Origin of the sequence: Desulfovibrio desulfuricans, assembly GCF_024460775.1 — a bacterium.
Lineage (GTDB): Bacteria > Desulfobacterota > Desulfovibrionia > Desulfovibrionales > Desulfovibrionaceae > Desulfovibrio > Desulfovibrio desulfuricans_E.
This window is the reverse complement of sequence record NZ_JANFYZ010000002.1, coordinates 115,343-230,685: the sequence shown is the minus strand read 5'-3', so window position 1 is coordinate 230,685 and position 115,343 is coordinate 115,343. Positions and strand designations below refer to the sequence as shown.

Annotated in this window: 108 protein-coding genes, 5 tRNA genes and 1 riboswitch (2 of these 114 running past the window's edge); of the genes, 100 read left to right on the top strand and 13 right to left on the bottom strand. The window is 58.5% G+C overall.

Going from position 1 to position 115,343, the window contains the following annotated elements; genetic code table 11:
* On the top strand, positions 1-679 hold the 3' portion of the coding sequence (gene pgl, locus NE637_RS03735) for a 6-phosphogluconolactonase (RefSeq protein WP_192111409.1). 68 nt of this gene lie to the left of the window's left edge; the window shows 679 of its 747 coding nt (coding positions 69-747); its start codon lies off the left edge, out of view; its stop codon occupies positions 677-679.
* Between the two features lie 131 nt (positions 680-810).
* Here pgl and NE637_RS03730 read toward each other — a convergent pair whose 3' ends face one another.
* On the bottom strand, positions 811-1,728 hold the full coding sequence (locus NE637_RS03730) for a M15 family metallopeptidase (RefSeq protein ID WP_227117641.1): 918 nt from the start codon (positions 1,726-1,728) through the stop codon (positions 811-813).
* A 179-nt stretch (positions 1,729-1,907) separates the two neighbouring features.
* Between NE637_RS03730 and NE637_RS03725 the strand changes: the two genes are divergently transcribed.
* Positions 1,908-3,380 (top strand): MiaB/RimO family radical SAM methylthiotransferase, encoded by a 1,473-nt coding sequence (locus tag NE637_RS03725; protein WP_227117643.1) that lies wholly within the window; start codon positions 1,908-1,910, stop codon positions 3,378-3,380.
* Positions 3,381-3,505: 125 nt separating this feature from the next.
* Here the strand turns inward: NE637_RS03725 and NE637_RS03720 are convergent, their stop codons facing one another.
* A complete protein-coding gene (locus NE637_RS03720; RefSeq protein WP_192111406.1) occupies positions 3,506-4,087 on the bottom strand; it encodes a DJ-1/PfpI family protein in 582 nt (193 codons plus the stop codon).
* A 307-nt stretch (positions 4,088-4,394) separates the two neighbouring features.
* On the opposite strand from NE637_RS03720, the gene NE637_RS03715 reads away from it, so the two are divergent.
* From NE637_RS03715 to recJ, 7 genes are all read left to right on the top strand, one after another.
* A complete protein-coding gene (locus NE637_RS03715; protein ID WP_227117644.1) occupies positions 4,395-4,655 on the top strand; it encodes an FmdB family zinc ribbon protein in 261 nt (86 codons plus the stop codon).
* 114 nt (positions 4,656-4,769) lie between these two features.
* Positions 4,770-5,651 carry a YicC/YloC family endoribonuclease gene (locus NE637_RS03710; protein ID WP_192111404.1) on the top strand — a complete coding sequence of 294 codons (882 nt, stop codon included), beginning with the start codon at positions 4,770-4,772 and terminating at the stop codon, positions 5,649-5,651.
* Positions 5,652-5,653: 2 nt separating this feature from the next.
* Positions 5,654-5,908, top strand: a complete 255-nt coding sequence (locus NE637_RS03705; RefSeq protein WP_136400130.1) for a DUF370 domain-containing protein — start codon at positions 5,654-5,656, stop codon at positions 5,906-5,908.
* Positions 5,908-6,516 carry a guanylate kinase gene (gmk, locus tag NE637_RS03700; RefSeq protein ID WP_192111403.1) on the top strand — a complete coding sequence of 203 codons (609 nt, stop codon included), beginning with the start codon at positions 5,908-5,910 and terminating at the stop codon, positions 6,514-6,516. The genes NE637_RS03705 and gmk overlap by 1 nt, the downstream gene beginning before the upstream one ends.
* A 172-nt stretch (positions 6,517-6,688) precedes the next feature.
* Positions 6,689-7,399, top strand: a complete 711-nt coding sequence (pyrF, locus tag NE637_RS03695; protein ID WP_227117646.1) for an orotidine-5'-phosphate decarboxylase — start codon at positions 6,689-6,691, stop codon at positions 7,397-7,399.
* Between the two features lie 19 nt (positions 7,400-7,418).
* Positions 7,419-8,273, top strand: a complete 855-nt coding sequence (locus NE637_RS03690) for a tetratricopeptide repeat protein (RefSeq protein ID WP_192111401.1) — start codon at positions 7,419-7,421, stop codon at positions 8,271-8,273.
* A gap of 31 nt (positions 8,274-8,304) precedes the next feature.
* Complete coding sequence (gene recJ / locus NE637_RS03685) at positions 8,305-10,011, top strand: single-stranded-DNA-specific exonuclease RecJ (RefSeq protein ID WP_227117648.1); 1,707 nt, start codon at positions 8,305-8,307, stop codon at positions 10,009-10,011.
* 83 nt (positions 10,012-10,094) lie between these two features.
* Here recJ and NE637_RS03680 read toward each other — a convergent pair whose 3' ends face one another.
* The gene (locus NE637_RS03680) at positions 10,095-12,191 is read right to left on the bottom strand and encodes a methyl-accepting chemotaxis protein (protein WP_227117649.1); all 2,097 of its coding nucleotides are present in this window, start codon (positions 12,189-12,191) and stop codon (positions 10,095-10,097) included.
* 252 nt (positions 12,192-12,443) lie between these two features.
* A complete protein-coding gene (locus NE637_RS03675) occupies positions 12,444-13,118 on the bottom strand; it encodes a tetratricopeptide repeat protein (RefSeq protein WP_215647007.1) in 675 nt (224 codons plus the stop codon).
* A gap of 166 nt (positions 13,119-13,284) precedes the next feature.
* Between NE637_RS03675 and NE637_RS03670 the strand changes: the two genes are divergently transcribed.
* The 55 genes from NE637_RS03670 to NE637_RS03400 all read left to right on the top strand — a co-directional run bounded on the left by NE637_RS03670 (position 13,285) and on the right by NE637_RS03400 (position 65,441).
* On the top strand, positions 13,285-13,893 hold the full coding sequence (locus NE637_RS03670; protein WP_227117651.1) for a hypothetical protein: 609 nt from the start codon (positions 13,285-13,287) through the stop codon (positions 13,891-13,893).
* 21 nt (positions 13,894-13,914) lie between these two features.
* A complete protein-coding gene (locus NE637_RS03665; RefSeq protein WP_215647009.1) occupies positions 13,915-14,190 on the top strand; it encodes a GIY-YIG nuclease family protein in 276 nt (91 codons plus the stop codon).
* Positions 14,184-14,831 carry a LysE family translocator gene (locus tag NE637_RS03660; RefSeq protein ID WP_227117653.1) on the top strand — a complete coding sequence of 216 codons (648 nt, stop codon included), beginning with the start codon at positions 14,184-14,186 and terminating at the stop codon, positions 14,829-14,831. Before NE637_RS03665 ends, NE637_RS03660 begins: the two co-directional genes overlap by 7 nt.
* Before the next feature lie 109 nt (positions 14,832-14,940).
* Complete coding sequence (bla, locus tag NE637_RS03655; RefSeq protein ID WP_406566400.1) at positions 14,941-15,855, top strand: class A beta-lactamase; 915 nt, start codon at positions 14,941-14,943, stop codon at positions 15,853-15,855.
* Between the two features lie 46 nt (positions 15,856-15,901).
* Positions 15,902-16,471 carry a YceD family protein gene (locus NE637_RS03650; protein ID WP_227117656.1) on the top strand — a complete coding sequence of 190 codons (570 nt, stop codon included), beginning with the start codon at positions 15,902-15,904 and terminating at the stop codon, positions 16,469-16,471.
* A gap of 107 nt (positions 16,472-16,578) precedes the next feature.
* Positions 16,579-16,761 carry a 50S ribosomal protein L32 gene (rpmF, locus tag NE637_RS03645; protein WP_022658456.1) on the top strand — a complete coding sequence of 61 codons (183 nt, stop codon included), beginning with the start codon at positions 16,579-16,581 and terminating at the stop codon, positions 16,759-16,761.
* The gene (gene plsX / locus NE637_RS03640; protein ID WP_192111392.1) at positions 16,761-17,795 is read left to right on the top strand and encodes a phosphate acyltransferase PlsX; all 1,035 of its coding nucleotides are present in this window, start codon (positions 16,761-16,763) and stop codon (positions 17,793-17,795) included. Before rpmF ends, plsX begins: the two co-directional genes overlap by 1 nt.
* 15 nt (positions 17,796-17,810) lie before the next feature.
* Positions 17,811-18,797 (top strand): beta-ketoacyl-ACP synthase III, encoded by a 987-nt coding sequence (locus tag NE637_RS03635; RefSeq protein WP_192111391.1) that lies wholly within the window; start codon positions 17,811-17,813, stop codon positions 18,795-18,797.
* Between the two features lie 165 nt (positions 18,798-18,962).
* Positions 18,963-19,727, top strand: a complete 765-nt coding sequence (gene fabG, locus NE637_RS03630) for a 3-oxoacyl-[acyl-carrier-protein] reductase (RefSeq protein ID WP_192111390.1) — start codon at positions 18,963-18,965, stop codon at positions 19,725-19,727.
* 69 nt (positions 19,728-19,796) lie between these two features.
* Complete coding sequence (gene acpP, locus NE637_RS03625) at positions 19,797-20,030, top strand: acyl carrier protein (protein WP_192111389.1); 234 nt, start codon at positions 19,797-19,799, stop codon at positions 20,028-20,030.
* A 61-nt stretch (positions 20,031-20,091) separates the two neighbouring features.
* Positions 20,092-21,339 (top strand): beta-ketoacyl-ACP synthase II, encoded by a 1,248-nt coding sequence (fabF, locus tag NE637_RS03620; RefSeq protein WP_192111388.1) that lies wholly within the window; start codon positions 20,092-20,094, stop codon positions 21,337-21,339.
* A gap of 92 nt (positions 21,340-21,431) precedes the next feature.
* Entirely contained in the window at positions 21,432-22,670 is a 1,239-nt protein-coding gene (gene glyA / locus NE637_RS03615; protein ID WP_192111387.1) for a serine hydroxymethyltransferase, read from the top strand.
* 574 nt (positions 22,671-23,244) lie between these two features.
* The gene (locus NE637_RS03610) at positions 23,245-23,736 is read left to right on the top strand and encodes a deoxycytidylate deaminase (protein ID WP_192111385.1); all 492 of its coding nucleotides are present in this window, start codon (positions 23,245-23,247) and stop codon (positions 23,734-23,736) included.
* On the top strand, positions 23,729-24,871 hold the full coding sequence (gene ribD, locus NE637_RS03605; protein ID WP_227117657.1) for a bifunctional diaminohydroxyphosphoribosylaminopyrimidine deaminase/5-amino-6-(5-phosphoribosylamino)uracil reductase RibD: 1,143 nt from the start codon (positions 23,729-23,731) through the stop codon (positions 24,869-24,871). The genes NE637_RS03610 and ribD overlap by 8 nt, the downstream gene beginning before the upstream one ends.
* A 9-nt stretch (positions 24,872-24,880) precedes the next feature.
* A complete protein-coding gene (locus NE637_RS03600) occupies positions 24,881-25,561 on the top strand; it encodes a riboflavin synthase (RefSeq protein WP_192111383.1) in 681 nt (226 codons plus the stop codon).
* Between the two features lie 74 nt (positions 25,562-25,635).
* Positions 25,636-26,106 (top strand): 6,7-dimethyl-8-ribityllumazine synthase, encoded by a 471-nt coding sequence (gene ribH / locus NE637_RS03595; protein ID WP_022658445.1) that lies wholly within the window; start codon positions 25,636-25,638, stop codon positions 26,104-26,106.
* Between the two features lie 3 nt (positions 26,107-26,109).
* Complete coding sequence (gene nusB / locus NE637_RS03590; protein ID WP_192111382.1) at positions 26,110-26,607, top strand: transcription antitermination factor NusB; 498 nt, start codon at positions 26,110-26,112, stop codon at positions 26,605-26,607.
* 14 nt (positions 26,608-26,621) lie between these two features.
* Positions 26,622-29,144 carry a leucine--tRNA ligase gene (gene leuS, locus NE637_RS03585; protein ID WP_192111381.1) on the top strand — a complete coding sequence of 841 codons (2,523 nt, stop codon included), beginning with the start codon at positions 26,622-26,624 and terminating at the stop codon, positions 29,142-29,144.
* Between the two features lie 234 nt (positions 29,145-29,378).
* The gene (locus NE637_RS03580; RefSeq protein WP_227117659.1) at positions 29,379-30,422 is read left to right on the top strand and encodes a DNA polymerase III subunit delta; all 1,044 of its coding nucleotides are present in this window, start codon (positions 29,379-29,381) and stop codon (positions 30,420-30,422) included.
* A gap of 186 nt (positions 30,423-30,608) precedes the next feature.
* Positions 30,609-31,301, top strand: a complete 693-nt coding sequence (locus NE637_RS03575; RefSeq protein ID WP_192111379.1) for a JAB domain-containing protein — start codon at positions 30,609-30,611, stop codon at positions 31,299-31,301.
* 26 nt (positions 31,302-31,327) lie between these two features.
* A complete protein-coding gene (gene lon / locus NE637_RS03570) occupies positions 31,328-33,928 on the top strand; it encodes an endopeptidase La (RefSeq protein WP_371740792.1) in 2,601 nt (866 codons plus the stop codon).
* A 5-nt stretch (positions 33,929-33,933) separates the two neighbouring features.
* Positions 33,934-34,800 carry a peptide chain release factor N(5)-glutamine methyltransferase gene (prmC, locus tag NE637_RS03565; RefSeq protein ID WP_227117661.1) on the top strand — a complete coding sequence of 289 codons (867 nt, stop codon included), beginning with the start codon at positions 33,934-33,936 and terminating at the stop codon, positions 34,798-34,800.
* Positions 34,801-34,935: 135 nt separating this feature from the next.
* Positions 34,936-35,011, top strand: a tRNA-Thr gene (locus NE637_RS03560).
* 46 nt (positions 35,012-35,057) lie between these two features.
* Positions 35,058-35,143, top strand: a tRNA-Tyr gene (locus tag NE637_RS03555).
* Positions 35,144-35,243: 100 nt separating this feature from the next.
* Positions 35,244-35,319 (top strand) — tRNA-Gly (locus NE637_RS03550).
* 215 nt (positions 35,320-35,534) lie between these two features.
* Positions 35,535-36,728: an elongation factor Tu gene (gene tuf / locus NE637_RS03545; protein WP_192111376.1), complete on the top strand. Its 1,194-nt coding sequence runs from the start codon at positions 35,535-35,537 to the stop codon at positions 36,726-36,728.
* Between the two features lie 3 nt (positions 36,729-36,731).
* Complete coding sequence (gene rpmG, locus NE637_RS03540; protein WP_008684737.1) at positions 36,732-36,881, top strand: 50S ribosomal protein L33; 150 nt, start codon at positions 36,732-36,734, stop codon at positions 36,879-36,881.
* 44 nt (positions 36,882-36,925) lie between these two features.
* A tRNA-Trp gene (locus NE637_RS03535) sits at positions 36,926-37,002 on the top strand.
* Positions 37,003-37,024: 22 nt separating this feature from the next.
* Positions 37,025-37,264, top strand: coding sequence for a preprotein translocase subunit SecE (gene secE, locus NE637_RS03530; RefSeq protein ID WP_022658436.1), 240 nt, complete (start codon positions 37,025-37,027; stop codon positions 37,262-37,264).
* Positions 37,265-37,272: 8 nt separating this feature from the next.
* Complete coding sequence (gene nusG / locus NE637_RS03525; protein ID WP_022658435.1) at positions 37,273-37,845, top strand: transcription termination/antitermination protein NusG; 573 nt, start codon at positions 37,273-37,275, stop codon at positions 37,843-37,845.
* A gap of 66 nt (positions 37,846-37,911) precedes the next feature.
* Positions 37,912-38,334: a 50S ribosomal protein L11 gene (rplK, locus tag NE637_RS03520; protein ID WP_022658434.1), complete on the top strand. Its 423-nt coding sequence runs from the start codon at positions 37,912-37,914 to the stop codon at positions 38,332-38,334.
* Positions 38,335-38,504: 170 nt separating this feature from the next.
* A complete protein-coding gene (rplA, locus tag NE637_RS03515) occupies positions 38,505-39,212 on the top strand; it encodes a 50S ribosomal protein L1 (RefSeq protein WP_192111375.1) in 708 nt (235 codons plus the stop codon).
* A 168-nt stretch (positions 39,213-39,380) separates the two neighbouring features.
* On the top strand, positions 39,381-39,905 hold the full coding sequence (gene rplJ / locus NE637_RS03510) for a 50S ribosomal protein L10 (RefSeq protein ID WP_192111374.1): 525 nt from the start codon (positions 39,381-39,383) through the stop codon (positions 39,903-39,905).
* A 51-nt stretch (positions 39,906-39,956) separates the two neighbouring features.
* Complete coding sequence (gene rplL, locus NE637_RS03505; RefSeq protein WP_192111373.1) at positions 39,957-40,337, top strand: 50S ribosomal protein L7/L12; 381 nt, start codon at positions 39,957-39,959, stop codon at positions 40,335-40,337.
* Positions 40,338-41,191: 854 nt separating this feature from the next.
* On the top strand, positions 41,192-42,082 hold the full coding sequence (gene focA, locus NE637_RS03500; RefSeq protein WP_227117663.1) for a formate transporter FocA: 891 nt from the start codon (positions 41,192-41,194) through the stop codon (positions 42,080-42,082).
* A gap of 183 nt (positions 42,083-42,265) precedes the next feature.
* On the top strand, positions 42,266-42,895 hold the full coding sequence (locus NE637_RS03495) for a 4Fe-4S dicluster domain-containing protein (protein ID WP_215647017.1): 630 nt from the start codon (positions 42,266-42,268) through the stop codon (positions 42,893-42,895).
* Positions 42,888-44,924, top strand: a complete 2,037-nt coding sequence (gene hyfB / locus NE637_RS03490; RefSeq protein ID WP_227117665.1) for a hydrogenase 4 subunit B — start codon at positions 42,888-42,890, stop codon at positions 44,922-44,924. The genes NE637_RS03495 and hyfB overlap by 8 nt, the downstream gene beginning before the upstream one ends.
* A gap of 8 nt (positions 44,925-44,932) precedes the next feature.
* Entirely contained in the window at positions 44,933-45,910 is a 978-nt protein-coding gene (locus NE637_RS03485) for a respiratory chain complex I subunit 1 family protein (protein ID WP_275161313.1), read from the top strand.
* An 18-nt stretch (positions 45,911-45,928) separates the two neighbouring features.
* Positions 45,929-47,425 carry a hydrogenase 4 subunit D gene (locus NE637_RS03480; RefSeq protein WP_227117666.1) on the top strand — a complete coding sequence of 499 codons (1,497 nt, stop codon included), beginning with the start codon at positions 45,929-45,931 and terminating at the stop codon, positions 47,423-47,425.
* Between the two features lie 2 nt (positions 47,426-47,427).
* On the top strand, positions 47,428-48,087 hold the full coding sequence (gene hyfE / locus NE637_RS03475) for a hydrogenase 4 membrane subunit (protein ID WP_227117667.1): 660 nt from the start codon (positions 47,428-47,430) through the stop codon (positions 48,085-48,087).
* A gap of 3 nt (positions 48,088-48,090) precedes the next feature.
* Positions 48,091-49,731, top strand: a complete 1,641-nt coding sequence (locus tag NE637_RS03470; protein WP_215647021.1) for a hydrogenase 4 subunit F — start codon at positions 48,091-48,093, stop codon at positions 49,729-49,731.
* Position 49,732: 1 nt separating this feature from the next.
* Entirely contained in the window at positions 49,733-51,472 is a 1,740-nt protein-coding gene (locus NE637_RS03465) for a hydrogenase large subunit (protein ID WP_227117669.1), read from the top strand.
* Between the two features lie 17 nt (positions 51,473-51,489).
* Positions 51,490-51,624: a hypothetical protein gene (locus tag NE637_RS03460; RefSeq protein WP_256185855.1), complete on the top strand. Its 135-nt coding sequence runs from the start codon at positions 51,490-51,492 to the stop codon at positions 51,622-51,624.
* Positions 51,618-52,142, top strand: a complete 525-nt coding sequence (locus tag NE637_RS03455) for a formate hydrogenlyase complex iron-sulfur subunit (protein WP_215647023.1) — start codon at positions 51,618-51,620, stop codon at positions 52,140-52,142. The genes NE637_RS03460 and NE637_RS03455 overlap by 7 nt, the downstream gene beginning before the upstream one ends.
* Positions 52,143-52,144: 2 nt before the next feature.
* A complete protein-coding gene (locus tag NE637_RS03450; RefSeq protein WP_215647024.1) occupies positions 52,145-52,963 on the top strand; it encodes an NADH-quinone oxidoreductase subunit B family protein in 819 nt (272 codons plus the stop codon).
* Positions 52,956-53,375, top strand: coding sequence for a formate hydrogenlyase maturation HycH family protein (locus tag NE637_RS03445; RefSeq protein ID WP_227117671.1), 420 nt, complete (start codon positions 52,956-52,958; stop codon positions 53,373-53,375). The genes NE637_RS03450 and NE637_RS03445 overlap by 8 nt, the downstream gene beginning before the upstream one ends.
* Entirely contained in the window at positions 53,372-53,845 is a 474-nt protein-coding gene (gene hycI, locus NE637_RS03440; protein ID WP_215647026.1) for a hydrogenase maturation peptidase HycI, read from the top strand. The genes NE637_RS03445 and hycI overlap by 4 nt, the downstream gene beginning before the upstream one ends.
* A gap of 252 nt (positions 53,846-54,097) precedes the next feature.
* Complete coding sequence (locus NE637_RS03435) at positions 54,098-54,604, top strand: 4Fe-4S dicluster domain-containing protein (protein WP_227117672.1); 507 nt, start codon at positions 54,098-54,100, stop codon at positions 54,602-54,604.
* 106 nt (positions 54,605-54,710) lie between these two features.
* Positions 54,711-56,909 (top strand): formate dehydrogenase subunit alpha, encoded by a 2,199-nt coding sequence (gene fdhF / locus NE637_RS03430; protein WP_256267573.1) that lies wholly within the window; start codon positions 54,711-54,713, stop codon positions 56,907-56,909.
* A 68-nt stretch (positions 56,910-56,977) separates the two neighbouring features.
* Positions 56,978-57,691: a formate dehydrogenase accessory sulfurtransferase FdhD gene (locus NE637_RS03425; RefSeq protein ID WP_227117674.1), complete on the top strand. Its 714-nt coding sequence runs from the start codon at positions 56,978-56,980 to the stop codon at positions 57,689-57,691.
* Between the two features lies 1 nt (position 57,692).
* A complete protein-coding gene (locus NE637_RS03420; protein WP_227117675.1) occupies positions 57,693-58,976 on the top strand; it encodes a molybdopterin molybdotransferase MoeA in 1,284 nt (427 codons plus the stop codon).
* A gap of 63 nt (positions 58,977-59,039) precedes the next feature.
* On the top strand, positions 59,040-61,271 hold the full coding sequence (locus NE637_RS03415; RefSeq protein WP_256267572.1) for a sigma 54-interacting transcriptional regulator: 2,232 nt from the start codon (positions 59,040-59,042) through the stop codon (positions 61,269-61,271).
* A 388-nt stretch (positions 61,272-61,659) separates the two neighbouring features.
* Positions 61,660-62,523, top strand: coding sequence for a c-type cytochrome (locus NE637_RS03410; RefSeq protein WP_227117678.1), 864 nt, complete (start codon positions 61,660-61,662; stop codon positions 62,521-62,523).
* A 3-nt stretch (positions 62,524-62,526) separates the two neighbouring features.
* On the top strand, positions 62,527-63,879 hold the full coding sequence (locus NE637_RS03405) for a cytochrome ubiquinol oxidase subunit I (protein ID WP_227117679.1): 1,353 nt from the start codon (positions 62,527-62,529) through the stop codon (positions 63,877-63,879).
* A gap of 2 nt (positions 63,880-63,881) precedes the next feature.
* Positions 63,882-65,441 (top strand): c-type cytochrome, encoded by a 1,560-nt coding sequence (locus NE637_RS03400; protein WP_227117681.1) that lies wholly within the window; start codon positions 63,882-63,884, stop codon positions 65,439-65,441.
* Between the two features lie 334 nt (positions 65,442-65,775).
* Here the strand turns inward: NE637_RS03400 and NE637_RS03395 are convergent, their stop codons facing one another.
* Both NE637_RS03395 and NE637_RS03390 read right to left on the bottom strand, forming a co-directional pair.
* On the bottom strand, positions 65,776-67,062 hold the full coding sequence (locus tag NE637_RS03395) for a glycoside hydrolase family 3 N-terminal domain-containing protein (protein ID WP_227117682.1): 1,287 nt from the start codon (positions 67,060-67,062) through the stop codon (positions 65,776-65,778).
* Between the two features lie 11 nt (positions 67,063-67,073).
* Positions 67,074-67,655: an FmdE family protein gene (locus tag NE637_RS03390; protein WP_215647199.1), complete on the bottom strand. Its 582-nt coding sequence runs from the start codon at positions 67,653-67,655 to the stop codon at positions 67,074-67,076.
* Positions 67,656-67,899: 244 nt separating this feature from the next.
* On the opposite strand from NE637_RS03390, the gene NE637_RS03385 reads away from it, so the two are divergent.
* The 5 genes from NE637_RS03385 (at position 67,900) to NE637_RS03365 (ending at position 72,288) form a co-directional block, all read left to right on the top strand.
* On the top strand, positions 67,900-68,457 hold the full coding sequence (locus NE637_RS03385; protein ID WP_227117684.1) for a cysteine hydrolase family protein: 558 nt from the start codon (positions 67,900-67,902) through the stop codon (positions 68,455-68,457).
* A 96-nt stretch (positions 68,458-68,553) separates the two neighbouring features.
* On the top strand, positions 68,554-70,185 hold the full coding sequence (locus NE637_RS03380) for a bifunctional metallophosphatase/5'-nucleotidase (RefSeq protein WP_227117685.1): 1,632 nt from the start codon (positions 68,554-68,556) through the stop codon (positions 70,183-70,185).
* A 153-nt stretch (positions 70,186-70,338) separates the two neighbouring features.
* On the top strand, positions 70,339-71,280 hold the full coding sequence (locus NE637_RS03375) for a symporter (RefSeq protein ID WP_192111365.1): 942 nt from the start codon (positions 70,339-70,341) through the stop codon (positions 71,278-71,280).
* 65 nt (positions 71,281-71,345) lie between these two features.
* Positions 71,346-71,404: riboswitch (Fluoride riboswitch) on the top strand.
* A gap of 152 nt (positions 71,405-71,556) precedes the next feature.
* The gene (crcB, locus tag NE637_RS03370; RefSeq protein WP_022658421.1) at positions 71,557-71,946 is read left to right on the top strand and encodes a fluoride efflux transporter CrcB; all 390 of its coding nucleotides are present in this window, start codon (positions 71,557-71,559) and stop codon (positions 71,944-71,946) included.
* A 9-nt stretch (positions 71,947-71,955) separates the two neighbouring features.
* Positions 71,956-72,288: a DUF190 domain-containing protein gene (locus tag NE637_RS03365; RefSeq protein ID WP_022658420.1), complete on the top strand. Its 333-nt coding sequence runs from the start codon at positions 71,956-71,958 to the stop codon at positions 72,286-72,288.
* Positions 72,289-72,384: 96 nt separating this feature from the next.
* Here NE637_RS03365 and NE637_RS03360 read toward each other — a convergent pair whose 3' ends face one another.
* On the bottom strand, positions 72,385-73,656 hold the full coding sequence (locus NE637_RS03360) for a competence/damage-inducible protein A (RefSeq protein ID WP_227117687.1): 1,272 nt from the start codon (positions 73,654-73,656) through the stop codon (positions 72,385-72,387).
* 234 nt (positions 73,657-73,890) lie between these two features.
* Here NE637_RS03360 and NE637_RS03355 point away from each other — a divergent pair, with 234 nt between their 5' ends.
* The gene (locus NE637_RS03355) at positions 73,891-75,174 is read left to right on the top strand and encodes an O-acetylhomoserine aminocarboxypropyltransferase/cysteine synthase family protein (protein WP_215647039.1); all 1,284 of its coding nucleotides are present in this window, start codon (positions 73,891-73,893) and stop codon (positions 75,172-75,174) included.
* A 237-nt stretch (positions 75,175-75,411) separates the two neighbouring features.
* The gene (locus tag NE637_RS03350; protein ID WP_192111362.1) at positions 75,412-75,867 is read left to right on the top strand and encodes a hypothetical protein; all 456 of its coding nucleotides are present in this window, start codon (positions 75,412-75,414) and stop codon (positions 75,865-75,867) included.
* Positions 75,868-75,963: 96 nt separating this feature from the next.
* Here NE637_RS03350 and NE637_RS03345 read toward each other — a convergent pair whose 3' ends face one another.
* Together NE637_RS03345 and NE637_RS03340 are read right to left on the bottom strand one after the other, a co-directional pair.
* Entirely contained in the window at positions 75,964-76,941 is a 978-nt protein-coding gene (locus NE637_RS03345) for a glycosyltransferase (RefSeq protein WP_227117688.1), read from the bottom strand.
* Between the two features lie 168 nt (positions 76,942-77,109).
* Positions 77,110-77,808 (bottom strand): glutamine amidotransferase, encoded by a 699-nt coding sequence (locus NE637_RS03340; protein WP_215647041.1) that lies wholly within the window; start codon positions 77,806-77,808, stop codon positions 77,110-77,112.
* 474 nt (positions 77,809-78,282) lie between these two features.
* On the opposite strand from NE637_RS03340, the gene NE637_RS03335 reads away from it, so the two are divergent.
* The 8 genes from NE637_RS03335 (at position 78,283) to der (ending at position 86,484) form a co-directional block, all read left to right on the top strand.
* Entirely contained in the window at positions 78,283-79,053 is a 771-nt protein-coding gene (locus tag NE637_RS03335) for a DUF4198 domain-containing protein (RefSeq protein ID WP_192111359.1), read from the top strand.
* Positions 79,054-79,169: 116 nt separating this feature from the next.
* Positions 79,170-79,781, top strand: coding sequence for a cobalt transporter CbiM (gene cbiM, locus NE637_RS03330; RefSeq protein ID WP_192111358.1), 612 nt, complete (start codon positions 79,170-79,172; stop codon positions 79,779-79,781).
* Positions 79,782-79,798: 17 nt separating this feature from the next.
* Complete coding sequence (locus tag NE637_RS03325) at positions 79,799-80,503, top strand: NikL family nickel/cobalt ECF transporter subunit (protein ID WP_227117690.1); 705 nt, start codon at positions 79,799-79,801, stop codon at positions 80,501-80,503.
* A gap of 9 nt (positions 80,504-80,512) precedes the next feature.
* Positions 80,513-81,274, top strand: coding sequence for a cobalt ECF transporter T component CbiQ (cbiQ, locus tag NE637_RS03320; RefSeq protein ID WP_227117692.1), 762 nt, complete (start codon positions 80,513-80,515; stop codon positions 81,272-81,274).
* Positions 81,267-82,010, top strand: a complete 744-nt coding sequence (locus tag NE637_RS03315) for an energy-coupling factor ABC transporter ATP-binding protein (RefSeq protein WP_227117694.1) — start codon at positions 81,267-81,269, stop codon at positions 82,008-82,010. Before cbiQ ends, NE637_RS03315 begins: the two co-directional genes overlap by 8 nt.
* A gap of 302 nt (positions 82,011-82,312) precedes the next feature.
* On the top strand, positions 82,313-83,677 hold the full coding sequence (locus NE637_RS03310; RefSeq protein ID WP_215647044.1) for a GGDEF domain-containing protein: 1,365 nt from the start codon (positions 82,313-82,315) through the stop codon (positions 83,675-83,677).
* Between the two features lie 77 nt (positions 83,678-83,754).
* A complete protein-coding gene (locus tag NE637_RS03305) occupies positions 83,755-84,930 on the top strand; it encodes an RluA family pseudouridine synthase (protein WP_227117696.1) in 1,176 nt (391 codons plus the stop codon).
* 186 nt (positions 84,931-85,116) lie between these two features.
* A complete protein-coding gene (gene der / locus NE637_RS03300) occupies positions 85,117-86,484 on the top strand; it encodes a ribosome biogenesis GTPase Der (protein ID WP_227117697.1) in 1,368 nt (455 codons plus the stop codon).
* Between the two features lie 123 nt (positions 86,485-86,607).
* Here der and NE637_RS03295 read toward each other — a convergent pair.
* Positions 86,608-86,701: transfer RNA gene (locus NE637_RS03295), tRNA-Sec, on the bottom strand.
* A 343-nt stretch (positions 86,702-87,044) separates the two neighbouring features.
* On the opposite strand from NE637_RS03295, the gene ftsH reads away from it, so the two are divergent.
* Positions 87,045-89,054 (top strand): ATP-dependent zinc metalloprotease FtsH, encoded by a 2,010-nt coding sequence (gene ftsH / locus NE637_RS03290; RefSeq protein ID WP_227117699.1) that lies wholly within the window; start codon positions 87,045-87,047, stop codon positions 89,052-89,054.
* A complete protein-coding gene (folP, locus tag NE637_RS03285; RefSeq protein WP_227117701.1) occupies positions 89,044-89,922 on the top strand; it encodes a dihydropteroate synthase in 879 nt (292 codons plus the stop codon). Before ftsH ends, folP begins: the two co-directional genes overlap by 11 nt.
* Positions 89,923-90,019: 97 nt before the next feature.
* Here the strand turns inward: folP and NE637_RS03280 are convergent, their stop codons facing one another.
* The gene (locus NE637_RS03280; protein WP_227117703.1) at positions 90,020-90,343 is read right to left on the bottom strand and encodes a hypothetical protein; all 324 of its coding nucleotides are present in this window, start codon (positions 90,341-90,343) and stop codon (positions 90,020-90,022) included.
* Between NE637_RS03280 and NE637_RS03275 the strand changes: the two genes are divergently transcribed.
* The 14 genes from NE637_RS03275 (at position 90,317) to NE637_RS03210 (ending at position 106,288) form a co-directional block, all read left to right on the top strand.
* Positions 90,317-91,300, top strand: coding sequence for a GGDEF domain-containing protein (locus tag NE637_RS03275; RefSeq protein WP_227117704.1), 984 nt, complete (start codon positions 90,317-90,319; stop codon positions 91,298-91,300). The genes NE637_RS03280 and NE637_RS03275 overlap by 27 nt on opposite strands.
* Before the next feature lie 44 nt (positions 91,301-91,344).
* Complete coding sequence (cdaA, locus tag NE637_RS03270) at positions 91,345-92,079, top strand: diadenylate cyclase CdaA (protein WP_227117706.1); 735 nt, start codon at positions 91,345-91,347, stop codon at positions 92,077-92,079.
* Positions 92,066-92,998, top strand: coding sequence for a CdaR family protein (locus NE637_RS03265; RefSeq protein ID WP_192111351.1), 933 nt, complete (start codon positions 92,066-92,068; stop codon positions 92,996-92,998). The genes cdaA and NE637_RS03265 overlap by 14 nt, the downstream gene beginning before the upstream one ends.
* Positions 92,999-93,154: 156 nt before the next feature.
* Positions 93,155-94,507 (top strand): phosphoglucosamine mutase, encoded by a 1,353-nt coding sequence (gene glmM / locus NE637_RS03260; RefSeq protein ID WP_192111350.1) that lies wholly within the window; start codon positions 93,155-93,157, stop codon positions 94,505-94,507.
* Between the two features lie 134 nt (positions 94,508-94,641).
* Positions 94,642-95,514, top strand: a complete 873-nt coding sequence (galU, locus tag NE637_RS03255) for a UTP--glucose-1-phosphate uridylyltransferase GalU (protein ID WP_192111349.1) — start codon at positions 94,642-94,644, stop codon at positions 95,512-95,514.
* Between the two features lie 90 nt (positions 95,515-95,604).
* A complete protein-coding gene (gene priA, locus NE637_RS03250) occupies positions 95,605-97,986 on the top strand; it encodes a replication restart helicase PriA (protein WP_227117848.1) in 2,382 nt (793 codons plus the stop codon).
* Positions 97,987-98,116: 130 nt separating this feature from the next.
* Entirely contained in the window at positions 98,117-99,388 is a 1,272-nt protein-coding gene (locus tag NE637_RS03245; protein ID WP_192111348.1) for an OmpP1/FadL family transporter, read from the top strand.
* A 294-nt stretch (positions 99,389-99,682) separates the two neighbouring features.
* Positions 99,683-100,360 (top strand): outer membrane protein, encoded by a 678-nt coding sequence (locus NE637_RS03240; RefSeq protein ID WP_192111347.1) that lies wholly within the window; start codon positions 99,683-99,685, stop codon positions 100,358-100,360.
* Between the two features lie 608 nt (positions 100,361-100,968).
* A complete protein-coding gene (locus NE637_RS03235) occupies positions 100,969-102,546 on the top strand; it encodes a DnaA ATPase domain-containing protein (protein ID WP_192111346.1) in 1,578 nt (525 codons plus the stop codon).
* 347 nt (positions 102,547-102,893) lie between these two features.
* A complete protein-coding gene (locus NE637_RS03230) occupies positions 102,894-103,646 on the top strand; it encodes a molybdenum ABC transporter ATP-binding protein (protein WP_227117708.1) in 753 nt (250 codons plus the stop codon).
* Positions 103,624-104,376 (top strand): molybdate ABC transporter substrate-binding protein, encoded by a 753-nt coding sequence (gene modA, locus NE637_RS03225; RefSeq protein WP_227117710.1) that lies wholly within the window; start codon positions 103,624-103,626, stop codon positions 104,374-104,376. The genes NE637_RS03230 and modA overlap by 23 nt, the downstream gene beginning before the upstream one ends.
* 2 nt (positions 104,377-104,378) lie before the next feature.
* Complete coding sequence (locus NE637_RS03220; RefSeq protein WP_192111343.1) at positions 104,379-105,077, top strand: molybdate ABC transporter permease subunit; 699 nt, start codon at positions 104,379-104,381, stop codon at positions 105,075-105,077.
* A gap of 115 nt (positions 105,078-105,192) precedes the next feature.
* Positions 105,193-106,059, top strand: a complete 867-nt coding sequence (gene modD / locus NE637_RS03215; RefSeq protein WP_192111342.1) for a ModD protein — start codon at positions 105,193-105,195, stop codon at positions 106,057-106,059.
* Between the two features lie 22 nt (positions 106,060-106,081).
* Positions 106,082-106,288, top strand: a complete 207-nt coding sequence (locus NE637_RS03210) for a tautomerase family protein (protein ID WP_192111341.1) — start codon at positions 106,082-106,084, stop codon at positions 106,286-106,288.
* An 80-nt stretch (positions 106,289-106,368) separates the two neighbouring features.
* On the opposite strand, the gene NE637_RS03205 is transcribed toward NE637_RS03210, so the two are convergent.
* Positions 106,369-107,193 (bottom strand): nitroreductase family protein, encoded by an 825-nt coding sequence (locus tag NE637_RS03205; protein WP_192111340.1) that lies wholly within the window; start codon positions 107,191-107,193, stop codon positions 106,369-106,371.
* Positions 107,194-107,912: 719 nt separating this feature from the next.
* On the opposite strand from NE637_RS03205, the gene NE637_RS03200 reads away from it, so the two are divergent.
* Positions 107,913-110,189 carry a methyl-accepting chemotaxis protein gene (locus tag NE637_RS03200; RefSeq protein ID WP_192111339.1) on the top strand — a complete coding sequence of 759 codons (2,277 nt, stop codon included), beginning with the start codon at positions 107,913-107,915 and terminating at the stop codon, positions 110,187-110,189.
* A gap of 362 nt (positions 110,190-110,551) precedes the next feature.
* Complete coding sequence (locus tag NE637_RS03195) at positions 110,552-111,190, top strand: carbonic anhydrase (protein WP_192111338.1); 639 nt, start codon at positions 110,552-110,554, stop codon at positions 111,188-111,190.
* Between the two features lie 537 nt (positions 111,191-111,727).
* On the opposite strand, the gene NE637_RS03190 is transcribed toward NE637_RS03195, so the two are convergent.
* Positions 111,728-112,042, bottom strand: a complete 315-nt coding sequence (locus NE637_RS03190) for a hypothetical protein (RefSeq protein WP_227117711.1) — start codon at positions 112,040-112,042, stop codon at positions 111,728-111,730.
* A gap of 51 nt (positions 112,043-112,093) precedes the next feature.
* On the opposite strand from NE637_RS03190, the gene NE637_RS03185 reads away from it, so the two are divergent.
* From NE637_RS03185 to NE637_RS03175, 3 genes are all read left to right on the top strand, one after another.
* Complete coding sequence (locus tag NE637_RS03185; RefSeq protein WP_227117713.1) at positions 112,094-113,842, top strand: ATP-binding protein; 1,749 nt, start codon at positions 112,094-112,096, stop codon at positions 113,840-113,842.
* A 365-nt stretch (positions 113,843-114,207) separates the two neighbouring features.
* Positions 114,208-114,816, top strand: a complete 609-nt coding sequence (locus NE637_RS03180; protein WP_192111335.1) for a rhodanese-like domain-containing protein — start codon at positions 114,208-114,210, stop codon at positions 114,814-114,816.
* Between the two features lie 57 nt (positions 114,817-114,873).
* Positions 114,874-115,343 carry the 5' portion of an MBL fold metallo-hydrolase gene (locus NE637_RS03175; protein WP_227117715.1) on the top strand. Its footprint extends 400 nt past the window's final position, so 470 of the gene's 870 nt are visible here — the first part of the coding sequence; the start codon lies at positions 114,874-114,876; the stop codon falls past the right edge of the window.

Here is a 115,343-nt window from a genome sequence, read left to right as displayed (position 1 = left end):
ACGCGCCGCCCACATTCTGGCGGCAGCCTGCGAAGAAGCCATTGCCGACAGGGGTGTTTTCAGAATTGCGCTCTCCGGCGGGCAGACTCCCACGCCGCTTTTCCGCCTGCTGGCGGGCGAAGACTGGGCAGATCGCCTCCCTTGGGACAAAATGACCTTTTACTGGGTGGATGAACGCTGCGTTGGCCCCGACCATCCTGACAGCAACTACGGGCTTGCGCGCCGCGAACTGCTGAGCATGGTTCCTGCCACACACTTTTTCCGCATGCGCGGCGAAGAAGACCCCGTTGAAGCCGCCGTCAAATACGAGCAGCAGATCCGCGCCGAATTCAACCTTGGCCCGCAGGAACTGCCCCGCTTTGACTTTATGCTGCTGGGCATGGGCGAAGACGGCCACACTGGCTCCATCTTTCCCAATTCGCCCGCCCTTGCCGAACGCAAGCGCCTTGTCATTGACCAGTACGTGCCCGAGCGCAAGGCCGACCGCCTCACGCTCACCCTGCCTGTCATCAACAACGCCCGCTGCTGCATGTTTCTCGTGACCGGCAAGGAAAAGCACGATGTGCTTTCGCGCGCGCTCAACCTGCTGGCCGAACCCACCCTGCCCGCACAAAAGGTGCGCCCCGGATTTGGCGAACTGATCTGGGTTGTGGACGAGGCCGCCGCCAGAGGCGAGTAAACCAAGTATTTTTGCCGCCTGAACGCGGTTGGCAATCATAAAAAAGGCTCCTTTTTCAAGGAGCCTTTTGCATTTTGACTGTCAGTTCATTTTGATGTGGAGAGTTATGCGCCTGTGGGGCACGGCCTAGGTCACTGGCTGACAGATGGCGCGGCAGAGGCGTCTGCCGGGACCGTGGCTTCACCAGATGGAGCCACGGGAACAGAGGAAACGGCAGGCTGCGCAAGGTTTTTCGGCGCATCGTTGTTCGGCAAGGGTTCCAGCCCCTGCCACACGCGGGCCTTGCAGATGATTTCCGGCCTGTATTCAAAATGCATCAGGTCATATTCGTGCCATTTTCCGCCCCAGATAAAGCCTTCGTTTTCAAAGGCTTCCACAATGGCGGAGGGATAGCTTTGCTGCAAAGGGTGCGGGCGCAGTTTGCTCCAGCGCCAGTAAGTGGCAATGCCGGGGCTGATGTCAAACGCAATGCCGAAGGCATGGGGGCTCAAGCGGTTCTCGCCCGCAATGCGCCGCCAGGCGAACCCCCCGTCCATTTTCAGCAGGGTTTTCAGCCGAGGCTCCTGAGCGGCTTGCGGGGCAAGATGAGCGTTTGCCCTGTTCATGGCTTGCGCCGCTGCGGGTGAAAGATGCAGATGCTGCCCCAGCAGGCGGGCCTGTACCAGATGGCCTCCAACAGCCTTAGGCGTGGATCCGTAAAGGGCTTGCAGCAGATCGTAGGAGCGCCGCCGCCCCGGCGAAACGCCCTGTGGAGTATCGGGCCGCTGCGGCTCCAGTGGATAGGGCTCGGCCATGCTCGTCCGCACGCTCACGACCCACTCGGATGCCTGCGGGCCAGTCGAGGGGGCCGCACCCGGCGCAGCATCATACAGCACACGGCGACCATCGTTAAACACCAGCCACTGGCCCTGCGCGTCCGTCGTCATGCCTGTAATCTGCGGATAGGCCCGCCGCAGGCAATAAAAATCCACCTGCGCGGCATCATCAAGCCCGGCGGGCAGATCTGCAGCGTCAATAAGGCCGTTGCCAGCCCCAGTGGCTCGACTCACAGGCGCTGCACTGGCAGACGCCGTTGGAGGAGCATTGGAGGGCGCATTGGAGGACTCAGCCGTCTCGGCATGCACGACATGGGCACAGCTCAAAAAAATAAAAAGCAGCAATATTGGCATGAAGGCACCCTAGCCGCCCCCGGCTTGTCAAGGCAAGCGCTTTTGCGTACATCTGCGCCATGTCTGCCTGGAAATTTTATCTGGTCACGTTCGGCTGCAAGGTCAATCAGTACGAAACCCAATCACTGCGCGAAGCCTGGCTTGCCCAGGGCGGCGTGGAATGCAGCGCCCCTGCCGAGGCGGATGTGGTGTGCGTCAACAGTTGCGCCATCACCTCCAAGGGCGAGAGGGACGCGCGCAATGCCGTGTTCCGCCTGCGCAGAGAGGCTCCCTCCTCGCGCCTGATCCTCACCGGTTGCGCAGCGCGGTTGTTTGCTGATTATAAACCGCGCCCCGGCGCCATTTGGGCCGCCCCTGATCTGCTTGTGCCGCAGGAAGAAAAAAGCCGCCTGCTGCATGGCCCGTGGGCCGACCTTGACGGCGAGGGCGTCATCCAGTCCGCCGGGATGCCGGATGCTACCACACCTGCGCCCACTGTTGCCGCCTCGACGCCCGCACAGGCCAAGGCGCAAGCAAGCAAGCAGGCATTTCCGCCATTTCAGATTTCCGCCTTCAAGCGCGCCCGCCCGGTACTGAAAGTGCAGGACGGCTGCGCCCACCGCTGCACCTACTGCATTGTTCCCTCTACCCGCGGCAAACCGCGCAGCCGCCCGGTGGATGAAATCGTTTCCGAGGCGCGCCGTCTGTTGCAGGCAGGCCATGCGGAAATCATGGTTTCTGGCATCAATCTGGGCCAGTACGGACGCGGCACGGATACGGGCGACTTCTGGAACCTGCTGCGCACGCTTGACGCGGCTCTTGCGCCGGAATTTGCCGGGCAGGCCCGCCTGCGCATCAGTTCGCTGGAACCCGGCCAGCTCGATCAGCAAGGGCTGGACGCCCTGCTTGCCTGCCGCATGCTCTGCCCGCACCTGCATATTTCTTTGCAGCACGGTAGTCAGGCGGTGCTCAAACGCATGGGGCGCGGCCACTACACCCCCGCCATGCTGGAGCATGCCGTGAGCGCGCTGGCCTCGCACTGGCCCATCATGGGCCTGGGCGCGGATATCATCGCGGGCTTTCCCGGCGAAACGGAAGACGACATGCGCCAGTTGCTGGAACTGATCGACCGCCTGCCCATGAGCTACGCCCACGTGTTCCCGTATTCGCGGCGGCCCGGCACGGCGGCAGACCGCTTTGACGGGCAGATTCCCCACAGCCTCAAGCTTGAACGCGCTGCCCGCCTGCGCGAAGCCGTGGGCCGCAAGCAGCAGGTATTTCTGGCAGAACAACTCAAACTGCCCCGCATGCTGGTAGCGGCGGACAATCCGCAGGCATTTGCGGACTCCACAACGGATGTGGCCCCCACGCCGGAATCTGCGGGCAAGACCAAGAAAAACTCCGTGAAAGGCGTGAACGAATACTACGCCGCCTGCTCCATCCGCCTGCCCGCACCAGGCAAAAGACCCGGCGCAGATGCGGGGCTGTTGCCCGCGCGACCTGTGGCCCTTACCGAAAAGGGGCTGGTAGTGGAGCTGGTAGAACAAAAATAAATGCAGCGCCGCAGTGTCCCTGTACACTTGATAAAAGAAAAGGAGAGCATGGCTCTCCTTTTCTTTTATCTGTATAAACCCGTGCTGCTCTTTCGGAGAACCCCTTACAGGCCCCCGCAAGCAGGCTAGATGCTGATCTTCGCGCCCAGCAGCTTCACAAACTCGGCGATCAGGGCGGGATGGGCAGGCCACGCGGGGGCGGAAACAAGGTTGCCGTCCACAGTGGCGCTGGTGAGTGTTTCGTTAAAATCGCACCAGGTGGCCCCGGCGTCCACCACATCGGGCTTCACCGCCGGGTAGGCGGTGCAACTGCGGTTTTTCAGCACGCCAGCCGTCACGAGGATCTGCGGGCCGTGGCACACGGCGGCAATGGGCTTTTTGGCGTCGTTGAATTCACGCACGATTTCCAGAATGCGGGGGTTCAGACGCAGGTATTCCGGGGCGCGGCCACCGGGAATAACAAGGCCTGCGTAGTCAGCGGTGTTTACCTTGTCGAAATCGTAGTTGATGCCGAAGTTGTGTCCGCGTTTTTCAGAATAAGTCTGGTCGCCCTCAAAGTCATGGATGGCCGTACGCACGCTTTCGCCGGCCTTTTTCCCGGGGCAGACTGCATGCACTTCATAGCCCAGCATCTGCAACATCTGGAAAGGCACCATGATTTCATAATCCTCAACATAGTCGCCAGCCAGCACCAGAATTTTTTTCATATGATCCTCCAAACGGGGAGCGGCCCGTTAACGCGGTCGCCAAGACCGGTTGTTGCGCGGCGGCCGGGCGGCAAAACACCGCCCTTGCCTTGACCGTATATATACTTATATATGCACACAAAGCATGTGGGCAAGCCCCTGACTCCCCCTGGCCCGCACAATTGCGCGCCTGGGAGGCTGGTCGCTTTCTGACCGCAGCGGCCTGCGCAAGCTTCAGAACATTTTCAACAGTAATTATTCTGGCGCCCCCATGTTGCGGTATGCCGCCGCAAGGGTTTCATTCCGGCAACGAATCAGGAGAATAATCATGCCCATGTACGATTTTGTCTGCACGGCCTGCGGCAATAAATTTGAAGATCTTGTTTTTGGCGATGAAGTACCCGCCTGCCCCAAGTGCAATTCCCCCGCCACAGAAAAGCAGATGTGCGTGCCCAGCCCGCTGAAAACCGGGGCTTTCCCATACAAGCCCGGCCCGGTGCGCCCCATGGGCAAAGGCATGCCCCCCTCCTGCGCGGCTGGCGGCGGCTGTGGCGGCTGCAGCGGAAATTCCGGCGGTTCACAGGGATAATACACTGATTTTAAAAATAAAAAATGTATATCCACAGCGCCGGGCCAAGGGCATTTGTTGCATTCGCAAGCCCCTTGCTCTACACTGACGCATATCTTTAGCAGGAAGGAAGCTATGCTCCGCAGCATGACCGGCTTTGGCCGCTGCCTGGTGGAAAACGACTACACCACCCAGCAGTGGGAGGTTAAAAGCGTCAACAGTCGCCATCTTGACCTCAAGTGGCGTTTGCCTCTCTCTATACGCAGCCTTGAACCGCGCCTTGAAAAAGTGGTGCGGCGCTATGCCTCGCGCGGGCGCGTGGATGTGAGCCTGGTCTTGCAGTATGCGCCGGGCAACACCCCCGCCATGCGTTTTGACATGGTGCAGGCCGCTGCCATGCTTGATAATTTGCAGGCACTGGCTGATGCGCGCGGCGAGGCTTATGTTCCCGACTTCAACGCGCTGTTGCAGATCCCTTCTCTTTGGGGCGACAGCGGCGAGGAGCTGGACGAGGACACCGCCCGCTGCCTTGAAGAAGGTCTGGCCCTTGCGCTGGAAGACTGGAACGAGGCCCGCTCCGCCGAAGGCCGCTCCCTTGCCACCGACATGCACTCCCGCATTCTGCGCATGGAAGAATGGACAGGTCTTATTGCCGACCGCGCCCCCAATATCAAGGAAGAACGCGCCAATGCCCTGCGCGAGCGCCTGAGCGAGGCCCTGTCCCAGAACGGACAGGAGCTGGAAGAAGGCCGCTTTTTGCAGGAGGCCGTCATTCTGGCTGACCGTCTGGATGTGAGCGAAGAGCTCACGCGGCTCAACACGCATCTGGCGCGGCTGCACGACCTGCTGCAAACCGGCGGCGATGCCGGGCGGCGGCTCGACTTTACCTTGCAGGAGTGCTTCCGCGAGATCAATACATGCGGCAACAAGCTGCCTGATGTGCAGCTTTCGCGCATGGTGGTTGATTTTAAAAACGAACTGGAAAAATGCCGCGAGCAGGTTCAGAATCTGGAATAAACATGCCTCGCGAACGTCTTATCAATATTGGTTTTGGCAACTATGTGCTGGCGGGCCGGGTTGTGGGCATTGTCAGCCCTGCATCCTCGCCCATGAAACGCCTTCGCGAAGACGCGCGGGCTGAGGGAAGACTCATTGACGCCACCCAGGGGCGCAAAACGCGCTCCATTCTGGTGACGGATTCAAACCACGTCATACTTTCCTCCATCCAGCCGGAAACAATCAGTCAGCGCTTTGCGCAAGAGGAAGGGGACTGATGCCCCGCGAAGGCATAGCACTGGTGCTGAGCGCACCGTCTGGCGCAGGCAAGACCACACTGGTCAAACGCCTGCTGGCGGAATTTCCGCATATTGGCTACTCGGTTTCGTGCACGACGCGGCAACCGCGTCAGGGCGAAGTGGACGGCAAGGATTACATTTTTCTGAGCCACGAAGAATTCGAGCAGCGGCGCGTGCAGGGATATTTTGCAGAATGGGCCGAGGTTCACGGCAATTTTTACGGTACGCCGCTTGCCCCGGTGAAGGAAAAATTGCATCAGGGCCAGGACGTGCTTTTTGACATTGACGTGCAGGGCGCGGCCCAGCTCAAGCTTTCCCTTTCGGAAGCCACGTTCGCCTTTATCCTGCCCCCCAGCCTGCACGAGCTTGAAAACCGTTTGCGCGGGCGCGGGCTGGATGACGAGCCAACCATTGCGCGCCGCCTTGTCAACGCGCGCTCAGAGATTCTTCAGGCCCGCTGGTATGATTCTGTCATTGTAAACGACAATCTGGATCAGGCCTACGATACCCTGCGGGCGGTGTATGTGGCTGCGGGGCTTGCCCCTGCGCGCAACCCGCACCTGCTGGATGAGATTCTCAACCGCTGATGCGCGCTGACCGGTACTGACCGATTCTGCTATGGGCTGCTCCGCAGACCGCCAGCAAGAATGATCCGCTCCCTCCGCAGCACGGCATGCGTGTTGGGGCAAAAGATCTGAAACCGCATATTTTGTTCGTACCGCCGGGTTTCTGGCAGCGAGCAGCAGCACAGGAAGCAACATGCCCACGCAGCAGCACAGGCCGCAACTGGCGGTAGCTCTGGATTTGCCCGAAAAACAGCTTGCACTCGCGCTGGCGCGCCAACTGCGCGGCACGGTTCCCTGGTGCAAGGTGGGCATGGAGCTGTTTACCTACGCAGGCCCAGGCCTGCTGGAAGAACTGTCCGCAATGGGCTTCAGCGTTTTTCTTGACCTGAAGTTCTACGATATCCCCAACACCGTGGCGCAGGCTGTCAAAGCCGCGGCTGCGGCAGGGGTGAACATGCTGACCCTGCACTGCCAGGGCGGCGAGCGCATGTGCCGCGCAGCGGCAGAGGCGGCAGCCGGGGTTTCCGGGCAACGCCCCCTGCTCTTTGGCGTGACCGTGCTTACAAGTTTTGCGCCCGGCGAAATGCCCGGCATAGAGGCCTCACCCGCTGATTTTGCTCTGGCTCTGGCCCGCCAGGCCGGGCCGTGGGGCCTTGACGGCGTGGTCTGCTCCGGGCATGAAGCTACAGCCATCAAGGCCAGTTGCCCCGGCCTGCGCTGCCTTTGCCCCGGGATCCGCCCTGCGGGTTCCGTCGCTGGGGACCAGCGCCGCGTTATGACGCCCGCTCTGGCCATTGCGGCAGGGGCTGACTATCTGGTTGTGGGCAGGCCCATCACGGCTGCGCCGGACCCGCTGGCAATGGCCCGGCAGATTACGGAGGAAATGGCCTCCGCGCACACATAAAGAAGTACTGAGGATTAGCATGGCCGGTCAAACGCCAAAAAGCGCGCAAGGCGATTCCCACAGCAACGCCAAAACCGATGTTCGCGGGGTCTTTTCCACTCAGGAAGTCCGCAGGGTGGGTACTGGCACGACCACGCGCAAGACCGTGCAAAAAACATTCTGGTTCATAGAGCAGCACGGCAAGGAAATTGACTGCCAGCCGCTCAATACCAACTATGTGCCCAGCGGCCCCAAGCGCAAAATCACCCTGGACGAGCTTATTGCCAAATTCTCGCCCGAGCCGGAATTTTACCTCAATTCCGTTTTCCCCAAAATGCAGGAGATGCAGCGCAGTATTGATAACGGCGACGAACATCGCGAAAATGGCGAGAACTTTGCCGCCGAATTTGAATACACGCGCGCCCTCAAGGTGGATGAAGAAAACGTGCGGGCCAACTTTGGCATTGGGCTGACCTATCTTGAGCGGGGCGACAACGCCAAGGCGCAGGACATTTTTCAGCGACTGGTAAAACTCGAAGCCGCGTTCGAGCCAGAGCACAAGCACCTTTTCAATGAATTTGGCATCAATCTTCGCAAAAGCAAGATGTTGCAGGAATCGTTTGAATACTATCAGCGCGCCCTTGAGCTTTCGCCCACGGACGAAAACCTGTACATGAACATGGCGCGCGTGCTGCTTGAACTCAAGGACATCAGCCAGTGCGTTGATTACCTGCTGAAAGCGCTTGAGCTTGCACCCCGGCACGAAACCTCGCTCAAATTCCTGGCATGGCTTATTCAGAAACAGCTCGTACCCGCCGACCGCATAGAAGGTGTACGCGCCGCACTTCAGGCCGCACAAAACGGGGCCGCGCAGAAACCCAAAACGGCGGGCTAACGCTTTGAAAAACTGGCTGATCCGCGAGCCTATGCAAAACATCTGCCCCACGCCGCCCCGGCAATGGGCAGATGCTCTCTCCATCTCGCCCCTTCTTCTTGAGATTCTCTGGCGGCGTGGCCTTTCCGAAAGGGATGCCATGGACGCCTTTTTGTCCGCCCGGCTTGATTCACTCACGCCCCCTGACCGCTGGCCCCAATTGCCCGAGGCATCCAGCCTGCTGGCATCTGAACTGCTGGCCGGAAAAAAGCTGGCAGTATGGGGCGATTATGACGTGGACGGCGTGACCGCCGCCACACTGGTGCTGGATGTGCTTGAAAGCCACGGCATCCACGCAGACTGGCATATACCCGACAGACGCAGCGAGGGCTACGGCCTCAACGTGCCGCATATCGAGGCTCTGGCCGCCCAGGGCTGCGGCGTGCTGCTCACGGTGGACTGCGGCATTTCAGATGTGCAGGCAGTGCAGCGCGCTCGCGAGCTTGGCATGACTGTGGTTGTTTCCGACCACCACCTGCCGCCCGAAGAGCTACCCCCTGCCCACGCCATCTGCAACCCCCGCATCTGCGCAGCAGAAGATCTGCCCTACCCGCACCTTGCAGGCGTGGGCGTGGCCTTTTATCTTATGGGGGGCGTCAACGCCGCCCTTGCCCCGCATACGGGCAAAAAACACAACATGGGCGATTGCCTTGATCTGGTGGCGCTGGGCACCCTTGCCGACGTCATGCCCCTCACCGGAGAAAACCGCGTGCTCGTGCGCGGCGGGCTTACCCGCATTGCGCGGGCGGAACGGCCCGGCATGGCGGCATTGAAAGTTGCCAGCGGGATGAACGCCGCTGCGGCACTGAGCGCCGGGCAGGCGGTTTTTCGCCTTGCGCCGCGCATCAACGCCGCCGGGCGCATGGGCAAGGGCGAACTGGCCCTGCGCCTGCTGCGCGAAAAAGATCACGTTGCCGCCGCAGGCATGGCGCAGGAACTGGACGAACTCAATCTGGCCCGCCGTCAGGAAGAAGAACGCATCTACGCAGAAGCCAAGGCGCAGGCATCAGACATACTTTCGCGCGGGCCGCGCGCAGGCCTTGTGCTCTATGGCAAGGACTGGCACCCCGGTATCGTGGGCATTGTGGCCTCGCGCATTGTGGAAGATTACTACCGCCCCACCATCATTGTGTGCGACGATCAGGGCAGCCTCAAAGGCTCGGGCCGCTCCGTGCGCGAATTTGATCTACATGGAGGGCTGACCCGCACGGCAGACTGCCTGCTGAACTTTGGCGGGCACCGTCAGGCGGCGGGCGTGCGCCTTGCGCCGGAAAGACTGGAAGAATTTCGCGCCCGGTTTGACGCTGTGGCGGAAGAAGTGCTGGGCCCCAACCCGCTGCTTCCCAGCATCACGCTGGAATGCGAGCTGGGCTTCAATCTGGCAGGTGACCACAACTTTCTCAAGGAACTTGAACTGTTGCAACCCTTTGGCCCCGGCAACCCCGAACCGGTATTCCAGTCGCCCCCGCTGCTGGTCAAGGAACGTTCTTTTCTTGGGCGCAGCAGGGAACACGTTCTTTTGCGCCTGACGGACAGCGCCAGCGGCATTACCCTTTCTGCAAAGGCCTGGCGCATGGCTGACGAACTGCCCGCCAGCCTTATCAACAAGCACATTCTTGTGGCCTACACCCCCCGCATCGACACCTACAACGGCATCGCCTCGGTGGATATTGCCATCAAGGACTGGCGGCCAGCCTGACCGCCCAGTCTTGTAATAAACGCATAAAGGGGCAGCCCGGCACCAATCAGCCGGGCTGCCCCTTCTTCAGTATGTGAGGCGCGCTATCCCCGCTTCATTTCTGCAATCAGGTCGCTCAGGGCCTTGGCCTGACGCGTAAGATCCGTCACGGCCTGAGCCGCTTCGTCCATGGCTCTGGCGGTCTGCATGGAGATATCGTTGATCTTTACAATGGTCTGGTTGATTTCATCGCTGGTAGCAGACTGCTGCTCGCTGGCGGTGGCAATGGCGCGCACCTGATCCGCCGCAAGCTCCACACTGTTGACAATGTGGGTGAGCGCTTCGCCAGACTGCCCCGCAAAATCAGAGGCAACCTCCACCTGCCGCAAGGCAACTTCCATAACATCCACGCTCTTGGCCGTGCTGGTCTGGATTGCCTTGATGGCATTGCCCACATCATGGGTTGAGGCCATGGTTTTTTCTGCCAGTTTGCGCACTTCGTCCGCCACCACGGCAAAGCCGCGCCCTGCATCGCCCGCACGTGCGGCCTCGATGGCGGCATTGAGGGCAAGGAGGTTTGTCTGATCGGCAATATCAGAAATCACGTTCATAATGCGGTTAATGGCCTGAGCATGGTCGTTCAGTTCCGCCATGTCGCTCTTGAGCCCGTGCGAAATCTCGCGCACCTGCCCGATGCTTTGCAGGGACTGCTGCACAATGCTTGAACCATTTTCAGCGCTGCTGCGCGTCTCCTCGGAGGTGGACGAAGCAGCCGAAGCGTTGCGGGCCACTTCCTGCACAGTGGCGTTCATCTGGTTCATGGCTGTGGCCGCTTCAGCAAGGCGCTGCGCTGATTCTGAGGCAGCCTTCTCTGACTGCCCTATCTGCTCTGAAAGCCGCGCCGAAGCCGAAGCAAGAATATCCGCCACGCCTTCAAGCTGCCCCGCAGCAGCAAGCATGCCCTCTTTGCGCGCGTTTTCCGCCTGGACGGCGGCCTGCTCTGCGCGCTCCGTTGCCTGACGGGCCTGTTCTGTGGCCTTATGCGCCGCAGCGGTTTTTTCCTCGCTCTCGCCCAGCAGGCGCTTGATGTTGGACATCATACGTTCCATGCCAAATGAGAGTACGCTGAACTCGTCGCCTCTTTTTTCAGAGGTTCGCAGCAGGCGCTCCTCCGCCGCGGAGCATTCGAGCCTGCCGCCAGCAATGGCCTCGGCAATGCCGGAAAGCCCCCCCAGCAGGTGCACGATACTTCGTACACTCAAAAAGATGACGATGCCTACCACAAGGGCGCAAGCCACTGCCGTCAGCACGTTATTGACCAGCATGTCGCTGATGGGCTCGTAAAGGAGGGTTTTGTCCAGCTCCAGACACAATATCCAGCCCTCATCGGGCATATTTGTATAATACAGAATTTTTTCAAGCCCTTCGGCATTCACAAATTCGAGGCGGCCCTTTTTGTTTTTAAGAACTTCCGTCACCCAGGCCGATCCTGTTTCTTTCTGCCCGATGCGCTTCAGGTCGGGGTGCTGTACAATCACGCCTTCCGTATTGATAACAAAGGCCAGGCCCACATCACCAAGATCAATCTTGTTTGTGGTGGCGTTGGCCAGCTTGTCGTTGTCTGTGCCCCCGTAAATGACGCCTACGATCTTGCCCTTGTCCTTAACGGGCATGCCGATGATGGTGGTCATTTTTTTGGTGGCCACGCTGACCAGCCCCACGGAGCTGACCACGCCCTTCATGCCGTTGATAAAATAGCTGCGCTTTGAAAAATCTTCGCCAATGGTGCTGCTGAACTTCTGCGTATCGCCCTTTTTGCTGTGCATAATGACTTTGCCGTCAGGAGCAATAAGGCCGCATGTGGCAATATTGCTGTTCACATCGGTAAAGTTTTTGAGGGCGTCATGGGCGTGGAGAAAAAGCTCGTCGTTGTGGTCAATGGGAGCGCCATTGGCATAAGCTTCAAGAAAGAGGCGAAGGCGGCGATTTTCGGCAATTTGGGCAAGCGCTTCCTTCATGGATACAAAGACCGCGTTCAGGCCAACTTCCTGCCCTTTCAGAATGGCCGCAATATCCTGCCGGGTCTGCTTTCGCAATGCGTCTTCAGACATATGGTGACTTATGCCAGCCACAAGGGCCAGGCCAAGCATCGATGGAATAAGGATGTACAACGACATCTTCGTCAAAAGACCCAGCTTCATAGTGCCTCCCGGTACCTGACGCCCGTTCTGAAAAAGGAGCAGTTTTCAGTTTTATCGTCATGTTTCGGATATGCAATAGGGCAACACGCACTCATGCCTGCACAAGCCAAGACTAACGGATACCTCAACATGAACGATTCTGCCCTTTATGGCAATGGGGAGAGTCTGTTCAGTGATTGCTTTCAAAAAAACAAGATGCCCCCGGTCAGGATAACTCGGGGGCATCGCCTTGCAATAAAGAAGCGTTACCGTTTACGGCATGGTGTACACGCGTTCGGTGTTAAAGATATTGCCTTCCTTTTCAAGCCCCTGAGCTGCGGCCTTGCTGTACCACGCAGCGGCTTCTGACGGATTTACAGGCACACCTACGCCAAATTCATAGCATGCGCCCACGTAACGTTGCGCCTGCGCAAAGCCCTGATCGGCAGAACGCTTGGCCCAGGCAAAGGCCTGATCCGGATCCTTGGCAAACCCATACCGCCCCTGGCTGTAATAAAGCGCAAGGTTGAACTGGGCTTCCGCATTGCCAGCAGTGGCGGCGCGGCTCATAAGATCGGCCACGGCGGTATCGTTTTTGGGAACCCCGGCGCCCAGTTCATACAGATAGCCCAACTGCACCTGCGCCTCTGCGTAATTCTGCTCAGCAGCTATGCGAAACCACTTGGCAGCGGTTTCCATATCCTGCGCCACGCCAAGGCCGTTTTCGTAGCAGCGGCCCAGCAGCACCTGAGCGCGCGGATTGCCATCGCTGGCCAGAGGCTGCACCATCTGCACAACCTTGTTGTATTGACCAATATTGTATGCAGTCCACGCCTCATCCAGAGTTTGCTCGGCGCTTTTGGCGGGAGCCGCCTGAACTGTAGCACCCATTCCTGAACCCAGGGCCAGCGCTGCGGCCAAAAGGATTGCAGAACCTATTTTTTTCATAAACGTCTCCTTTGATTCCGGCTTTGCTGCCGGAGTTGCACGGCCAGACAGTAGTACCAGCGCGGGCTGTTGGCAAGCCGCCCCTTGACGCCGTAGCTGGCAGAAGGCACAAACACAGCAGGCGCAGGGCTTGCCCAACCTTTTTTGCGCTCTGAGGAGATTTTGCATGACTGTTCCCCCAAACGACCCTCGGCACGACCAACCCGATACCTCTGAACAGGCTGCGCTGCCCGAGGGTGGTGCAGGTAAAACGGGCGCGCCGCGCGTGGTTGATGTGGAAATTCTGCACGACCATGAAGACTCACGCAATGCCGGCCAGCATGCAAAAGGGCAAGGCAATGCCAGAGCGCAGGGCAACGGGTGGAATAGTGCCCCAGGCTTCGGCCCCTATGAGGATGGAGCGGGCACAGGTTCAGGCCAGGCAGAGTCGGGGCGTCAGGAATACCGCAGCAGGTTTTTCTACCGTGGAACCTTCGGTCAGTCCGGAGGCCTCGGCGGCATGAATCTTGGCCGCGTGTGGATGGGCGGCAACGACCAGACAGGTTGCCTTGCCGCCAGCGTGACCTTTGCCCTCTTTATGGTCTGCCTTGCCCAGTTTGGTTTTCTTGCGGGCATCGGCTTTGTCTTCTTCCATATAATAGGCACGCTCATGGGCGTTATGCGCGATCTGCGGCAGTTCAGCACGGGCCGCCTGCCCAACCCGTGGACATGGCGCATCGGCAACTGGGCTGTTTCCTTTCTGCTGACGGCATGGTTTGCCGGAGCCTTTGACTGAGCCGCGCCGAGGTTACGCGCAATGACTGACAGCCCCTGGCTCGTCTACCTGCTGGAGTGCGCTGACGGCACGCTGTATTGCGGCATCACCACAAACGTGGAGCGCCGTCTGGGCCAGCACAATGGTCAGGTTCCCGGCGGGGCGCGCTACACGCAGGGGCGTCGGCCCGTACGGCTCATTGCCAGCCGGACCTGCGCCTGCAAAGGTGACGCGCTACGGCTTGAACTGGCCGTCAAATCACGTCCGCGCCCCCAAAAAATACAGTTTTTGCTTGATGGAGAGAGTATTTCATGCTGACACCTGATGCAATGATGGCCTTTTTTGCCGCCGCCCTGCTGCTTAGTATTGCGCCCGGCCCGGACAATATCTTTGTACTCACCCAGTCTGCTCTTTTTGGCGTAGGCGCTGGCATAATCACCACGCTAGGGCTTGTTACAGGCCTGTGCGTTCACACTACGGCAGTTGCGTTGGGTGTTGCCGCCATTTTCCAGACCTCGGCCCTGGCCTTTACCCTGCTCAAAGTAGCGGGCGCTGGCTATCTGCTCTGGCTGGCCTGGCTCTCGTTCCGCGCCGGGGCATCCACAACCGATGTGGCGGATGGTGCCGCCAGCGGCACTGGCAGAAACTTCCCCGGCTACATGACGCTCTATCGCCGGGGAATAGTGATGAACGTCACCAACCCCAAGGTTTCACTCTTCTTTCTGGCCTTTCTGCCGCAATTCTGCGACCCCGCACGCGGCAGCGTGGCCTTGCAGGTGCTGAGCCTCGGCGTCCTCTTCATGCTGGCTACCATCGTGGTTTTCTGGACGGTGGCCGCCCTTGGGGGCCGCCTGGCTGTATGGTTCAACCGCTCAAAGCGCGGGCAGGTCATGATGCAGCGCGTGGCGGGCTGCGTGTTTGTGGGGCTGGCTTCCGCCCTGCTGCTCAGCGGGCGCTGATGCGCAACGCTGGCCGCTCACTTGAGAATCTACAGGTACGCTGATGTATTCATGCTCCCGCTACTCCCGCCGCTCTGTTCTGGCTGGCCTTTGCGCCCTGCCCGTTGTCATGTTTGGGGCCGCGATGGGCGCGCCTGTCATCAGTAGCGCACTGGCCGCTGCCAGCCCCGACATCAGCGCAAAAAACCTGCAAAAAATGCTGGCCGAACTCGAGGCGTCAAGCGGCGGCAGGCTTGGCGTGGCAGCCAGTGTCAGCAATGGCGACAAAATTTTATCATACCGGGGGAATGAACGCTTCCCCATGTGCAGCACATTTAAAGTGCTGGCGGCAGCAGCAGTTCTGCGGGACAAAACGAATATTCTTGAACAGAGAATCCATTTTGCCAAAAGCGACATCCAACCCTGGTCGCCTGTTACGGAAAAGCATCTGGAAGACGGCATGACTGTATCAGAATTGTGCAAAGCCATGCTCCAGCACAGCGACAATACGGCTGCCAACCTTGTGCTTGCCCAGTTGGGCGGCCCTGCGGGCTTGACCTCCATTGCCCGCAGCTTTGGCGACACCACGTTTCGCCTTGACCGCTGGGAAGTAGAGCTGAACACAGCCATTCCCGGCGATGCGCGCGATACCACGACGCCCCTTGCCATGCGCCGCACCCTGAACGGCCTGCTTTGCGGCAATCAGCTGAAAGCGCCCGCCAGGAAACAGCTAACGGACTGGATGCTGGGCTGCGCAACCGGGGCCGGGCGCATTCCCGCAGGAGCGCCGCAGGGCTGGCGCTCGGCGCACAAAAGCGGCAGCGGAGAAAACGGCACTGCCAACGATGTGGGCGTACTGTTGCCGCCGGGCAATCCCGAGCAAGCAGCCAAGGCCCGCAATGGCCAAAACAAACCGCTGACTGTGGCCCTCTACCTCACGGGGTCGCGCCTGACCGGACCGGAAAACGACAAAATCCTTGCCCAGGCAACTCGCCTGGTCTGCGCCGCAGAAGGGCTTGCGACGCCGCTTGACAATATGTATTGACATGATTGACCAGCAAAGGTATGAAGTCCGACTTTCGAGGTATCACATGCAGAACTATCGTATTTCTCTCAATGACCTTTCCCCCGAGGGCAAGGAATTTACTCTGGACGACCCCGCCATCTGGCAGGAACCCATGGAGGAATTCCACCTGGAGTGCCGCGTGAGCAAACCATTGCGCGCGCGCATTCTGGTTCTGCCCACGGACGGCGGCTGGCTTGTGCGCGGCACGCTTGAGGGAGAAGTTGTTCTGCCTTGCAGCCGTTGCGCGGAAGATTCCATGGTGACCATTGCCGCGCGCTTTGAAGATTTTGAGAGTCTTCCCGGCGGCAGCGATGATGAAGACGAAGAAGAAAATTACGCCCCCCTGCCCGATATGGATGGCGTGACCGAAGGCCGCATCGTGTTTGAGCGCAACGCCCCCATGCTTGATCTTGCCGCCATTTGCTGGGAAGAACTCATGCTGGCATTGCCCCCGACACCCCTTTGCCGCGATAACTGCAAGGGCCTGTGCGCCGGATGCGGGGTTAATCTTAATGAAGGCATGTGCGCCTGCACGGAAGAAGAAGGCGACCCCCGCATGGCGGCATTGCGCGGCCTCACTCTGCACAAAAACTAGACAATCACAATTTTTTTTACTAATCTGCTGTGTCTTGCGGGCGGGCATGTGCGCCAAGCCGCCCAAACCCGCACAAACATTCCGCAAGACAGGAAAAGGAGACTACCATGGCCGTTCAGCAAAACAAGAAATCCCGTTCCCGCAAGGGCATGCGCCGCTCCCATGATCGCGTGGCCGTGCCTGCCGTTATCTACTGCTCCTGCGGCGAGCCCACCGTTCCGCACAGCGTGTGCCCCAACTGCGGTACCTACAAAGGCCGCCAGGTGATCGCCAAAAGCGAAAACGAATAATGAACGAACGCCCCATCATTGCCGTGGACGCCATGGGCGGGGACTTTGGCCCCTCTGTGGTTGTGCCGGGAGCTATAGAAGCTGCAAGGCTTTATGATCTGCATGTCCAGCTTGTGGGCGACACCCCCAAGCTGGAGGCCGAGCTCGAAAAGCTCGATCTTACCAATGTGCATTTCGACATAGTTCATGCCGATGATGTGGTGCATATGAACGAAAAGCCTTCGGACATCCTGCGCCGCAAGAAAAACGCGTCCATCCAGGTGGCCTGCCGTCAGGTCAAGGATGGCGCGGCGGATGCCGTTGTCAGCGCCGGACATTCCGGCGCTACGGTGGCTTGCGGCATGTTCATCATGGGGCGTTTGCCCGGGGTGGAGCGCCCTGCCCTTGCCACCTTGCTGCCCACGGAAAAAAATCCAGTGGTTGTGCTGGATGTGGGAGCAAATGTGGATTGCCGCCCCTATCATCTGTTCCAGTTTGGCCTCATGGGCGACGCGTTTGCCCGTGACCTGCTGGGCTATGCCTCCCCGCGTGTAAGCATCCTCAGCATTGGCGAAGAAGAGGGCAAGGGCAACAGTCAGGTCAAGGAAGCCTATGACCTGCTTAAAATGGCCCAGAACCTCAACTTTGCGGGCAATGCAGAAGGGCGCGACATCTTTATTGGCAATATCGACGTGGTTGTCTGCGATGGTTTTGTCGGTAACGTGGTCGTTAAAATGAGCGAAGGGCTGGCTACTTCTCTGGTGCGGATGCTCAAGAAGGTGTTTACGTCTGGCGTTTTGCCCGCCATTGGCGGCATGCTGGCCAAGGGCGCTTTCAAACGCTTTGCCAGCACCATTGACTATGCAGAATACGGCGGCGCGCCCCTGCTGGGCCTCCAGGGTCTGGCCATTGTCTGCCACGGGCGCTCCAGCGCCAAGGCCATGACAAACGCCATCAAGATGAGCGGAACCTTTGTGCGCAAGGGAACCAGCAGCCGCCTCGGTGAAATAATTCTTGCCAACGAGGAACTCACACGTTTCTCCCGCGCTATATAACCCTACGGTATTTCTATGAATCCACTCTGTCATCTGCTCGCCTTGAGCGCCTATGTGCCGGATACGGTGCTGACCAATAGCGATCTCGCCAAGGTGGTGGACACCAATGACGAATGGATTGTTTCCCGCACAGGCATAAAACAGCGCCACAGGCTGGGCGATGCGGAAAACGCCTCGGATCTCGGCCTCAAGGCCGCCCGCAAGGCACTTGTGGAAGCCGGGATAGACGCAGGGGAGCTCACCCATATAGTTGGCGCAACCTGCACCCCTGACGTGCTCTCGCCCTCTGTGGCCTGCATCATTGCCGGGCAACTTGGCGCGGGCAAGGTCATGGCCTTTGATATCAGCGCGGCTTGCTCGGGCTTTCTGTACGGGCTTTCCATCTGCCGCGCCCTGCTGGCGCAGGATCCTGACGCCAAAATTCTTTTTGTCTGCACAGAGGCGCTTACCCGCCGCGTAAACTGGGCAGACCGTTCCACATGCGTGCTTTTTGGCGATGCGGCCACGGCCTGCATTGTGAGCAGCGCTTCCAACAACGCAATGTCTTGCGTTGAAGACGTGGTTTGCCACAGCGACGGCGTGCAACGCGACCTTATTATGGTCGGCGGCGGCACCCGCTGCCAGTACGGCCTTGGTCAACCTGTTGGTGAAGACTTTTTCATCACCATGCAGGGCCGCGAAACTTACAAGCATGCTGTGCGCAACATGGTGCACGTGTGCGAGGAAGTGCTTGCGCGCAACGGCCTTTCGGGCGCCGATGTGGACCTGCTGGTGCCGCATCAGGCAAACATGCGCATCATTGAAGCCGTGGGCAGCCGCCTTGAATTGACAGGCGATCGCGTGTTCACCAATGTGGAAAAATACGGCAACACATCTTCTGCCTCCATTCCCCTGGCACTGAGCGAAGCTCGTGCCCAAGGCCGCATCCGCCCCGGCAGCCGCGTTCTTATGACGGCTTTTGGCGCAGGCCTTACCTGGGGCGCCGCATTGTTACGCTTTTGAGGCAATGCGCCTGCGGGATTGCCCCGCAGCACAGCGCCATGTATACTGAATTTCAGTCAGGCCAGGCCGTAAGCCGGGCAGCGCCGCTGCAAAATTAACGCAAAAAGGCGATCCACGGGATACGGTCTCCTTTTTTTACAGGACTCAGACAAAGGCGATACAAGCATGAGCACAGCGCAATCCTCCCCTGCAGCCGGACTGCCGACAGCCCTGGTTACCGGCGGTTCGCGCGGCATTGGCCGGGCCATTGCCCAAACCCTTGCCCGTGACGGCTTTCAGGTATTTCTCACCTACGTCAGCAAACCCGAAGAAGCGGAAAAAGTCGCTGCCGACATCTGCGCAGCTGGCGGCAAGGCCCAGGCCTTTGCGCTTGATGTCAGCAACAGCGAGGCTGTGGCCACTTTTTTCGCCACCCAGATCAAGGACAAGGTTGATCTTGCGGTGCTGGTCAATAATGCCGGCATCACCAAGGACGGCGTTCTTATACGCATGAAGGACGAAGACTTCGACCGCGTTATTGCCGTCAACCTTCGCGGCGCGTTCGTCTGCACGCGCGAAGCCGCAAAAATCATGAGCAAGTCCCGCAAGGGGCGCATCGTTAATATTTCTTCCGTGGTGGGGCAGATGGGCAACGCGGGGCAGGCCAACTACGCTTCGGCCAAAGCCGCCCTCTTGGGGCTTACCAAGTCCTGCGCCAAAGAACTGGCCGCCCGCCAGATTACGGTTAACGCCGTAACGCCGGGTTTTATCGAAACGGACATGACCGCGACACTCAGTGACGACGTGCGGGCGAGCTACACAGACAGCATCCCGCTCAGACGCATGGGCAGCGCCGAAGATGTGGCAGAGGCCGTGGCTTTTCTTGCCTCGGACAAAGCGGCCTACATCACCGGGCAGGTGCTGGGAGTGAACGGCGGCATGTACTGCTAGGCATTTACTACGGAAGACACCCGGCCAGGGCCGGGGTTAAGCAGACCACTAATTTATCTGGAGGATACCATGTCTGACGTTACTGAAAAAGTTACAAAAATCATCATTGACCAACTCGGCGTGACCGCTGAAGAAGTGAAGCCCGAAGCTTCCTTCGTGGAAGACCTCGGCGCCGACTCCCTTGACCTGACCGAACTGATCATGGCCATGGAAGAAGAATTCGACATCGAAATCGCCGATGACGACGCCCAGAAGATCCTGAAAGTTCAGGATGCCATCAGCTACATCGAAAACAAGCAGTAATAGCGCTTGTTATAGTATATGCAGCGCGGGGGGGTCTGCCCCCCGCCTCAAAGGAGCATGCATGACCCGTCCCCGCGTAGTAATCACCGGCATAGGCGGCGTTACGCCCCTCGCCAATGATATTGAGAGCACCTGGAAAAAACTGCTCGCAGGCGAGTCGGGCATCGCGCCCATCACGCTTTTTGACGCCTCCGCCTACGATTCCCGCATTGCCGGTGAAGTGAAAAACTTTGTCGCCGAAGACTATATGCCCATGAAGCAGGCTCGGCGCATGGATCGCTTTACCCAGTTTGCAGTGGCCTCTGCCAAGATGCTGCTTGAAGACTCCAAGTACGAAATCACCGATGCCAACGCCTACGATACGGGCGTGATCCTCGGTATCGGCCTGGGCGGTCTGCACACCATCGAAACATACCACGCCAAGCTGCTGGAATCCGGCCCCCACAAAATTTCGCCCTTCATGATCCCCATGCTGATTTCCAACATGGGGCCGGGACAGATTTCCATCTTCACCGGCGCCAAGGGCTCGAACATCGTCACCACCACGGCCTGCGCCTCTGCCATCCACGCTCTTGGCACCGCCTACAGCGAAATGGTTCTGGGCCGCGCGACCGCAGTTATTTCCGGCGGTGTTGAAGCTACGGTTACGCCTCTGGGCGTGGCCGGATTTACGGCTCTCAAGGCCCTTTCCACGCAGTTCAACGATGAACCTGCCCGCGCATCCCGCCCCTTTGACGCGAATCGCGATGGCTTTGTCATCGGCGAAGGCGCTGGCCTGCTGCTGCTGGAAACGCTGGAATCCGCGCAGGCGCGCGGCGCAAAAATTTATGCGGAAATGGTGGGTTACGGCGCGTCTGGCGATGCCTACCACATGACCGCCCCCCGCGACGACGGCGAAGGCATGGCCCGCGCCATGCAGAACGCCCTGCGCGAAGCTGGCATTGATGCTTCGGCCATTGGTCACATCAATGCCCACGCCACGTCCACCATGCTGAACGACAGCACGGAAACCAAGGCCATCAAGACCGTTTTTGGCGCGCATGCCAAGAAGGTCAAGATTTCGGCCACCAAATCCATGACCGGGCACCTGCTCGGCGCGGCTGGCGGCATTGAATCCGTCTTCACGGCCCTTGCCCTGCATGACGAAATGCTGCCCGGCACCATTAACCTTGAAAACCCCGATCCCGCATGTGATCTCGATTACATGGCCGACGGCTCCAAGCACATCGCCTGCGAATACGCCATGTGCAACTCCTTCGGCTTTGGCGGCACCAACGCCAGCGTGATCTTCAAGAAGTGGCAACAGTAGCCGACAGTTTTTACTCGGCCTCTGCCCTCCCCGTTTGATAATCATCTGCCCGCCGTTGTGGCGGGCAGAACATTTCAAAAGGATGCGACGTCATGGACGAAATCCTGCTGCAAGACCCGGAACTGGCGCGAGCCATCACGCTTGAATCCGACCGTCAGATGAGCAAACTTGAGCTCATCGCTTCTGAAAACTTTGTTTCCCGCGCCGTGCGCGAAGCGCAAGGCAGCGTACTTACCCACAAGTACGCCGAAGGCTATCCCGGCAAGCGCTACTACGGCGGCTGCGAATATGTGGATATGGCCGAAACCCTGGCTCAGGATCGCGCCAAGCAGCTTTTCAACTGCGAATACGTGAACGTGCAGCCGCACTCCGGCTCGCAGGCCAACATGGCCGCCTACCTCGCTTTTCTAAAGCCCGGCGACACCATTCTGGGCATGAACCTTTCGCACGGCGGGCACCTCACCCACGGCAGCCCGGTGAACTTTTCTGGCCGCCTGTTCAACATCGTTTCTTACGGCGTGCAGCGCGAGACGGGCCGCATAGACTATGACGAAGTCGCCGCCCTGGCCCGAGAGCACAAGCCCAACGCCATTGTTGCCGGTGCAAGCGCCTACCCCCGCGCCATCGACTTTGCCCGTTTCCGCCAGATCGCTGACGAAGTCGGCGCCAAGCTGGTGGTGGATATGGCGCACATCGCTGGCCTTGTGGCCGCCGGTCTGCACCAGAGCCCGCTTTCTTACGCACACATCACCACCACGACCACGCACAAAACCCTGCGCGGCCCCCGTGGCGGCATGATTCTTTCTACAGAAGACATGGGAAAAACCCTGAACAGCCAGATTTTCCCCGGCATTCAGGGCGGCCCCCTCATGCACGTCATTGCGGCCAAGGCCGTGGCTTTTGGCGAAGCCCTGCGCCCCGCGTTCAAAACGTACCAGCAGCGCGTGGTGACCAACGCCGCCGTGCTTGCCAAGTATCTTATGGATGCCGGGTACGACCTTGTCTCCGGCGGCACGGACAACCACCTGATGCTGGTTGACCTGACCAACAAGGACGTCACGGGCAAGGATGCGGAACACGCACTTGATCAGGCGGGCATCACCGTCAACAAGAACACTGTGCCCTTTGAAACCCGCTCGCCCTTTGTGACCTCGGGTGTGCGTCTTGGCACTGCGGCCCTGACCACGCGCGGCATGAAGGAAGACGACATGCGCACCGTGGGCGCATTCATCGTAGAGGCTATTGAAAAACGCGAGGACGCCGCCGCTCTTGAAAAGATCAGCAAGAACGTTGAAGAATTTGCTCGTCAGTTCCCGCTATTCGCCTGGTAACGGGCTGATTTTCGGGCGGTTTTTCTGACGCCTCGCCCCCGCAGGCAACTTCGGGGCTGGTGCCGGAAAAACCGCCAGATATAATCATAGAGGGGCTGCGCCCCCTTTGACAAAGCCCCGGTTTTGAGAAAAACAGGGGCTTTGCCTTGCGCGGACAGGCAGATAAAAACTGCTGTTTCACAGCAAGACTGCACTGCCGATGCAGTGGGCGACCGGAACCGCAAGCGCTGCCTGACGCAGCATCACGGCAAAATAGCCTCGGCCCTGCCTGTCGCGGATATTTTGACGTCAGGCAAGGAAGGCAAGGGCGCGGTGATGGGAGCGGATGCACTTTTTTTTGCGGTCAAGACGCCCCTCTGGCGCTTAACCCCGCGGGTAAACCGCGCTGGCGCCTCCGTGGCGGACGCCTGCTGGCGCAACCGTCAGCACAATTTCAGAGCGAAATTGCGCTCTGGTACGCGACCGGAATCGCAAGTGCTGCCTGACGCAGCATCACGGCAAAATAGCCCGACAGGCAACTTGGCATTTTCACCAGCCGCCTGTACACTACCACCAATCAACATATGGGTGTGTTATGCAGCGAATGCCGTGGCCGGAATATTTTATGAACATCACGTACCTGGTGAGCGGGCGTTCTACGTGTACGCGGCGCAAGGTGGGTGCGGTGGCGGTTAAGGACAAGCGCATTTTAGCCACGGGATACAACGGGGCTCCGGCGGGGGTTCCGCACTGTCTTGAGGTGGGGTGTCTGCGCACGCAGATGGGCATTCCTTCGGGGCAGAGGCATGAAATATGCCGGGGGCTGCATGCGGAGCAGAATGTCATTATTCAGGCTGCTGTGCATGGCATCAATATCAGTGGCGCAGAGATTTATTGCACGACGCACCCTTGCGTGCTGTGCAGCAAAATGTTGATAAATTGCGGCATACGCCACATTTATTATGCGGAATATTACCCTGACGAGCTTGCGGAGCAGATGCTCAAGGAAGCCGGGGTCATTATGGAAAAGCTGGATTTTGCACCGCCTGTTATCAGCGCCCAAGCCGGAGTAGACTACCATGTCTGAACTGGATTTTGTTCCCTTTATGCGTGAAGCCATTGACCTTGCAGAACAAGGTCGGTGGCATGCCTGCCCCAACCCCACGGTGGGGGCGGTACTGGTGCGCGATGGGCAGATCGTGGCTCGGGGCTGGCACCACGCCGCCGGAGAGGATCATGCAGAAGTGGACTGCATCAAGGATGCGGCCTCGCACGGCGTAAATCCGGCGGAGTGCACTCTGGTTGTCACGCTTGAACCTTGCTGCCATCAGGGCAAAACGCCACCCTGCACCGAAGCCATCAAGGCTGCGGGCATCAAAAAGGTGGTCGTAGGCCTTGCGGACGTCAATCCTGTGGCCTGCGGCGGCGCTTGCCAGCTGCGCGAAAGCGGCGTTGAGGTGATTGAAGGCGTCTGCGAGCAGGAATGCCGCGATCTTGTGGCCGATTTTCTGATCTGGCAGCAGCACAAGCGCCCCTACGTAATGCTGAAAATGGCCGCCACCCTTGACGGACGCATCGCCACCCGCAAGGGCCAGTCCAAATGGATAAGCTGCGATAAATCCAGAGAAGAAGTGCAGGAACTGCGCGCGGGCATCGGCCTGTGCGGCGGCGCTATCCTTGTGGGCGGCGGCACCTTTCGCACTGACAATCCGCAGCTTACCGTGCGGGGCGAAAATGCCGGGCCGCAACCTCTGGCCTGCGTGCTTACCTCACGCCTGCCCCAGCCCGATGCGGATTTTCACCTGCTGAAAGACCGCCCGGAACAGACAGTTTTCATGGTTTCGCCCGCTGCGGCGGCCTCCACCACGGCCAAGGCCCTGCGCGACATCGGCGTGAGGGTTCTGGCGCTTGGCCCCGGCATGCACGGCGGGCCGGACTTTCCCAATCTGCTGCGTGCAGTGTGGGAAGAACTGCACTGCCCCTACATGCTTTGCGAAGGCGGCGGGCATCTGGCCCTGAGCCTGCTGGAAGCCGGCCTTGTGGACGACTTCCGCCTGCACCTCGCGCCCATGATTCTGGGCGACGAAGACGCCCTGCCGCTCTTTTCCGGCCGCGCGCCCCTGAGCCTGGAAGAAGCCCTGCGCATGCGCGTGAGCAATACGCACCTGTGCGGCGAAGACATTCACATTCACTTGCGGCCTCTTGAAGCCGCCAAGGCATAGGGCGGGCGCATGTTCACCGGCATTATCCAGGGCCAGGGCGAGGTTCTCGCCCTGCGCGACACCGGCACGGAACGCAGGTTCACCCTGCGCCCCCTGTTCAGTCTGCCCTCCATCGTCGATGGCGAATCCATTGCCGTCAACGGCGCATGCCTTTCGGTGGAAACCCACGGCGAGGGGGTGTTCACAGCCTATGCCTCCACAGAAACCCTCTCGCGCACCACGCTGGGCAGGCTCAAGACTGGCGACAGCGTGAACATGGAGCGGGCGCTGGCCCTGGGCGACCGGCTTGGCGGGCACCTGGTGAGCGGGCATGTGGATTGTCTTGCCACGGTGCGCAGCGTTACGGGCGCGGGGCAGTCCCTGTGTTGCCGTATTGCCTTTCCCAAGGAATATGGGGTGGAGGTCATTGCCAAGGGCTCTGTGGCCCTTGACGGCATCAGCCTTACCATCAATGATTGCGGGCCTGATTTTCTTGAGGTTAACATCATTCCCGATACCCAGAAGCGCACCACAATGCGCAACTGGCGGCCGGGAACTCTGGTGAATATGGAAACCGACCTCATTGGCAAATATGTGCGCAGCCTTTTGGGGGCCTGGGCTCCCGGCGGCAAGAGCGCGGCAGAGCAAACTGCCGCCGCGCAGACCAGCGGGTTGAGCCGCGAGATGCTCTTGCGCAACGGCTTTATCTGAACATTTCCGCTTACAGAAATATTACAAAAAACGCGTTAGCGCGGGCACTTGCGCCAACGCGCCAAGGAGTTGCCATGAGCACTGTTACCACCATCGCCGGACAGTTGGACGCCAAGGGTCTCAAGATCGCCATTGTGGCCACCCGGTTCAACGATTTTATCGTAGATCGCCTTGTGGGCGGCGCGCAGGATTATCTGGAACGTCACGGCCTTGATACCGCCAATATCACCATTGTGCGTATTCCCGGCGCATTCGAAATGCCGCTGGTCTGCCAGAAGCTGGTCAATTCCGGCAAGTATGACGGCGTGTTGGCGCTTGGCGCGGTTATTCGCGGCGGCACCCCCCACTTTGACTACGTGTGCGCCGAGGCCAGCAAGGGCATTGCCCAGGCCATGATGCACTCCGGCGTCCCCATCGGTTTTGGTCTGCTGACCTGCGACACCATTGAACAGGCCATTGAACGCGCCGGTTCCAAGGGCGGCAACAAGGGCGTGGAAGCTGCGGCAGCCATGCTGGAAACCATCCGCGTTATGGAGCAGTTGTAACCCATGGCAAAAGGCAAATCAGCCACCCGCCGTGGCGAACGCGAACTGGCCTTTCAGGTCCTGTACGGCCTTTCCTTCACCCCGGCCCGTGATATTGACGATCTGCGGCGCATCTTTCGCATTTCTCCGGACTATCTTGCCCGCTGGGAAGGTCAGGAACCGCCCAGCCATCCCTCGGGCTTTGCCTGGGAACTGGTGGCAGGCGTTTGGAGCAAGAGCGATGAGCTTGATGCGTCCATCAGCAATTTTTCGCGCAACTGGCGCGTAGACCGCATGGGCCGCGTGGAGCTGACCCTGCTGCGCCTTGCCGTTTTTGAGATCATGTACCGCAATGATGTGCCGCCCAAGGTTGCCATCAACGAGGCGCTGGAACTCAGCCGCCAGTTTGGCGAAGGCAACGCCAAGAGCTTTATCAACGGCATTCTTGATGCCGTGGCCAAGGCTCTGGAAACCGGCGGAATCTCCCGGCCCGCTGCCGATCCTTCAACCATATCCGAGTAATCCGGTAAAGCCCCATGACGCACGAACGCTATAATCCGCAAGCTATCGAAGAAAAGTGGCAGTCTCGCTGGCAGGCCGAAAACGCTTTTGCCTGCACCCACAAGAGCAACAAGCCCAAGTATTATGTGCTTGAAATGTTCCCCTATCCTTCGGGCAATATCCATATGGGCCATGTGCGCAACTACGCCATTGGCGATGTGGTGGCGCGCAGCAAGCGCATGCTGGGCTTCAACGTATTGCACCCTATGGGCTGGGACGCCTTTGGTCTGCCTGCGGAAAACGCGGCCATCAAGAACAATACCCATCCCGCCAAATGGACCTACGCCAACATAGACAACATGAGGGCGCAACTGAAGCGCCTGGGTTATTCCTATGACTGGGATCGCGAAATCGCTACCTGCCGCCCCGAATATTACCGCTGGGAGCAGATGTTCTTTTTGCGCCTGCTGGAAAAAGGGCTCGTGTACCGCAAAAAGGCGGCGCAGAACTGGTGCCCCTCGTGCCACACGGTGCTCGCCAACGAGCAGGTTGTCGATGGCCTTTGCTGGCGCTGCGACAGCCGCGTGGAGCAGAAGGATCTGACCCAGTGGTTCCTCAAGATCACGGCCTACGGCGATGAACTGCTGCAAGACCTGCAAAGCCTTGAAGGCGACTGGCCCGACCGCGTTATCGCCATGCAGCGCAACTGGATTGGCAAATCCACGGGCGCGGCCATCACTTTTGGTCTGGAAAACGCGGCCCTCAAGGCAGAAGGCGTCACGGGCATAGACGTGTTCACCACGCGGCCCGACACGCTCTTTGGCGTGACATTCATGACGCTGGCCCCCGAGCATCCGCTGGTGGAAAAGCTCATTGAAGGCTATGAAAAAGCCGATGAAGTACGCGCCTTTGTTGATCGCATCCGCAATATGGACCGCATCGACCGCCAGTCCGATTCGCTGGAAAAAGAAGGTATCTTCACCGGTGCCTACGCCGTGCATCCCTTTACCGGGCAGCGCGTGCCGCTGTGGCTGGGCAACTTCGTTCTGGCTGATTACGGCACTGGCGCGGTTATGGGCGTGCCCGCGCACGACCAGCGCGATTTTGAGTTTGCCCGCAAATACGGCCTGCCCCTGCGCGTGGTCATCAGCCCCAAGGATGAGCAGATTGATCCTGAAACCTTGACCGAAGCTTATACAGCTGAAGGTTTCATGGTTAATTCCGGCCCCTTTGACGGCACCGCCAATGAGGACGGCAAAAAGGCCGTGGCTCAGGCGCTGGAAAAGGACGGCAAGGGCAAGGCCACCACTCAGTTCCGCCTGCGCGACTGGAACATTTCGCGCCAGCGCTACTGGGGCGCGCCCATCCCCGTTATTTACTGCGACAAGTGCGGCGTGGTGCCTGAAAAGGAAGAAAACCTGCCCGTGCTGCTGCCCATGGACGTGAAAATCCGCGAAGACGGGCGCTCTCCCCTGCCGGAAACGCCGGAATTTGCCTCGTGCACCTGCCCCAAGTGCGGCGGGACCGCCCGGCGCGAAACCGACACAATGGATACCTTTGTGGAATCCTCGTGGTATTTCGCCCGCTACACCAGCGCCCGCAAGGAAGATGGCCCCTTTGACACGGAGGCCCTCAAGTACTGGCTGCCCGTTGACCAGTACATCGGCGGCGTGGAACACGCCATCCTGCATCTGCTCTATTCGCGCTTTTTCACCAAGGTGCTGCGCGATCTGGGCTTTTTCCCTGCCGAACTCAACGAGCCTTTCGCCAACCTGCTCACCCAGGGCATGGTGCTGAAAGACGGCAGCAAGATGTCCAAATCCAAGGGCAACGTTGTTGCGCCTTCCGACATGATCGCCAAGTATGGCGCGGATACGGTGCGCTTGTTCTGCCTCTTTGCCGCGCCGGCCGAACGCGACTTTGACTGGTCGGATTCTGGCATCGAAGGCGCGTCGCGCTTTATTGGCCGCGTGTGGCGTCTTTTTGATGAAGAAAAAGACCGTCTGCTGCCCCTCAAGGCCTGCCAGTCCACGGCTGAGGACGCTCAGAGCGAGGAAGCCCGCGACCTGCGCCGCCGCGAACACCTTACGGTCAAGAAATGCAGCGAAGACATGGGCGACCGCTTCCAGTTCAACACGGCTATTGCCGCTGTAATGGAACTGGTCAACGCCATGTATCTTTCGCGCGAAAAGCTTGGCGCCACGGAAGGCGACCGCCGCGTATTCTCGTCGGCCATGGCCTCCGTGCTTACGCTGCTTTCGCCCATCACGCCCCATGTTTGCGAAGAACTCTGGCAGCATCTGGGGCACGGCACCCAGCTTGCCAGCGAACTTCTGCCCAAATGGGACGATGCCGCTACCGTTCAGGACATGCTCACCGTGGCCCTTCAGGTCAACGGCAAGCTGCGCGGCACGGTGCAGATACCCGCAGCCGCCGACAAAGCCGCCATGGAACAGGCCGCACTGGCAGATTCCTCGGTGCAGCGCCACATTGACGGCCTGACCGTGCGCAAGGTGGTGGTGGTCCCCGGCAAACTGGTCAACATCGTTGCCAACTAACTGATTATCATGGCGGAAGGGGCTGTTTTTCGCAGATGAAAAACGCCCCTTCCGCCTGTATACCCCTTCCCCGTTCCCGCTTTTGTACCTATACTGACTGCGTTGGCAGTTTCACCAGATGACAAACCTGGATTTACGGGATTTATTCCAAGGCGGAATTTATTCCGGGCGGGTTTTATTCCGAGGCTGCTACGGCAGTCTTTTTTTTATCAATTTTCAGAACCACGGAATATCATGAGCGCGGTACATCCCGGATTCAGTTTTCTTGTATGCCCGGACGGGCAGTTGCTGCGCGCGCGCATGGAGCAGCTGCTTTCTTCCTTTCCGCCCGCCAGCGGGCAGTGGGAAAGGCACGTCTACTGGGGCGACGAGGAACCCTCGCCGCGCTTCTGGGAGCAGCTTACACTGCAAGGCCTGTTCGGCGCACCGCGTGTGCTGGTGGTGCGTCAGGCCAATCTGTGGCCCGCAGCGGTGTGGAAAAAGGTATCGCATGCGCTGGCCCGGCCCTCGGAACAGTGCTGGCCCTTTTTTTGTATGGAAGTGGCCTGGGACAAAGGCCAGCCCAAGATTCCCGCGCACATTGCCAAACTGCGCTGCATGGCCTTTGCGGATCAGCAGGGCTGGATATGGCGGCAGGACGGCCTGAACGAACGGGCGGTCAAAAAGCATGTGCTGCAACGCTCGCACGAGCTTGGCCTGCGCTTTGAACAGGACGCTCTGGAGCAGTTTTGCGCCTCTGTGCCGCCCGATGCCCTGGCCATTGAAAACGAGCTGATCAAGCTGCAACTGCTGCGCAATACTGCACAGGATGATGCCCGGGAGAAATCACAGGCAGATTCTCACGGGGCGGATCAGGTTCCCGACCAGGGCACCATTACTCTGGCCATGACCGCCACGGCTTCTTGGAACCCAGAGTGCAACGTCTTTGACTGCATCCGGCACATGGAGGCGGGCAACCTCACCGCCGTGTGGAAGGAACTTTCGCGCAGTCAGGACGGCGACAGCCTGCTGTTTTCTTTGCTGGCCCTGCTGGCGCGGGAGTTACGCCTGCTCTGGCAACTATGGGCGGGCGAAAAGGTGCGCGTGCATCCCAACGAGGCTGCCTTCAAAAAACAGTTGGCAACCCGGCTCGGCCCAGCAGTGCTTGCGGAGTGCATGTCCACTGTTATGGATGCGGAGTTGCAGGTAAAGAGCGGCCGCAGATCACCAAGCCAGAGCCTGGACTATCTCGCGGCCCGCATGACAGACCTGTTTGCCGCAGGCCGCACCCGCGCCTGACGCAAACCGCCAGGCAGAACATCGCCGCGCCAGCCTCGCGCGGTGCAAATGCGGTTATTGCGACCCAGATTCCGCTGCGATCCGCATTTATCATTTTCGCTCACGTAAAAAACGGCAAAGGATTTGCGGGATGCATGCGCCTTTATCCGCCCGCCCCCTTGCGCAACCTCCAAGACTGCTTATTTTATGACAGCAAAGCCAACATCCACCCCGCCCACAAGCCTCGGGCATCGTGAGCGGCTGCGGCAAAGACTGGAACTGGAACCCACAGCAGTGGCGGATTATGAAGTGCTGGAGCTGCTGTTAGGCTACGGGTTGACCCGCAAGGACACAAAGCCCCTCGCCAAGGAACTGATACAGAAGTTTGGCAGCATTCGCGGGGCGCTGGACGCAAGGCCCGAAGAACTCTTGCAGGTGCCCGGTTTTGGGCCGGGATTGCTGGCCTTATGGCGGGTTTTGGGCGAAACGCGGGCGCGCTACGCAGCGGCAGAGCTGCGGCAAAAGGAAGTTCTGGCAACACCCGAGGCCGTAGCCCGCATGGCGCAGGCCCGGCTTGGCACAAGCCCTCACGAAGAATGCTGGCTGGCGCTGGTAGACAGGCGCAACCGCCTTATGGCCTGGGAGCGCCTGCGCAGGGGCGGCATTGCAGAAGTTTCAATCTACCCAAGGGACGTTCTTGAAGCGGCCCTGCTCCGTAAGGCAAGCGGCATAATCTTGGTGCACAACCACCCCGGCGGCAACCCGGGGCCTTCGCAGGAAGACCGCCTGCTGACAGAAGAACTGCAAAGACTGGCGCCCCGCATGGGGCTGCGCTTTCTGGATCACGTCATCGTTACTGATGGAGACTGCTACAGCATAACGCAATCGCAACGCATTTGAATCGAAAGCAGTCGGGGAGAATATATATGGCTGACATCAATGAAAAAGACATTTTGCTGCATCAGGAAGAACCCATTGAGGCAGAACCTGCCATCGACAGCGAAACGGACAAGGCGGAAATGAACGCGCCCGAGACGCTGGATCACGAGGGCAGCCTCAATACGGCGGCGCAGAGCATTCCCGACACGCTGCCCGTGTTGCCCGTTCGAGACGTGGTTATCTTCAACTATATGATCCTGCCGCTGTTCATCGGACGCGACAAATCCGTACAGGCCGTGGACGCAGCCCTGAAAAACGGGCGGCACCTGCTTGTGTGCGCGCAGAAAGAAGAAGCCACCGAAGATCCCAAGCCGGAAGACCTCTACCAGGTCGGCACCGTAGTGCAGGTCATGCGCATGCTCAAGATGCCCGATTCGAGGGTGAAAATTCTTGTGCAGGGCGTGAGCCGCGCACGGGTTACGAGCTACCGCCAGGTGGAACCCTTCCTTGAAGCGCGCATTGAAACCCTGCCCGAGCAAATCCCTGTGGTAGACGCCACGGTGGAGGCCCTGTTGCGCTCCGTGCGCGAGCAGAGCGAAAAGGTGCTGACCCTGCGTGGCCTTTCCTCGCCAGACGTTCTTGCCGTCTTGCAGGGCGTGGACGATCCGGGCCGCCTGGCCGACCTTATCGCCGCCAACATGCGCATGAAAACAGCCGATGCCCAGCGCATTCTCGAGGCGGAGAATCCCATTGACCGCCTCATGCTGGTCAACACCCAACTGCAGCGCGAGGTGGAAGTCGCCACCGTGCAGGCGCGCATCCAGAGTTCGGCCCGCGAAGGCATGGACAAGGCGCAGAAGGATTACTTTTTGCGCGAGCAGCTCAAGGCTATCCGCACAGAACTTGGCGACAAGGACGAAGACGGCGAGGAAGACCTTGAAAACCTCAAGCAGGCCCTTGAAAAAGCAGGCCTGCCCAAGGACGTGCGCAAGGAAGCCGACAAGCAGTTGCGCCGCCTTTCGGGCATGCACGCCGATTCTTCCGAGGCCAACGTGGTGCGCACCTACCTTGACTGGCTGGTGGAACTGCCGTGGAAAAAGCTTTCGCGCGACAGGCTGGATATTGTCCATGCCAAAGAAATTCTTGACGAAGACCACTGCGGTCTCGACAAAATCAAGGACCGCATCCTTGAATTCCTGAGCGTGCGCAAGCTCAATCCGCAGTCCAAGGGGCCCATCCTCTGCTTTGCGGGCCCTCCCGGCGTGGGTAAAACCTCGCTTGGGCGCTCCATTGCGCGGGCGCTGGGCCGTAAATTCCAGCGGCTTTCGCTGGGCGGCATGCACGATGAGGCGGAAATCCGCGGGCATCGGCGCACCTACATCGGCGCCATGCCGGGTCGCATCATTCAGGCCCTCAAGCAGGCCGGCACGCGCAACCCCGTTATCGTGCTGGACGAAGTGGACAAGCTGGGCGCGGATTTCAGGGGCGATCCCTCATCCGCCCTGCTGGAAGTGCTTGATCCGGAACAGAACTACACCTTCAGCGACCACTACCTGAACGTGCCCTTTGATCTTTCAAAGGTTATGTTCCTCTGCACGGCCAACCATCTGGAAACCATCCCGGCGGCCCTGCGCGACCGTATGGAAGTCATTTCCCTGCCCGGTTACACCTTGCAGGAAAAGGCCCAGATCGCCCGCAAGCATCTGCTGCCCAAGAAGGTGGAAGACAATGGCCTTGCCCCAAAGGATGTGGAACTGACGGAAGAAGCCCTGGAAAAGATCATCCGCGAATACACGCGCGAGGCCGGGCTGCGCAACCTTGAGCGCGAGCTTTCCTCCATCTGCCGCAAACTGGCCCGCCGTAAGGCCGAGGGCAAAAAGCCGCCCTTTATGGTTGACGTGGCCGATGTGGAAAAACTGTTGGGCGCGCCCCGCTTTATTGAAGACGAAAAGGAAAAGAAGCTCATGCCCGGCATGGCTCTGGGCCTGGCCTGGACGCCCGCTGGCGGCGAAGTGCTGACTGTTGAAGCCACTGTCATGAAGGGCAAGGGAGGCCTCACCCTCACCGGGCAACTTGGTGATGTGATGAAGGAAAGCGCCCAGGCTGCCTTGAGCTACATCCGCAGCCGTGCGGACGACCTTGGCGTGGACCCCGGTTTTGTGTCGCAATACGACCTGCACGTGCACGTGCCTGCGGGCGCAACGCCCAAGGACGGCCCCTCGGCGGGCGTTACGCTGACCACGGCCCTCATCTCCGCCCTGAGCGGACGGCGTGTGCGCGCAGACCTGTGCATGACCGGCGAGATCACCCTGCAAGGCCGGGTGCTGCCTGTGGGCGGCATCAAGGAAAAAATTCTGGCGGGCGTGGCGCGCGGTCTCAAGCACGTGGTCATTCCGCACCAGAACGTCAAAGATCTTGAGGATGTGCCCAAGGAACTGCTCAAGCGCATCACCGTGCACCCTGTGCACCATTATGACGAACTGCTGCCCATCGTGTTTGAAACCAAGGGTGGGCGCGGCAGTTCCGCAACGGGCAAGGGCGGCAAAAGCAAGGTGGAAGAATCCACGGGTGTAGCAGCCAAGGGCACGGCAACAGCCAAAACCGCTGGCGCCAGAAAGCCCAAGCGGCCCGCGGAAGCCGGAGCCTGACATTCGTGCGCCTCAAGCAATATATAGATGAAGCGACAGAACAACTGACAAAGGCGGGGGTGGACAGCCCCCGCCTTTGCGCAGAAGTGCTGGCGCGCGAAACGCTCAAGGGGGATCCTTCAGGATCCGCCCGCCTTTTTTGCATTCTGGAGGCGGGGCGGGAGCTGACGGCCATAGAAGAGAATAATTTTCTAGCGCTGGTGGCCTGCCGGGCCACGGGGCAACCTCTGGCCCAGATCATCGGGCGCAAGGAATTTTATGGCCGCGACTTTACGGTTACGCCGCACACCCTTATTCCCAGACCGGAAACAGAACTCATTGTAGACAATGCTCTGGAGCTGCTGCCGGAAGAACACCTCAGCTTTGCAGACCTGGGCACCGGCACAGGCTGCATCGGCATCACCCTGGCGGCGGAGCGCCCCTGCTGGAGCGGTATTCTGCTGGATATCTGCCCCAATGCCATTGCCGTTGCCGCGCAGAATGCGGTGCGGCATAGTGTAGATGGCAGAATTGCGGCGCTGCGCGCAGACATGCGTACTCCGCCGCTCAAACCGGAATCGCTGCGTCTGCTTGTGAGCAACCCTCCATATATAGCTGATGCCGAGCGGCACATGGTTATGGATGAAGTGTTGCACAACGAGCCGCACAGCGCCCTGTTCTCTGAAAACAACGGCCTGCTCCACCTTAAAGCAGCCGTGGATGCAGCCGCGCTTGCATTGCAAAATGGCGGTTGGGTTTTGCTGGAGCACGGCGCAAACCAAGCGGAGGCCGTGCGCGAAATGCTGGCTGCCACGGGAATTTTCAAAAAAATTGAAAATAAACGGGACATTGCCCAACTTAACCGTTGCACATTGGCGAGGAAAGGGCTATAAGGCCAAATCGTTTCCGCGCAAAGGCGCGAAAAACGGTAAAAAGCAGCACGGCTCACTATAATTTGAAAAAATTTGAGCCAAAGCGAAATTTTTGCTTGCAAAGCAGAATGAAAATCGCTAATAAGCTGTGTTGCCGCTGGCGTAGCTCAACTGGCAGAGCAGCTGATTTGTAATCAGCAGGTTGCGGGTTCGAGTCCCATCGCCAGCTCCACAAGAAGCTGAACGAAGATCGGACTTTCCGACTTTTCGGCAAGAGTGGAGGGGTTCCCGAGTGGCCAAAGGGAACAGACTGTAAATCTGTCGTCGTAAGACTTCGGTGGTTCAAATCCACCCCCCTCCACCACCACTTTTCCGTCGCCAAATACTGGACGGTTGGTGGCTGGTTTGAATAAACTGCCTTGGCTGTAGGAGACAGGACGCCTGTCGGGGAACTACGGTAGCGTGCGGGAATAGCTCAACGGCTAGAGCATCAGCCTTCCAAGCTGAGGGTTGCGGGTTCGAATCCCGTTTCCCGCTCCAAAATCCTGCCTGATTCCGCCTCCCCCTCAGTCACCTTGTCCGCCAATGCACGTTCCCTGGTGTCCAGGGACTGAATGCGGATAGCGGGCCGCCCAACGGAACTTCCCACTACCGCAGCCGTTACGCGAGGAGCAGGCGTTACAGCTCTACGAATTCAAAACGAATTTAGTAACGCAGGTAAAACGCAAACATTTTTTTCTCCAGGGAGACGTACAATGGGCAAGGAAAAATTTGAACGCAAAAAGCCCCATGTAAACATCGGCACCATCGGCCACATCGACCATGGCAAGACCACCCTCACCGCCGCCATCACCAAGATCGCCGGCCTGAAGGGCTCGGGCAAGTTCATTTCGTATGACGAAATCGACAAGGCCCCCGAAGAAAAGGAACGCGGCATCACCATTTCCACCGCACACGTGGAATACGAAACCGCTACCCGTCACTACGCCCACGTTGACTGCCCCGGCCACGCCGACTACATCAAGAACATGATCACCGGCGCTGCCCAGATGGACGGCGGTATCATCGTTGTGGCCGCCACTGACGGTCCCATGCCCCAGACCCGTGAGCACATCCTGCTTGCCCGTCAGGTCGGCGTGCCCCAGCTCGTGGTGTTCCTGAACAAGTGCGATCTGGTTGACGACGAAGAACTGCTGGAACTCGTGGAACTTGAAGTTCGCGAACTGCTCTCCAGCTACGACTTCCCCGGTGATGACGTTCCGGTTATCCGCGGTTCCGCCCTTAAGGCTCTGGAATGCGATAACCCCGACGCGCCCGAAGCCAAGTGCATTCTTGACCTTCTGCAGGCTTGCGACGACTTCATTCCCGAACCGGAACGCGACATCGACAAGCCCTTCCTGATGCCCATCGAAGACGTGTTCTCCATCTCCGGCCGTGGTACCGTTGTTACCGGTCGTGTGGAACGCGGTATTCTGAAGGTCAGCGACGAAGTGGAAATCGTGGGCATCAAGCCCACCCAGAAGACCATCTGCACCGGCGTGGAAATGTTCCGCAAGCTGCTTGACCAGGGTCAGGCTGGCGACAACATCGGCGCCCTGCTTCGCGGCACCAAGCGTGACGACGTGGAACGCGGCCAGGTTCTTGCCGCTCCCAAGAGCATCACGCCCCACAAGAAGTTCAAGGCTGAAGTGTACGTTCTCTCCAAGGAAGAAGGCGGCCGTCATACCCCGTTCTTCTCTGGCTACCGTCCTCAGTTCTACTTCCGTACCACTGACATCACCGGCATCATCAACCTGCCCGAAGGCGTGGAAATGGTTATGCCTGGCGATAACTCCCAGTTCATCGTTGAACTCATCGCCCCCATCGCCATGGAAGCTGGCCTGCGTTTCGCCATTCGCGAAGGCGGCCGCACCGTTGGCTCCGGTGTGGTGACCGAAATCATCGAGTAGCATATGCGAGTTAATATCATACTGGCCTGCACTGAGTGCAAGCGCCGCAACTACAGCACCCGGAAGAACAAGAAAAACACTACCGGTCGGCTGGAAATGAAAAAGTATTGTCCCTGGGATAAGAAGCACACTGTGCATCGCGAAACCAGGTAAAATAAACTTCCGCCGGGGGGCGATAAGCCCCCCGGACGGTGTGCAGGGCAGTAGCTCTAACGGCTAGAGCGGCGGTCTCCAAAACCGCATGTTGGGGGTTCGAATCCCTCCTGCCCTGCCATTTTTTATCTCCGGATTACACCATGGCAAAAAAACAAGCTCAAGCTGCCGACCTTAAGGCGGACAAAGGCCCGAACCCTGTCGTACGGTTTACTCGCTACGTTGAGGACGCCAAGGCCGAATTGCGCAAGGTCACCTGGCCTACGTTGCAGGAAACGCGCAAAGCCACCTTGGCCGTTTTGGGCTTTGTAGCCGTGATGGCTGTCATCCTGGGGCTGGTGGACTTTGGTCTGTCTTCCCTGATCAAGACCCTATTGTCCTGAAGGCCGATATGAAAGACCCTGTTATCGACGAAACTTCCGAGCTCTGCAAAAAGGCTCGCTGGTACATCGTGCACACCTACTCGGGTTTCGAGCAGCGTGTGCAGAAGACCATTAACGAGTTGCGCCGCACCGGGCAGGATGAAGGGCTTATTGAGGAAGTTGTTGTTCCCACTGAAAAGGTTATTGAACCTACCAAGGGTGGACAACAGCGCACCTCTACGCGCAAGTTCTATCCCGGGTATGTCATGGTGCGTATGACCATGACGGATCTTTCCTGGCATCTGGTACAGTCCATCCCCAAGGTCACCGGCTTTGTGGGCGGCAAAAACCGTCCTACCCCAATGCGTGAGAGTGAAGCACAGCGCATTCTCTCCCTGATGGAGTCTCGCCAGGAAACGCCACGGCCCAAGTTCAACTTTGACCGCGGCGACGAAGTACGCGTTATTGAAGGGCCGTTTGGCGGCTTCAATGGCGTTGTGGAAGACGTCAACTACGACAAGGGGAAACTGCGCGTTTCCGTTTCCATTTTTGGTCGTCAGACCCCTGTGGAACTGGATTTCGTGCAGGTATCCAAAGGTTAATGACTTGCCCCCCGCGCGACAGGGCTTTGCCTTGAACTGCGCGAGCAGCGATGAAGGATAACTCAAATGGCCAAGAAAGAAGTTGCCAAAATCAAACTGCAGATCCCCGCTGGCGCGGCTAACCCCTCGCCGCCGGTTGGTCCTGCCCTCGGTCAGCACGGCCTGAACATCATGGGTTTCTGCAAGGAATTCAATGCCCGCACCATGGAACAGAAGGGCACGATCATTCCTGTGGTCATCACCGTGTACGCCGACCGCTCTTTCACCTTCATCACCAAGACCCCCCCGGCCTCGGTGCTGATCATGAAAGCCGCCAAAATTGAAAAGGGTTCCGGCGAACCCAACCGCAACAAGGTTGGTAGCCTGAGCATGGCGCAGATTGAAGAAATCGCCAAGCTGAAGCTGCCCGATCTGAATGCTGCAAGCATTGAGTCTGCGGTGAAGTCCATTGCTGGTACCGCTCGCAGCATGGGCATTGACGTTAAGTAAGGCCCTTTTAAAGCCGTGAGCGCCCTTGGGCGCTCGTTGCATATACGGCACACTGGTCTTACGGCTGCAGTAGCTTTAAAACGCTTGGCAGCCATCGTTGAAATCAATTGTACTGCCGCCTTTGCGCAAGACAAAGTTCGGCAGGAGATGCAAAACGAAAGGATTATCTCATGCCCACACATGGCAAGAATTTCCGCAAGGCGCTTGAAGGCAACAACCTTCAGGAACGCTTCAGCATTGAAGACGCCGTCAGCAAATCGCTTGGCGCTTCCTTTGCCAAATTTGACGAAACTGTTGACGTGGCCGTGCGCCTCGGCGTTGACCCCAAATATTCCGACCAGATGGTTCGCGGCGCTGTGACCCTGCCCCACGGGCTTGGCAAGACCGTTCGCGTGGCCGTGTTCTGTAAGGGCGAAAAGCAGGCGGAAGCCCGCGAAGCCGGTGCGGATGTTGTGGGTGCCGAAGATCTGGTCGCCAAGGTCAAGGAAGGCTGGCTCGAATTTGACGCCGCCGTGGCTACCCCCGACGTTATGGCTCTTGTGGGCCAGATCGGTCGCGTGCTTGGCCCCCGTGGCCTTATGCCCAACGCCAAGACCGGCTCCGTCACCTTTGATGTGACCAAGGCCGTTACCGAACTTAAGGCCGGTCGCGTGGACTTCAAGGTTGACAAGGCTGGCGTGCTGCACGCTCCCCTTGGCAAGGTTTCCTTTGGCCCCGAAAAGATTCTGGGCAACCTCAAGGCCCTGCTTGACGCCGTGAACCGCCTTAAGCCTTCCGCCGCCAAGGGCAGCTACATGCTCTCCATGGCAGTGTCCACCACCATGGGCCCTGGCTTCAAGGTTGACATGACTCAGGTTAAAAAATTTCTTGAGGGCTAAGCTCTCAAGGCTGTGGGCGCACTGTATGTCAGTGCGCCCACAATCTGTCTAAGGATACGGAATTCGAGTCGAAGACGACAGGTGGGCGCAAGCTCTTAATACCCTGTCCAGACACTTCTTCTTTGGCTCGGCATTCCACCTGGCAACCCCGAACGTGAGAGGTATCACGTGAACAGGTCTGGAAAAGCCGTAATTATTGAAGCCGTTAAGGCCCGCGCCGACAAGGCTTCTTTTGCGGTTATCACGGACTTCAAGGGCATGACGGTGGAAGAGCTGACGAACCTGCGCGTTTCTCTGCGTAATGCAGGCGGCGAATATCTCGTCGTTAAAAACACGCTTGCCCGTATTGCTCTGACCGACGGTACGCACAACGCTATCAAGGACAAGTTCCATGATAACTGCGGCGTAGCCTTTGGGTTCGATGACCCCGTGGCGGTGGCCAAGGCGCTCAGCGATTTTGCCAAGCAAAGCAAGCTCTTTGAGCTTCGCTGCGCCAGCCTGGACGGCAAGGCTATGGATGCCGCCCAGATTGACGCACTGGCCAAGCTGCCCGGAAGGGAACAGCTCCTCGGTCAGTTGCTCGGCACCATGAACGCCGTGCCCACCAACTTTGTTTCGCTGTTCGCCAACGTGGTGCGTGGTCTGCTTTATGCCCTCAAGGGTATCGAAGATCAGAAATCCAACGCCGCATAGCAAGCAACCATCGAATTATTTGCACTAAAGCCAAAGATCAGGAGACTTATCATGGCCGTTACCAAAGAAGAAGTTGTTGAATTTATCTCCAATATGACCGTTCTCGAACTTTCTGAGTTCATCAAGGAACTCGAAGAAAAGTTCGGCGTTTCCGCCGCTGCGCCTGCCGCCGCCATGATGATGGCTGCCCCCGCTGCCGCTGCTGAAGCCGCTGAAGAAAAGACCGAGTTCGACGTTATCCTGAAGGAAGCTGGCGCCAACAAGATCGGCGTCATCAAGGTTGTGCGCGCTCTGACCAGCCTGGGCCTCAAGGAAGCCAAGGAAAAGGTTGACGGCGCCCCCGCTACCCTGAAGGAAGGCGTGTCCAAGGAAGAAGCTGAAGAAGCCAAGAAGCAGCTGACCGAAGCTGGCGCCACCGTCGAAGTGAAGTAAGTTCGGTTTTATACCGTGCTTTTGAGGCGGAACCTTAGGGTTCCGCCTTTTTTATTGCTTTGACATGGCGCTCAGGCCGTTTTGCCCTTGCCCTGATATCTGTCAGGCTCAGTAACCTTCAAGACTACCGCCAAAACACCCTGCCTCCCTGCGCAGATCAGGCGCCAGCAAATCAGGCTTTGCATCCAAGTAACTCCCGCCACGCAAAAGCTGTTTCCCTTCTGTTTTTGGGTCGGTTCCCTGCCATTTTTCTTCAGTAAACGCTTACGGAATGTTGCCTGCAGTACGCGTATCGATGGCTTAAGTCATTCCACAGTCAGGGTTGGCGACAGATCGAATGCGCAACTATGATGAATGGTTGCAGCCCGCAAATTCAGTCAGATTCCCACCTCGACTGCCTGTCGTAACATGAATCTACCATTCTGCGTTCACCGAGCAGAGGGCAATTTCCCCCTCAAACCTTTCCGCTTTTAAGTCGTCCCAATTACCTTCTTCGCAAGCTGCCTTTGCACAGATGTGAGACGCTTCACCAAAATCCAAGCATACGCAGATTGCGTAAAAATTCACGATACTCTCAGAGCTTCTGCCTGAAACAGCAGCGCATACTTTGGCGCGACCATATCTCCCACCTTCGTAACTTCGGTGTTTTACACAATTACATACTATTTTTGTATGTTTTACTATGCATATAATTGATCCGGATCTCATTTGTGCGCTTCGACACATTCGCTCAAAATTGCATGTCAAAAATATTATCATAACTACCCAAAATGTATTTATTTTATTTGGCACCTACTTTGCAATATGTGTAAAAATTCCCAAGCTCAACAATTTACCATGCAAAGGAGAATACTATGGCTGACTCTTCCTCCTTCGAAGCGCTGAACCCGTATCAGATGTGCGACAAGGCGGCCGCTGTCATGGAGGGCAAGGCGCTCAAGCCCGCGCGCAAAGCTTTTTTGCTTGCCGTCATGGCAGGTGTGTTTATCGGGCTGGGTTTTGTGTATTGCGCCATAGCCAACGCGACCGGGGCGGGCAAAATTGTTGGCGGGCTGGTGTTCAGCCTGGGCCTCATGCTGGTTATTGTGCTGGGTGCAGATCTCTTCACCTCCACAACCATGACGCTTATTCCCCGTGCCAGCGGCAAAATCACCTGGGGACAGATGTTCTCCAACTGGGGCGTGGTTTACGCTGGCAACTTTGTGGGCAGCCTTATCCTGGTCGCACTGATCCTTTTGAGCGGCCACCCTTGGGAAAACGGCGGCAGCATTGCAGTCTTTTACATCAACACCACAGAGCACAAACTTACTCACACCTTTATTGAAGCGGTTTTTCTGGGGGCCATGTGCAACCTGATGGTCTGCCTGGGCGTGTGGATGAGCTACGCCGGGCGCTCGCTGTTCGACAAAATGATCGCCTGTCTGTTCCCTGTGGGTCTTTTCATCGCCTGCGGCTTTGAACACAGCGTGGCGAACATGTTCATGATTCCCATCGGCATTCTCTGCAACAACATGATGCCGCCCGAAGTGGCCGCCAAGCTGGCCGATCCCGCGCACATCGCCTCTGTGCTGAACTGGCAGAACTTCATCTTCAAGAATCTCATTCCTGTGACGCTTGGCAACATCCTTGGCGGCGGCGTTTTTGTGGGTCTGTTCCACTGGCTCATCTACCTGAAGCACGGTCACGATGACCATCAGACTGCCACCAAACCTGCGCCGCAAAAAGAGTCCCCGACCATCGGCTAAAATGTCGAAGCTGTCGAAGCCCTTCGTCAAAAGTGTCGAACACGGCTTTATGGATACCCCGCCGCACGGACAGCGGGCAGAGATATTCCCCAAAATGCGCATGAATACTCGGTTTGTGCATAATGGCACGTATTCTGCTCAACAAGGGCCATTATCACGATCCCTTGCGTAACGAGGAAGGTTATGAACCATTTCATTTTTGCGGATCCGGTCAAGTGCATCGGCTGCAATACCTGCATGGCGGCATGTTCGCTGGCGCATGAGCAGCAGGGGCTGCTCAGCAGGCCCCGGCTTGAGGTCATGCGCTACGGCAACGGCACAGCGCCTGTGAGTTGCCGCCATTGCGAAGACATGCCCTGCGCCAAAGTCTGCCCGGTGAACGCCATCACAGCCACGGGGCATTCAGTGCACATCAACGAAAGCAACTGCATCGGTTGCAAACTGTGCGGCCTGGCCTGTCCTTTCGGGGCCATCACCCCCGCTGCCGACAGGCCAGCCGGGCACCCGGAAGTGTACGAGCATTACGTGCCGGAAGAAGAACTGGCCGACGCTCCGGGCAGCAATTACTCCATGCCGCCTTTTCTGGCCTGGAATGTGGGCCGCCGCACCGTCGCCGTTAAGTGCGACCAATGTTACTTCCGCTCGCGCCCGGCCTGCGTGGAGGCCTGCCCCACCACGGCTTTGCGCCTTGTGGATGAAAAAACGCTGGCAGAACTGCAAAACAGCAAACGTGTTGCCGCGCTTGAGCAGGAAAAACACGGTGATGATGCCGCCCCGGCGGCAATAACCATGTCGGGGGTGCAGCATGCGTGATCCACTTGAAATCCTGCTTTGGGCTGTGCTGGCCTACATGGCGGGTGGCGTGCTTTCCCTGCTGCTAGGCCGCAACGAGCGGGCAGCCATTACCATTAACGGCCTTTTTGGCGCGCTTGGCGGCGCGCTTGGTCTGTACGCTGTTTTGCCCTTTTTGCTGCAACGTGCAGATGCCCTCAACCATGTTTACGCGGGGCCGTTCCCCTTTGCGCATCTGGCCGTGCGGCTGGATATGCTGGGAGCCTTCATGACGGGCGTCATATCCCTGCTGGCGGTTGCCGCTTCCATCTATTCCATTGCCTATGTGCGGGAATACGAAGGCAAGGGCGCGTCAGCCATGGGCTTTTTCATGAACACCTTCATCGCCTCCATGGTGGCGCTGATGGTCATGGACAACGCCTTCTACTTCATCATCTTTTTTGAAGTCATGTCGCTGTCTTCCTACTTTCTGGTCATTGCCGATCAGGAAAGCGAAGCCGTCAGCGCCGGCTTGCTCTACTTTTTCATCGCGCATGCCGGGTCTGTGCTGATCATGGCTTCGTTCTTCATCATGTATTGCCATACGCCCAACAACAGCCTTGATTTTGCGGCCTTCCGTCAGGCGCAGATTTCGCCTGCCATGGCATCAATAGCCTTTTTGCTGGCATTTTTCGGCTTCGGCGCAAAGGCTGGCATGCTCCCTCTGCACGGCTGGCTGCCCAGGGCGCACCCGGCCGCGCCCTCGCACGCCTCGGCCATGATGTCTGGCGTGATGGTCAAAATCGGCGTGTTTGGCATCATCAAGGTGGGCGCAGACCTGCTGGGCGGCGTGGATATGCCTGTCTGGTGGGGTGTTGTGGTGCTGACCTTCGGCGCTGTTTCGTCCGTGCTGGGCGTTATGTACGCCTTGGCGGAACACGACATCAAACGCCTGCTTGCCTACCACACCGTTGAAAACGTGGGCATCATCCTCATGGGCGTGGGCGTGGGCCTCATGGGTCTGGCCCTCAAAAACCCGCTGCTGGCAGCTCTGGGATTTCTGGGCGCGCTCTATCACCTGCTGAACCATGCCGTGTTCAAGGGCCTGCTGTTCCTCGGCGCTGGTGCCATCATCTACAAGGTGCACACCAAGGACATGGAGAAGATGGGCGGCCTTGGCAAGCGCATGCCGCGCACGGCCCTGTCCTTTCTGGTTGGCTGCATGGCCATTTCGGCCCTGCCGCCCCTCAATGGTTTTGTCAGTGAATGGTACACCTATCAGGGCCTTGTGAGCATCAGCCAGCATTCTTCCGCCATTGCCCGCCTTTCCGGCCCTGTGGCAATCGTGATGCTGGCCATCACCGGCGCTCTCGCCGCCATGTGCTTTGTAAAGGTATACGGCATCAGCTTTTGCGGGCAGGCGCGCAGCGCCAAGGCTGCGGAAGCCACTGAAGTTCCCGCTGCCATGACGCTTTCCATGCTTGGGCTGGCCGCGCTGTGCGTGGTGCTGGGCGTGGGCGCGGCTTGTGTGGCCCCTGTCATCAGCGCCGTGGCCGACTCACTCACCACAAGCCAGCAGCACTTTGAAGCCGTACGGCAGGGTGTGCTTGTTCCCGGCGCAGATGCCGCCACCGGGCTTTCGCCCACGCTGGTGATGCTTCTGCTGCTGGGCGGCATGCTTTTGCCCCTGCTGCTCTTTATGGCTGGTAAGGCCGACCGCCTGCCCATGCGCCGCAAAAACGATCCCTGGGCCTGCGGTTATGGTTACGAAGAACGCATGGCCCTTTCTGCCGGCAGCTTTACACAGGGTCTGCGCCACGTGTTTGCGGGGCTGTACCGCCTGCGTCAGGCGCTTGATCCGGCCCCGGCCATGTCGCGTGCGCTTGACTCGGTCATCCGTACTGCCCGGCGTGTGGAGCCCATGTGGGACGACGGCATTCTTGCCCGTATCGTCCGCACCGCACAAAAAATCGGCATATGTGTGCAGCGGCTGCAGCAGGGCGATTTCCGCGTCTACTGCCTGTATATCATCATCGCGCTTATCGCGCTGCTTCTCATCAAAGCCGCCTAGGGGGAATCATGTTTACCATGCAATCCTTGTCCTGGCCGGTATCCTTGCTGCTGGCCGCAGCGCAGACCTTGCTTCTGCTTTTGCTGGCCCCTCTGCTGTCCGGCATTTCGCGTAAAATCCGGGCCAGAATGCACTCGCGCCTTGGCCCCCTGGGGGCAGCTGGCGTGTTACAGGACTACCGAGACCTGGCCAAACTCATGACCCGGCAGGAAGTGGCCCCTGCGCAGTCGGGCATCATTTTCCGCATCATGCCCTTTGTGCTCATTGCCAGCGCAGCGGCCATCGCCATGACGCTGCCCCTGATCGTGACCGGCTCCCAGATGGCGAGCGCGGCAGATCTGATAACCTTGCTGTATCTTTTCGCTCTCTACCGCTTTTTCTTCGCCCTTTCCGGGCTTGATTCCGGCAGCCCCTTTGCGGGCATGGGCGCAAGCCGCGAAATGTTGCTGGGCGTACTGGTGGAGCCTGTGCTCATGCTGGCCCTGCTGGTGGCGGCCCTTATTGCTGGTTCCACCAACCTCGGCGTCATCAGCGAGATATTCCGCCAGAACTGGGGCGGCTCCATGCCCACGGCAGCGGCACTGGCCATGGTGGCCTGCGCCTTTGCCGTGTTTATTGAAATGGGCAAGATCCCCTTTGACTACCCCGAAGCGGAACAGGAGCTTCAGGAAGGCCCGCTGACCGAGTATTCCGGCCCCGGTCTTGCCCTGGTCTGCCTTGGCGTGAAGTTCAAGCAGGCAGTTGTGGCCAGCGTGTTCATCAGCGTGTTTCTGCCCTTTGGCAATGTAACGCCCGAGAGCCTCAGCGTTGTATCCGTGCTGACCGCCACAGTCATATTCGTTCTGAAGCTGCTGGTCATTTTTGTGCTGGCCTCGCTGTACGAAAACAGCCTTGCGCGCGGGCGCTTTTTGCTGACCCCGCGCGTCACATGGTCCGGTTTCGGCGTGGCGGCCCTGGCATTCGTCTTTTACTTCAGCAAGCTCTAGGGCGTCGAGGAAGAAGTCATGGATAAAATTGCACTGGCAACAATCCTGATACCGTTCATCGGCGCGTTGCTCGCCGCCTGTTTGCCGTATCGCGCGGCACGGGCGCTGGCGCTGGTGGTTGCCCTTGCCGCTTCGGCAGGCAGCGCGGCCCTTGGTCTGGCATACTTCAACGCAGGTATGCCCGAAAACTGCACATTCAGCCTTGTGAGTTACAACTCCGCCATGTTTGGCGGGGCTGGGCACACAGTGGAAATATTCGGCGTACTCGTAGACAGGGTAAGCACGCTCATCTGCTTTGCCGTGGTTTTTCTCGGTTTTCTGGTGGTGCTGTATTCCACAGCCTACCTGACCAAGGGCAACCGCGAGCATCCGCATGAAGGCACCACCCGTTTTTACGCCATCATGCTGGCCTTTATCGGCGCAATGGCCGGGCTTACGCTGTCCTCAACCCTCTTTGGCCAGCTGCTGTTCTTTGAAATCACCGGCGGCTGCTCGTGGGGTCTGATTGGTTACTACCAGACGCCCAAGTCGCTACGTTCGGCCATGAAGGCCCTGCTGGTGACCCACCTTGGCGCTCTGGGCCTGTATGTGGCTGCGGCATGGCTGTTCCATGAAACAGGCTCCTTCGCCCTTTCCGGCATTGCCGGGCTTGGCGACACAGCCAAGATCATCGTCGTGGGCGGCGTACTCTTTGCGGCCTGGGGCAAGTCCGCCCAGATTCCCATGCATATGTGGCTGCCCGACGCCATGGAAGCGCCCACCCCGGTGAGCGCCTACCTGCACGCGGCATCCATGGTCAAGGTGGGCGTGTTCATCTTTGCCCGCGCCGTCATGGCTGCCGGGGACATTCCCCCGGTTGTTGGTCAGGTGGGTATGGTCATGGCCGTGATAACCCTTATATACGGCTTCATCATGTACCTGCCGCAGACCGACATGAAGCGTCTGCTGGCCTATTCCACCATCACCCATCTTTCGTACATCTTCTTTGCCATTTCTCTGGCCGCCCTGTGCACGGACCCTGTTCTGCGCAATACGGTGCTGCTGTTTGGCGCGATCGCCTACATTTTCAACCACGCTTTTGCCAAGAGCCTGTTTTTCCTTGTTGCTGGCGCGCTCAGCTACACATGCGGCACGCGCACCCTCACCCAGTTGCAGGGAATCCTGTCACGCCTGCCTCTGCTGGGCGTGGGCTTTTGCGTGGCGGCACTGGCCATCACCGGCGTGCCGCCGCTCAATGGCTTTTTCAGCAAGTACCCCATCTTCACCACTGGTTTTGCCCTTGGCTCAACCCACTGGCTGGTGCTGGTGCTGACGGTGCTGGTCATGATCGAATCCGTGGGCAGCTTTGCCTGGTTCCTCTACTGGTTCGGCAAGACTGTACCCGGCAAACCCTCTGAGGTTGTGGCGCAGGCGCAGCCTGTGCCCGCCGCCATGAAGCTGGTGCTGGCCATCCTTGTTTTCATGTCGTTCTGTTCCAGCATCATGGCCGTTTACTGGTTGAACCACGGAGGCTAAGCATGTTGAGTTCAAGTATAATCATCAACAATCTCGCGGGGCTTTTGGTGGTCACATCCCTGATGGTGGTCACCTGCAAAAAAGCCACAACATCCGCCTTGCTGTACGCTGTGCAGTCTGCCGTGCTGGTGCTCTCGTTCATTGCGTTGGGCGGCCTGATGCAGGCGCACGAGTTGTATACCTGGGCCGGAACCGCCGTTCTGACCAAGGTCATCCTTGTGCCGCTGATAATGTACAAGGCCCTCGGCAAAATGAGCGACCCTGAAGCGCAGGGAATGGTCATTCCCACATCTGTGGTCGTCATACTGTCAGCCGTTCTGCTGCTCTTGTGCCACTTTGTGGTGAGCACGGTTCAGGTGCCCATCATTACCCAGCACGGTCTTGAGCCTGTACTGGCCGTATCGCTTGGTCACTTCATGATCGGCGTTATGTGCATTGTGGTGCAGCGCAACATCATCAAGCAGATATTCGGCTATTGCCTGATGGAAAACGGCGCGCACATGACCCTGGCCCTGCTGGCCAACCAGGCCCCGCATCTTGTGGAAATTGGCATTTCCACAGACGCCATCTTCGCGGTTATCATCATGGTTTACATGGTGCGCCGCATCTTCACCACCATGAACACGCTGCGCGCGCATGATCTTTCCGCGCTGAAGGGGTGAGCCATGAATGTCATGACCAACAGCAACCCCATGCTTTTTTACCTGCTGCTCGCCGCGCCATTGATCACGTCGCTGCTGTGCTTTGCCTGCGCCTTCTGCGGGCGCGGCATACGCGCCGTGGTCAACATCATCAATACGGCAGGCTGCGCGGCCCTTCTGGTCACGGCCTACGGACTTGTAAGCAGTGTATATGAGCATGGCGCTCTTTTTGCCGCCGGCAAGTGGCTGTATCTCGACAGCCTTTCGGCCATGTTTCTGGCCGTGCTGGCCGTGCTTGGCACCATTACCGGCCTGTATTCCTACGGATACATGAAGCAGGAAGTGGACCACGGCGAAGTTTCCGTGCCCACGCTCTGCAACTATTACGGCTTTTTCCACCTGTTTATCTTCACCATGGTTTCGGTGATCACCACCAACAACCTGATCCTCATGTGGGCTGGCGTGGAAGCCACCACCCTTGCCTCGGCCTTTCTGGTGGGCATTTACGGGCAGAATTCCTCGCTTGAAGCTGCCTGGAAGTACATTGTCATCTGCACCGTGGGCGTGGCCTTTGGCCTCTACGGCACGGTGCTGGTGTATTCCAACGCCTCCGCAGCCATGACCGCCCAGGGGCTTGACCCCTCTGACGCCATATTCTGGACCGAAGCCCTGCGCTATGCGGACGGCCTTGATCACACCCTCATGTATCTGGCCTTTGTGTTCGTACTGATCGGCTTTGGCACCAAGGCCGGGCTGTTCCCCATGCACGCATGGCTGCCCGATGCCCACAGCGAAGCCCCAAGCCCCACCAGCGCCCTGCTTTCCGCCGTGCTGCTCAAGGCGGCCATGCTGGTCATCCTGCGCTACTACATCCTTATCAGCCGCAGCATCTCAAGCGCTGTGCCGCAAAACATGCTGCTGGTTTTCGGTCTGCTTTCCATACTTGTAGCGGCGTTCAGCATGATCTCGCAAAACGACATCAAGCGCCGCTATGCTTATTGCAGTGTTGAAAACATGGGCATCATCGCCGTGGGCCTTGGCTTTGGCGGCCCGCTGGGCATCTTTGCCGCCCTGTTCCACGTTATCAGCCACAGCCTTGCCAAAGGTCTGGTGTTCTGCGTGTCGGGCAACGTGCTGCTCAAGTACGGCACGCGCGACATGACCACCGTGCGCGGCATGCTCAAGATCATGCCTGTTTCCGCCGTGTTTCTGGCAGCGGGAACCCTGGCTCTAGGCGGCCTGCCGCCGTTCAGCGTGTTCCTGAGCGAATTCATGGTGGTCGTTTCCGGCATCACCGCCGGTCACATGTATCTGGTTGCGGCTCTTGCCGTGCTGCTCATGGTCGCTCTGGGAGCGCTGGTGCATCTGGTGGCGGTGACGCTCTCCGGCCAAGCGCCGGAATCCATCGCAAAAGGCGAACAGGGCAGCATGACCCTTATCCCCGCCGCCGTGCTGCTGGGCCTGCTGCTAGTTATGGGCACCTGCACGCCCGCCCCTGTGGTGAACATGCTCAACGCAGCCACCAGCATCGTGCTGGATAAAAATACCGCCACGGCCCAGGTGCAGCCCGCCCTGCGCGACATGGTACGCGCCGCTTCCCACGATACGGCGGATGCGGCGGAAGCCGACGACGCAAAGCAAACTTCTTCCCGTCAGGAGATATAACGTGAGCACGACCACGGAACAGACCCAACACCCCGCCAGCGGCAATCGCGGCGCAGGGTATGTGGCAAACGTGCGGCAGCGCTTTCCCTATGCTGTTCTTGATGAAGAACGGCAAACCAGCAACCAGCTCACCATCACGGTCAAGCTGGAGGCTCTGCCCGATGTGGTTTCCTACCTTTATTACGATCAGGGCGGCTGGCTGCCGGTGGTTTTTGGCAACGACGAACGCACGCTCAACGGCAGCTTTGCCATCTACTACGCCCTTTCCATGGAAGAAGGCGAAAAATGCTGGATAGTTGTACGTGCCTTCGTGGACGCCGACCGGCAGGAGTTCCCTTCCGTCACGGCCAGGGTGCCCGCCGCCGTGTGGGGCGAGCGCGAAATCCGCGACATGTACGGCCTCACACCCGTGGGCCTGCCCGATGCGCGCCGTCTGGTGCTGCCCGACGACTGGCCGGACAACCTGCACCCTCTGCGCAAGGACTGCATGGACTACCGCCAGCGCCCCGCGCCCACCACGGACACGGAAACCTACGACTTCATCAACGAGCTGGGCAGCAGTAAAAACCGCATTCTGCCAATTGGCCCCATGCACGTCACTTCTGACGAACCCGGGCACTTCCGCCTGTTTGTTGACGGCGAAAACGTGGTGGATGCCGACTACCGCATGTTCTATGTGCATCGCGGCATGGAAAAAGCTGCGGAAGTACGCATGGGCTACCACGAAATCACCTTTCTGGCCGAGCGCGTGTGCGGCATCTGCGGCTATGCCCACAGCATCGCCTACGCCAACTCGGTGGAAAACGCCCTGGACATCAACGTGCCCATGCGCGCCCGCTGGATACGCACCCTGCTGCTGGAGGCGGAACGCCTGCACAGCCATCTGCTGAACCTCGGCCTTGTCTGCCACTTTACGGGCTTTGACTCCGGCTTTCAGCAGTTCTTCCGCGTGCGTGAAAAATCCATGACCATTGCCGAGCTGCTCACCGGGTCGCGCAAGACCTACGGTCTCAACCTTATCGGCGGCATCCGCAACGATATTCTGGCCGATGCGCGCAAAACTACCACGGACCTGCTCAATTCCATTGAAAAGGAAGTGGCCGAGCTGGTGGACATGCTCCTCAGCACCACCAACTTTGAACAGCGCACCAAGGGCGTGGGCATTCTCGACCGCAAGGTGGCCCGCGACTACAGCCCCGTTGGCCCCATGATCCGCGGCAGCGGCTTTGCACGGGATGTGCGCGCCGATCATCCCTTTGAAGGCTACGCCCATATTCCCGTCAACGTCTTCTCCTTTGACGGTTGCGACATCTTCTCCCGCGCGCTTGTGCGGGTGAAGGAAGTGTTCGACTCCATCGCCCAGTGCCGCTACGTGCTGGACAACATGCCCGGCGGCCCGGTGCTGACCGAAGGCTTCACCTACACGCCCCACAAGTTCGCTCTGGGCTTTACCGAGGCCCCTCGCGGCGAAGACGTGCACTGGAGCATGACCGGCAACAACCAGAAGATATTCCGCTGGCGCTGCCGCGCGGCCACCTACGCCAACTGGCCGGTGCTGCGCTACGCCCTGCGCGGCAATACGGTTTCGGACGCCGCCCTCATCATCGGCAGCCTTGACCCCTGCTATTCCTGCACAGACCGCGTCACCCTTGTGGATGTGCGCAAAAAGAAGGCCAAGACCGTATCGTATCAAGACTTTGAGCAGTACGGCATTGACCGCAAACATTCACCTCTGCCCTGAAGCATGTGGCAACGCGTATGAAAACCACGAACATCCACCAGAACCGCGCGCGGCAGCGCAGTACGGCCCCCGTCATACGGGCGGCCCGGCGTTGCGCCGCTACGGCGGCCATGCACATGCGCAACATGCTTGAGGAGGCGCTGTCATGCTGAAATTACTCAAAATAGTCCGTGATGCAGGCGAGGTAACGATCAAGTATCCCTTCGCGCCTGCCGAATTCACGCCCACTTTCCGCGGCAAGCCGGAATATGACCCCAAGCGCTGCATTGCCTGTGCGGCCTGCGCCATCGCCTGCCCGCCCAATGCCCTGACTATTGAAACCGATCTGGAAAAGGGCGTGCGCACCTGGCAGTTTTGCGCCGGGCGCTGCATCTTTTGCGGTCGCTGCGAAGAGGTTTGCCCCACCAGGGCCTTGCGCCTCTCGCAGGAGTTTGAACTTGCCGTCATGCGCAAGGACGACCTTTATGAACGCTGCACCTTCAGCCTGTGCCACTGCCGCCAGTGCGGCACCCCCTTTGCCCCGCAAAAAGAGGTGGACTACGCGCTGGCCCTGACCATGCAGGCTGACGGCGTTACGGAGGAAGACCCCGACCAGAGGCGGCAGTTTGAAACCTGCCCCCAGTGCAAGCGCAAGCAGACCCTCGGCCTCAAGCCCCGGCAGGAGGTATAGCCATGTCCATCGTTCCCTATGCCTACGCGCCCGGTATCTCGCACTACAAAACCGAACCCGTCAGCGTTGAGGATTCCATAGCCGCGCTCAAGGGAGCGCTTTTGCAGCGCATTCAGCGCTCCGCCTACGTATACCGCATCGACTGCGGCGGCTGCAACGGCTGCGAAATTGAAATCTTCGCGTCCATCACGTCCATTTTTGATGCCGAGCGTTTCGGCATCAAGGTGGTTCCTTCGCCCCGCCATGCAGATATTCTGCTGTTCACGGGCGCTGTTACCCGCGCCATGCGCATGCCCGCCCTGCGCGCCTTTCACAACGCGCCTGACCCCAAGATATGCGTCTCTTACGGTGCCTGCGGGTGCAGCGGCGGCATCTTCCACGACATGTATTCCGTGTGGGGCGGCAGCGACAAGATTGTGCCCATTGACGTGTACATTCCCGGCTGCCCGCCAACCCCGCAGGCTACGATCTATGGCTTTGCCATGGCCCTTGGCCTGCTGGATCAGAAGCTCAAGGAGCGCAATCACGAGGAATCCGGCGCAGCCGCTCCAGCGCCCCTGCTGCCCGATGCCCCGCTCGACATCCGCGTGCGGATTGAACGCGAGGCGCGTCTGCTGGCTGGCTACCGCCAGGGCAGGGAAATCAGCGACAGGTTCTTCCAGTGCCTTGAGGCCGGAAGCACCGCCGCCCTTGAAGCAAACCTGCAAAAATGGATTCGCGATGCCGAAGACCCCCGCCTGACGGAAATTCTCTTCCGCCTGCGCGAAGTGTTTTTCGACAGCCTGAACGTTGAGCAGGATCAGGGGATCTACCATGACTGAGGTGGTCAGCTTCCACGCGCTGCGGCGAAAGTTTCTGGATACGCAGAAGGATCTTCCCGAGTCTGACGCTACCAAGCAGGTCATGTACTACTCCCTTGCCATCGGGCATCACGTGGGAGTTATCGACTGCCTCGTCAAAGTGCTGGAATGCCCCAAGGACGCCTACGAAGCATGGGTGGGCCTGCTGCCGGAAGGTGAGGCCCGCCGCAAGATGAGCGGCCTGCTGACCTTTGGCGAAATCCATATTGACGCGAACCATGCGGGCATGCTGGGCAAGGCTTTTGCCGAAGCCATGCCCGGCATGGACGAGCCATACAAGGGCTGGAGCGCTGTACTCATGGAGCAACTGGCCGCCATTCAGCGCGAGCCTGCGCTCTACCTCATGGTGCAACTGCCCCGGAGGATGGAATGACAGCCCCCGCCCCCCAAGACTGCAATGTGGTGCTGACCGTGGGCAACAGCCTCATGGGCGATGACGGCGCAGGCCCGCTTTTGTGCGAACGCATGGAGGCAAACCCTGTGCCGGGCTGGACTGTGGTGGACGGCGGCTCCATGCCTGAAAACGTCACCTACTCGGTCAAAGCCATGAAGCCCCGGCGTCTGCTCATTGTGGACGTTGCCACCCTCGGGCTTGCCCCCGGTGAGATGCGCTTTGTGGACAAGGAGCGCATTCGCTCCATGGGTATAGCCAGCACGCACAACATGCCCCTCTCCTTCATTATGGACGAACTGGAGCGGGAGATTGAACAGGTTGTATTTCTGGGCATCCAGCCGCAGGAAGTGGGCTTTTGTCTGCCTGTTACCGATGCTGTGCAGCATGCGGTGGAGCGTATTCATGCGGGGCTGGCGGACGGCCTAGGCGACATTCCCTGGCTGGCCTGATCCTTCGTCAAAAATGACGAAACAGGGCCAATTCGGCTAACTGTCTGGAGTAATAGCGATTGTTATAAATTTCACACAAGTTTAACATTCGACAGCTCGACACTTTTGACGAACCTGCGCGTACACGGTTTTTACATCAATCGTAACAATGCAAAATACCAGATCATTTTTGCAACATACTGGCATTCTTGTTGCATTTTAACGAATACTGGCCGGCCCCACGTCGAGCCGTAAAACAAGCAAGGGCTTTCTATGAAAAAACGCATAGCGGCCAATCCAGGGCGCTGCATAGGCTGCCGCACCTGTGAGATAGCCTGCGCCCTGGCGCACAGTGAACTGCGTATTGAAGACATGACCGCCTCTGACTTCAAAGCCAGAGTCGCCATCCTGAAGCACGAAGACATCAGCACTCCGGTTGCCTGCCGCCAGTGCGAGGACGCCCCATGCGCATCGGCCTGCCCCTGCGGGGCCATTGTTGCCGACAGCGAGAGCGTCACCGTGCTGCGGCACAAGTGCATAGGCTGCAAGGCCTGCATCATGGCCTGCCTTTATGGGGTCATGCGGGTCACAAGCCACAAGGTGCGCCGTACAGTATGCGGCAAACCGATGGGATTCAGCCGCAAGGCCCTGGCGCAAAAATGCGATCTGTGCGCCAGCGTGCCCGAAGGCCCCTCCTGCGTGCGGGCCTGCCCCACCGATGTGTTGTTCGTGGTGGAGGATGAAAAAGTGCAGCCCGCAGGAACAGCAGCATTTCAGTAAGCGGTCATTGGTGCTGTTACACCTGCCCCTGATTGAAATGTGGCGCAACATGCCTGCCAGAGCAGCGGAGTGCTCGCCGCTGTTAAAATGAATACAAGAGGTTATCATGAAAAAAGTAATAGAAGTCTGCCCGTACTGCGCTTCGGGCTGCAAGATCAACCTGCTGGTTGAGAATGGCCGCGTGGTTGGCGCAGAAGGCGCCAACGGCCTGACCAACCAGGGGGCCTTGTGCCTCAAGGGTCTGTATGGCTGGGATTTTATCAACGACACCAAGATCCTGACCCCCAGAGTCAAAAACCCCATGATCCGCCGCAAGCGTGGCGGCGAGTTTGAGGCTGTGTCCTGGGATACGGCCATCGACTACACTGCGTCGCGTCTTATGGCCATCAAGGAAGAATTTGGCCCCGATTCCATCATGGTATCCGGTTCTTCCCGTTCCACCGGCAACGAAACCAACTACATAATGCAAAAATTCGCCCGCGCGGCTCTCGGCACCAATAATGTCGACTGCTGCGCGCGGGTCTGACACGGCCCATCCGTTGCAGGTCTGCAACAATCGGTCGGCAATGGCGCAATGAGCAACTCCATTGTGGAGATTGAAGACACTAAATGCTTGTTCATCTTTGGGTGGAATCCGGCGGATTCGCACCCCATTATCGCCCGCAGGGTGGTAAAGGCGAAAGAAAAAGGGGCAACCATCATTGCCTGTGATCCGCGCAAGATTGAAACTGCGCGCATCGCCGACCTGCATGTTCCCCTGAAAAACGGTTCCAATGTGGCCTTCGTCAATGCCTTGATGAACGTCATCATTAACGAGGGGCTTGCGGACAGGGAGTTCATAGAAAGGTACACAACGGGTTTTGAAGAACTCAAAGCCATTGTGGATAACTATCCTCCTGAAGCGGTTACGGAAATCACGGGCATTGATGCCGAAACCATCCGCAAGACCGCCCGCATGTATGCCACTGCCCCAGAGGGGGCGGGCATTTACTGGGGCATGGGCGTATGCCAGTTCTATCAGGGCGTGGAGACCGTACGGGCACTGACCTCCATGGCGCTGATTACCGGCAACATAGGCAAACCCCACACCGGCGTTGCTCCGGTGCGCGGGCAGAACAACGTGCAGGGCGCCTGCGACATGGGCGCGTTGCCCAATGTGTTTGTGGGCTACCAGAGCGTGACAGACCCGGCCATGCGCGAAAAATTCGCCAAGGCCTGGGGGGTTCCTGTTGAAAAAATGTCCCCCAAGGTGGGTCATTTCCTGAGTGAAGTCGCCGCAAGCGCTTCTGCTGGCAGGCTGAAGGCATTCTACTGCATGGGTGAAGACCCCTTGCAGACAGAACCCGACCTTTCCGGCGTACGCAGCGGCTTCAGCAAGCTTGACCTGCTTATTGTGCAGGACTGCTTTATGACCAAGACAGCAGCCGTGGCCGACGTGATCTTTCCCACCACCACGTGGGGCGAGCACGAAGGCGTGTACTCTGCTGCCGACCGTGGTTTCCAGCGCTTCTACAAGGCTGTGGAACCGCAGGGCGATGTAAAGGTGGACTGGGACATCATCTGCCGTCTGTCCACAGCCATGGGCTATCCCATGCGCTACAACAACACCAGGGAGATATGGAACGAGCTGATCTCGCTCTCGCCCAAGTATGCGGAAGCGACCTATGAAAAGCTCGATGCAAACGGCGGGCTTGGCTACATCCAGTGGCCCTGCACCAAGGATGCCCCCAACGGCACCCAGGTGCTTTACGCACAGCCTGACGGCAGCATCAAGTTTGAAACCCCGGACGGCCTGGGCCACCTTTTTACGGTGGAATGGGTCCCGCCTGTGGAAAAAATCAGCTCCGAGTTCCCGCTGGTGCTTTCTACCGTGCGCGAAGTGGGCCACTACTCCTGCCGCTCCATGACAGGCAACTGCAAGGCGCTGGCGGCACTGGCGGACGAACCCGGCTTTGTGCAGATGAACGACAAGGATGCGGAAGCCCTCGGCATCCGCGACCATGAGCTTGTGTGGGTGCAGTCGCACCACTCCAAGGTCATCACCAGGGCGCAGACCAGCCCGCGTACCAACCAGGGCGCGGTGTACATGACCTACCAGTGGTGGATTGGCGCATGCAACGAATTGGTGGGCGAGGTCTTGAGCCCCATCACCAAAACGCCGGAATACAAGTATGTGCCTGTCCGTGTTGAAAAAATAGAAGATCAGACATGGGCTGAAAGCCATGTGGTGCAGGTGTACAGCGAATTGAAGCAACGCCTGCGCAAGGAAAAGGCCAACGGCTCCGCGCAGAAAATCCCTGCCTGACTCCGATAACCCTCAACAACTCCCCGCGCGGTCACTCCCATGGTGCAGCCGCGCGGGGAACCACAATCATGAAACAGCCGCCGGATGCTTCCATAAGTATTGAACGCACCATTACCCGCGTCGGGCCTCAGGGCCGCCGCGAGGTCATGGACATACTCCTGCGTGAAGAACGCTACGAACTCGTCTGCAACGGCACTTGCGTGGCCGAGCTGCACTGCATGCCCAGCCTGCTGCGCGCGCTTGCCGTGGGGCGGCTCCGCACCCTGGGGCTTTTGCATGAAATCTCCGCGCTGCGGGCGCTTTCCATTGATGAGCAAAACCGCGTCATAGAGGCCTCCGTGGCGGAATCGCCTGCGCCAGCAGTGAGCGCGCCCAGCGATGTGCGCCTTGCCGCAGCGCAGGTGCATGCGCTGCAACTGGCCTTCAACGAGCGCTGCGACCTCTTCCGCGCCACGGGCGCGGCCCACAGTTGCGCCCTGGCTACCCCGAATGGCCTGCTGCTTTTCTGCGAGGATATCGCGCGCCACAACGCGCTGGACAAGGTCATTGGGGCCATGCTGCTGCAAGGGCTGAGTCCGGATGGAAAAATCCTCATTTTCAGCGGGCGGCTCGCCTCTGACATGCTCTCAAAAGTTGTGGCCTGCGGTGTAAGGCTGCTTATCGCACCGGGAGCCCCCTCGCTCACCTCCGTAGAAATGGCCGAGGCTCACGGCATCACCCTGCTGGGCTTTGTACGCCGCGACAACATCAATATTTACACCTGTCCGCAAAGGATATGCTGAGATGAATCGCGCCCTGCACTCCTTTGCGGCTGACGCACAGCCCCATGTTTCTGCCCTGCCGGAGCGTGAAAGCCTGCCGCTGGAGGAAGCCCTGGAGTTTCTTTTGCAGCGCACGCCCACAGTTGCAGAATCGGAGGAAGTGCCGCTTTTTGACGCCGATGGCCGCATATGTTTTGCCCATATGCGCGCCGAGTTGCCTCAGCCGCCCTACAACCGGGTTCAGGTGGATGGATATGCCCTGCGCAGCTCCGACATTGCCAGCGCCACGGCGGAACGTCCCGCCATGCTGCTGGTAACGCAGCACCTCTATGCCGGTGATGCACCAGGCCAGCCCCTTGAACCCGGTCAGGCGGCACGCGTGACCACAGGCGCAGTCCTTCCTCCGGGAGCGGACTGCGTGGTGTGGCAGGAGGACACGTTGGCGGATGGCCAGACCGTGGTGATTTCGCGCAGTCTTGCGGCCATGCGCAACTGCCGCATGTGCGGGCAGGACATGGAACGCGGCAGCACTCTTGCCGAGAGCGGCGATGTGCTGCACAGCGGCACCCTCAGCCTCCTGGCTGGTCAGGGCCATACCCATGTGCGCGTATTCCGCCGCCCAAGGGTCAGCCTGCTGGCAACAGGCAGCGAGCTTGTGCTGCCCGGCGCTCCGCTGCCGCAGGGCGGCGTTTACAACATCAGCAGCACCCTGCTGGGCGTGCGCCTGCGCAAAATGGGCACGCGCATACTCCGCATGATGACCAGAGGCGACAACCGGCAGGCATTGCAGGAGCTTCTGGCCGAAATGCTGGCCGAGAGCGATCTTGTCATCACCACGGGCGGGGCTTCTGTTGGCCCCAAAGATCTTGTGCCCGGCATTGCCTCAGAGATTGTGGCGGAACAGGGCGGCAGCATGCTTTTTCAGAGCCTGCGCCTCAAGCCCGGCTCCATGACCTTGGCTGCAGCACTGCCGCAAACCCTGCTGCTGGGCCTTTCGGGCAATCCTGTGGCTGCTGCCGCAACCTTTGGCCTGCTGGCGGTTCCAGTGCTGAAGAAAATGGGTGGCGCAACGCGCTTTGCGCCCCTGCGGCAAAAGGCCGTGGCCCGCAATGATTTTGGCTCCTGCCGCAAGGACGAACGCCGCATTGTGCTGGCGCGGCTTGAAGGCAGGGATGTGTATTTTGCGCGCGATGCGCAACGCATGGGGCAGCCAGCCCTGTGCGACGACTGCAACTGTTTTGTGGATATTCCCGCTGGCAGCGCTCCTTTGCGCAAAGGCATGGAGGTAGACGTCATTCTTGCCTGATCCCCTCGGGCAAGCTCGGTAGACAGTCCTATAATCCTGCCCTATGGTGCATGGAGAAATGTTGTGGATATCCCGTCCAGAATCCCCCCCGGACGCACGCCGCCAGCCGGGTTTTTTACAGCCAGCGCCTCCGAGATGGTAAAAAGTACAGCTATTGTCTGGCAGGAAGCCCTGCTCGCAGCCAGCCGGGTGCTGCCACTGCAAAAAGACATTCCCAGCCTTTTGCGCATGCTGAAAAACTGCTGTGACCCCCTCATGGCCTTTCAGCGCATACACATCGTTATTGCCGCGCCCATGCAGGAAAAGGCGCGGCTCTACATGCTTGACGCGCACGCTGACCGCTCTGCCGTTTCAGAGCAAGACCTGACGCCCCAGCAGGGCCTGCGCCAGTTCTGGAGCCAGACCGAAGTGGCCTGCTTTGAAGGCGAGCACCTGCGCCGGGAATTTCCCGCCATTGCTGATCTTGACCAGTACCGCAATGCCAGCGGCTGCCTTTTTGTTCCCATTTCCACGCAGGGCGGCTGTCACTGCGCCATGGATTTTGTCAAAACAGACGGCAGCGTGTTCAGCGATGATTCTCTTGTTTTTTTCCGTGTTCTGGCAGGGGTGGTCACGGCTGCCATCACAGCCATCCTCTGCATGGACAATGTGCGCCAGGAAACCGAACACCTGCGCCGTGAGCGCGACCACTTCAGCATCCTTGTGGACGTGACCAACACGGCCATCGGCACCCTTGAAATGAACGACATGGTGGCCGTGGTCGCGGGCGAGATACGGCGGTTCTTCGGCATACGCGATTTTGCCCTGCTGCTGCACGAAACGGACGACACATTTTCCTTCCACTGCGCCCGCCCCCCGCAATCAACTGAAAACCCCGTGTTGCCAGCGGGTACGTTTTCGCTGTCCAACAGCCTGCTCAAGCGCTGTCACGATATCAACGCCCCCTTGCTGGCGCGGCAGGGCGATTTGGCCAGGCTTTCGCGCAAAGACCCGGCCTCGGAATTCATCCTTGGCAACGGCAATCAGGCTGCGGGGCTGTTTCCGTTGCATTTTGGCCAGCACTGCCTTGGGGCCATGCTGCTTGCCCACCGCCATCCCGATGTCTTTACCGATGAATCCGTCAGTCTGCTGGCCCAGATAGCCTCGCGCGTGGCCATTGCCGTGCGCAACGCCCTGGACTACACCACCATATCTGTGCAGAAAAACGACCTTGCACAAGAAAATCTCTATCTTTCCGAGCAGATACAGAGCCAGTCGGACATGGGCGTCATCATTGGCCAGAGCGATGCCATCATGCGCGTTTTGCAGCAGGTGGACATGGTGGCTTCCAGCGACAGCACCGTGCTGCTGCTGGGCGAAACCGGCACAGGCAAGGAGCTTTTTGCCCAGGCCATCCACAACCGCAGCCCGCGCAAATCCAAGCGCATGGTCAAGATGAACTGCGCCGCAGTGCCTGCGGGGCTTATGGAAAGCGAACTTTTCGGGCACGAAAAAGGGGCCTTTACCGGTGCCGGCGCGCAACGCAAGGGACGCTTTGAACTGGCCCACGGCAGTACCCTGATGCTGGACGAAGTTGGCGACATCCCGCTGGAATTGCAGCCTAAACTGCTGCGTGTGCTGCAATCGCGCGAGATTGAACGCCTGGGCGGGCACAAGGTCATTTCCGTGGATGTGCGCCTTGTGGCCGCCACCAACCGCAACTTGCAGGAAATGGTGCTCGACGGCACGTTCAGGGATGATCTGTTCTACCGGCTCAACGTCTTTCCCATCGCCATTCCGCCGCTGCGCGAACGCCGCGAAGACATCCCCCTGCTGGCAAAGCATTTTACGCAGCAGATGGCGCGGCAGATGAAGAAAAACATCACCAATATTCCTTCTGCAGCTCTGCGCTGGCTTTGCGACCAACCCTGGCCCGGCAACGTGCGCGAGCTTGCCAACGTCATCGAGCGCGCGGTCATTCTTTCCAGCGGCCCCAGCCTGAATATCTGCCCTCTGGAGGTTCCGGCCCCTGTTGCGGCCATTTCCCAGCGCAAGCAGGAGGCCAGCGCGCCGCCCGCGCCTGCGCAGCCCATCCGCCCCGTGTATACGGATGCCCACCACCAGCCCGGCGAAACCCTCAGCGAGCGCGACCGCATCGTGGCCGCCATTCTGGCCTGTAACGGCGTTATGGCGGGTTCGCGCGGGGTGGCCGCCATGCTGGGCCTCAAGCGCACAACCCTGCTCTCGCGCATGCAGCGCATGGGCATAGACATCAAGGACGTGCTGGAAACACGCGGTCAATCCCTGCCAGCCTAGACTTTGCCAGCATACCCCTGCCGGGGTGCCCCGCCAGCCAGCGCCTACCCTGCTCCAATCCGCTGCCCCTTGCCAACTTGACCCAAGATTTCAGGCCCATATAAAAAATACGCTTGTCCCGCCTTGTTGACATAGCGGGAAGTTCTGATACCCATTACAATAATATCTTGAAAATTCGCGGCCTCAGCCTGTGGCCGGTCTGCCCTGTTTTTGGCTTCAAGCTGGCCTGTTTCTGTCACGGTCACCGCTGGAGCAGATCAACATTGAGCTTGTTTGTCTGTTCTGCATGGATTTTTGTAAAAATCCGCGCTGCGAGGTGCTTGCATGGCGAAGGTAATCCACCGTCACGCAAGCATTTCAACGTGAAAATGCTCTAACCGGAGCCGCCATGAACAACCGCACTCTGCTTTACGCCCTGACGCTCACCTGTATTCTGCTGATATTTGGCGCGTGGACGCTGGCCTTTTTCCAATACGGGGCTGCCGTGCGGCAAACCCCTGCGCCGCAGGCGCTGGCAACCTTGCAGGCAGGCCCGGCAGCCGAACCGCAGTTCAATCCGCCAAAGCCGCAGGACGCGCCGGAAGACATGCGCGAAGCCGTCATGCTCGGCTACAATATTATCAACGATACTGCGCAGTACGCCCCCGAGCACGTGGGCAACGAACTCGCTTGCGCCACCTGTCATCTCGAAGGCGGCACCAGCAAGGCGAGCATCACCCTTGTGGGCGTTGCGGCAACCTATCCGCGTTTTCTGGCCAGCCACGGCTACAGCGCCGATCTTGCCCAGAAAGTGCAGGATTGCTTTGCGCGCAACCTCAATGCCGCGCCCCCGGCCCTCGACAGCCGCACCATGCAGGCTGTGCTCGCCTATCTGCACTGGATTTCAAAAGATATTCCCGTCTATGCCAAGCTGCCGTGGGCCCTGCCCGCAAAGCTCGACAGCAACCACAAGCCCGATGCCGCCAGCGGAGCCAGCGTGTATGCAGACAACTGCGCCGCCTGCCACGGCGATGCGGGCGACGGTTCACCCCCGCTCTGGGGCAATGGCGCGTACACTGACGGCTCCACCATGCACGACATAAACACCTTTGCCGTGTACACCCATCGCTTCATGCCGCCGGACGCAGCCAACCTCACGCCGGAACAGGCCCTTGACGTGGCGGCCTATGTGGACGGCCAGCCCCGCCCCCATTACGCGCCCGCAAAGCCCGCAACGGCAACTGGCGCGCCCAAAGCGCCGCAGGGGAAGTAGGCCATGAACTTTCCCATCCTGCATATTCCTGTGGTGGGCGACGGCATGACCATTGCCCTCAATGCGGTGCTGCACGTTTATATCAGCCACGGGCTGGCCATCGGCCTCATGACCATGCTGGTGATCTTTCAAACCCTCACATGGAAGGGCAAGGGCGCGTTCTGGGCCGACATTGCCCGCCGGTTGCTGGGGCCGCTGGTGGTGGTTACCACCTCTGTGGGCGCGGTCACGGGCGTGGGAATATGGATTCTGACCGGGAGCCTCGCTCCGGAAGGCATCGGCGCGCTCATCCACCTGTTTTTCTGGCCCTGGTTTATCGAGTGGTTCGCCTTTACCGCCGAAGTGATTCTGCTGCTCTGCTACTACTACCTGTGGGATCGGCTGATAACGCACAAACCCGGCACACTGGCCGCCATTGGCTGGGGCTATGTGGTGGCGTCCTTTATCTCTGCGGTTCTTATCACCGGCATCCTGGGCTTCATGCTTACCCCGCAGGGCTGGCCGTGGGCCAGAAGCTTTGCCGAGGCCTATTTTAACCCCACCTTTGTGCCGCAGTGCTTTTTGCGTGTCGGCGGCGGCCTTGGCCTGGGCATACTGCTGCTCATGGCCTGGATCGCCTGGCGCTTCAAGGGCACGGCGGAAGAACGCGGCAGGGCCTTGCGCCTCTGCGGAACAGCGTTGCTGCTCTCTCTGGCTGTGACGGCAGCGGCCACCTATGTGTATTTTTCGCGGGTGCCGCAAACCTATCTCACGCACTGGAAGTTCTCGGTCGCCACATCCTATCTCTCGCAAATGCCGGACTTTCTGCCTGCGGCCAACGCGGTTGCCGCGCTTGTGCTCCTGCTGACGGCGCTGGCGGCTCTTGGGCGCTCACGGCTGGCATGCCGCTTGCTGTGCATTCCGGCCCTGATCATGAGCCTGTGCTTTGTCATGGAATTTGAGCGTGTGCGCGAATTTATCCGCGGCCCGTACCTGATGCCAGGCTATATGCATGCCAGCCAGATAACCCTTGTGGAAAGCGAGGCTCTGGCAGCCCAGAACGCCCCCCTGTTGCCCCGGCTGCGATGGGTCAACACCAGCGGCGATCTGCCCCCGGCAACCCAGGCCGCCAGAACGCTGTTTGCGGCCAATTGCGGCGTTTGCCATGCGGAAAGCGGCATTAACGGCATTGATCAGCGCCTTGTGGGGCGCTCGGCAGACGGCATCAACGCCATGCTGGGCATTACGCAGAGGCTGGCCCCCTACATGACGCCCTTTGTGGGTTCGGAGCAGGAACGCGCCATGCTCACGGAGTATCTGTTCCAGCTTTCCTCCAACTATTCCCGCCGCGCCCAACAAGCCGCCAGGGAGAAGTAGCCATGCAGCAATGGACAGACCTGTTTCTCAACAAACCCTTGCCCGAAGGCTGGATGCAGGGGCTGCTCTTCATAACTTTCGGCCTGCATCTGCTCTTTGTGCTGCTCATGCTTGGCACGGCCATACTGAGTCTGCTGTTCTTTCTGCGTGATCTGCTGCGGCAGCCTACGCCCGATCAGCACTGGAACGAACACGTGGCCCATTCGCACATGGGCCTCAAAAGTCTGGCCGTGGTGCTGGGCGTTGGCCCGCTGCTGCTCATGCAGATAAGCCATCCGCATGCCTTTTTTACGGTTACAGGGCTTTTTTCATATGCGTGGCTGGCGATTATTCCGCTGCTGATCGCGGCCTTTCTGCTGTTTGACGGTTTTGCGCACAAGCTTGCCACCAGCGCGTGGCTGGCCCTCATTTGCGGGCTGGTGGGCGTTGCGGCCCTCATGACTGTGCCCGCCATCTTTACCGGGGCGCTGACCCTCATGGAACGCCCTGCGGAGTGGGCCGACTTTGCCGCCCGCGGCATCCGCTTTGACGCGCAGTGGATGCCCCACTGGGTGCTGCGCTACCTGCATGTGCTGGGCGCGGCAGTGGCCTTTGGCGCGGCTTTTCACCTGTTTTTCTCCGCCAGAAATGAAAAGCAGAAGGCCCCGCTGCTGCGCAAGTGGCTGCTTGGCGCTCTGGCGGCTCAGGCGGTCATCGGGCTGGCCCTGCTGGCAACCATACTACCGCAACTGTCCGTCCCGGTGCTGTCGCTCATAAGCCTTGGAGCTCTGGCCCTTGGCGCGGCGGTCTGGATTCTGAGACCGGAATCGTCAACTTCCGACTATCGTTTGCTGGCCCTGCTGCCCCTTATCTTCGTCTCCATGCTGCTGGCCCGTCAGCTCATGCAGAACGAGGCGCTGGCCCCCGGGCAGGCCGAGGCTACGGCCCAGCGCGAGCAGCGCGTTCAGGAGCTGGCTCCTTTCAGTCAGAAGGCTCTGGACGCCTTTGCCGTCAAGCTGCGCACCGTGTACGACAATGGCGACACCATCTATGACGGCGCATGCGAGCCGTGCCACGGCCTCACCGGGCATGGTGACGGGGCGGAAGCCTCACGCCTGCGCATCCCCGCCACAGACCTGACCACCATGCGCACCGACCGGGATTATGTGTATGAAATGGTGCGCGACGGCATCCCTGGCACAGGCATGCCCTATTTTCGCATGTTCGACCGCGAAAAGCTGGAGAGCCTGCTGGGCGTCATGGGCAAGCGCTTTGGCATGTATGCAGCCACGCCGCCGCCCCCGCGCGATATCAGCCCTCTTTCGCTTGAAGTATGGATAGGCACCTGCGCCAAATGCCACGCGGCCAACGGCAGCGTCAGCCCCTCGGGGCGGGCCATGCAGCCCCCGCCGCCCGATTTCACGCGCAGCAGCCTGACCCACGGGCAGGCCCTCAAAATCATTACCGAGGGCTACCCCGGCACAGGCATGCCCGGCTACCGGAACCAGCCCCAGACCGTGCGCGAAGACCTCGTCATCATCTGCAACAGCTTCCGCGCTGCGCATAACAAGAACGGGAAATAGCCTGGGCGGCGGGCTGGCCCTCAGGCCTCGTTGCGCCATACAGGCTTGCCTGACCAGTTTCAAAGAGTCCCATAACAAAGCCCCCGTTCCATGAAGGAGCGGGGGCTTTGATTTCAATCAATTACTTGCACTGTTTGCGGGCGGCTTTTCTGGCCTTGCTGCGCAAACGCCGTTCTTCGTCATCAAGCAGGGCACGCTGCTTGTCAAAGGGTATTCAACCGCAATTCAGCCGGTCTGTGGGCAGCCAGCCTTTTTTGAGGGCAAGCAGGTATATGGCGGCAATACCGCCAAACACCAGCAGGAGAATCAATGTATCCATAAAACCTCCGCCGCTTTATCTGGTCCAGGGATAGAGCGCCGAAAATCCATCGGCGGCGGCCCTGGCGGCAGTGGCGCGGCTTGCGTACAGGTTAGTGATGCGCAGCCATGATTCCATGATCCGCTGGCGCGAAATGCGCCCGCTTTCCACAAGCCCGCGCAAGGCATCAAAGGCTTTGCGGGGCAGGGTTTCGTCCCAATACAGGTTATTGCCGAACAGCAGAATGTCCACCCCGGCGTTGACGGCCAGCAGCATTGCCTGCTCCATGCCGTAATGGTCGGTGATGGCCTTCATCTGCATGTCGTCGCTGATGATCACGCCCTGCCAGCCCATGCGCCCGCGCAACAGGTCGGCAACAACAGCGCGGGAAAGCGTGGCAGGATATTGCGGGTCAAGCCCCTTGTGGTACAGGTGCCCAAGCATCACCATGCCGGGCCAGCCCTGTGCAAAGGCCTGTGCGTAGGGAGCAAGGTCAGTCTTGGCGTTCCAGCTGCGGGTGATGTCCGTCAGCCCCAGATGCGAATCCTTCTGCGCGCCGCCCTGACCGGGAAAATGCTTGAGCGCTGGGATGATGCCGCTCTGCGCCAGCCCCTGCCCAAAGGCCAGAGCGTGCGCGGCCACAAGCGCCGGATTGGGGCTGAAGCTGCGCTCCAGCGCGCCAATGGCCGGATTGGCGGGGTTGCTGTTCACATCCGCCACCGGGGCCAGATCAACAGAAATTCCCAGCGAGGCCAGTTCCACGCCCAGTTGCCGGGCAATGGCGCGGGTTTTCTCAGGGCTGGCCGCGCCCATGCTCTGGGCGGAAGGCAGATCGGCAAAACCGCGTTGCGGCTTGAGCCGCCGCACCCGTCCGCCCTCCTGGTCAACAGCTATGAACATGGGGCAGGGGGACGCCGCCCGCAGCGAGGCTGTGAGCCGCCGCACCTGCTGGGGCGAAATGATATTACGTTCCCCGCCTGTGGTAACATCCCGGTCAAACAGGATAATATGCCCCACATGCCCGGCGCGCACCTGCGCAAGAAAGGCATCGCCCTGGGGCAAATCCGCCCCGCGAAAGCCCAGCATGAGCATGGAGCCGATCATGACGTCCAGCGATGGCGCGGCACTGCCCGCGCTTGTCTTGGCGGGCGCGGCCTGCGCAGCCGAGGCCCCTGATCGCAGCAGTGGCGAAAAACAAGAAATCAGCGCCAGCGCAAGCAGACAAAGCGTGACCCCACCCTTGCGCGCGGCGGCAAAAAGAATCTGGCTGTCGGAGCAGCGCGAAACATTGGGGGATTTTCCCCTGTTTACAGCATCAAACACTGTTTTTTGCCTCAACTTTCAGGGTCAAGCGTTGTGTAGGGAGCCTGCCCCTGGCAGCCAAGGCACTGCGGGCCGTGATCCAGAGGATAGGCCTCGCCGCAGCGGGGGCAAATGCCGATGGTGCCCATATGACCATGTCCCAGAAAAACCTTGTCCACCTGCACGCGCTGCACCTTGCAGATGCTGTACCCGGCTTCTTCAATTTGCCGTTCAAGCTCCACAATATCCTGCGCATGCTTGGGCTTTTCTTTCATGAACCAGCTACGGATTTCCGGATAGGCGAATAGTTTTGCCGGGTCTATGCTCACGCGCACGCCCACGCCCGTCTTTTTGTTGTACAGCGAGAGCGCGTAGAGTCCCAGATCACGCACATGCAAACGGTTGTTGCCCGTGCTGCACAGGCTGAGCAGCTGCACCGCGTCCGGCAGGCATTTGCTGGTTTCCGCCACTGCTTCAAAGAGAGTTCCTTCGGGCAGCATACCCTTGGCAAGCTCGACCATATAGCCGCCGATAAGCAGACCGGGGGCCGCGCAACCGTGAAACTCCTCTGCGATCCCGTGGAACTGCGAAAACGTATACGCGCCGATATTCATGGGTATTCCGTCGTGCTGCCCGCCGTGTGCGGAAGATAAGGTGGGGTGCGCAGGCAGGATGGCTGCACCGAGAGGCAAAATGCCTTCCGTCACTTGGCATCATTTGCCGGCCAGCGTCAAGTACGCGCGGCAGCAGTGCTTGACCCGGCAGAGCGCGGACTGCTATCGGTTGCACACGGTCAGATTCATGCACCAGCATTCCGCGCTAACCTTTTGGGCGGCATATCCGCATGAGGCACCTCACATGCAGGCTCTTATAATCATAGATATTCAGAACGATTACTTCCCCGGCGGCAAGATGGAGCTTTGCGGCAGCGAGGCAGCGGCCAGTAATGCCGCCCTGCTGCTCAAGGCTTTTCGCAAGGCTGGAAAACCTGTTTTTCATGTACAGCATATTTCTCTTGCGCCCACTGCCACGTTTTTTCTGCCCGGCACAACCGGGGCGCTTATTCATGAAAGTCTTGCTCCTCTGACGGGCGAGACCGTGGTGGAAAAGCACTTTCCCAATTCCTTCCGCGACACCCCCCTGCTTGGTCTGCTCCAGGCGCAGAATATCACGGACATCGCCATAGCGGGCATGATGACCCACATGTGCGTGGATACCACCACCCGCGCCGCCTTTGACCTTGGCTTCACCTGCCATCTTGCCCACGATGCCTGTGCCACCCGCGATCTTGCGCACGATGGCAAAACCGTATGCGCCGCCGATGTGCAGACAGCGTACATGGCCGCCCTTGGGCAGGTATTCGCTCAGGTACGCAGCACGCAGGAACTGTGCGCGGCCATCAGTCAGAGCCGTTAGTCATTGCATCCATAAACTGCTATAAGCTGCGCTGCACTCCGTTTACACTACACATCAACGCCTATGCGCGCTGCACACTCCATCAGGGGGCAAATCATGGCGTCATTCCTGTTGCGATTCCGTTTTTCCGCACTGGCCCTGTTTTTATGGGCCAGCCTGTTTACGGGCTTTTTGCTGGATTCCCTGCCCTGCCATGCTCAGGAAAAGGCGGGCCTCGAACTGCTCTTGCTGCACACCAACGACCTGCACTCCTACCTTGCGGGAAGGGATGCCCACGGCAACGCCTGCCTGAAATCCGAGGGCTGCACGGGCGGTTTTGCCCGCCTTGCCACAGCCATGAAGCGCGCCCGCGCGGAGCACGACAACGTGCTGGCCGTGGACGCGGGCGACCAGTTTCAGGGCACCCTGTTTTTTACCGCCAACAAGTGGCCCATGCTGGCCGACATCAACAGCCTGATGCCCTATGACGCCATGACGCTGGGCAACCACGAATTTGACGACGGCTGCGAGGCCACTGCCGGATTTGTGCGGGCGCAGCCCTATCCCGTGCTGGCCGCCAATCTGGATGCCCGCCCCGGCTGCCCCCTGCGCGGAACGCCGTTCCGCCCATGGATCATCAAGGAAGTGCGCGGGGTCAAGGTGGGTATTGTGGGGCTTGCCAACCCAAGTGTGCGTACGCTTTCTGCGGCCTGCCCAGAAACCTGGTTCTACAAGAGCGAAACCACGCTGAAAAAGGCCGTGGCGGAGCTGGAAAAGCAGGGTGTGCGGCACATCATAGCCGTGACGCATCTTGGCCTGCCAAAGGATCTGGAACTGGCCCGCAGCGTGGACGGCGTGGATATTATTGTGGGCGGTCATACCCACGACTACCTTGGCCCAAAATCATCCAAGGGGCCGTACCCTATTGTGGAGCATTCGCCCTCGGGCAAGCCTGTTCTGGTGGTCACTGCCGGGGCGCTTGCCAAGTATCTGGGCCAGCTCGACGTGACTTTTGACGCGCAGGGCGTCCCCGTGCGCTGGCAGGGCGAGGCCCTGCCTCTGGATGCCTCCATTCCGCCCGACCCGGCCGTGGAAGCCAAGATCGCCCAGTATGCTCAAAAGCTGGAAGCCTTCACCTCCGTTACCGTGGGGCAGAACAACCTGAATGCGCCTGACGGCCTGCACCAGTGCCGCATAGGTGAATGCCTTTCCGGCCTCATCGCGACCGATTCCATGCTGGATTATGGCCGCAGCTACGGAGCGCAGGCCGCCATTATCAACGGCGGGGGGCTGCGCGCCCCTCTGCGGCAGGGAGCGCTGAACCTTGGCGACATGCTGGCCGTGCTGCCCTTTGGCAACAAGGTCATCATTCGCGATTTCAGCGGCGAGCAACTGCTGGCAGCGCTGGAACACGGCGTGGCCGACTACAAAGGCGTGGGATCGCCCCTGCTGCACACGGCGGGGCTGCGCTACGTGTATAATCCCGCTCTGCCGTCCGGCAAACGCATTGTGCGCGCAGAGCTGCTGGACGCGGGCGGAGCCGCGCGCCCCCTTGACCCTGCCGCCCGCTACCGGGTGGTTCTTGTGGATTATCTGGAACGTCGGGGCGATGGCTACGCCATGCTTGCCAAGGGATCGCCAGTGGAAGCCCCCGACCCGGTGGATGTGGACGTGCTGGCGGCATACATCAAAAAATTCAGCCCGCTGACGGCCTTGCCGCCAGACCGCCTGATCCGACAGACGAACTGATTGCTGCATGCGTGCAGGCTGAACCGCCGCGCGGCTCCATGCGCACAGATGCCTGACCATGCCACGCGTGCCTGAGTGTAGCAGAACAAGCCTGCCCATGGGACTTGCCAAGGGCAGGCTTGTTGGGCAGTGTGGCGAAAAAGTTGAGGCTTTATGAATTCCCGCGACCTTATCATGGTCCTTTCTTCGCTGCTTTCCATGGCGGCGGGCGTTTTTCTGCCCCAGGCGGCAGAACCGCTTGCCGCGATGCCGCGCCTTATCCTCATTTTTATGCTTTATATGAGTTTTCTGGCTGTGGGCATGGAAGCCCTGATGCGCGAAATACGCCACATGAAGGGCACACTCTGCTTTCTGGTGGCCCTGCGGCTTGCGGTGCTGCCGCTGCTGTGCCTTGCGGTCTTCCGCCTGTGCATGCCCCAGTTTGCGCTGGGGGCCTTTCTGCTGGGGGCGGCGCCCGTGGGGGTCATGGCCGCTGTTTTTTCGCTTATGGTGGGGGCCAATACGGCGCTTATTCTTGTGGCCAACATCGCCACGTCACTGCTACTGCCCGCAAGCCTGCCCGCCGTGCTTTCCGCTACGGATGCCGGGCTGCGCCTGCTTGGGCTTGAGCCGCTCAACATGCCCGCGCATCTGGAACTTGGGCACATGAGCGTGTCGCTCTGCGTGACCATTCTTGTGCCCTTTGCCGCCGCGCACCTTACGCGCATCCACCTTGACGGACTGCGCAACCTGCTTTTGCGCTGGCAGTTCCCGCTCATAACCGTGTCCATCGTGGTTTCCAACATTGCCATTTTCAGCCACTACGGCGACCTGCTGCGCCAATCGCCCGAGCTGCTGCTCAAATCGCTGGGCGCGGCCTCCCTGCTCTGCCTCGTCATGACGCTTGCCGCCATCCCCCTGGCCCGCCGCATGAGCAGGCAGGTGGGCATGGCCTTTCAGATTTCGTTCGGCGTTATCAACAACGTGCTGGTCATGATCGTGTGCATGGAATTTTTCAGCGCTACAGAAGCGATCATGGCTGCAGCCTACCTGGCCCCCCTGTACGTGCTGCTGTTTTATTACCGCCTGTGCAGCCGGGATAAAAAGCAGGGCTGACATTGCAGTGAATGCGGTGCCCTTGCGGCGAAAACGGGTTTACTTGCGGCCCCGGCAGATGTAGAAATCACTCAGGGGATGGAGTTCCCCTTGAACCGCATTTGCTGATAACTCCTACCAGGGCCAGGGCGTTGGTAGACTATTTTGCGACCGCGCCCAAGCGCGGTTGCTTTTTTTATTCAACGCCGGGGCATTACCGCTGACATCGGCAAGCATGAAAACGCGGGCAGCATGGGCCGTTAACAGCCATACCTGCACTGCATAACGGATTGACGCATGGTCAAAAACGTTCTTGTCATCACATTGGGGGCCGGGGCCGGGGCCTGCCTTCGCTGGGTGCTTTCAATGCTGCTCAATTCCATCTTTCCGGCTATTCCGCTTGGTACGGTGGCCGCCAATTTCCTCGGCGGGTTCGGCATCGGGCTTTCGCTGGGCGTGTTCAACTCGCTGCCCGGTCTGGCCCCCGAATGGCGGCTGCTTATCATCACCGGTTTTCTTGGCGGCCTCACCACCTTTTCCACCTTCACGGCAGAGATCGGCACCCTGCTGCAGGAACAACGCATAGGCATGGCCGCCGGGGCCATAACCCTGCACGTCTGCGGCTCGCTGATCTGTTTTTTCATGGGCCTTGGCGCAGTTTCGCTTCTCAAATCCCTCTTTCGTTAGGAGCAGGCCATGAACGGCTACAAACTGACATTTTATACGCAGCAGGGGCGCTCGCACGGGCACATGAGCATTGCGGAATGGCTGCTTAAGGAAGCAAAGGCCATTGGCGTTGAGGGCGCAACCTTTGCCGCGGCGCAAGGTGGTTACGGGCGCGACGGCAAATACCACAGCGCACGCTTTTTTGATGTGGGCGAGCAGCCCATGGAGGTAACCATGGCCGTGAGCCCGGAACACAGCGAGCAGCTTTTTGCCCGCATTGAGCAGGAAAATCTGCAAATCTTCTATATGAAAATCCCTGTGGAATTTGGCATCACCTGCTCGGGAAAAAATCAGCCCGCCTGACCGCAGGCAGAACCGCCCTCCCAATAAAGAACCCCCGGCGGAAACGGCCTCTCAGACCACATCCGCCGGGGGTTCACAGCATCGACAGACAAAAAACTAGGCCTGATCCAGACTCCACTGATCTTCAACTGGCAGATCGGCAAGACGGCGGCGCAGCATGTCCAGCGCATGGCTTGAGGCCAGGCGGCGCGTCCAGTCGCGGCCCAGATAACGTCCTTGCGGGCGCATGACGCGCAGCCAGACATGCTCCGCATCACTCAGGGCAATGTACACAAGGCCCACAGGCTTTTGCGGCGTGCCGCCGCCGGGCCCGGCCACGCCCGTAATGCCAATGCCATAATCTGCGCCGCTGTACTTGCGCGCGCCCTGGGCCATGGCCCGCGCCACCTCCGGGCTGACGGCCCCGTGCGCGCACAGCATATCGTGCGGCACGCCGAGCAGCCGCTCCTTGGCTTCGTTGGCGTAGGTTACCATACCATAGCCAAAAACATCCGATGCGCCGGGCTGGTCCGTGATGCGCTTGGCCAGCAGGCCGCCGGTGCAGGATTCCGCAGTTGCAAGTTTTTTGCCCTGAAGCGCCAGTTCCTGCACCACCACCGTCTCCAGCCCCGCAACATTCACGCCGTACACAAAGTGCCCCAGCAGTTTGCGCACCTCCGCCACCATGGGGGCAGCCAGAGCCTCGGCAGCGGCGGCATCCTGCGCCTTGGCCGTTACCCGCACAAACATTTCCGCATCGCCCGCATAGGTTGCCGCCGTGGGATTGGCACTGCCAGTCAGCCCCGCAATGCGCAAGGCCGCCACGCCCTCGCCTATGCCAAAGGTCTTTACCATGAACGAAGAAATGACCGACCCGCTCATGCTCCGCAAAAAGGGCACGGCGCTGTCGTGCAGCATGGGCAGCAGTTCGGATGGAGGCCCAGGCAGCATGAGCACCCAGCGCCCCTCGCCCGCAGGGGTGGCGCAGCCGGGGGCAGTGCCCACCAGATTGGGGAAAGCCACGGATCCGCGCGGCAACATGGCCTGTTTGGCCTGATTGGCCGACATGGGGCGCGTGCCGAAATACTCCCGCAACCGCGCCATGCTGTCTGCATGTTCCTCAAGTGGCGCTTCGGCCACCAGGGCTACTGTTTCCTTGGTCAGATCGTCTTCCGTGGGGCCAAGGCCGCCGGTGGTTATAACGACTTCCGCGCGTTCCAGGGCCTCGCGCAGGGCTTTCTCCAGCCGTTGCGGGTTGTCGCCCACGGTGTGCACCTGTAAAAGATCCATCCCCAGCGCAGAAAGCTCCCGCGCCACATGGGTTGCATCCGTATTGACCGTATGCCCCAGCAGGAGTTCTGTGCCGACCGATATTATTTCCGCCTTCATGCGGCCTCCGTTTTGCTTGATGCGCGTCCTGCCTGCAAAGACGTAGAACGTGCCGTTGAGCATCCTAGTCTCCCAGACTACACGGCGCAAGACTGACGCGGCGCGCACGCAAGATTTCCCGGCAGGGCTTGCTTGACAAGCCCGAATATCTGGGCCAATCATTTCTTACTAATTTACTAAGAAATTATTTGTCGACTAGGGTCATACAAACTGCAAAAGAAACAGGGGACTGAAATGAGCGAAAAAAAGAAACCACGTTTTGAAACCCTGCAAGTTCATGCAGGGCAGGAACAGCCGGATCCGGCTACAGGCGCGCGCGCCGTACCGATCTATCAGACAACATCCTTTGTTTTTGACGACTGTGCGCACGCTGAGGCTCGCTTTAACCTCAGCAATGCCGGCAACATATACAGCCGCCTGACCAATCCCACGCAGGACGCCTTTGAACAGCGCGTGGCAGCACTTGAGGGCGGCGTTGCGGCCCTGGCCACGGCCAGCGGCGCAGCAGCGGTCACCTATGCCCTGCAAAATCTGGCCGAAGCGGGCGACCACATTGTGGCCGAAAAAACCCTCTACGGCGGCACCTACAATCTGCTGGCGCACACGCTCAAGGCCTGGGGCATAGACACCACCTTTGTGGACCCCGATGAACCCGGCGCTTTTGAACGCGCCATCACACCGCGCACCAAGGCCATTTTTATTGAGACCCTGGGCAACCCGCACAGCAATATCGTGGATATTGAAGCGCTGGCGGATCTGGCCCACAAAAACGGCATCCCCCTGGTGGTGGACAATACCTTTGCCACCCCCTGGCTGCTGCGCCCCATCGAGCACGGGGCGGACGTTGTTGTGCATTCGGCAACCAAGTTTATTGGCGGCCACGGCACAACCCTTGGCGGCGTGATTGTGGACGGCGGCAAGTTTGACTGGGAGGCCTCAGGCAAGTTTCCCCGGCTGTGCGAGCCGGAACCGAGCTACCACGGCCTGAGCTTTACCAAGGCAGTGGGCGCGGCGGCCTATGCTGTGCGGGCACGGGCCATCCTGCTGCGCGATCTTGGCGCAACGCTTTCACCCTTCAACGCATTTATTCTGCTGCAGGGGCTGGAAACCCTTTCACTACGGGTTGAGCGCCACGTCAGCAATGCGCTGGCAGTGGTGGAATATCTGGCCAAGCATCCCAAGGTTGAGCGGGTCAACCATCCGTGCCTCGCCAGCAGCCCCAGCCATGCCTTGTATCAGCGCTATTTTCCCAAGGGGGGCGGCTCCATCTTTACCTTTGAGGTCAAGGGCGGCGCGGCGGAGGCCAGGGCATTCATCGACAGGTTGCAGGTCTTCTCCCTGCTGGCCAACGTGGCGGATGCAAAATCGCTGGTAATCCACCCCGCCTCTACCACGCATTCGCAGCTCACCGACGCAGAACTTGCCGAAACGGGCATCCGGCCCAACACGGTCAGGCTCTCCATTGGCATTGAGCACGTGGATGATATTATTGAAGACATTGCCCAGGCCCTGGGCTAACCCGGCCCGTTGCACGGCGCGCACAACGCACCCGGAACCGCAGCACAATTTCAAAGGCCCTGCCGATATACGCGGCGGGGCTTTTTTAGCCTGACAGCCCCGAGTAAAAGGCATTGTCTTTTCAGGGGCCATTGCATACAACTGGCTGATCCATTGTAATGCTCTGCGACCGGGACAGCCTGCCCCTTATGGGCAAGCCCCGCCGTTAACTGTGCGCTCTCAAGCAGGAGAATTTTCATGTTCAGAAAATTTGCGGTTCTTCTTTTCGTCATGCTCCTGGCCACGCCCGTGCTGGCAGATGAGGTGAGTACAAAGTATATTTCCGTCGACCTTCCCGACAACTGGAAAGCAGTTATGGCTCCCACAGAAAATCAGGGAACCACCACCGTTATCTTTTCAAATGCATCGGGCAGTTCCACGGTGGGTTTTGTGACCGGGCCCAACGGCGGCGCGGATACCAAAACTGTTGCCGAAATGTTCGCCAACCAGTTCAAGGCGCTCAAGCCCCCGGTGGAAAAAAACGGACAATACACCTTTGCCTTCACCCAGCAGCAGACCCCTTGCCAGTCCTGGGTGGCGGCGTCTGGCGATATTTTTATGGTCACGACCATCACCGGCGACCGCAAGCTTGGCCTGGCTTTTATCAAAAAGTATGTAAAGAGTGCGGAGTACGCCAGTTTGCTGCCTAAATAGACAAATTCTCTCGGCCAGTTACGGATTGATAAAACATCAGGGGCTGTCGGCATTGCCGACAGCCCCTGATGTTATTTCCTGCCCCCCAAAGTGCATTCACAAAGGGGTGCATTCCTGCCCGCAGCCTTTCCAGATTCTTTTAAGACGATTCACCACGGCATCTGAATAAATGTCGTTATTGCGGCCTGCCGCAACAAGATTGTCCAGCAGATCCTTGCTACGGCTCAGGGCCTGTTGAATGGGCGCATAGGCGGGATCTTCCTCCAGCACTACATTGTAGCCATCCATATCCTTGATGCGATAGCGCAGCGGCACCTTCCAGTTGCGAACGCACATGTTATACAGATAATAATTCAATACAAACAGTCCCATACCGCCGGACTCATCCTTGAAAAGCCGGGCATGTTCCTTGACCTTATTCAGATCCGTATCTTCGTATTCCGAATTGTCGTACTTGCCGCCGTTTACAAAAAAATCATTGGCGTCATAATAGTATTGCGACAATCCGGCGCAGTTCATACGCGCGCCGTAATCCCCGTCATCTGCGCCGTACAGGCCGTAATCTTCGCTCCAGCAGCCCAGCATGTCTGAAACACTTTTGGGGATGATAATGGCGCTCCCCATTAAATTGGAATTGCAAATGCCAAGTATGCCGTCTTCGCTGGTGATCGTGCCTGGATTTTTCACCATGTCATGCGCTTTGAATGTTGGCCCCAGTGTAGAAACAGGGTCGCCGTGCGCCCACAGCCTGAAAAGATTCTCAAGCCAGTGGGGTGTTATGACCGCCATATCGTTGTCGAGCTTCATGTAATAAGGGGCGTCCACAGCGCGCCAGCCGATGTTGCAAGCACACGATATGCCCATATTGCGCGGCAGCAGAAAGAGATTATCGATAATCCCGTCTTTGTGCAGTTCCACCAGCCGATCACGCAGGGCTTGCTCGCTGCCGTTGTCCACCACAGTAACCGCGAATGAAATGCCGGGCGCAGTTTTGCGCAGGGCCAGCAGCGTCTTCTGGGTAAGATGATACCTGTTAAAAACAGGAATGGTGATGTTTACAACAGGATTGGCCATCTGAACACTCCTGTACCGACCAGTGATTCAGAATGATGTGCAGGCTTAGGGCATTTAACGCTTACTTCTCGCATACGGCTGGCAAAAGCCTGCCTGCGCGCATGACATGGCAAGGATTTTCAGGAAAATCCTTGTCATGCTGATAACTCATTTCATTCGTAAACTGCGTTAGCCAACCTCTTCCATCAACCAGCGGCGCATGAAGGCCAGCCCTGCGGCCCGCGCCTGAGCGCCGAGCCTCTGGGCGTCTTCGCGTATGGCGCGGGGATCGAAGCCGTTAACGCCAAGTTCGCAGCAATGCCCCACAAGCCATGTTTCCATCAGGGCCGCGTCCATTTCTGCATGAAACTGCAAGCCAAGCTGCCCCGGCCCGGGCCGGAAGGCCTGATGAGGCGTGATGGCCGTTGAGGCAAGCAGGTCGCTACCGCGGGGCAGATCAAACGTATCGCCATGCCAGTGCAGCACAGGCGCGCCGGCAAGCTCGGCCAGGGGGCCGCTCAATCCCGCAGGGGTGAGCTCAACCTGACCCCAGCCAATCTCTTTGGCAGTTCCGGGGTACACATCGGCATCAAGAGCGCTGGCCATAAGCTGCGCGCCAAGGCAGATGCCCAGCAGCGGGCGGCCAGAGGCAAGGCGGCTCGCGATAAGCACCTTTTCATCGGCAAGAAAGGGATACAAATCTTCCTGATACACGCCAATGGGGCCGCCCAGCACCACGGCAAGGTCGGCATCTTTCCACAGTTCCGGCTCCAGGGGCACAACTCCGGCCTGCACATAGCTGATCGCAAAACCAGCTTCTTCGAGCGGCTGCACAAACACACCCAGATTTTCAAAAGCCACATGCTGAATAGCAACGCAACGCTTCATACTTTCTCCCGATGCTGAAATGCCTTTTACACTGACTGCCATATGGGCAAATACGGCAAACAGCGTTTGCGCCCGTCACTCTGCGGGCATTCTGAACGCCACGGGGGGGAGTTGTACGCGCCCAGGAAACCAACTTCGAGCAATGCACCTGTTGTTGCAGAGGCTCAACATCCTAAACAACACAGACCCCAGCGTCAGTCGCGCAATCATAGCGCGCCTGGGCATCCTTGCTGCGTCTTCCCGCACAATCTTCAGGGCAACTGCAAAACGAACCTGCCCGGGTTGAACTGCACCAGCCGTCTGCACCAGTAGTTTTCCATCTCACATAGTACGCAGCTTGTGGATGAAGCGCAAGAATGCCGAGCCTGCCCGGCAAAAACATCTTGCTACAAATTTATTTTTTTTGTTACTAAACATCCAGCTACGTCATGCCATAGCGGCAACCCCCTCCACCTCAACCAACAGGAACTTTCTATGTGGAAAATTTGCTGCGCCAGCCTTGCTCTGCTGCTCATGTGGGGAACCCAGGCCCAGGCCCATTTCGGCATGGTCATTCCCTCCACCCCCACGGTTGCCGACAAAAAGGACGCCAATGTGCAGTTGGAGATTTCCTTTGTGCACCCAATGGAAATGCAGGGCATGGATATGGCCGCGCCTGCGGCGGCTACCGTCACCCATGACGGAAAAACCGAAGACATCAAGGCAACGCTCAAGCCCGCCACCGTGCTGGGTCACAAGGCATGGCAAACCACCTATGGCATCAAAAAGCCCGGCGTGTACCAGTTTGCCGTTGAGCCCGCCCCCTATTTTGAACCTGCGGAAGACAAGTTCATCATCCATTACACCAAGACCGTGGTGGCCGCCTTTGGCGAAGAGGAAGGCTGGGATGCCCCCCTTGGCCTGAAAACGGAAATCGTGCCCCTTACCCGCCCCTTTGCCAACTACACAGGCAATGTATTCCGTGGCCGCGTTCTGCTTGACGGCAAGCCCGTTGCCGGAGCGGACGTGGAAGTGGAGTGCTACAACAAGGGCAAGGCCCACACCGCCCCCAACGATTTTTATGTCACCCAGGTAGTAAAGACCGATGAAAACGGCGTCTTCAGCTATGGCATTCCCTGGGCGGGATGGTGGGGTTTTGCGGCCCTGAACACCTCCGCCGAAAAAATGGAATACAAGGGTGAAGCCAAGGAAGTGGAACTGGGCGCTGTGATGTGGGTGAATTTTGCCGCACCCAAAACCAAGTAATACTGCGCCAAGTATGACTGCGGCAGGCCGGGCCGGAAATTGTCCCTTCCGGTTCGGCCTCTGCGCCAGCGGCCTTGCAAGGTGAAGCCGGGCAAAGGCCCATCAAAGGATTGATCATGCATATTGCCGAAGGCGTTCTTTCCCCTGCCGTGCTTGCCACGGGTTACGCCCTAACCGCTGCCGGAACGGCCCTGGGCCTGAAAAAACTCGATTATGACCGGCTCATGACCGTGGCCATTCTGGCCGCGACTTTTTTTGTCGGCTCGCTTATCCATGTGCCCATCGGCATTACCAGCGCGCACCTTATTCTCAACGGCCTTCTGGGCGTGATACTCGGGTGGGCGGCCTTTCCGGCCATCCTGGCGGCTCTGGCGCTACAGGCGCTACTGTTCCAGTTTGGCGGCCTTGTGGTATTGGGGGTCAACACCTTCACCATGGGATTTTCAGCCGTCGTGGCGGGTTATGTGTTTCGCGGCCTGTGCCGTGCGTGGCCCACACCAGCAGGGCAAAAAATTGCCGCCTTCTGCGGCGGAGCGCTGGGCGTCTTGGGCGCGGGCCTGCTGACGGCGGTGGCTCTTGCCTCCAGCGATGAAGGCTTTGCCACAGCCGCGCGGCTACTGTTTTTGGCGCACCTGCCCATCATGCTGGCCGAAGGGCTTATTACCATGCTGACCGTGGGTTTTATCGCCAGGGTGCGCCCTGAAATGCTGCGCCTGAGCGCGGCCTGAGGCCATAAGGAGTCTCCATGCATTCCACTTGCTCGCGCAGGGCATTCTCGCCCACACTGCCCGCACTGTTGTCCACGCTGTTTTTGCTCTTCACGTTGGCATTGCCCCATGCGGCTCAGGCCCACCGGGTCAATGTTTTTGCATGGACAGAAGGGGATCAGGTTGTTGCGGAATGCGGCTTTAACGGCGGCAACAAGGTCAAGCAGGGACAGGTGGTGGTGTACGATGCTGCCACAGGCGCAAAACTGCAGGAAGGCCGCACAGATGATCAGGGCGTGTACCGTTTTCCTGTTCCCGCTGAGGGCAAGGCCCACGGCCTGCGCATAGTCGTCAAGGCTGGCGAAGGCCATCAGAACGAATGGATGATGGATGCCGCCGAACTGGCGGCGGTTCAGACGCCAGCCATTCCCGCCAGCGCCTCCGAAGCAAAGGACGCGGCGGCTCCTGCTGCCGAAAAAACATCTCCGGTTACACACGCAGTATCCACGGCACCCCCCGGAGCAAAAGGCGCGGCTGCACCCACCCCAAGCGCTGCCGGCGTCAGCTCCGGGGAGCTGCAAACCATTGTCAACGCGGCGCTGGATGTAAAGCTTGGGCCCATCCGCCGGGAACTTGCCGAAATGCGCGTGTCGCGCCCCGGATTTTCTGAAATTTTCGGCGGCATCGGCTGGCTGGTGGGTCTGGCGGGTATTGCCCTTTACTTCAAGGGGCGTCGGGGGTAATGGCTGGGAGTGTTTGACCAGCCCTTTGTTCGCCCATCGCTCATACAGCGTATTGACCCCCGCGTTCGCATGGCCTCCGCGGGGGGGCTTGCGGTATGCATATCTCTGCTGCACAGCCTGACCGCCTGCGGCATGGCCCTTGCGCTGGGTCTGGCGCTGCTGGCGGCGGCCAATCCGCCTGCCCGCGCGCTGCTGCAACGCCTCGGCGCCATCAATATCTTCATTGTTTTTCTGTGGTGCGTAACGCCCCTGACCACGCCGGGAACCCCGCTGGCGCAATGGGGAATGCTCACAGTCAGCGCAGAAGGCGTGCGCCTTGCACTGCTGGTGAGCATCAAGTCCAATGCCATTGCCTGCATCTTTCTGGCGCTTGTCGCCACCATGAACGCCCCCACCGCCGGTCATGCGCTGGAGCGGCTGCACTGCCCGCCCAAGCTCGTTTTCCTCTTTCTTTTCACAGCCAGATACGTTCACGTCATCGCCCAGGAATGGCACACCCTGCTTGTGGCGGCACGGTTGCGCGGTTTTCGCCCGCGCACCAGCATGCATACCTACCGCACCCTGGCATCCTTGCTGGGCCTGTTGCTGGTGCGCAGTTACGAGCGCTCTCTGCGAGTGCGCGAGGCTATGGTTCTGCGGGGATTTTCCGGCCATTTCAGATCGGTGACGGTATTCCACGCCCAGAAGGGCGACTGTATTTTCGCACTGGGCCTGCTGTTGTGCATGGCGGGGATAATCGCGGTTGAATGCCTGGGAGTCCTTAATGTCTGACCACCATCACGATGCAGCCATTTTCAGCCTCGAGGGCATCTGCTTTGCTTACGGGCAGGGCAACTCGCCGCGCACAGTGCTGTGCGATGTGGATTTTTCGCTGCACCCCGGTCAGCGTATCGGCCTCTATGGTCCCAACGGCAGCGGCAAGACAACGCTTTTCCGCTGCATCACGGGCTTGGCGCGGCCTCAGGCGGGTCAGGTGCTGTTTCACGGCACGCCCCTCAAGGACGAAAAGGATTTCTACAATCTGCGCTGCAAGGTGGGATTTGTGCTGCAGCACGCAGAAGACCAGCTCTTTTTCCCCACCGTGCTGGAGGACGTGGCCTTTGGCCCCCTGAATCTCGGCTTTTCAGCCGATGATGCCAGAGACTGCGCCATGGACACCCTGCGCGCTCTCGGCCTGGCCGGATTTGAAAACCGCCTTACCCACCGGCTTTCCGGCGGCGAAAAAAAGCTCGTATCGCTGGCTTCAGTGATGGCCATGAAGCCCGAGGCCCTGCTGCTTGACGAGCCCACCAACGGCCTCGATAACGATGCCCGCCAGCGAATCATCGACATCTTGGGCAGCCTGGACACTGCGCGCATAACTATATCCCATGACTGGGATTTTCTGGCGCAAACATCCACCCAGTACCTCACCATCGCCAACAATCGGCTGAGCGCCTGCGCCCCATCCTTTGCCCATGCCCATATGCACGCCCACCCGTTGGGCAACGAACCCCACGAGCATTAGCCCCACACAATTTTGCTGGCGGCAATCTTCAACAATGCAAGGGCAATACGCCCGCAGCTATCTGCTATAAAATAATTTTCCATCCTGCCGCCGCGCCACGCCCTTCCGTAACGCCCCGCTGGCGTTGCCCGCTGGCTCGCCTCCGGCAGCCTCGCTTTTTAATTTTAGCACCAAATATCTACTTGTATATATAAAATGATAGTAGCATTCTTTCCTGAAGAGTAGTAGGGTCGCGCAGCAATTTATGCTCTGCGTCAGATTCCTGTCTTTTGGCACCATATCTTGGACTCCCAAGGATTGCCATGCGCGAACCCTATCCCAGCCTCCCCCTGCCGCTTATCCAGACGGACACAACCGATGCCGTGCTGGAATGGCGCGTTGCCTCAGACCTCCTCCGCTTCAGCCTTGGGGCCGGGAGGCTACTTGGCATTGAGGCAAATGTTCCTTGCAGCATGGCGGCATTTCTTGGCGCATGCCATGAGGATAAAAGGGACATACTCGGGCAATCGTTGCAGACGTTTCTCGAGGGCCACATCGGGGCGCATATGGAAATATGCTTTCCCATCAACGGTCTTGTGGCACGAACCCAGCTTATAACCCTTGCGCGTAACGGTGCAGGGCAGGCAGAGCGTGTGGTTGGCTGCATCAGCGCGGTGGAACGTCAGACGCAGCAGATTTTGCCGTCCGCGCGTTTTTCCATGCAGCACCTTGCCACGCCGCACTCCACGCAGGATGCCGCCCGCCTGATGCTGGCGCTCAATGCTTCCGGCGATGGACTGTGGGATTGGGACGCCAATACCAATACCGTCTACTACAGCCCCCGCTACATTGAAATGCTGGGCTACTCTGCCGAGACTTTCCCGGCAACGCTGCGAAGCTGGGAAGAAAAGATTCATCCGGAAGATTACGCCCACGTGGTGCCCATACAAAAAGACATCATTGCCTCGCCCACCCACGGCGATACCTTTGAATGCACCTACCGCATGCGCAGGGCAGACAACACCTGGGCCTGGATCCTTGGCCGCGGCAACGTTACACAGCGCGATGCCAGCGGCAGGGCCACGCGTGTGGTGGGCCTGCATACCGACATCAGCGCAAGCCAGGCCGACAGAGCCCACCTTGAGGACATGGTGCGCAACGACCCGCTCACAGGTTTGCGCAGCCGAACTTTTTTTACCATGACCGTGGAGGAGCTGGAGCAAAACGCCGTTCGGCCCGTGGGGATAATCGTTGCCGATGTCAACGGACTGAAAATGATTAACGATTACCTCGGGCACGAAGAAGGCAATACCGTGCTTTGTCAGGCGGCCCTGCTGCTGCGCGGCGGGCTGGATTCCGCAGCCTGCGTGGCGCGCATGAGCGGTGATGAATACACCGTGCTGCTGCCCGGATGCGACAGACTGAAGGTTGCCGAAACGTTGCATGAACTCATGCAGCGCTTTGAAAGGCACAACAACCAGCAAAACCGCCCCCCGGTCTTGCTGGCAATGGGTTCCGCCTGCACAGAAAACATGCAGAACAGCATTGCCAACGCCATTGTGGAGGCAGACCGGGCCATGCTGCGGAACAAACTGACCACAAGGGCTGAGACGCGCCAGCGTGTTCGGGACTGGATTGAAAACCACACCTTTGCCAAGGTTTCCATGAACGACTGCCGCTATCTGTAACGCGCAGCAGGCAGGCCGCCGCAGGCCGCGCCCCCGGCGCTCTTGACGCAAGGCTGGCTTTGCGCCAGAGTATCCCCATGTCGGAAGATAACCCTCCCCCTACGCAGGCCCAGGACTCTGGCATCGGCATCAGCAGGCAATCGCCGCTGGAACAGCCGATAGTTCAGGAGACCGAAAGCGGCCAAAAGTTGTTACAGTTCCTGCAAAGGCGGCTGAACTTGCCCCCCACCCTGCTCCACCGCTGGGTGCGCACTGGTCAGGTGCGCATCAACGGCAGCAGATGCAAGCCCTTTGCCCGTGTGCAGACAGGCGACATTGTTCGTCTTCCTCCCTTTGCCTTCAAAATGGCGGAAGAAAGCGCGTCAGAAACTGCCCCCCAGCCGCTGACGGATACAGCTCTCGACACGCAGCCGGTTGATTCGCCTCCGCTGCCGCCCATGATCGGCACAGACGGCTACCTGTGGGCCTTCAACAAACCCGCAGGCCTGCCTACGCATCCCGGCACAGGGCATGACGACAGCCTCAGTTCCCGGCTGGCCGCCTACTTCGCAAGCGCGCCCTTCAAGCCCACGCCCGTGCACAGGCTGGACAAGGAAACATCGGGCGTACTGCTGGTGGCTGCCTCGTACGAAGCCCTTGCCAAGGCACAGGACGCCATACGCGATGGAACGCTGGCCAAGGAATACGTTGTATGGGTGCAGGGCCGTTGGCCTTTTGCCGAAACGCAGCTTCTGCGCCACTTTCTGCGCAAGGATGCTGCCCAAGGCTACGAAAAGGTGCGTCCGGCTGCTCCCGGCGAGGCTGACAGCCGCGAGGCTCTTTGCATGGTGCGCCCCCTGAGGGTGGAGCAAGCGCAAAGCCTGCTGCTTGTGCACCTGCTGACAGGCCGCACGCATCAGATCCGCGTACAGCTTGCCGCCGTGGGGTATCCTGTGATTGGCGACACCAAGTACGGGCAGGCTGCGCCTACGCGCCGCCATGTGCCGCGCGGGGCCTACGCCCTCCCGGCCCCGGCCCGCATGGGCACGGCAGAAAAATCTGCCCCGGAGCCGGAAAACCTGATGCTGCATGCCCTGCGCGTAACCATGCCCTGCGGACACGTGTTTTCATGTCTTCCGCCGTGGTCTGGCGCGCATGCCCTTGAGCAGATGCCAGAGCCTGTCGCGGCCATGACAGCCCCGGAACATGGGGGCGGATGCGGGGTCTTCCCTTTGACGGAACAAAGTGCTAAAAATAAATTTTTACGCCAGTAAAGCAGTCTCAAAACCCAACTGTCCTGGCTGCCGCGCGGCCTGCGCGGCATTACACGCCAGACGCCTCAGAGAGCATATGCTCCGGGCGCTTTCTTTTCATCGGAGCGCATGACCGCATGGCGGCGCACTCCGCTTCACGCTTGCAATCTCGCCTGGCAAATCCCAGGCGTACACTAAGGTATTCTCATGGCAGATACATTGCCCCGCGTCATTCTGGTGGGTCGCCCCAATGTGGGCAAATCCACCCTGTTCAACAGGCTTATCCGCAGCAATCGGGCCATCACCCATGACCGCCCCGGCGTGACCCGCGACCGCATGGACGGCGTGGTGCGCCGCAAGGACACCCCCGTTTTCGGTATCGTTGACACGGGCGGCATCACCCTTGACGCCCACTCCGCTGTGGTGGAAGGCCCCGAAGGCATTCGCGGCTTTGAGCGCGACATTCTTGCGCAAACCGAGGCGGCGCTGGTTGATGCCGCTGCCGTGGCCTTTGTGGTGGATTCGCGTGACGGCCTGCTGCCCCTGGACGAGCATCTTGCGGCCCATGTGCGCCGTAAGGGCCTGCCCACCCTCTGCGTGGTCAACAAGGTTGACGGCGTGGAGCGCGAAGATGAGCTCATGGCCGAATTTCACGTTCTGGGCTTCCCGCTGCTGGCGGTTTCCGCCGAGCACGGACACAACATCACCGCTCTGGTGGAAGAACTGGTAGCCCTGCTGCCGGAAGAAACCTCCACCGAACCGCCCGCGCCGCCGACCCTCAAGCTGGCCATGCTTGGCCGCCCCAATGCGGGCAAGTCGTCGCTTATCAACGCCATTTCCCGCAGTGACCGCATGATTGTTTCCGATGTGGCGGGAACCACGCGTGACAGCGTTGACGTGCGCTTTGCGAGCGGTGGGCGCGACTACGTGTTTGTGGACACTGCAGGTGTACGCCGCCGCACCAAGATCAGCGACAGTCTGGAAAAGTACTCCGTCAACTCGGCCATCAAGTCGAGCACCAAGGCCGACGTGACCCTGCTGACCCTGGACGCCGCCGAAGGCGTGAGCCAGCAGGACAAGCGCCTCATGGACATGCTGAACACGCGCAAAACTCCCTTTATGGTGCTTATCAACAAGTGCGATCTGGCCCCCCGCGACTCGCTGGACAGGCTCAAAAAGAACGTCGCCGAAATGTTGGCCTTCTGCCCGCATGTGCCGATTCTGAATGTTTCTGCCCTCAAGGGAACCGGCCTGAAAAAAATCCTGCCCCTGGCAACCCAGATCCACGAAGAATGCAGCGTGCGCATTTCTACCGGCAAGCTCAACCGCGCCATGGAAGAAGTGCTCGACAAGCACCAGCCGCCTGTGGTCAAGCGTGTGCGCGCCAAGTTCTTCTACCTGACCCAGGCGGAAACCGCGCCGCCGACCTTTGTGTGCTTTGTGAGCGATGCCACCCGTGTTCCTGAAAGCTATACCCGCTATCTTGAACGCGCGTTGCGCAAAATATTTGGCATCACGCATGCCCCCATGCGCCTGCACCTGCGCTCAAGCCACAAGAAAAAATCTGAAAAATAGCGACAGGCCTGGCTGAAACCAGGCTGCCCGCAAGACAAAAAAATCCCCCGGGTCAAACCGGGGGACAAAACGTCAGTCTGCAAAAGACGGCAAGCCAGATGAGCCTGGCTAAAAAAGCTTGAATGGCGGAGACGTATAGGGGTCGAACCTACCACAGACCGCAAGGCCTGCCACCGGTTTTGAAGACCGGGCGCCACACCGGTGACGAAACGTCTCCGCATGGGCGCACCATAGGGCAAAAGCCCCTTGCCCGCAAGGGGGCAAACTTATTTGGCCTTTGCAGCACAGCAAAAGCAGCAAAGCCCGCAGCACAGTTTGACCATGCGCAACACGCACCCGGCATGCTGTTTTGACTCCTGCATGTCAAACCTCCATTGCCAAGCGTGTTTTGCGCATTATTATGAACAAGACAAGCGCAGCCGAAACCCTGTTGCCTGAACTGCAAATGCCCACAAGCATTTGACACCAGCCACATACAGGTAGTAATTTCTTAACTGTGCTGGCCATATATCCGGCCTGGCCGTGCGCCACCGCGCGCGGAAAACGTAACGGAGGCAGTGTTGAATCAGATAAGTCGCAACCTGATGCTGTGGGCGATAATCGTCCTGGCGATGGTCATGCTTTTCAATATGTTCCAGCAGCCGCAGGGGATCACCCAGCGGGTGCCCTACTCAGATTTCCTCAGTCAGGTGGACAACGGCCAGCTCATGTCCGTAACCATTCAGGGGCACACCCTCATTGGGCGCACCTCTGACGGAAAAACCGTGCAGTCCTATGCTCCGCAGGACATCGGCCTCGTAAACCGCCTTATTGAAAAAAAGGTCGAAATCAAGGCCGAGCCGCCGGAAGAACAGCCATGGTACATGACCCTGCTGGTTTCATGGTTCCCCATGCTGCTGCTGGTGGGCGTGTGGATTTTCTTTATGCGCCAGATGCAGAGCGGCGGCGGCAAGGCCATGAGCTTTGGCCGGTCGCGCGCGCGCCTGCTCAATCAGGACAGCACACGCGTTACCTTTGCTGACGTGGCTGGCGTTGACGAAGCCAAGGACGAACTTTCGGAAGTTGTGGAATTTCTCTCCAACCCCAAAAAATTTACCCGCCTTGGCGGGCGCATCCCCAAGGGCGTACTGCTCGTGGGCCCTCCCGGCACGGGTAAAACCCTTCTGGCCCGGGCCGTTGCAGGTGAGGCCGGGGTGCCGTTCTTTTCCATTTCAGGCTCCGACTTTGTTGAAATGTTTGTGGGCGTGGGCGCTTCGCGCGTTCGCGACCTTTTTGTTCAGGGCAAGAAAAACGCGCCCTGTCTGATATTTATTGACGAAATCGACGCCGTTGGCCGTCAGCGTGGCGCTGGCCTTGGCGGCGGGCATGACGAACGCGAGCAGACCCTGAACCAGCTGCTTGTGGAAATGGACGGCTTTGAAAGCAATGAAGGCGTTATCCTCATTGCCGCCACCAACCGCCCCGATGTGCTTGACCCCGCCCTGTTGCGCCCTGGCCGCTTTGACCGCCAGGTGATGGTGCCCACGCCCGATCTGCGTGGCCGCCGCCGCATCCTTGAAGTGCACACCAAACGCACGCCTCTTGCGGGCGATGTTGATCTGGAAGTGCTGGCTCGCGGTACACCGGGCTTTTCTGGCGCTGACCTTGAAAACCTGGTCAACGAAGCTGCCCTTCAGGCCGCCAAGCTCAATCAGGATCGCCTGGACATGCACGATTTCGAGTATGCCAAGGACAAGGTTCTCATGGGCCGCGAACGCCGCAGTCTTATCCTCTCTGAGGAAGAAAAGCGCATCACAGCCTACCATGAAGGCGGCCACGCCCTGGCTGCCCGCCTGCTGCCCGGTTCCGACCCGGTGCACAAGGTTACGATCATTCCGCGTGGACGCGCCCTCGGCGTGACCATGCAGCTGCCGGAAGAAGACCGCCACGGCTATTCACGCACCTTTCTGCGCAATAATCTGGTGGTGCTGCTGGGTGGCCGCGTGGCGGAAGAAATTATTTTTGACGATATCACCACCGGTGCCTCCAACGACATTGAGCGCGTCACCCGCATGGCCCGCAAAATGGTCTGCGAGTGGGGCATGAGCGAGGCCGTGGGCACGCTGGCCATCGGCGAAACCGGCGAAGAAGTTTTTATTGGCCGCGAATGGGTTCAGAACAAGAACTTCAGCGAAGACACGGCACGTCTTGTGGATTCGGAAGTGAAGCGCATTGTGGAAGACGCGCACAGCCGCTGCCGCAAGTTGCTTGAAGAAAATCTGGATGCCCTGCACCGCATTGCCCAGGCGCTTCTTGATCGCGAAACCATCACCGGCGCGGATATTGACCTGCTCATGGACAACAAGGAACTGCCCCCGCTCGACAACAACGGCAAACCCGTGCCCTCCACTGCCGCCAAGGGCGGCAAGGCTTCCAAATCCGGCGCAGAATTTGTTATTGAGCCGGATACGGACGCTCAGGCCCCCGAACAGAAGGCAGAGCACAAGCAGGAGCAGCAATCGGAACAGGCGGAGTCCAAACAGTCCGAAACCGAGAACACCCGGAACAACAGTAAAGAAAATGACCGATAGCATTTGCCCGGCCGCTCTTTCCAGGGGCGCAGACTGGCATATTCTTGGGGGGCGGGCGTTGAAGACGCCCTCCCCCTTTGGCGTAATGGGCATTGTAAATCTGACCCCAGATTCCTTTTATGACGGGGGCCGGCACAACGCCCCGGCATCAGGCCTCAACCATGCGCTGACCCTGCGCAACCAGGGTGCAGACATTCTTGACCTTGGCGCGGAATCGTCGCGGCCCGGAGCTGCGGAACTGCCCCCCCAGCAGGAAACCGAGCGCCTGCTGCCGGTTCTGACAGGGCTGCGCCAATCTGCGCCCGGAGCCGTAATCTCCGTGGACACCTACCATGCCGCCACGGCTGCCGCTGTGCTGGACATGGGGGCTGCCATCATCAACGATATTTCGGCCTGCGCCTTTGATCCCGCCCTGCTGGACGTGCTTGTGCAATACAAGCCCGGCTATGTGCTGATGCACAGTCAAGGCCGCCCGCAGACCATGCAGCACGACCCGCGCTACACTGATGTGCGCCGCGAAGTGCTGGAATTTTTTGAACTCGAGATGTCGCGCATGGTACGGGCGGGCCTGCCGGAAAACCGCATTGTGCTTGACCCCGGCATCGGCTTTGGCAAGACGCTTGAACACAACCTTGCCCTGCTGGCCCACCCGGAAGACTTGCTTGCGCTCGGGCGGCCCGTGCTCATGGCCTTGTCCATGAAATCCGTTTTTGGCGGGCTTCTGGGCCTGCCGCCGCAGGAGCGTGGTCTGGCAACAGCCATGGCTACGGCAATGCTGCGCGGCAAGGGCGTGTTCTGGCACAGGGTGCATGATGTTGTCGCGGCCCGTCAGGCCATGACTGTTGCTCTGGCTCTTGAGGCCAACTAGGATTCAAACCGTCAACGATTGCGAGTCTGCCGGTATGGTGCGATTTTTTTCAACGCGCCCATTCACTGGAATGCTGCTCATCACGTTGGCCTTCAACTTACTTTTGACATGGGTTTTGATTGACCGCAAACAGCAGCTTGAGCGGGTCAAGCTTGAGAGCATTGCCCGCTCGCAACGCGATAATCTCCAAAGCGATCTGTTGCGCCTGATATTCAAAACGGAAACCCTGAACGCGCTTGTTATTGACAACAGCGGGAATATTCAGGAATTCGAGCGTGTTGCCGCTGCCCTGCGCGATGATGACACCATTCAGGCCTTTGTTCTCGCTCCCGGCGGCACCATAAACAAGGTGTACCCATATACGCCTGCCAACAGCCTGCTGGTGGGGCAGGATATGCTTGACGGCAATCTGGGCTGCCACGAGGCAATCACGGCCCGCCACGGTGCCCCCCTGACCCTGGCCGGGCCGGTACTGCTCCCCAACGGGGATGCGGCTCTGGTGGGGCGACTTTCCGTATTCCTTCCTGATGCTTCCGGCCGTCCTCAATATTGGGGTATTGCTGCAATATTACTGCGTTTTCCTGAAGTGCTGACAGCCTCGGACCTTTACCTGCTGGACAGCATGAATATCGATTTTGGCCTTTGGCGCACATCCCCCCATAAAGGCGGTGCGTTGCTTATAGCTGGCAGTGCGGATTCAGAAAAAGACGCCGGCAGCATAGACATGCCTGTGACAATTCTTAACGCTCACTGGCTGATCCGCATGTCGGCAGGCGTTGCGTGGTTCAGATCACTGGAATCATGGCTCTATGTGGGTATGAGCGTTCTTCTCAGTCTCTTCCTGGCAACGTTAGTTCAAAGGAATCATGACCTTACGCAAATTCGCACATATCTTGAGGCCATCGCTTACAGAGACGCCCTTACGGGGGCGCTCAACAGGCGTGGGCTCTTTGAGGAACTACAAAGGCGCATAGCCTCACCAGTTGTAAAAAAATTCACCTTATATTACGTCGACTTAAATAATTTTAAAGGCATCAACGACACCTATGGACATGAGGCGGGCGACCGAGTATTGCAACTCTTCGCAGAGGTTGTTCGCGCACATGCCCCGGTGACCCATATTCTGGGGCGTATGGGCGGTGATGAATTTGTATTGCTGCTCAACGGTCCCCCGGCCGAGGAGAGGGACAAGGCCGCCTTTACCCGAATGCGCGCCGATCTTGCAAAGGGATTGCCAGAGCTGAACATACCTGGGCCGATCACGTTCAGCATGGGCAGTGCAGTGTACCCTGATACTGCCCTCACAGTGGATGCGCTGCTCTCCTGCGCGGACACTGCCATGTACCAAGACAAGGAACGCGCCAAAGCCCACGGCTGACAGCGCGACGGTTGCCCGATACACTTTGCTGCAAGGAACACACCGTGTTTGACCGTATTGCCATAGACTGGCGCGATGTAATGGATATAGCCGTGGTCAGCATTATGCTGTACCAGGTTATCCAGATGCTGCGGGGTTCGCGGGCGCTGACAGTCCTTACAGGGCTGGGCCTGCTTACGCTGCTGTATTTCTTTTCAAACGCTCTCGGCCTGTACACGCTTACCTGGCTGTTGCAGCACATCTTCAGTTCCCTTTTCATCCTCATCGTCGTTATTTTCCAGGCCGATATCCGTCAGGCTCTGGGAGAAATGGGCGCACGTCCCATCTTTCGCCGATCCAGCATAAAAAGTATCGGCGTGGAAGAAGTGGTGAGCGCCTGTGTTGAAATGGCCCGGCTGCGGGTGGGCGCACTTATCGTTATTGAGCGCAGCATGCGCCTTGGTGATATGATTAAACGCGAAGGCGTGCGCATTGATGCGCAGCTTTCACGCCAGCTGCTCATGAATATTTTTTATCCCAAGGCCCCCCTTCACGATGGAGCCGTGGTCATCAGCCGTGGCAGAATCACCGCTGCGGCCTGCATTCTGCCGCTGGCCGAAGCCAAGGGCCAGAACTTCGGCACGCGGCACCGCGCGGCACTGGGCATTGCCCGTGAAAGCGATGCCCTGGTCATTGTTGTTTCTGAAGAAAGAGGCGAAATTTCCGTGGCACTCAAGGATGAGCTGATGCGCGCCCTTGACGCTACCCGCCTCAGGCAGGTGCTTAATGAAATCCTCTGATCCCTCACGCCGCCCCCCGCATCTGCTTTCCATGCTGCTGGCGATCTTTATCGCCGTGAGCATGTGGTACATGGTCAGCGTTCGCGACAGGCTGGAAGCGCAGATTGAAGTTAACCTTGATTACTTCGGCATCCCCGCCAATCTTGTGGTGACTGACGGACTCATCAACAAGGCCATTGTGCGCCTGCGCGGGCCGGAAACTCTTTTGCGCTCCATAACGCAGCGCAAGATTATTCAGGCTGTTGATCTTTCCTCCATAAAAAAGGGCACCACAGTGGTTCCGCTTTCGGCAGAACATCTGGGGGCAAACTTCCGCGCCTTTGAGCTCATTGATGTGCAGCCCCCGCGCATTGTGGTCAAGGCCGACAACGTTCAGGAACGCAGCGTGCCCGTCAAGGCGGTTGTGGATTCGCCCCTGCACAGCGGCGCCCTGACGGTGGAAAACGTCAGCGTTACTCCGGCCACGGTGGTTTTGCGCGGCCCGGAATCTGTTGTTTCTGCCATTGCCAGTGTGCCGCTAACCATAATGCTTGATCCCAAGGCAGCGGGCACAACAACCCAGCAAACCATCACGCTGGACACGCCAGGCATGGTCACGGCCACGCCGCCTTCCGTCAAGGTGCAGTACACCATCACCAGTGGGCGCACCGTTATATCGCGCCGTTGCAAGGTGGAAATTGCCAAGGAAAGCCGCCATGCCTATACGGTTAGCCCCGATGAAATTGCCGTGCTGGTGGAAGTGCCCGAAGCTCTGGCTAAGAACAGCCGTTACCTTGGCGAGATGGAAGTTTCCCTCGTTACGCCGGAGATCCAGCCGGGAGAAAGCATTAAAACGCCCTTGCACTTCAAACTGCCGGAAGGAATGACTCTCTTGAACCCGGTTACGGAAGAAGTTACGGTAACAAGAAAAAAGAAATAAGCGCCGCCCTTCAACTGCCACATCCGGCAGCCAGAGAGGAACGCAACCGCGCCTTGCCCTTGCGGCCGGGCACGGCACATACGACAAAAACCAGCAACAGCGCCCACGCTGAAACGCGTCTGCGCGCTGCAAAAGAATTAGAGGTAAGGAGTTTTCATGGCTGAGCGTCTTTTCGGCACAGACGGACTGCGCGGCACGGTCAACAACTATCCCATGACCGTGGATGTGGCCCTGCGACTTGGTCTGGCGGCGGGCGTGCGCTTTCGGCGCGGCGACCACCAGCACAAGGTGGTCATCGGCAAGGATACGCGCCTTTCAGGCTACATGTTTGAATCTGCGCTCACTTCCGGCCTGTGCGCCGCCGGCATGCACGTGATCATGACCGGCCCGCTGCCCACTCCGGCCATATCCTTCCTTACCCGCAGCATGCGGGCCGACCTTGGGGTGGTTATTTCCGCCTCGCACAACCCCTTTCACGACAACGGCATCAAGTTCTTTGATGCCGATGGCTACAAGCTGCCCGACCTGACCGAAGACGAGATATCGGCCATGGTGCTGGATTCGGACTTTAAATGGCCCTATCCGGAAGCGCGCGGCGTGGGCCGCGCCACCAAGATTGAAGACGCAGGGGGCCGCTATATTGTTTACACAAAAAGCTGCTTCCCCCCCCAGTTGACCCTTTCGGGCCTGCGCATTGTGATTGACTGCGCCAACGGCGCCAGCTACAAGGTTGCCCCGCTGGCTCTTGAAGAACTTGGAGCCGAAGTTTTCCGCATCGGCACAAGCCCTGACGGCACCAACATCAACGAACACTGCGGCTCGCTCTATCCCGAAGTGGTGGCAGCCAAGGTGCGCGAGGTGCGGGCCGACGTGGGCCTTGCGCTGGACGGCGATGCCGACCGCCTCATTGTTGTGGACGAACACGGCGACATCATTGACGGCGACCAGCTTATGGCCATGTGCGCCCAGGCCATGATGGCCCGGGGCGAACTGCCGGGCAATCTGCTTGTGGCAACCGCCATGAGCAACATGGCCCTGGAAATTTTTATGAAGGATCACGGCGGTTCGCTGCTGCGCACCAAGGTGGGCGACCGCTACGTTATGGAAGCCATGCGGCGCGAAGGCGCCATGCTGGGCGGCGAGCAGTCGGGCCATCTTATTTTCCACAAGTACAGCACCACTGGCGATGGCCTGCTGGCGGCCCTGCAAATTCTGCGCATCATGCGCGAAAAGGACAAGCCTCTCTCCGAACTGGCGGGCAGGCTCAAACCCTTCCCGCAGAAGCTTATCAACGTGCGAGTGGAAAAACGCCTGCCCTTTGAGGAACGCCCCGCAATTGGCGAGGCTGTTGCCAAGGTCGAGGCGGAACTGGCAGGGCGCGGGCGTGTGCTCTTGCGTTATTCCGGCACGGAATCTCTTTGCCGCGTCATGGTGGAAGGCGAAAACCCCGAAAAGGTCAAAACTTTCGCCGAAGATCTGGCCGTTGTGGTTGAGCGCGAACTGCGCTGATTTGACTGTTGCACATCGCGGCGGCGCTCCCGGATCGGGCAGGAACTGCTTGCAGTATGGCCGCTATCCGTTTATTGCTTGCATCGGTTTGCCGCTAATAAAAATTGTTTTGTCTACCCCCCTTGGAGGCATGCATGAAGGATATTCGTAAAGTCGTCATTCCTGTGGCCGGATGGGGCACCCGTTCCTTGCCTGCAACAAAGAATATTCCCAAGGAAATGCTGCCCATCTACAACAAGCCCGTCATCCAGTATGTGGTTGAAGAAGCGCAGCGCGCCAATATTGAAGATGTAATTTTCGTCACCAACCGCGACAAAACGGTTATTGAAGATCACTTCGACTACAACCTCCAGCTTGAGGGCGTGCTTGAACGCGCTGGCAAGCTCGACAAACTGGCTGAAGTGCGCAAGGTGGCCGAGATGGTCAACATCATGTCCGTACGGCAAAAGCGCCAGCTTGGCCTTGGGCATGCGGTGCTTTGCGCGCGCGAACTTGTGCGTGATGATCCCTTTGCCATCATGGTGGGCGATGACCTCATGTTTGGCGGCGCTCCCGGCATCGGCCAGCTCATTGAAGTGGCCATGGCCGAAAAAATGCCGGTCATCGGCGTGATGGAAGTACCGTGGGAGAAGGTCAGCCGCTACGGCATCATTGATGGCGATGAAGTGACCCCCGGCGTGTTCCGCGTCAAAAACATGGTGGAAAAACCCGCCCGTGAAGACGCGCCCTCGCGCATGGCTATTGTTGGCCGTTATGTGCTCACACCTGATATTTTTGACTATCTTGAAAAGGTCGAGCCAGGTCACGGCGGCGAAATCCAGCTTACCGACGCACTGCAGGCCATGGCTCAGGAAAGGGGCATGATGGCTGTGCGTATGTCCGGCATGCGCTTTGACGCTGGCGACTGGGCGGAATTTCTCACCGCCAACATCTACTTTGCCCTTCAGGACGAAGAACTGCGCTACGATCTGCTCAAGCTGCTCAAGAATTTTGTGCAGTTCCATTAAAACCCGCTGCACATACGTATTGCCCCAAGCCTCCTCTGGTTCGCCAGAGGAGGCTTGCCATTGGGGCCGTATTACGTAACTCTGCCCCACATGTACGCCACAGTCGCCCTGCTCACTCCGCCCTACGCCAGCCTTACCTACACGCTGCCGCCCGAATTTCCCGCCGATTTCTGGCAGCCCGGCTTGCGCGTGGCCGTGCCGCTGGGCCGGGGCGAGCGCACCGCCCTGCGCGCCGCAGTGCTTTTGCGCGTCAGCCCCACCGCCGACGTGCCGGAAGGCGTTGACTGCAAAAGCCTTGGCTGGCCGCTGGAAAACGCCCCCCTGCTCCCCGCTGTACTGCTGGAACTGGCTGAAGATCTGGCCCGCCGTCAGGGGCTGCACCCCGGTCATATTCTGGGGCATGTGCTGCCACAGGGGCTGCGCCTTGCACGGGTGCGGCTGCGCAATATTGAATCGGGCAAGGCTGTGGCCTGGACTCTGGCCCGCATCCGTGAAGCCCTGCCTGAACAGCGTCAGGCGCTCGCCGAGTCCCTTTGCAAAGGCACGGCCCGCATGCTGCCCCCCGGCACAGACGCCGCCAGCGAAGAATTTTGCCTGCTGCGCGTTGACCCGCCCTGGCCTGTGCGGCCCTCGGCCAAACGCCAGATTGAGGTTCTGGACTATCTGCACCAGCACGGCAGCGTGAGCCGCAGGCGGCTTGTGCAATCCCTCGGGCAGGCCGTAACCCCAGCCCTCCATACCCTGCTGGAAGCTGGGCACGTCAACCTAGCGCGAGACAACGGCGTTGACGATGATGACGCTCTGGACGCCACAGAGCAAAGCCTGTTGCCGCCCCCGCCTGCCCCCTTTGTCCTTAACGATGAGCAGGCACGTGCGCTTGAAAGCATGCTGGAGGCACTGCGGGCAGAGGAGGCTTCCTCCCGCCTGCTCTTTGGCGTGACCGGCAGCGGCAAAACAGCAGTATACCTTGAACTTGCCAAGGCCTGCCTTGCGGCGGGCAAAAGCGTCATGCTGCTCGCACCCGAGGTGGCTCTGGCCCACAAACTGCGGCGCGATGCCACCTGCGCGCTGCCCGATGCTCCGTTATTTTTCTACCACGGCTACCAGTCGCCCGCACGGCGGGAAGCGACCTTTCGCCAGATGGCGCAAAGCGACACCCCCTGCATCGTCGTGGGTACGCGTTCGGCATTGTTTCTGCCAGTGCCGCATCTGAACTGCATTGTGCTTGACGAAGAGCACGACGGCTCTTTCAAGCAGGACGAAAGCCTGGCCTATCAGGCCAAGGAAGTGGCATGGTTCCGTGTTGCCCAGGCAAAGGGGCTGCTGGTGCTTGGTTCTGCCACGCCAGACCTCAAGACCTTTTATGCTGCTGAAAACGGCCACCTGCCCATCCTGCGGCTGCCGCACCGCGTGGGCGGACGCGAGCTGCCGCCGGTGGAACTGGTGGACATCAGCGCCCTCGCGCCCGGCTCAACCAGCATGGACGGGCTGCTGGCCCCGCAGAGCGAGGCCGCACTGCGCGAGACCATTGAGCGCGGCGAGCAGGCCGTGGTGCTGCTCAACAGGCGCGGCTACGCCCCCCTGATGTACTGCCTTGACTGCAACCGCACCCTGCGCTGCCCGCACTGCGAAATTGGGCTCACCTACCACAAGGGACTGGAAAAACTCGTCTGCCACTATTGCGGCTATAGCCGCCCCTTTCCCTCGCCCTGCCCAGAGTGTGGCGGCATGAACTTTTTGCCCATGGGCGAAGGCACAGAACGCCTGGCCGAGCGCCTGAGCGTACTGGCCGGGGGGCCTGTGCTGCGGCTGGACAGGGACAGCACCCGCAGGCCCGGACGCATGGAAGAAATCCTGGCGGCCTTTTCCCGGCAGGAGGCCCCCATACTGGTGGGTACGCAAATGCTCTCCAAGGGGCATCACTTTCCGCTGGTGACGCTGGCCGTCATCGCGGATGCGGACCTTGGTCTGAATCTGCCGGACTACCGCGCCGCCGAGCGCACATTTCAACTGCTGGTGCAGTCTGCCGGGCGCGCTGGCAGGGGCGACAAGCCGGGCCGGGTGCTTATCCAGACGCGTGATGTGGAGCACTACTGCTGGCAGTACGTGCGCACCGCAGACTATGAGGGTTTTTATCAGGCGGAGCTTGCCAAACGGCGGCTGCGCCGTTACCCGCCCTTTGTGCGTCTGGCGCTCATTCGCATATCCTACGCGCTGAACGAACAGGGCGGCCCCCCTGCTCTCAACGATCTGGCTCTGGCCCTGCGCGGCAAGGCTGCGGAACTTGGCGTGCAGCTCCTTGGCCCCGCTCCCGCCCCACTGGCCCTGCTGCGTGGGCGTAAACGTTTTACATGTTTGATAAAAGGGCAGGACTGGCAGGCTCTGCGCTCGCTCTATTTCTTTGCTTTGTCACAAAAAGCTTCAAGACACTTGCGACTTTTCCTTGACCTTGATCCGATAAATATGTTGTGACAGCCCATTACTGTTGTCGAGGGCGGCCATACAGCCGCGTCCGTTTCTGCGACATCACAACCGTACCAGCGTACTAAGGTATGCCGGGATGGGCTGTTGTGCGCTTTTTTTGCATCTTAGTGGAGGGGTGATGAAGGTTTTTCGTGCTGTATGTCTGGCGCTGGCTCTGGTGGCCTGCTGCGCGCCCGTAGCCTGGGGCGAAGGTTTCTCCCTGAATGAATGGAGCGCCAGAGGTGTTTCCCTGGCTGGCGGCATGGTGGGCCGCGCTGATGATGTTTCGGCCATTGCGTATAATGCCGCAGGCATTACGCAACTGCCCGGCACCCGCACGATGGGCGGCTTTGCCCTCATCAGCCCTTCTGGCGGTATTTCCACCAGTTATGGTAGCCGCGAAACCTCGACCTACACGAAGCCCGCCCTCTGGAATGCTCCGCACGCCTATCTGAGCCACCAGCTCAGCGACAACGCATGGGTCGGTCTGGGCGTTTTTTCTCGTTTCGGCCTTGGCAACAGCTATTCGGGTGACTGGGCGGGCAGGTACAATGTCTATGACATCGGCGTACAGACTATTTCCTTCGTGCCTACCCTTGCCATCAAGCTCAATGATACGGTCTCCTTTTCTGTAGGCGTGGAAGCCATGAACGCCCACATGTACATGGGCAACAAAATTCTGACCTACAACAACGGCAAAAAATTTGACAACGACATGCAGCTCGAGGGGAACGGATGGGGTTATGGCGCACACCTTGGCCTGCACATGCATCTCAACGACCAGTGGTCGGTTGGCCTGTCCTACAAGAGTCAGGTGACCATGAACATCAATGGCGACGTGGAATTCGCCTATCAGGGCAACAACGCCATCAGCAAGGCCAAACACCTGCCCGAGGCCAGAAACTGCGGCGCAAACACCGTGCTTCAGCTGCCCGATTCGGCAGCCCTGGGCGTTACCTACAAGCCGCTGGACAATCTGAGTTTTGAAGTGGGCACGGTCTGGACCCGCTGGTCCACCTACAATGCCCTGAACATCTATATGGACAGCGGCTACAATTCCATCAACAACAAGGAATGGCGCGACGGCTGGAACTTCAACGGCAGCGTGGAATACAAGCCCCTTGACTGGTGGACCCTGCGCGCAGGTTTTTCTTATGAGACGCCCGTGGTCAATGAAAGCCACGCCGACTTCATGATCCCCACCAATGGCCGCAAAACGCTCAGCGTGGGTACTGGCTTCAACTGGAATAACTGGACCGTGGACCTCGCCTACGCCCACCTGTGGATCAATTCGCTTGACTACGGCGGCACCGATGCCAAGGGCATATCGCCCGAGGTAGGCATTACTGGCGGCAATTCCAAGGATGTTTCCGCAAATATCTATATGCTTTCAGTGGGTTACACGTTCTAAAAAAACAAGCTGGCCAGACGCGCCCCGCTGATGTTGTGAAGACGGCGGGCGCTTATGGCGCAATAGCATATGAACCCGGTTGTTAAAAAACAGCCGGGTTTTTCTTTTTTGTACAGAATACATTTTGTTTCCAGTTGAATCAAAGCGTTGCAACATACTGTTTTGCATGGTCAACACAGTAAATATACGTCATCACTGCTGCCAATATAGAAAAAATATTGACATTTTCTAATGTTTGTTTCAACTTTAAAGCTGCCTTCATTTTTTTGGAGGAAAGTACCTAGGAGGACTGTCATGAAACGCTTTATTCTTGCGTTGGCGCTGGTGCTGAGTCTGGCACTGCCCAACATTGCCGCTGCTGAAGGCAACGGCATGTATCTGGCCCCCAAATTCTTGATGAGCTTTCAAAATACCGGCCAAATTGAACGCTCCCGCGCCCTGGCTGGCTCAGGCGTAGATCAGTACAGCCAGTTCACCCTTGGTGGCGCCATGGCCCTGGGCTATGACTTCTGGCCCCAGCAGATGCTGCCCCTGCGTGCCGAACTTGAATTCGCCATGCGCGGCAACAATGAAAAGACCTGGAGCGATGGCGGCGCGGCGATCAAGCAGGTCAAGGGCACCTGGAACTCCTCGACCCTGTTTGCAAACCTGTTCTGGGATTTCCACAACGACAGCATCATGACCCCTTATGTGGGTGGTGGTCTTGGCATGGCCTTCAACTACGCTGGCTATGACTTTACCGCCAACAACGGCGACAAGTTCAGCGGCGATCAGCGCACCACCAACTTTGCCTGGAACCTGGGCGCTGGTGTTGCCTTCAACATCAACGAGCACTTCGCCATTGATGCTGGCTACCGCTTTGTGAGCCTTGGCTACAACGATGTGAGCGTCACCTCTGCTGGCAACAAGTACAACGTTGGCAACCGCCCCTACGAAAACGAGTTCATGCTCGGCCTGCGCTACGGCTTCTAGCCGTAGATAAGCACAGCGGCCTCCCAGGAGGCACAGCAACGTGCTGTGGACGGTAGATCCAGCGCTGGCCCTGCTTGCGCTGTCCGTCCCTCAGGAACAAAACCCCGGCTCAGGCCGGGGTTTTTTGCATTCTGGCGTCAGGCGTATTCATCTGCTGCCCGCATGCTCCGGGCATGCCTGGATATTTTCTTAACTTTCTTTAATATCAACAGTTTTTATATAATTTTCGTGGAAATTCCGGTCCAGTTATGCGGCATGAAACCACCGAAAATTTCTTTTTCCCCCTTGACAATCTGCCTTGCCTTACGGTGCGCATAGTTTGCTGATGCCTAGTTAAAAAGTGAAGTATACATAAGAAAAACAGAGAAAAAACAAATTATAATTGTGTAAAACTTTTTGACCCCATGTTTAAATCTCCAACATACCCCATGAAAGCCTTGCGCTCAAAGGATATACCATCATAGGGACTACAGGCCGAGTAACTAAAAAATATTAAAATTCAGGCCTATTAGATATAAACAAAGTTGGGGATAAGAAATTGGCCCCATGTCTCAAACAGCTCGGAATCATCAATTGCCCCCAAATCTGATTTTGGGCTACAAGGCGGCATGCGCGAACAATGGTCGGAAATTTCTGAAAATCTCAAGAAAATGCTGCATTCCGGCGTTTTCAAGGTCTGGATTGCACCCTTGCAGGCACAAGTGCACGCGGGGGGGCTTTTGCTTACCGCGCCCAATGCTTTTGTGGCCAGCTGGCTCGAAGGCAAGATGCTCTCCACCCTGCGTGAAGCAGCAGCCCCGGTGCTGGGACTTGACCCGGCTTCTGTTGACGTGCGCATTACCGCTGCAGGCGATACCGCCCACAGCAGCAAGCCTGCGGCTAACCTGCCAGCCAGCGACAACCGAAATAACTCGGCCTTTGCGGCCAGCCCTGCGCAGCAGCCCGCTTCTTTTGCCCTGCCCCATAATGCAGAAGCCCCCGCCAGACAGGCCGACACGGCAGAGCAGTTCGCGCACTCATCTTCCATACTGAACGCGACCTTTTCCGGCTTGGCGGCCAACGCCACGGAGGCTGCCAGCCGTCAGGACACTGCTGCCCAGCAGATGGCGCGCCCGCAGTTGCAGGCCACCCTGCCCATCAGCAGCACCCCGGCCTACCGTCTGGCGACCAACTGGCGCTATTCTTTTGCGGACTTTGTGGTTGGCCCCACCAATAATATGGCTGTTGCGGCAGCTCAGGATGTCAGCCGTAGCAGCGGCTGCGTACGCACCCTGTTCATGAACTCTGCCCCTGGCCTTGGCAAAACCCACCTGGCTCAGGCCGTTGGACGCGCCATTGCAGAAGAACGCAGCGGCGCGCGCGTGGGCTACCTGACGGCAGAAGATTTTGCCTCGCGCTTTGTGGCTGCCCTGCGCACCCACGACATCGAAAATTTCAAAACCCGTTTCCGCGACCTTGACGTGCTGCTGCTTGAAGACGTGCATTTTCTCCAGGGTAAGGAAAAAATGCAGGACATGGCACTGGCCGTGGTGAAAAGCCTTCAGGCCAAAGGCGGACGAGTCATTTTTACCTCATCGTTTTCGCCTCGCGAACTGCAACGCGTAGACAGCCAGCTTGTGTCGCATTTCTGCTCGGGCATCCTCACCGATATTGGCCGCCCCACAGAAGACATGCGCCGCCACATTCTTGAGCGCAAGGCCAAGAGTTTTCAGGTGCTGCTGCCCGACTCCGTTTGCGAGCTGCTGGCCTGCCGCCTCGACGGCGATGTGCGCCAGATGGAATCGTGCCTGAACAGCCTCATCTTCAAGGCGCGTCTGCTCAATTGCGGGCTGAACCTTGATCTGGCCATGGAAGTGCTCAGCCAGTATGCCGAGATCAGCTGCGGGCCGGATATGCCCACCATCGTGCGTCTGGTCTGTGAAAGTTACGGCCTCAACGAGCGCCAGCTCAGCTCCCGCTCACGCCGCAAAGAATGCGTGCTGGGCCGCAACACAGTGTATTATCTCGCGCGCAAGCACACGGAACTGACTCTTGAAGAAATCGGCGAAAAATTCAACCGCCGCCATTCCACGGTTATCAAGGGCATTACCAGCGTGGAACGTGAACTCTCCAAAGAAACCAGCCTTGGCCGCCAGATTGCCAGAGCCGTCAAACTTATCGAACGCAATGCGGGCATGGGCGCGTAAGCGCCCTTGACCCTGCTGACGCCCCCTTGCCTCCTGCCCTGTCTGGGGGCCACAGAGCCTGCCTTCCATCCTTTTTTTCGCTTTGCATGCTTGCCTGAGGTGAGGCCTTTAGCCTTGTAGGCCTCTAGCTGTGTACCATGCAGCAAACGCACAAGCCTGCTCCGCTTCATCCCTCAGGGCATGCAGACTGCCCCTGCGACCGTGCCCAGACATTCACGCTTATAATCTAAACCGTGTATTTATTGATACATGGCTTCACTCTCCGTATGGTCTTAACGTTCGCTGGATATGACCCAACTGGCCGCACAAGGCGTCCGGTCATGTCCACCCCGCATTCAGGACAGGCCATGCTGCACGTAGATATCCATAAAAAACACGGCGAGTTTGAACTGCAACTTGCATTTGCGCTTGCGGAGTGCGGCATTGCTGTCATCTTTGGCCCTTCCGGTTCCGGAAAAACAAGCCTTATCAATTGTATTGCAGGGCTGGAAACGCCCGATGCAGGGCAGATACTCTGTCACGGCATCACCTGCTTCAACGCGGAACAAGGCATAAACCTGCCGCCAGAAGGCAGACGCCTGGGCTATGTTTTTCAGGACGCCCGCCTGTTTCCACACCTTTCTGTCCGCGAGAACCTGCGTTTCGGCCTCCGGTTTCATGCCGCCCGCGCCAGCAAGGATGCGCCCGCCCTTGGTGACGTTGCCGATCTGCTCGATATTGCCCCGCTGCTGCACAGACGCCCGGCCCATCTTTCCGGCGGAGAAAAGCAGCGCGTTGCCATTGGGCGTGCCTTGCTCTGCCGCCCGCGCCTTCTTCTCATGGACGAACCCCTTTCATCGCTGGACATGAGCCTCAAGGATGGCCTTATGACCTACATTGCGCGCATTCCGCAGCAGTGGAACGTGCCAGTGCTGTATGTCACCCATTCGCCCGACGAGGCCTTGGCCCTTGGCAACAGCATGCTGCTGTTGCGCCATGGCCGCCTTGAAGCGCAAGGCTTGGTTGAGGTTACCCTTCGCAAGGCGCACGGTTTGGGCCTGTTGCCGTACCCCACCTTCTATTTGTCAGGAGCCGCACATGAAGCCTCTGGTATTGCCTGAACGTTTTCGCCTTTTGCTGATACTGACCGCATGCATTCTTGTTTTTGCGCAATCGGCCCATGCTGACGGGCCATCCATCACCACCGGGCTTGGATACAAACCCATGGTGCAGCAGTTGTGCGCGGCCTATGCGCAGCAATCAGGCGTAAAACCCACAGAAATGTACAGCGGCAACATCGGGCAGATAATCGAACAGGCCAAGGCGGGGAGCGGCGTCAGCATTATTGTTTCAGAAAAAGGCACGTTGCAGGATTCCGGCCTGGCCTTTGCCGCCTATGAACCGCTTGGCGAAGCCGTGCTCGTGCTGGCGTGGCGTAAAGGGCTGCACCTTGCCTCGGCGCAGGATCTCACCAAACCGGAATTTGCCAAAATCGGCTATCCCGATGCCAAGGCGGCCATTTACGGCAGAGCGGCAGTGGCCTTCATGAAGGGCAACAACTTGCTGGAGCCGCTCAAGGCAAAGCTTTCCATGCTTTCCACTGTGCCCCAGGTCTTTTCCTACCTTGTTTCCGGTGATCTTGACGCCGCCTTTGTGAACGAGGCCATTGCCCGCAAGCAGGGCGACAGCGTTGGCGGCTGGATGGAAGTGCGCGAGGGCTATACGCCCATGCTGCTGGTGGCGGGTGTTGTGGCCGGGCAGGAGAACAAGGCCGAAGTGCACTCGTTCATGCAGTTTCTGAAAACCCCTGAAGCGCAGCGTATCCTTGCGGGCAACGGCCTGCGCCTGTAGCCATGCAGCTTCATGAACTGTGGCGCGCCCTGTGTGCGCCTGAAGTCAGCTTTTCCGTGCTGCTGACCCTACGGGTCTGTAGCGCCTGCCTGATCTTGCACGCGCTGACGGCCATTCCTCTTGCCCGGCTGGGCATGGCTAAAAATCCGCATCTGCGGCGGGTGATCAACTTTATCATCACCCTGCCGCTGGTTTTTCCGCCTATGGCCCTGGGCTTTTTGCTGCTCATGCTCTTTGGCCGCAACGGCTGGGGAGGCATTGCCCTGCGGGAGACACTGGGCGTCAGCCTGGTGTTTTCGCAGGGGGGCATCATTCTTGCCGCATGGCTGGCAGGGCTGCCCCTTGTGGTCAAGCCCGTGCAAACCGCGCTGAACAATCCCGATCTGCTGCGCTTTGAGCAGGCGGCGCGGGTGTGCGGCGCCTCACCCCGCAAGTGTTTTTTTCTTGTGACCTTGCCGCTCATCCGGCATGGCCTTGCCGCCGGGCTGCTGCTGGGCATCACGCGGGCCATGGGCGAGGTGGGCATCAGCCTCATGCTCGGCGGCAACATTGCAGGGCGCACTAATACACTCTCGCTGGAAGTGTTCAACGCCGTATCCACAGGCGAATTTCAGCGGGCAGCCCTGCTCTGCGCCATACTGGCGATAATCAGTCTTTTACTGTACCTTGGCATTGACTGGTGTCAAAAAAGGTCATTCTAGAGCATTATCACTCCGCTGCTTCAGCGCAAATGCACGATTCTGCGCCGTTGACGGAACATTCTCAACCGACATTGCTCTAGCCTGTATAGTGTTCTGCATTTACAAGGAGCATGTCATGCACTTTCCCTGTTCCGATACATGGCTGGAGGGCCTGCTGGCAGACGACTGCCCCGGCCTTGACCTTACGGTAGAACTGCTCGGCATTGCCGCGGCTTCTGGCGTCATGCGCTTTGCGCCCAAGGCGGATTGCACCATCAGCGGCGTGGAAGAAGCCGGATTGCTTCTGCGCAAATGCGGTCTTTCTGTCAGCCGCACCGCCGCCAACGGCGACAGGCTTGCAGCGGGCCGGCAATGTCTGGAGGCCACAGGCCCCGCCGCCGCCCTGCACCGTGGCTGGAAGCTGGCCCAGACCCTGATGGAATACATGACAGGCATTGCCACGCGCGCGGCGCACATGGTGGAGCAGGCCCACACCGCAAACCCCGCCGTGCGCGTTGCCGTGACACGCAAAAACTTTCCCGGCGCCAAGACCATCTGCCTGGAGGCCGCCATGAACGGCGGGGCCATTATTCATCGGCAAAACCTCTCGGACAGTATCCTCATTTTTGACCAGCACCGCGTTTTTCTGCCCGGCGAGCAGCAGACCTCGTTGCGCAGCGTGGCAGCAATGATGGATAAATTGCGAGCGAAAGCGCCTGAGCGCAAGGTCAGCGCCGAGGTGGACACCTTTGACGATGCCCTGCTGGTGGCGGAGGCAGGCATTGATATTGTTCAGTGCGAAAAATTCGATTGCGAGACCCTTGCCGCAACCGTGGGCGCTGTGCGCGCCCTGCGCGATGACATCGTCATTCTGGCCGCTGGCGGCGTCAACGGCGGCAACGCCGCCCAGTACGCGGCCACTGGCGTTGACGTGCTTGTCACAAGCTGGCCCTACTTTGGCAAACCGGCAGACATCAAGGTTGTGATGGAAAAAGCCCCCTAGGGCAATAATTGCGGAGGTACAGATGCCTTTTGTAAATATTAAGGTAACAGGTGGTGCAGAAGCCCCCACTGCGGAACAGAAAGCAGAACTTATCAGCGGCGTCACGGAGCTGCTGCAAAGGGTGCTGAACAAAAATCCCGCGACTACCGTGGTTCTTATTGAAGAACTCTCCACGGATAACTGGGGCATCGGCGGCGAAAGCGTTACCGTGCGCCGCCGCAAACAGTAGCAGCCATCAAATAAGCAAGGCGGCAGCCCGGACATGAAGCCCGGGTCGCCGCCTTTATTTTTTACTACAAAGATAAAGCCTTACAGCCAGGTGACATCCAGCGCCTTGCGCGGCGGCCTGAAGTGGGGGGCAAGCAGGGGAAAGCCCATCATCTGTGCGGCATAGACCTGCTCATCGTCCTTAACGCCTACAAAGGCCCGCAGAGCGTGGGCAGAGGGATGCCCCATGGCAAAGCATACGTAGCCGCCCCAGCAACAGCCCACCTTGTGCCCGTGAGCCAGCAGCTCCAGATAAGCGGCGGCAATGGAGGCATCCGCAGGCCCCCAATGCCCCTTGGGGGCAACAATCAGGGCAATCTGCGGAGCAGTGCGGGTGATGACGTCATACCCAGCTTCCCATGCCCGCACGAGACTTTCGGCATGTACATCCTTGGCGGTGGCAGGGTCAATTTCCGGCAGGGCGCGCAACCAGTCAATGACCAGGGCTGCCAGCTTTTCCGTCTGCTCGCGGGTTTCCAAAACAATCCAGCGCAACTCCTGCGTGTTTTTGGCCGTAGGTGCAAAGCGCGCGCCGTCAAGAATCCTGTGCAACAGTTCGCGCGGAACAGGTTTGTTTTTGAAATTCCGCACCGAACGGCGCGAAAATACGAGTTCTTCAACCTGCTCGGCCGAAGGTAGCTGATCACGCCGCAAGGGACGGCTGTCTTGCGAAGAAAGCCCCGGCGCGGAACAGGCATTGGCCGGGCAAAAGGCCATGCACTGCCCGCAACCAATACATACCCTGACCTTATGCAAAGACATGGAGGGGTATTCACCAACATTGCCATCAATAATCTGAATGGGGCACACTTTGGCGCAAATTCCGTCCTTGCGGCACAATTCTGTATCTACTATAAAAGAATTCATAGGCTCCCTGGCGTTATAACGCATGGTCAAAAATGCAAAATGCCGCCTTTGCAGGCATGAGCCTGCTCAGGGGCTTGTATCCTGCACATAAAAGCGGCGGTTTACAGGCTGCCGTGGTACGAATACTACGGTAATGCCTGCCAAAAGGCAAAAATCCGCCAGCACACCCACGGCCCGGCCCTCAGCGGCAGGCGCCAGCAGAACCTCGGCCCCAGCTGCCGCCTCTGTTTTCTCAGCAATCCGCTGCCACCAGTTGCAGTGCCCTTCGACTATCAGTTTCCTGCTTTCAGATTCCCACTCTCATTTTTCCAAAAAAATGATCCCGCAAAATTATCGGAATGGCAATTTTGAGAATAATTTCCCATTATTAAACAATATCATCTTGGAACTTGTTTTTTTCACACTGCTATGGTATCATTTCTGCTTGTGTTCTGAACAAATATACTCCGCCTTATACTATTTGTTAGCAAATAGTGGCGCTTGAATCTATGCCTTGTTACACAACCTGTCACAAACCTAAAGTTTTTTCACAAGCAAGCGATAGTATTTTAAACTATTGCATATGGAGAACTTTGATGCAATTACGAGCAAAAGTCTGCATCCCCATAGCTGGTATTACACTTGCTATCGGCATTTGTTGTTATTTTGTCATTCAAAAGCAATTTGAAAGACTTAACGAAACAAATATACAGACTTTGGTCGAAGCCCGCTCCTCGCAGATGAAACAGGCCATTGAACTGTGCAGCGAACAGGCCATGCGCATGGCCGCGCTGGTGAGCAGGCTGCCCGAAGTTGAGGCCGCTTACAGAACAGCCATGGAAGGCGACATTAACGATGAAAACAGCGCCACCGCCCAAAGGGGACGGGAAATGTTGCGCGCTTCCCTCGCTCCCATGCTGGACGGATTCAAGGCTGTTATCGGCGAAAAACCCCAGATACACTACCACTTCCCCCCGGCCCGGAGCTTTGCGCGCCTGTGGCGCGACAAACAGACCAAGCGGGGCGACAAGTGGGTTGATATTTCAGACGATCTTTCAACCTTCCGGCCCACCGTGCTTGAGGTAAACAAGAACGGCAAAGCCCTGTGCGGGGTCGAAATCGGCAGCGGCGGTTTTGAAATCCGGGGCCTTGCGCCTGTCACAAGCCTTTCGGGCAGCCAGTTGGGTTCTGTTGAAGTGCTGGTGAGTTTCACTAACGTGCTGAGCGGCCTGAGCGCTGGCGAGGGAGAATCCTCGCTGCTGTACATGAATGCCGAGCACCTTAAGGTTGCCACGGGCCTGCAAAACAAGGAAAAGCACCCTATCGTTGCCGATTCATATATTCTTGTGAGCGGCACCAAGGACGGCAAGGTCGAGGGATTGCTGGACAAGAGCTTCCTGGATGCAACCCGTAAGGGATCGACAACCCGAATTGTCGGCTCCACCCTGCTTTCCGGCATGCCCATTACAGATTTCAAGGACAAGCAGATCGGCGTGCTCGTGTTCAGCACTGATCTGTCTGAACAGCAGGGCATCATGAGCCGCGCGGGGATCATCCTTGCGGCGGCCTTCCTTACCCTGCTTGTAGTGCCGCTGGTCATGACGTTCTTTGTGCTCAGCATAACAGTGCTGCGGCCAGTTCAGAGCATCCGTCAGACCATCCAGGAGATCGCAGAAGACAGGGCCGTGCTGGCCCATCGCCTGAAGTATTCCTCCGAGGACGAAATCGGCGCGCTGGCCTCATGGTTCAACCGGCTGCTGGACAAGATTGAAAGCATGCTCACAGAGGTGCAGGGATACAGAAACCTGCTGGATTCCGTGCCCGATCCTATCTTTGGCGTAGATGACGACTACCGCATTATCATCGCCAACAAAGCCACAGAAACCTTGCTCGAGAAGGACATTACAAAGCTTCGCGGGCAATTCTGCCACGACAACTTCAATACCGAAGTGTGCCAGAGCGACGACTGCCCCATTGCGCAGTCCAAGTGCAGCGGCAAGTCTGTGGTGGCGCGCATACTTGACATCGGCACTGCGGAAAATCCGCATTATATTCAGCCGTTCAGTGATGTGCTGCGCGACAACCAGGGTAATAAAATCGGCTATGTGGAAATTGCGCGCGATGTGACCACCCTGGTGCTGAAAGAACGCGAAATTGAAGCCACCATGAAGCATATGCAGGAAGTGAATACCTCCATAAGCGCAGCGGCTGACAGCCTGACAGAAGCTGTGGGCCTGATGAATGACCGCTTCCAGCAGGTTTCGGATGGTGCGGATGCGCAAAACGGCCGCGCGCAGGAGACCGCCACCGCCATGGAAGAAATGACTTCCACCGTGCGCGAGGTGGCGCAAAATGCTTCTTCCGCCGCTGACCAGACAGAAGACGCACGGCAAAAGGCACGGCATGGCGCGGAAATTGTTGACGAGGCTGTTTCTGCCATTGCAGAGGTCAACAGTCACACTGGCGCTCTGCTCAAGGAAATGGAATCCCTTGAAACCCATACCGAGGGCATTGGCAGAATCATGGGAGTTATCTCGGATATTGCCGATCAGACAAATCTGCTGGCCCTTAACGCTGCTATTGAAGCTGCCCGCGCGGGCGATGCCGGGCGCGGTTTTGCCGTAGTGGCGGACGAAGTGCGCAAACTCGCGGAAAAGACCATGCAGGCCACCAAGGAAGTCACAGAGGCCATCACAACCATTCAATCTGTGGCAAAGGGCAATATGCAGGAAATGCGCGATACTGCCGACACTGTCAGCAGAGCTACAGAAATGGCCAACCAGAGCGGCGCCGCGCTTTCCCAGATAGTGGAAATTGTCGCCAGTGCCAGTAACAGCGTGCAATCCATCGCCACGGCAGCGGAACAGCAATCCGCCACGAGCGAAGAAATCAACCGCGCCATTACAGATGTGAAGCATGTTGCAGAAACCACCAATGCCCTGACGCGTGAACTGCACGGCACCGTTGCCGAACTTTCACGCCTTGCCGCGCAGTTGAAGGCGCTGTCGCAAGGATAAGTTCCCGTAGATTCCGAACAGGCGCAGATATCACAGGGCCCGCATCAGTCATACTGTTTGCGGGCCCTGTAGCCTCTTCTTGACGTTTGACACAAGATGCCCTACCCACAGGCTATGTAGCGTTGAGTCAAGGGCTTGTTCAAGCGCCAGCACTGATCGCGGCAGCTCAGGCGGCAGGCACCAGAGCTGACCAGGCAAACTGCCTGCCCTACAGTCCAAAGTAAAAAGCCATAACCCGATTGCAAACAATCAGGCAGCCCCCCTTGCCGACAGTGGTGCAATACCAAGGTCTCACAAATTTCGCTCCCAAAAATCCCGCAACTACACACGCCCTAACCCAACAGGTTCATTGAGGTTATTTGATGAAGAACGTTGAACGCTTGCTTCAGGGGAATGAATTTTTTCAAAAAAACTATTTCTGCAAGCATGAAAATGAGCTTCTGGAACTGGTTTCCAGCGGCCAGCACCCCAAGGTACTCTATATCGGCTGCGCCGACTCAAGGGTTATTCCATCGCTTATCACCAACACACCTCCCGGCCAGCTCTTTGTGCTGCGCAACGTGGGCAACTTTGTAGCCCCTTACAAGCCGGACGAAGACTATCACGCCATGGCCGCAGGCATTGAATATGCCGTAACAGCTTTGAATGTTGAAGAAATCATCATTTGCGGCCACACCTATTGCGGCGCCATCGCAGCCCTGTACAAGGACATTCATGACGAGGCCTTTGTGCACACGCAAAAATGGCTTTCGCTGGGCAAAAAAGCCAAGGAACTCGCCACGCTGGCACTTGGCAAGGAAGTTGGACAGGATAAACTGCTGCGCCTGACAGAGAAACTCTCCATCATTTTTCAGATAGAAAACCTCATGACATACCCGTGCGTGCGCGACAGAGTAAAATCGGGCGACCTGCACGTTCACGGCTGGCTCTACTATATTGAATCTGGCGAAATCAAATATTACGACCCAGACGAGCACGATTTTCTGGCCCTGAAAAAATAACGTTCCAGAGCGCAGGCCAACGCGCTTGTTTTTGTTGCGACATGCAGTGACAGCGGATTTTCCAGCCTTGGAAAATCCGCTGTTTTTATACTCGTTCTAGCATTTCGCATTCTGTGGTGTGAATACAGGCATTGATGCCATTTGCCAAATACGTGCACGCATGCTCGCAAAACATCGGTAAACTGTTTTGAAGGCGCACCGTAGCGCGGGCCTTTTACCATTCAGGCGTACCTAGCAGCCATCGCAGCCATATACTTATAAATTCACAACAATACAGAGATATTGCTTTATAAGAAATATTCACATTTACACCAGATAAATTTTATATTTAACTAAGTTGAAATACATTCCAAGCTAGTCAGCCTCAAGCAAGGGACTACTTCCATGAACAAAAATCTGACAGATCAATTCATGAAGTGGAATGGTTCAACAAATATTGCATGCTGTCTTTTAACTCGGATTGCAGGTAATACATTTTCCATTAGTGCCGCCAATACAAGATTTACTGAACGCCTAAAAATCACTGACTTTGAAAGCTTAGAAAAAATTATCGAAAACAGGGATCACCTGAACAAGTCGCTCTCCCATGATGCTGCGGAAGAATGGACAGTATTTTGCGAAACCATGCATTGCTTCCTTGACTGCCGCTGCCAGCGCATTGAAGACAACGTTTGCGTACTGTGGATTTCTGCAGCAGAACAGCAGCCGATTGATGTTCTGTCTGATATTCCGATCGGCATCATCCGCATGAAGGTCGCGCAAGGGCCTGCCAAACTTCACTGCACCTACATGAACAGCGAGGCGCTGGCCATGACAGGCACATCGGGCAATGAGGCGAGCAAGTGCTTCCACGCCAGCGATCTCATGCATGTTCACAGTGCCGACGCGTGCAGGATAGAACACATGCTGGCAATGTTCATCTCCGGCAAGGCCGTGCAACCTCTGGAGTGCAGGCTGCGCCCGCAAGATGGGCACGTCAGATGGATTCGCGTCAGTCTCTCCTGGGTTATTCCCCAAAAAGTTCTGCAACTGGCATTTGTCAACATTTCTACTGAAAAAGAGACCCTGGCGCACAACCGGCAAAACCAGGTTTTGCTGCAAAAAATTCTGGATACTACGCAGGCTGCAATCTTCTGGAAAGACGCTGAAAGGCGTTTCACCGGCGTAAACAAGGCATTTCTGGAATATTACGGCTTTGATTCAGAGCAGGTGCTCTTGGGTAAGAATGATGAAGACATGGGCTGGCACAGCGACCCCGACCCATACAAAAATGATGAACTGCGAGTGTTGCAGGGCGAGAGCACCACACGGGTTCCTGGCATGTGCTTTTGCAAGGGCGAAAACCGCCACATTGTAGCCAGCAAAAGCCCGCTTTATGAAGACGGAAAAATTGTAGGTCTTGTGGGCAGTTTTGAAGATGTCACAAGTGAATACATGTTGCGCAAAGACGTAGTGGATCTCAATGCCAAGCTTCACGCAGCGCTGAAGAAAGAACGCCAGGCCAACCGCGCAAAGTCGGACTTTCTCTTGCGTATGAGCCACGACATGCGCACTCCCCTTGCGACCATTGTCGGCTTATCAGACCTTGAGCTGAAAAAACACAGGGAACCTGACCTCACCAAGGCCTTCTCCACCATAAAGGCGTGTTCAAATTTTCTGCTTGCCATTCTTTCTGACATTCTTGACCTGCAGAAACTCTCTAACGGAAAAATAGACGTTACACCAACAATTTGCACTGGCGCACATAGCGCAAAAAACATTGAGTCCATCATCAGGCCCCAGGCCGAGGCAAAAAACATCACATTCATAACGCATTTCAACTGCACAGCAACCAACTGCCATGCGCAGATTGATACGCGCAAGGTTCAGCAGATCATTGTCAACCTCTTGAACAATGCCGTCAAATACACGCAACCCGGCGGCACCATAACATGGCGCAATGACATCAGCGGTGAAAATGCCGACAGTATTGTTGTGACCCACGTCATTTCTGATAACGGGCCGGGAATCAGCAAAAAATTTCAGGCCAGAATGTACTCCCCGTTCACGCAGGAAGATCATGTTTCCAGCGCAGGCAGCGGGCTTGGGCTGGCCATTGTAAAAAATCTGGTGGACATTCTTGGGGGCAACATCACCTGCAAGTCTGCGCCCGGCCAGGGAACGACCTTTACTGTGATTTTGCCCCACAAAAAAGCTACCGCAGCAGATATCACCGCATTCCACAAAAAAAATCGCACTCAGCACACCGCCGTCTCACTTGAGGGAAGAAATATCCTCATCTGCGAAGACAACGCCATCAACAGTGAAATCCTGAAAGAAATGCTTGAAAGTGAAGGAGCGCTGTGCGAACAGGCGTTCAATGGCAGAGAAGGTGTGGAAAAGGCCAGAGGCCGTAATTACGACATTGTCATGATGGACATTCGCATGCCTGTGATGGACGGCTATCAGGCCACCCGCGAAATACGGGAGTTTGATGTGGACACCCCCATTGTGGCACTTTCCGCCAATGTTTTTGCCGATGAAATACAGAACGCCTTTGAATCCGGTATGGATGAGTTTCTGGAAAAACCGGTAGTTATGAGCAAGATGTTTTCAGTTCTTGGCCAGCTTCTTTCCACCACGTCTGACGCGCCCTTGCACGGTCCGGATTAAAAACTCGCCAGCCCGCAAGCTCGCTTTTCAGAAAAAAGCCTTCATCCCTTCCTGCCAGCTTGCGTCTGAACTGTTTTGCACGCACAGTGCAAGCATAACTCACCTTGTTGTAAATATCACAACCACGCGGGGCGTATTATACAGATGCAACCTTTCCAAGCAGGCCTTGCACCTCCCGGAAACATGATTACCTGAAAAGAACTTAAGGTAGTCAACTACTATATTTCCCCCTCTTGCTGCTTTGCAGTCTGCCCATAGTGAGGTATTATGTACAGGACTGCACCATATGCGGCAAGCCACAGATACGGCTATGAACGGCTCTTCATACCCTTCCAACCGGAGGCTATCCCCCGAAGGAGGCCATGATGACAACTATTAAGAGCATCAGCGCGCAAGCCCTGCGGCAAAAAGACCTCAAGCAGGCGCTCATTGTGGATGTGCGCACCCCCATGGAATTTGCGGAAAAACGCCTCGTCCTTCCGACCACGCTGGCCCCGGTGACGGAGCTTGATCCTCACATGGTTGCCCTGCGCAGCGGGGCATTGGCAGATACCCCCATTTATACCCTTTGCGCCAGCGGCAGACGTGCGCAAACGGCGGCGGCCAAATTTGCCGAAGCCGGATTTACGGACATAACCGTTATTGAAGGCGGCCTTGCAGCCTGCAAGGAAGCTGGCTTCCCCACTGCGGGGCAGGCGCTGCCCAAAACAGGCGAAACCTCACCCACGCTGGACAGGCAGGTGCGCCTTGTGGCCGGGGCGCTCACGGCCCTGTTCGTTTTGCTGGGGCTTTTTGTGCACAAGGCTTTTCTGCTCGGCGCGCTCTTTATTGGCTGCGGGCAGGTATTTTCCGGCCTTACCAACTGGTGCGGCCTGGCCCTTCTGCTCACGCGCGCACCCTGGAACAAAAAGGGCTGCTCTGGCGGCGCTTGCCCCATTGGAGCTGGCAAAAGCCCCGGCGCAAGCTGCCAGTAATGCGCCTTCCCTTGATGCCGGAACTTTCACCCTAGCTTTTTTGCAAAGGAGTTCGCCATGTCTGCACCCAACGTGCGCGGATTTTTTGATCCCGTTACCGCTACCTGGACATATGTGGTCTGGTCTGCAACCGATGCCCAGAAGCGTTGCGCCATTATAGACAGCGTGCTGGATTTTGACCTCCACGCCTGCCGCACATCCACTGTTTCTGCCGATGCCGTTATTGATTTTGTCCGTCAGCAGGGCTTTGTGGTGGAGTGGATTCTTGAAACCCACATCCATGCCGATCACGTCACCGCAGCCAGCTATATCAAGGAAAAAATGGGCGGGAAAATAGCCATCAGCAAACACATGCTGGATATCATTTCCACCTGGACGCCCATTTTCCAAACGCAGGAGGACACACCCGCAGACGGCTCGGCCTTTGACCATCTGTTTGAAAATGATGAAGAATTCACCATTGCCGACATGCCCGCAAAAATCATCCACACGCTGGGGCATACCCCCGCAGACACCACCTATATTGT

Coding starts and splice junctions, on each gene's coding strand:
- NE637_RS03725 (WP_227117643.1), top strand. CDS start 1,908: ATGTCTGCCTGGAAATTTTATCTGGTCACGTTCGGCTGCAAGGTCAAT.
- NE637_RS03720 (WP_192111406.1), bottom strand. CDS start 4,087: ATGAAAAAAATTCTGGTGCTGGCTGGCGACTATGTTGAGGATTATGAA.
- NE637_RS03715 (WP_227117644.1), top strand. CDS start 4,395: ATGCCCATGTACGATTTTGTCTGCACGGCCTGCGGCAATAAATTTGAA.
- NE637_RS03710 (WP_192111404.1), top strand. CDS start 4,770: ATGCTCCGCAGCATGACCGGCTTTGGCCGCTGCCTGGTGGAAAACGAC.
- NE637_RS03705 (WP_136400130.1), top strand. CDS start 5,654: ATGCCTCGCGAACGTCTTATCAATATTGGTTTTGGCAACTATGTGCTG.
- gmk (WP_192111403.1), top strand. CDS start 5,908: ATGCCCCGCGAAGGCATAGCACTGGTGCTGAGCGCACCGTCTGGCGCA.
- pyrF (WP_227117646.1), top strand. CDS start 6,689: ATGCCCACGCAGCAGCACAGGCCGCAACTGGCGGTAGCTCTGGATTTG.
- NE637_RS03690 (WP_192111401.1), top strand. CDS start 7,419: ATGGCCGGTCAAACGCCAAAAAGCGCGCAAGGCGATTCCCACAGCAAC.
- recJ (WP_227117648.1), top strand. CDS start 8,305: ATGCAAAACATCTGCCCCACGCCGCCCCGGCAATGGGCAGATGCTCTC.
- NE637_RS03680 (WP_227117649.1), bottom strand. CDS start 12,191: ATGAAGCTGGGTCTTTTGACGAAGATGTCGTTGTACATCCTTATTCCA.
- NE637_RS03675 (WP_215647007.1), bottom strand. CDS start 13,118: ATGAAAAAAATAGGTTCTGCAATCCTTTTGGCCGCAGCGCTGGCCCTG.
- NE637_RS03670 (WP_227117651.1), top strand. CDS start 13,285: ATGACTGTTCCCCCAAACGACCCTCGGCACGACCAACCCGATACCTCT.
- NE637_RS03665 (WP_215647009.1), top strand. CDS start 13,915: ATGACTGACAGCCCCTGGCTCGTCTACCTGCTGGAGTGCGCTGACGGC.
- NE637_RS03660 (WP_227117653.1), top strand. CDS start 14,184: ATGCTGACACCTGATGCAATGATGGCCTTTTTTGCCGCCGCCCTGCTG.
- bla (WP_406566400.1), top strand. CDS start 14,941: ATGTTTGGGGCCGCGATGGGCGCGCCTGTCATCAGTAGCGCACTGGCC.
- NE637_RS03650 (WP_227117656.1), top strand. CDS start 15,902: ATGCAGAACTATCGTATTTCTCTCAATGACCTTTCCCCCGAGGGCAAG.
- rpmF (WP_022658456.1), top strand. CDS start 16,579: ATGGCCGTTCAGCAAAACAAGAAATCCCGTTCCCGCAAGGGCATGCGC.
- plsX (WP_192111392.1), top strand. CDS start 16,761: ATGAACGAACGCCCCATCATTGCCGTGGACGCCATGGGCGGGGACTTT.
- NE637_RS03635 (WP_192111391.1), top strand. CDS start 17,811: ATGAATCCACTCTGTCATCTGCTCGCCTTGAGCGCCTATGTGCCGGAT.
- fabG (WP_192111390.1), top strand. CDS start 18,963: ATGAGCACAGCGCAATCCTCCCCTGCAGCCGGACTGCCGACAGCCCTG.
- acpP (WP_192111389.1), top strand. CDS start 19,797: ATGTCTGACGTTACTGAAAAAGTTACAAAAATCATCATTGACCAACTC.
- fabF (WP_192111388.1), top strand. CDS start 20,092: ATGACCCGTCCCCGCGTAGTAATCACCGGCATAGGCGGCGTTACGCCC.
- glyA (WP_192111387.1), top strand. CDS start 21,432: ATGGACGAAATCCTGCTGCAAGACCCGGAACTGGCGCGAGCCATCACG.
- NE637_RS03610 (WP_192111385.1), top strand. CDS start 23,245: ATGCAGCGAATGCCGTGGCCGGAATATTTTATGAACATCACGTACCTG.
- ribD (WP_227117657.1), top strand. CDS start 23,729: ATGTCTGAACTGGATTTTGTTCCCTTTATGCGTGAAGCCATTGACCTT.
- NE637_RS03600 (WP_192111383.1), top strand. CDS start 24,881: ATGTTCACCGGCATTATCCAGGGCCAGGGCGAGGTTCTCGCCCTGCGC.
- ribH (WP_022658445.1), top strand. CDS start 25,636: ATGAGCACTGTTACCACCATCGCCGGACAGTTGGACGCCAAGGGTCTC.
- nusB (WP_192111382.1), top strand. CDS start 26,110: ATGGCAAAAGGCAAATCAGCCACCCGCCGTGGCGAACGCGAACTGGCC.
- leuS (WP_192111381.1), top strand. CDS start 26,622: ATGACGCACGAACGCTATAATCCGCAAGCTATCGAAGAAAAGTGGCAG.
- NE637_RS03580 (WP_227117659.1), top strand. CDS start 29,379: ATGAGCGCGGTACATCCCGGATTCAGTTTTCTTGTATGCCCGGACGGG.
- NE637_RS03575 (WP_192111379.1), top strand. CDS start 30,609: ATGACAGCAAAGCCAACATCCACCCCGCCCACAAGCCTCGGGCATCGT.
- lon (WP_371740792.1), top strand. CDS start 31,328: ATGGCTGACATCAATGAAAAAGACATTTTGCTGCATCAGGAAGAACCC.
- tuf (WP_192111376.1), top strand. CDS start 35,535: ATGGGCAAGGAAAAATTTGAACGCAAAAAGCCCCATGTAAACATCGGC.
- rpmG (WP_008684737.1), top strand. CDS start 36,732: ATGCGAGTTAATATCATACTGGCCTGCACTGAGTGCAAGCGCCGCAAC.
- secE (WP_022658436.1), top strand. CDS start 37,025: ATGGCAAAAAAACAAGCTCAAGCTGCCGACCTTAAGGCGGACAAAGGC.
- nusG (WP_022658435.1), top strand. CDS start 37,273: ATGAAAGACCCTGTTATCGACGAAACTTCCGAGCTCTGCAAAAAGGCT.
- rplK (WP_022658434.1), top strand. CDS start 37,912: ATGGCCAAGAAAGAAGTTGCCAAAATCAAACTGCAGATCCCCGCTGGC.
- rplA (WP_192111375.1), top strand. CDS start 38,505: ATGCCCACACATGGCAAGAATTTCCGCAAGGCGCTTGAAGGCAACAAC.
- rplL (WP_192111373.1), top strand. CDS start 39,957: ATGGCCGTTACCAAAGAAGAAGTTGTTGAATTTATCTCCAATATGACC.
- focA (WP_227117663.1), top strand. CDS start 41,192: ATGGCTGACTCTTCCTCCTTCGAAGCGCTGAACCCGTATCAGATGTGC.
- NE637_RS03495 (WP_215647017.1), top strand. CDS start 42,266: ATGAACCATTTCATTTTTGCGGATCCGGTCAAGTGCATCGGCTGCAAT.
- hyfB (WP_227117665.1), top strand. CDS start 42,888: ATGCGTGATCCACTTGAAATCCTGCTTTGGGCTGTGCTGGCCTACATG.
- NE637_RS03485 (WP_275161313.1), top strand. CDS start 44,933: ATGTTTACCATGCAATCCTTGTCCTGGCCGGTATCCTTGCTGCTGGCC.
- NE637_RS03480 (WP_227117666.1), top strand. CDS start 45,929: ATGGATAAAATTGCACTGGCAACAATCCTGATACCGTTCATCGGCGCG.
- hyfE (WP_227117667.1), top strand. CDS start 47,428: ATGTTGAGTTCAAGTATAATCATCAACAATCTCGCGGGGCTTTTGGTG.
- NE637_RS03470 (WP_215647021.1), top strand. CDS start 48,091: ATGAATGTCATGACCAACAGCAACCCCATGCTTTTTTACCTGCTGCTC.
- NE637_RS03460 (WP_256185855.1), top strand. CDS start 51,490: ATGAAAACCACGAACATCCACCAGAACCGCGCGCGGCAGCGCAGTACG.
- NE637_RS03455 (WP_215647023.1), top strand. CDS start 51,618: ATGCTGAAATTACTCAAAATAGTCCGTGATGCAGGCGAGGTAACGATC.
- NE637_RS03450 (WP_215647024.1), top strand. CDS start 52,145: ATGTCCATCGTTCCCTATGCCTACGCGCCCGGTATCTCGCACTACAAA.
- NE637_RS03445 (WP_227117671.1), top strand. CDS start 52,956: ATGACTGAGGTGGTCAGCTTCCACGCGCTGCGGCGAAAGTTTCTGGAT.
- hycI (WP_215647026.1), top strand. CDS start 53,372: ATGACAGCCCCCGCCCCCCAAGACTGCAATGTGGTGCTGACCGTGGGC.
- NE637_RS03435 (WP_227117672.1), top strand. CDS start 54,098: ATGAAAAAACGCATAGCGGCCAATCCAGGGCGCTGCATAGGCTGCCGC.
- NE637_RS03425 (WP_227117674.1), top strand. CDS start 56,978: ATGAAACAGCCGCCGGATGCTTCCATAAGTATTGAACGCACCATTACC.
- NE637_RS03420 (WP_227117675.1), top strand. CDS start 57,693: ATGAATCGCGCCCTGCACTCCTTTGCGGCTGACGCACAGCCCCATGTT.
- NE637_RS03410 (WP_227117678.1), top strand. CDS start 61,660: ATGAACAACCGCACTCTGCTTTACGCCCTGACGCTCACCTGTATTCTG.
- NE637_RS03405 (WP_227117679.1), top strand. CDS start 62,527: ATGAACTTTCCCATCCTGCATATTCCTGTGGTGGGCGACGGCATGACC.
- NE637_RS03400 (WP_227117681.1), top strand. CDS start 63,882: ATGCAGCAATGGACAGACCTGTTTCTCAACAAACCCTTGCCCGAAGGC.
- NE637_RS03390 (WP_215647199.1), bottom strand. CDS start 67,655: ATGAATATCGGCGCGTATACGTTTTCGCAGTTCCACGGGATCGCAGAG.
- NE637_RS03385 (WP_227117684.1), top strand. CDS start 67,900: ATGCAGGCTCTTATAATCATAGATATTCAGAACGATTACTTCCCCGGC.
- NE637_RS03380 (WP_227117685.1), top strand. CDS start 68,554: ATGGCGTCATTCCTGTTGCGATTCCGTTTTTCCGCACTGGCCCTGTTT.
- NE637_RS03375 (WP_192111365.1), top strand. CDS start 70,339: ATGAATTCCCGCGACCTTATCATGGTCCTTTCTTCGCTGCTTTCCATG.
- crcB (WP_022658421.1), top strand. CDS start 71,557: ATGGTCAAAAACGTTCTTGTCATCACATTGGGGGCCGGGGCCGGGGCC.
- NE637_RS03365 (WP_022658420.1), top strand. CDS start 71,956: ATGAACGGCTACAAACTGACATTTTATACGCAGCAGGGGCGCTCGCAC.
- NE637_RS03360 (WP_227117687.1), bottom strand. CDS start 73,656: ATGAAGGCGGAAATAATATCGGTCGGCACAGAACTCCTGCTGGGGCAT.
- NE637_RS03355 (WP_215647039.1), top strand. CDS start 73,891: ATGAGCGAAAAAAAGAAACCACGTTTTGAAACCCTGCAAGTTCATGCA.
- NE637_RS03350 (WP_192111362.1), top strand. CDS start 75,412: ATGTTCAGAAAATTTGCGGTTCTTCTTTTCGTCATGCTCCTGGCCACG.
- NE637_RS03345 (WP_227117688.1), bottom strand. CDS start 76,941: ATGGCCAATCCTGTTGTAAACATCACCATTCCTGTTTTTAACAGGTAT.
- NE637_RS03340 (WP_215647041.1), bottom strand. CDS start 77,808: ATGAAGCGTTGCGTTGCTATTCAGCATGTGGCTTTTGAAAATCTGGGT.
- NE637_RS03335 (WP_192111359.1), top strand. CDS start 78,283: ATGTGGAAAATTTGCTGCGCCAGCCTTGCTCTGCTGCTCATGTGGGGA.
- cbiM (WP_192111358.1), top strand. CDS start 79,170: ATGCATATTGCCGAAGGCGTTCTTTCCCCTGCCGTGCTTGCCACGGGT.
- NE637_RS03325 (WP_227117690.1), top strand. CDS start 79,799: ATGCATTCCACTTGCTCGCGCAGGGCATTCTCGCCCACACTGCCCGCA.
- NE637_RS03315 (WP_227117694.1), top strand. CDS start 81,267: ATGTCTGACCACCATCACGATGCAGCCATTTTCAGCCTCGAGGGCATC.
- NE637_RS03310 (WP_215647044.1), top strand. CDS start 82,313: ATGCGCGAACCCTATCCCAGCCTCCCCCTGCCGCTTATCCAGACGGAC.
- NE637_RS03305 (WP_227117696.1), top strand. CDS start 83,755: ATGTCGGAAGATAACCCTCCCCCTACGCAGGCCCAGGACTCTGGCATC.
- der (WP_227117697.1), top strand. CDS start 85,117: ATGGCAGATACATTGCCCCGCGTCATTCTGGTGGGTCGCCCCAATGTG.
- folP (WP_227117701.1), top strand. CDS start 89,044: ATGACCGATAGCATTTGCCCGGCCGCTCTTTCCAGGGGCGCAGACTGG.
- NE637_RS03275 (WP_227117704.1), top strand. CDS start 90,317: ATGCTTGACGGCAATCTGGGCTGCCACGAGGCAATCACGGCCCGCCAC.
- NE637_RS03265 (WP_192111351.1), top strand. CDS start 92,066: ATGAAATCCTCTGATCCCTCACGCCGCCCCCCGCATCTGCTTTCCATG.
- glmM (WP_192111350.1), top strand. CDS start 93,155: ATGGCTGAGCGTCTTTTCGGCACAGACGGACTGCGCGGCACGGTCAAC.
- galU (WP_192111349.1), top strand. CDS start 94,642: ATGAAGGATATTCGTAAAGTCGTCATTCCTGTGGCCGGATGGGGCACC.
- priA (WP_227117848.1), top strand. CDS start 95,605: ATGTACGCCACAGTCGCCCTGCTCACTCCGCCCTACGCCAGCCTTACC.
- NE637_RS03245 (WP_192111348.1), top strand. CDS start 98,117: ATGAAGGTTTTTCGTGCTGTATGTCTGGCGCTGGCTCTGGTGGCCTGC.
- NE637_RS03240 (WP_192111347.1), top strand. CDS start 99,683: ATGAAACGCTTTATTCTTGCGTTGGCGCTGGTGCTGAGTCTGGCACTG.
- NE637_RS03235 (WP_192111346.1), top strand. CDS start 100,969: ATGCGCGAACAATGGTCGGAAATTTCTGAAAATCTCAAGAAAATGCTG.
- NE637_RS03230 (WP_227117708.1), top strand. CDS start 102,894: ATGCTGCACGTAGATATCCATAAAAAACACGGCGAGTTTGAACTGCAA.
- modA (WP_227117710.1), top strand. CDS start 103,624: ATGAAGCCTCTGGTATTGCCTGAACGTTTTCGCCTTTTGCTGATACTG.
- NE637_RS03220 (WP_192111343.1), top strand. CDS start 104,379: ATGCAGCTTCATGAACTGTGGCGCGCCCTGTGTGCGCCTGAAGTCAGC.
- modD (WP_192111342.1), top strand. CDS start 105,193: ATGCACTTTCCCTGTTCCGATACATGGCTGGAGGGCCTGCTGGCAGAC.
- NE637_RS03210 (WP_192111341.1), top strand. CDS start 106,082: ATGCCTTTTGTAAATATTAAGGTAACAGGTGGTGCAGAAGCCCCCACT.
- NE637_RS03205 (WP_192111340.1), bottom strand. CDS start 107,193: ATGAATTCTTTTATAGTAGATACAGAATTGTGCCGCAAGGACGGAATT.
- NE637_RS03200 (WP_192111339.1), top strand. CDS start 107,913: ATGAAACAGGCCATTGAACTGTGCAGCGAACAGGCCATGCGCATGGCC.
- NE637_RS03195 (WP_192111338.1), top strand. CDS start 110,552: ATGAAGAACGTTGAACGCTTGCTTCAGGGGAATGAATTTTTTCAAAAA.
- NE637_RS03185 (WP_227117713.1), top strand. CDS start 112,094: ATGCTGGCAATGTTCATCTCCGGCAAGGCCGTGCAACCTCTGGAGTGC.
- NE637_RS03180 (WP_192111335.1), top strand. CDS start 114,208: ATGACAACTATTAAGAGCATCAGCGCGCAAGCCCTGCGGCAAAAAGAC.